We start from the raw sequence: 115,343 nt of genomic DNA, 5'->3' as shown, positions 1-115,343 counted from the left end.
TTTTCTATCAAGCTTAACATCCCTTTAGTTAAACGATTACCGGCAAGCTCTTCTAAGGTCATCCTCTTTTGCTTTCTTAGTTGTTTAATTCGTTCTCCAAGTGAATTCAAGTAGCCTTCCCCCTATTAAAAAATCTGAATATTCGGCATTTTTTCAGTTTAATTAAACAAATAATAACCTAATTATCTATATTTATCAAATAAGTTAAATTAAATTAAACTTACCGGTTGATTTTTTCCAAAGTAAGGAATATGATGAGTTTAATTAAATTAAACATAATGCGAAAGGATGGTCAAATGGCTGAAGGTATGAAACAAAGGCGCGCTACCTATCATTTATATACTTTTTTAGTAAGTAAAATGATTTCTTCACTAGGCGCCAATGTCTATTCGTTTGGAATGAGCATGTTTATCTTATCAATCACCGGCTCTGCTTTGAGCTTTGCAGCAAACTTGGTTTTTTCAATAATCCCCCGCGTCATTTTATCACCAGTTGCCGGGATATTAACCGATCGTCTCCCAAGAAAACTAGTGGTATTAATTGGTCAGGGTGGAGTTGTTTTATCAGTTACAGGGCTATTGGCATACAGTCTCATTTTCGAGTTATCAATTGCTGCTATTTATGTAACCACGGTATTTTATACAATTAGCAGCACTTTTTCATCAATCGCCTTTTCTGCTTCAATCTCTAACTTAGTCGATCAGGAAAGACTCCAAAAAGCGATGTCATTCAATCAAATGTCCCTGTCTGTTTCGGGAATCGGGGGTCCCATTGTAGGCGGGATGCTGTTTGGATTCGTGTCCATGGAAATGTTTTTAATTATCAACATCATTTCGTATTTGATCGCATTTTTATTGGAATCGACCATGAATTTCAACTTGTATTCAAAAGAGCGGAGTGAAAATAAAGATGAAGAGTCCATGCTCAATAGCTTTAAGGAGGGGGTTCGATACTTAAAAACTAAACCAGTCATTTCCCGCCTGCTCATGGTAGTTCTGTGGCTGAATTTATTTTTCACTTCTGTAAGTGTTGGAACGAATTTTATATTGGTGGAAGTTTTAAGTATGGAGTATTCTTTCATAGGAATTATTGAGGCCTCAGGAGCAATCGGCATGCTGCTTATTTCAGTCTACTTCGCTGCAAGATCAAACGTTAAGTACCCGTTACTATTTTCCAAACGTGCAGTTTTGGGGCTATCAATGCTTGTTGGAACGATTGCCATCCCGCTTATGTTCCATTTCCCAGAAACCTTGCTATTTGTCTACTTTTTAGCGGTAATGTTCTTATTCGGTAGTTTCACTGTTTTGACAAATACCCCTATCGGAATCATGATGCAAAAAGAGGTTGATGAACACTATCGCGGAAGAGTGTTTGGTATCCTTGAAATGATGGCCATGGGACTAATGCCTATTGGTTCCTTGATATTCGGCATACTTTATGATTTTGTTCCGGCAGAAATCATTCTAATAGTGTGCAGTGTATTATTGGTAATGATCACTTTACTTTTGCTTCCTTCCTCCATCATTAAGGACGTTTATCCTGAATTGGAAAATGAGAGAAAATACATTAAACCAACCTCTGAGAAAAATGCGGAAATGCTGGCCAAAAAAGAGTTGATCAATCATTATCGGGAAGATATAGAAAAACAAAAGCAATTATCGAACCCAACTGCGATTCGATTCTAAACTAAAGCCACTTCCCTTTAGATAGTGTGAAGCGACTTCAAACTGTTGAATACGCTTTCATATTGGTTGATTGTCTCGTACGTCCCGTGTGTTTTATTCTATTCGGGTTTTCACTCGACTGACCTCCTTTCCTGCCTAGCATCTCCAAAACAATCTGGGTAATCATACATTTAGGAGAATAACCTAAAAAAACGTGTAGACAAAGTGGAATACCAACTTTGTCTACACTCTAATTTATTGAAATACAATCCGTTTTTCTTCATACGCTTTAATCTGATACTCATATTGGAAAGTAAGTGAAATCTCATCCCAGCCATTTAGAAGCATTTGTTTGTAGTAAGGATCGATGTTAAAACGATAAACTTTCCCATCTGATGCCGTTACAGTTTGGGACTCCAAGTCGACTTCCACATTATAAGGAGTTTGTAGTCCTTTTGCCAGAAGTTCATCACACTCGGTTTCTGATAACTTGATAGGTAAAATTCCATTCTTGAAACAATTATTATGGAAAATATCCGCAAAACTTGGCGCTATTACCACCCGGAATCCGTAGTCCAAAATAGCCCACGGCGCATGCTCCCTCGATGAACCGCAACCAAAGTTATCTTGCGCAACAAGTATTTGTGAACCTTTATATTCTGGTTTGTTTAAAACGAAATCTGCATTCGGTTTGCCATCTTCATCAAATCGCCAATGATGGAATAAATAACGACCAAAACCGGTACGTTCGATTCGTTTTAAAAATTCTTTCGAAATAATTTGGTCTGTATCGACATTTTTTCGATCTAACGGTGTAATAATACTATTCACAATATTAATAGGTTCCATTTATCCTCACTCCTACCCTCTTAAACTTCTTGAGTTGCATAATTGCGTACGTCGACAAAGTGACCTTCGATAGCGGCGGCTGCCGCCATAGCAGGACTAACTAAATGTGTACGTGCCCCAGCACCTTGGCGACCTTCGAAGTTACGATTGGATGTAGAAGCACAACGTTCCCCTGAAGGAACTATATCTTCGTTCATTCCAAGGCATGCGGAACAACCTGATTCACGCCATTCAAAGCCGGCTTCCAAGAATATTTTGTCCAGCCCTTCTTTTTCAGCTGCTGCTTTTGTTGAGTAAGAGCCAGGTACCACGATCGCTTTCACACCCGGAGCCACTTTTTTTCCTTCTATTATACTTGCAGCCGTACGCAAGTCCGATAGGCGAGAGTTTGTGCACGAACCGATAAATACATGTTGTATCTCAATAGAAGAAATAGGTTGCCCTTCTTTTAATCCCATATAAGAGAGTGCTTTTTGCAGTGCAGCTTTATCTGATTCCGATTCAAAATCTGCCGCTGATGGAACAGTTTTCGAAACACCAGAACCCATTGAAGGGTTTGTTCCCCAAGTAACAATCGGTTCAATTTCCGATGCATCGATTTCCAGCACCACATCATATGAACAACCTTCATCCGAAGCCAAACTTAGCCAGTAATTGGCTGCTGTTTCAAAGTTTTCGCTTTTTGGAGCGAAACGGCGGCCTCGAATGAAATCCACAGTTGTTTGATCTGGCGATATCAGTCCTGCTTTTGCCCCTGCTTCAATTGACATATTGCAGATAGTCATTCGTTCTTCCATTGTCAGACTGCGTATTGCCTCGCCCGTATATTCAACTATGTGACCGGTACCTACACCAATCCCCCATTTGGCGATAATCGCCAAAATGATGTCTTTCGCTGAGACACCGACACCCAATTTGCCATTCACACGGATTTCCATTGTTGGCGGCTTTGTTTGCCATAACGTTTGAGTAGATAATACGTGTTCAACTTCCGAAGTTCCGATACCAAAGGCCAAAGCGCCAAAAGCACCGTGGGTTGAAGTATGTGAGTCTCCGCAAACGATTGTTTTACCAGGCTGCGTCAACCCTAGCTCCGGCCCAATCACGTGTACAATACCTTGATCTGGATGTCCCATATCAGCAAGCTGGATTCCGAATTCTTTCGCATTTTCAGCTAATGTCATAATTTGTTTTTTCGCAATCGGGTCATTAATGATCGGCAGATTTTTTGTTGGCACATTATGGTCCATCGTTGCAAAACAAAGATCTGGCCGACGCACTTTACGCCCCGCTAAACGAAGTCCTTCAAAAGCTTGAGGAGACGTAACTTCATGAATTAGATGAAGATCAATATAAAGCAAGTCCGGTTTCCCAGCTTCTTGATGGACGATGTGTGAATCCCAAATTTTTTCTATGATATTCTTTGCCATTTACCTTCACCAACCCTTAAATATAAGATTCCATAATACTATCTGCGACAAAATTTGTATCAATCTCAGCGATCACTTTATCCGTCCATTCATCTGTCGTTAATGCGCGGGCTTTATCTTTCACTAAATCAGCTGTGAAGTAGCCATCATCAAATACACTGCTTACGGCACGTTCAATTTCTGCCGCTTCATCTTGAAGATTAAAAGAATACCTTAGCATCATTGCAACGGAAAGAATGGTCGCTGCTGGGTTTGCAATTCCTGCGCCTGCGATTTCAGGAGCAGAACCATGAACAGGCTCATAAAGTCCAAAATTATCACTGCGAATGGATGCAGAAGGCAACACTCCCAGTGAGCCGGTAATAACAGAAGCTTCATCACTCAAGATATCTCCGAACATATTATCTGTTACCACAACATCATAATGCCCTGGATTTGTTATCAACTTCATTGCAACAGAGTCAACCAAATTATGTTCGACTGTCACTTCCGGGTATTGAACTTTTTTCTCTTCTACAATTTGACGCCACAGTCTGGAAGTTTCCAGAACATTTGCTTTATCAACAGAGCAAAGCTTCCCTTTTCGTACTTTTGCCAGAGCAAATGCATTATCAACAATTCGTTCAATCTCTTCCCGAGTGTATACGTTCAAATCACTTGCCTCTGATTGAGTTCGGTTTTTTTCACCGAAGTAGATACCTCCAGTCAGTTCGCGCACAATCATTAAATCGACATGTTCTGCCACTTCGCGCTTCAATGGAGAGGCATCAAGCAAGCTCGGGAATGCCTTAACCGGTCTCAAATTTGCATATAAGTCAAAGGTTTTACGAATTCGAAGCAAACCAATTTCAGGACGTAATTCAGCAGGATTGTTATCCCATTTCGGACCTCCTACCGCTCCTAGAAGAATGGCATCACTTTCTTTGCACATTTTAATCGTTTCTTCCGGAAGTGGATCATGGAATTGGTCGATTGCCGCTCCACCGATTGCTGCATAACCCAGTTGGAAATCATGTTTGTATCTTTTTGCGATGACTTGTAAGACTCTTACCGCAGCTGCAACAACCTCTGGTCCAATACCGTCTCCAGGAAGTACCGTTATTTTCTTTTCCACCTGCAACAACACCCTTCTTTGCTTTATCGCTAAAATGTTAGTTGAAAGAAATGCCATCAAAGCTTAATCTTTGATGGCGTCTCCTTTTTAATTGAATTCAAAATTCTTTATAGCAAATTCGATAATCAACAGCCCTTGTCTTACTAGAGACAATCGATTTAGACCTCTGCAGTTTGTTTTCCTCGAATGCTTTCTTGAATAAGATGGCGATTGATGGCATTTAAATACGCCTTCGCGGTTGCTTCAAGAACGTCCTGAGAAGCATCACGACCAGTTGAGGTATAGCCGTTGTATCGTAAATTCACGACTGCTTCCCCAAGCGCATCTCTACCTTTACTTACCGATTTCACACGGAAATCTAGGATATTGACTGTGCCATTCACCAATTGCTCAAGTGTATTGCAAATTGCTTCGACTGATCCGGAACCAGTGGCAGCCAAAGTTTTCAACTCTCCTTCCGGCGTTACTACAGAAGCAGTCGCGGTAGGAATATTTTCTGTACCATAAGAAACTTGAACTGATTTCAATTCGAATAATGGCACATCTTCGACGGAAACCTGCTGCTCCGTCAGTAATGTCATTAAATCTACTTCCGTAATTTCCTTTTTGCGGTCAGCTAGTTTTTTGAATTCCTGGAAGGCTTTATTTAGTTTTTCGTCCGATAGGTCAAAGCCCATTTTTTCGGCGCGATCGCGGAATGCAGCGCGACCGGAGTGTTTACCCAGCACTAAAGGAACTTCAGCTTCTCCGACTAGTTCAGGTGATATAATTTCATAAGTTTCTTTATTTTTCAGGACACCATCTTGGTGTATGCCTGATTCATGTGCAAAGGCATTTTTCCCTACTACCGCTTTATTTGGCTGAATGACAACGCCCGTTAATCTGCTGACCAATTGGGAAGTTCGTTTGATTTCTTTAAGGTTCAATCCAGTTTCCACTTGGTAGAAATCATTTCTTATATGCATGGCAACACCGATTTCCTCTAATGACGCATTACCGGCACGTTCCCCAATCCCATTGATTGTACATTCAACCTGGTCAGCACCATTTTGAATCGCAGCAATTGAGTTGGCTACAGCCATTCCTAGATCATCATGGCAGTGTGCCGAAAACTTCACTTTTTCTGAACCATGGACATTTTCACGCAAGAATTTGAAAAGTTCTCCATACTCTTGTGGTGATGCATAGCCAACAGTATCAGGCACATTGATTGTTGTTGCTCCAGCCTCAATGACTTTTTCAATAATGCGGACTAAAAATTCCCGGTCTGAGCGGAACCCATCTTCGGCAGACCATTGAACAAGCGGGAACAATTTCTTTGCATACTTCACAGCTTCAACCGCTTGTTCGACAACCTGGTCTGGCGATTTTTTCAATTTATATTCCATATGAATCGGACTTGTCGCCAAAAATACATGAATATGAGGTTGTTCGGCTTCTTTTATCGCTTCCCAAGTGGCATCAATATCACTTTTCACACAGCGTGCAAGACCAGTAACAATGGAATTCTTTACTGTTTTTGCAATTTTATTGACCGCTTCGAAATCGCCCGGGCTTGCTGCTGGAAATCCTGCTTCAATAATACTGACACCTAGGCGTTCCAGTTGCTTGGCAATCTCAATTTTCTCTGCTGTATTCAAGTTAATGCCGGCTGATTGTTCTCCATCACGCAGCGTTGTATCAAAAATATCAATCTTGCGCACTACTTAATCACCACTTTTTTCTTGCCTTCATTGATGAATGGCATCATTTCACGTAATTTAGCCCCAACTTGCTCGATTTGGTGATCTGCACCCGCTTTTTTGTATGCGGAGTAACGTGGTCTACCAGTTTCGTTTTCTTTAATCCAATCTTTCGCAAAGGTACCGTCCTGGATATCAGTTAATACTTCTTTCATGCGCGCTTTCACTGATGAATCAATGATACGGGGACCTGATACATAATCTCCCCACTCGGCTGTGTCGGAAACGGAGTAGCGCATTGTTTCCATACCACCTTCGTAGATTAGGTCTACAATCAGTTTTAATTCATGTAATGTTTCAAAATAGGCTAATTCCGGTTGATAGCCTGCTTCTACTAATGTTTCGAAGCCTGCTTTGATTAGTTCAGTTGTTCCTCCACAAAGAACCGCTTGTTCCCCGAAAAGATCAGTTTCTGTTTCTTCTTTGAACGTAGTTTCCAACATTCCCGCACGAGCTGAACCGATTCCTTTGCCGTAAGCCAAAGCCAAATCGCGCGCTTCACCAGTAGCATTCTGATAGATTGCAAATAACGCAGGTACCCCTGCACCTTGAACATAAGTACGGCGAACTAGGTGTCCGGGACCTTTTGGGGCTACCAAGAAAACGTCCACATCAGATGGCGGTACAATTTGGTCGAAGTTAATATTGAAACCGTGCGCGAACATTAAAGCTTTACCTGGTTCAAGATTTGGAGCGATTTCTTCCTCATAAACTTGTTTTTGTCTTTCATCCGGAAGCAAGATTTGGATGATATCTGCTTCAGCAGCAGCTTCAGCGACAGTTTTCACTTCCAACCCATCTTCCTTAGCTTGCTCAAAAGATTTACCAGGACGAACTCCAACTACTACATTAAATCCTGAATCCTTTAAGTTTTGTGCGTGTGCATGACCTTGTGAACCATAACCGATGATTGCGATTTTCTTTTCCTTTAATGGAGCCTCATTGATTTCGTTTTGATAGTACATTTTTGTCATTTTCATTTCCTCCTAATATTGGGTTCTATTTTTTTAATGCTAGATAACACGCTGTAAAACGTGTCATCGATATATCCTAACTATCAATTAAGTAACAGTTACTTAAGAATAGAAAGTTGCGGTGTTTCAACTGGTTGAGTTTCACGAACAGATGCCGTAACACCTGTTCGAGTCAGCTCCTTGATGCCATACGGTCGAATCAATTCAATAAAAGCATCGATTTTGTCAGGTTGACCGACTACTTGATAGGTGACAAAATTTTTGGAAGTATCAACAATTTGTGGTCTAAAAGGATCCACGATGGAGTTCATTTCATTTCTGAGATTAGCCGGAGAAACAACTTTAATTAAGGCTAATTCTCTTAAAACAATTGATTTTTCAGTAATATCGTTTACTTTCAAGACATCAATTTGCTTGGATAATTGCTTGATTAACTGCTCCAGCTTTGTTTCATCTGCAACGTGGACAACAAACGTCATTTTTGATATATTTATTTGTTCTGTATGACCAACCGTGATTGATTCAATATTAAATTGACGTTTCATCAAAAGACCCGTCACTCTGTTTAGTACACCGCTTTGGTTTAAAACCGTAACTGTTATCACTCGTTTCAAAATTTCTTCACCCCTACAATATCATCCAGAGATTTTCCTGCTGGTACCATTGGATAGACGTTTTCTAATTGTTTCACTCGTGCATCAATCACTACAGGCTCATCAGAATTTAATGCCTCTTCCAAAATCGATTGTGCTTCTTCCATCGTGTTAATGCGGTAACCTTTTACTCCATAAGCTTCTGCTAATTTAACGAAGTCTGGTTGAACCGGCATTAGACTTTGGGAATAGCGTCCGTCATAGAATAATTCTTGCCATTGGCGCACCATGCCAAGTGCACCGTTGTTGACAATGACAACTTTTACCGGCAAGTTATATTCATTTAGCAAAGCAAGTTCTTGTAGCGTCATTTGAAAGCCGGCATCACCACAAAACGTAATTACTTTTTTATCAGGTTTGGCAAATTGAGCACCAATTGCGGCTGGGAAGCCAAAGCCCATCGTTCCAAGCCCTCCGGAAGTAACCCATTGATGATCATGATTCAATTTATAATATTGAGCAGCCCACATTTGATGCTGACCTACATCGGTAGTTACTACTGCATCCCCATTAGTGATGGAGTGGACCATCTCGATGATTTGCTGCGGCAAAATTTCATTTTCATCCTCTACATACCAGTAAGGAGTGTCTTGTTGTTTTTCGTTTAAGTAAGATAACCACTCCGACGTATCCGGTCCATCAAAATCATTCTTTAAAAGGGCTTTTAAAGCTTCTTTCGCATCGGCAACAATTGGTATATCGGTTGGTATATTCTTGCCGATCTCAGCAGGATCGATATCAATATGAATGATGGTTGCTTTTGGAGCAAATAGCTTTGTATCCCCTGTGAGACGATCATCGAACCTGGCTCCGATATTGATGAGCAGATCCGCTTTTTGTATCGCATCATTTGCAACAGCAGCGCCGTGCATTCCTGCCATTCCAAAGTTTAATTCATGTTGTCCGTGGATACTTCCCAAACCGAGCAATGTGTTGATAACAGGTAATTTGTACTTTTCAGCAAATTCAGTTAATTCATGACGTGCATCTGCAAATAAAACACCTGCGCCTGCTAAAATCAATGGTTGTTTTGAGCCGCCGATAGCCTGGATTGCTTTTTGAATTTGCAGGAAATTTGGCTTTATATTCGGCTGGTAACCCGGTAAATATAATTCTTCTTCCCTATTTGCTTCGGCCAATGCCTCATCGAAGATCGAAGCGGATATATTTTTAGGAAAGTCAATCAAGACAGGACCTTTGCGGCCACTGTTTGCAATATGAAATGCCTCTTTAACAATCCTCGGAATGTCGTTTACATCTTGGACTTGATAATTATGCTTCGTAATGGGTGTCGTAATGCCCATGATGTCCGCTTCCTGGAATGCATCTGAACCAATAACGTGTGTAGCTACTTGGCCAGTAAAAACTACCAATGGAATTGAATCGATCATCGCATCTGCAATCCCTGTTACGAGGTTTGTAGCACCGGGACCGCTCGTTGCGATGACAACCCCCGTTTTATTTAGAACACGGGCATAACCTTCTGCTGCATGGATTGCACCTTGTTCATGACGTGTAAGAATATGCCGTATTGGATTTCTGTACAGTGCATCATATACATGCAGGACGGCACCACCAGGATAACCAAAAACAATGTCGACATTTTGATCATGCAGTGCTTGAATTAAAATATCTGCACCGTTTCTCGGTTTATTTTTTTCTTCACTATGCATTTGACTTGTTTCAGTTTTATCTGTTTTTTCATTTGTTGTGGATACGTTAGCAGCCATTTGTTAACTCCTCCCTTAATCTTAGAAAAATAAAAAAGCCCTTTTATCCAACGCAAAGAAAACCTTTACGTAGGGATGAAAAAGACTTTCATGGTACCACCCTTGTTCATAGCTAAAAAGCTACCTCGTGAATAGCAGGATTACCTATCTGTACTGAACATTTTAAATAGATAAAAAATTCAGTATGCAACCAGATTAGGCAGACTATTCATTGATAACGAGCATTTCGAAATATGCCCGGAGCTATCTAATGGCTTAAGCGTTTAATAGCTCACTCCGAGGGGATGTCGAATATAGTTGTATCGTCGGCTTCCAGCAATACCGACTCTCTGGTAGATACAAGGCTCTATACCCTTTTACCTCATCATCGAATTCAATCTATTCATTTACAACTTTATAAGCATCACTTTAATCAATTATACGATTAAAACTTTAATCAGATGAATTATATTTTCATTACGCCGCCTTTAGAAGCGTTTGTTACAAGTTTTGAATATCTTGCCAGCCAACCAGTTTTAATTTTTGGCTCAAATGGCTTTAAGCTCTTACGACGTTCAGATAATACTTCTTCTGATACATCTAAATTTATCGTTCTGTTCGGCAAGTCAATGATAATTTTATCACCGTTCTCGATTAGTGCAATTGGACCGCCTTCAGCTGCTTCAGGTGAAATGTGACCAATTGAAATACCACGGGATGCCCCGCTAAAACGTCCATCTGTAATCAAAGCTACCTTCGTTCCCAAGCCGCGCCCCATAATTGCTGATGTTGGCGCGAGCATTTCAGGCATACCCGGTCCACCTTTTGGCCCTTCATAGCGTATGACAACCACATGCCCTTCTTTCACTATCCCTTCATCTATTGCGGCTTGTGCTTCATCTTGCGAATCAAACACAATAGCATCTCCAACAAAAGTTTGGATTGAAGGATCAACAGCCCCTACCTTAATAACAGAACCTTCAGGTGCAAGGTTGCCAAACAGCACCGATAAACCACCGACTGGACTATATGGATTATCTACTGTACGAATCACTTGGTCATTCGTTATCCTATGGTCTTTCACAAGTTCACGCATTGTTTGCCCAGCCACCGTAATTCGATCTGGATGAATTGCTCCAGGTATCTTTGTTAACTCATTGATGATAGAACTGACACCGCCCGCTTTATTTATATCATCCATTGAAATATCGGATGCGGGCATAATTTTAGCCAAGTAAGGAACACGTGAAGCAACCGCGTTAATATCTTCCAGGTTGTAATCTATTTCCGCTTCGTTTGCAATCGCTAAAGTATGGAGAACCGTATTGGTGGATCCACCCATTGCCATATCCAAAGCAAAAGCATCGTCGATCGCCTCTTTAGTGATGATATCTCGAGGCTTAATATCTTCTTTGACCATGCGGACCAATTGTTTGGCCGCTTCTTTAATTAGTTCATGGCGCTGTTCACTTGTTGCCACAATCGTACCGTTCCCGGGAAGAGCTACCCCAAGCATTTCCATTAAGCAGTTCATTGAGTTGGCTGTAAACATCCCCGAGCAGGAACCGCATGTTGGACATGCATTATTCTCGATATCCAGCAACTCCTCAGCAGACATGTTACCGGATTTATGGGCTCCTACCCCTTCAAAAACAGATGTTAAAGATAGTTGCTTGCCTGAAGCGGAAACCCCCGCTTCCATAGGTCCACCTGATACAAAGATGGATGGTACATTTGTACGTACAGCAGCCATAAGCATTCCTGGTGTAATTTTATCGCAATTTGGTATGTAAAATACCCCATCAAACCAATGTGCATTAATGACTGTTTCAGCCGAGTCAGCAATTAATTCCCGGCTTGGCAATGAATAACGCATACCAATGTGGCCCATCGCAATTCCATCATCAACGCCGATCGTGTTAAATTCGAATGGAATTCCACCTGCTTCAATAATCGCTTCTTTTACCACATCCGCAAACCCACGTAAATGTACATGTCCTGGAATGATATCGATATATGAATTGCATACACCGATAAATGGCTTTCCTAGATCTTTAGCCTTCACTTTCCCTGTAGCATATAAAAGACTACGGTGAGGAGCACGATCAACCCCTACTTTAATCATGTCACTTCTCATTTTGAAACGCCCCTCATGAATATCTATTACTTTAAAAAGAGATAGATAGAATTATTGTTTAAATCAGCCACTATTGTCTTACTTGATTTTGTTCGTTTTCCAATTAACGAACTTCTTAAATTGTTGCTATCATAGTACAAAAAAGAGTGCATAGTCAATATGATTTTTGCAATTATTTATAAAATTCTAAAAATTCATAAATAATGAAATCGTTTACATACTTGCTATTGTATATATTTTTCTGTTTTAGTTAATTTTTTCACAAAATTGCAATAAATACTTTTACCGTGAACTTCCATACACGTACTATTGTTCATTGCGTTTTTAAAATCGACTTTAGTACCATAGAGGTGTAAGATTCCAAAGTCTTCGTAATTAATAAAGCCTAGCTATGCTAAGCTAGGCTTCAGACTGTTGCCAAACGCTTTCATCCTGCGTTAGTTGTCTCGTTCGTCCCCTCATGAACGTTTTGTTCTATTCATCTCTTCACTCGACTGCCCGCCTTGTCTGCCAAGCGTTTTCAAGACAGTCTGGATAAACTTTCATTGAAGGAAAAATCCTAAAAAAACGTTTAGTCAAAGTCGAAGATCGACTTTGTCTAAACGCTGAAGCCTAGCTATGTTAAGCTAGGCTCTTCTAGATTTTTTTAGTTCACATATAACAGATCAAATGAGAGGTTTAGCAATATGACGGCGTGGAGCAAAGCAATAGCAAATCCTTGGCGATTTAACTTTTTCATTACTTTCATGTTCATATAAAACACCTCATTATAATAGATTATTTTTACTGCTTGAAGAAATTATACTCCTTTGTTTTTGAAAAATCAAAATATTTTGAACAAATTGTGAACATCATATTTTTTAGAAGCTATAAATATTAATCTTAACAGAAAATCTTTATGCATTTGTTTACTAAAAATTGTGCATATTACATATTGAAAAGCTGTATTAACTAGTACGTGTAAATTAATTAAGTTTAACCTTACGGAATTATGGATATAAGTTACTACACGCTTTTAATAAAGAAAAAGGAGTTGACAATCATATGATGAGTTTCATTTGGTATTTAATTATTGGTGGAGTACTAGGTTGGTTAGCAGGAGTGATTATCGGTAGAGATGTTCCTGGTGGAATTATTGGTAATATCGTAGCAGGGATTGTTGGTTCTTGGATAGGTAGTGCAGTTTTAGGAAACTGGGGTTGGCAAGTCTCTGATTTCCACGTCTTCCCTGCTCTAATTGGTGCAATCGTTCTTATCTTTATCGTAAGCTTAATCATGCGTTCAATGCGTAAAGCAACTTGAATGAATGAAGTAAAAAACCCAACTGCATTAAACAGCAGTTGGGTTTTTTTAAGTTGCCAAAAGGCACAATCTGGTCAATGTCAATAAACCTTTTGGATCAATTCACCACTAAGTTCCTCATATTGATGGTAGTAGTATAAAATATTATCCACATACTCTTCACTATGGTTATAATTGAATATTGCCTTTTTCAATTCCCCTTTTGAGGCGCCTGATTGGGATAGATAATTTGCTGCACTAAAAATTGCATCCTCAATATCAAATGGATCTGCAATACCATCCCCATTTGCATCAACACCGTATCCACCATATTTTTCAATGATTTTAGGATCTGTTTTTTCTTCTTCTGGTATGTCGCCTTCACCCAAACCCGAACATGTCGGATGACTCCAGCCGACAAATGTGCAAGGCATAAATTGCATATGCCCTTCCGCACCAACGGGCGACACTAGGGATTTCATTGTAGAAAATCTTGTTTCCACACGATGATGAGCAGCCAAAAGTGTCCAAGGGATACTATAGGTTTCCGCTGCAGACATATAAACAGGGATATATTCCTCTGGTATTTGAAGATCAAAATCCTCTTGGACGTTTTCCATTTCATTTGGAGATAGGTTTTGGATTATGGGCAAATTCCTTATGTTCTCCCATGTAAGGAAGACGAGTGAATAAACGATAATCGAGATGGGGATTAATAACATGATTAGGAATATTTTTACACCCGCACTTAATAATGGTTTTTTTCTCTTCTTTTTTTTATGATTCATCCTTATTTGACACCCACAGTAGTTTCGTTAATGTTTTTATGACTTTCGGTATGTTTAAAAGCAATTATATGAATGATTTGTAGATTCTTTGAAAATACAATTTTATACTAAGTAAATATGAATGTGCAAGGAGATGCTAAAAATGTGGAACGAATTCAAAGAATTTGCAATGAAGGGAAATATACTTGATCTGGCAATCGGGGTTGTGATCGGAGGTGCTTTCGGTAAAATTGTCACCTCTCTGGTTGAAAACGTTATTATGCCTATTGTCGGAGTGTTGACAGGCGGAATTGATCTAACTGAAAGTTTTATGTTTGGTTCTGGTGAAGCTCAAGTGAAATTGGGTGTCTTTATTCAATCGATACTCGATTTTTTAATTATCGCCTTTTCAATCTTTATGGCCCTCCGAATCATTAATCGAATCAACCGCAAAAAGAAAGAGGAAGTTGCAGAAGAACCTGCAACACCGGAATTGGATTCGAAAGAAGAACTTTTAAAGGAAATCAGAGACTTGCTGAAAAAACAACAAGCATAAAAAATGAGGCGGCGCTAACCGAAACGGTTTCTCCGCCCTTTTATTAATTTTTATTGATTTTTGAGGTATAACTAATTAATTCTGCACGGAGAGTATTGTCTTCAGCACTTTAACATGATAAATTGTATTAATAATCAATAAAATTGATATATCACAATATTGTGTGAATGTATTTAAGAAAAGAGTGAGAAAAGTGACGAAACGTTCAATCGAAACGAAACTAGTGCAATTAGGTAACTTAAGCGATCCTAAAACAGGAGCTGTCAATCCTCCAATCTACATGTCAACAGCGTATAAGCATGCTGGAATTGGACAATCCACTGGCTATGACTATACCCGCACGAAAAATCCTACACGTGAGATTTTGGAAAATGGTATTGCCGACTTGGAAAATGGGGATGCAGCTTTTGCATGCAGCTCCGGGATGGCCGCAGTACAGCTCATCTTATCTCTATTCAAGCCCGGTGATGAAATTATCGTTCCGGACGATATTTATGGCGGTACATATCGATTATTAAAAACGTTCGGTGAAACCTATAATATTAATCCTGTCTATTTCTCCTCACTGGAAGATGTGGAAGGATTAATTAATGAAAATACAAAAGCAATTCTTTTGGAGACACCGACAAACCCGTTGATGATTGAATTCAATCTCGACAGCTTTGCAAGTATATGCAAACAACATAATTTGCTATTTATTGTAGACAACACTTTCTATACTCCATACTTCCAACGACCTATCAAACATGGCGCCGACATTGTACTTCATAGTGCAACGAAGTATATTGCAGGACATAACGATGTATTAGCAGGTTTAGTAGTGGCAAAAGGAAAAGAATTATGTGAAAAGCTGGCATTTGCACATAACGGGGTGGGACTGGTGCTGTCACCGATGGATAGTTGGTTAGTAATCCGTGGTTTGAAGACAATGCATTTGCGTTTGAAACAGCATGATTCAAACGCCAAAAAAGTAGCCGCTTATTTAGAAACAGAGCCACTAGTTACAGATGTGCTATACACTGGCAAAGGCGGTATGCTTTCTTTCCGCTTAAAGAGTGCCGAGATGATAAATCCATTTCTTCAAAAAATTCAATTGATTACATTTGCAGAGAGCCTGGGCGGAGTTGAAAGCTTTATTACATACCCTGCCACTCAAACACATGCAGACATTCCATACGAAGAACGTATTGCTCGTGGCGTGGATGATCGTTTACTCCGCTTTTCTGTTGGTATAGAAGAAACCGAGGACATCATCGCCGATTTAAATCAAGTATTCGAACAGTTAAGAACAGAATTTCAATAAATCACCCTTAAGTTCGGGTTAAATAATAAAAAAGCATGCAACTAAATGAATTGCATGCTTTTTTTAATCCCTTTATATGGGACACATATGTTTGTAGGTTCCATCAAGGCTCTAACTGTATTATCACGGATTCGATGCATCAAATATATGTTGAACAATATAATGCAGACTCTAAAAAGTTGACCTTCAGACTGTTGATAAACGCTTGGATCTCGCGTTGGTTGTCACGATCCACCCCGTCACAAACATCTCACTAGTCAGGACTACACTTACTTGTCCATCTTGTATCCGATGCGTTTCCTCGACTGTCTGGGTAATAATCTTTCATTTATAGAAAGAACCCCCCAAAAAAATGTGTAGACGTTGTCAAATATCGACATTGCCTACACACAGAAGCCAAATTATAAGAATTCTGGCTTTTTAAATTCATTTTATTTTCCTAACCGTTCTTCAATTAAAGTTTCGATATCAATGGCAATTGTATCCACCGGTACATCCTCAGAACCTGCATAGCTTTTGACGGCCACGCCATTTTCATCGACTAGGTAAAAGCTGGAGCCATGTATAACCTGATCTCCTTCAGTCGGCATTTTTACCAATGATTTGAAAGAGTTTAAAGCGAATTGTTCGATCCACTTTTGGTCATAACCCGTCACTAAGTTCCATTTAGATTCATCTGTTAGCGTGAAATGACTTAGATATCCAGATAACACTTCAGGTGTATCATTTGCAGGATCCACAGAGAATCCAACAATATTATAATCTTCTACTCCACGTTCTTTCAATGCTGCTTGAATTTCAGTCATATTGAATGTCATCGGCTGACAAATCGTTGTACAATTCGTAAAAATGAACATAGCTAACCAAGGCTTTCCTTTAAAGGTATCCAGAGATACTTCTTCACCTTTATGGTTGGTTACAGTGAAATCTTCAATCACGTATTCTGTATCTGCTTTAAATTTATAATTGCTGCATGCACTTAATACTACAGAAAGTATCAGTATTCCGAAAAGACCTATTAATTTCTTCTTCACCATTATTCAACTCCTCTTTCCCTCTATCATCTTATCGGAATATTTGGAGACACACAACCAATCAAATCGTACATATCGAACAAATTTGTGACTGAAACACATCTTGCAATTTGAATTGAACTTATAGATTATTGATGATTGATTGAAACGAGAACGGAGTGTATTGCTTCAAGCTTGGTTTCAATGCGGTACAACAAATAAAAAGAAACCACGATTGGAAAACCTATTTCTTGAATGAAACGAACCCATTCTTCCAAATCAACCCCTCCTTCAAGTTTATACTAAAGAGAAAGCCGACAAAACCTGCAAAGGATTTTGTCGACTGACTCTTATTCATTAATTCCTATCAATGAATTGAATTTCAGAGACCGTACGTTCCACAATTCGTGCTTGGTTTATAGCAATCAGACTGCTTCCGCTATGGTGAAAAATATTTGAAGCAATAATTTTTTGCATGACATCTTCAACTTCCGTTGGAGTTAGGTTATCCCTTGGTTCATCTACGGTCAATGTCATCGTTTTGCCGTTTCCCGCATCAAACTTTAATACCAATACTTGTGTCAATTAAATCTTCCCTTTCATTATTATTTTTACGCATCCACAGTTTCTGTCTCGGTTTTTTCAGCTAATAAAAAATCATATCTTGATAGACTTGCAATAGCTTGTACAACTGATAACACTACTGAAGCTTCAACATTATCGCGCACATTGCGATACGTTTTTGAAGTGACGATTGCCTTGCCTTGTTCGTTTACTCCTGTTACATAAGAGATTTTTAGTGAGGCACTATCAAAATTAAATGCTGCCATGTTCATCACCTCCTTTCACTTAAATAAATATCTATTTTCTTTAAAAAAAGAGACATTTAAAGTGAAAACTTTTCTAGTTCCTTTTATAATAAGAAATAGTGAAATTAAAGAGGTGAACGGATTGAGCAACTTAGAAGGTTGGTTTTTGTGGTTTATCCTATTTTGGGTAGTCGTCTTAATTACATTAATGGGGATTGGCGGATTCTTTATGTTCCGTAAATTTTTAAAAGCATTACCTAAGAAAGATGGTAAATCGGATTTAGATTGGCAGAAATATTATTTAGATAAAACAATTCATTTATGGGGAGACGATGCAAAGGAATTGCTAAATGAGTTAGTCAGCCCGGTACCTGATATTTTCCGTCAGGTTGCTAAAGAGAAAATCGCAGGGACGATCGGGGAAATTGCTTTAAAAGAAAAAGCGAAATCGATTACAAATGATTTACTAATCAGAGGTTACATTATCGCAACTCCAAAACGCGACCATAAATTTCTGAGAAAGAAACTAGATGAACTAAATATTGATGTTACGCCATTTGAACATTATTTTGAGTAACATTGTTACATAGCTAAAACGAAATGGGACCTTCCAATATAGAAGGTCCCATTTCGTTTTAAGCTGCAATTAAAGACTTTTCAACTTTCTTATATCGGAAGTACATAGCTATCCGCCAAGGCCAGAGCATGGAAAATGCCAATATCCAGAACATTCCAGCAAGTTCCCCGACATCAAACGAATCCGATAGGTACACCTTCAATAGAACTCGGAAGATCAATAAACCGGCTAAAATAAAGAAAAATGCCTTGGAACGTTTCATATAAATTTCGGCATCTCGTACTTCAAATTTTGACGTGGCAATCAAGATCGTTGAAAATAAAACCCCTACTGCAACCGCTTCTAAAATTTGAATAGGTGTAACGCGAAACTCTTCGAAAATAAACATTAGCCCCCCCGATGACATGGCTATTGGGGGAATTAAAATTTTTTTCGCATTAACAGGTTTCTTTTGAGAACGAATTCGAACAACCATCACAAATAAACCCATTAAAAATGCCATTATTGTTGATCCAATAATAAAATATTGAGAAGGTATATTTGCCAACATAACTCTTCCCTCCTCTGTCAATCTCTCTCTACTGGTATTATCATTACCTTTTTTCTTGCTATATATCCTTTTATTGCATGAATGATAAATAACGTATTGATAATACCGTATTTAACAACATTTTTCCACAAATAGCAAAGTTCCATATAACATAAATGAAAATTATACTGAAACGATTAAAAAAACGTGCAGGCAAAGCGGAATGTCAACTTTGCCTACACTGTTATCTGTAGAAATAACACTATCTCTACTAATCGTCATATCCCAATATGTTATCCACGACTGTTTTTAGCTGATTTTTTTCAAATGGTTTGGTGATAAAGTCCTTAGCGCCAGCTTCAATAGCTTCAACAATGATTCTCTGTTGTCCAAGAGCTGTCATCATAATAATATTAGCATCCGGATGCATAGGTATAATTTCCTTAACCGCATCCAATCCTGACATGACGGGCATTGTAATATCCATCGTTACAAGGTCAGGCTTGAATTGATTGTAAAACTCGACAGCCTCCCTGCCATTTGATGCTTCCCCCACCACTTCAAATCCCCACTCTTTAAACATATTACCGACCGCTACCCTCATAAAAAGCGCATCATCTACTATTAATACTGTTGGCATAGTTCATTCCCCTTCTGTAAAAATTCTAGCTACTAGTTTGTTAGAAGTAGTCATGTAAATTTATTTAGAAGCCTGTAAATCCACCAAAAATTGGAGATAAAATACGAATAATGTAATCCAGTCCATTGAAGAATAATAAAATTCCGACAGCAATCATGATATACCCGCCCACTTTGACGATTTTCTGGCTGTTGTTGCGAATCCATCCCAGTTTCGAAATGAAGAAAGATAACACAAAGAATGGTATAGCAAAACCAAAGTAATACGCGAGCATATATCCCATAGCCGACTCGGGGTTTGTACTGGCCAATGCAATGATTGAAGCAAGAATAGGCCCTGTACAAGGCGTCCATCCTGCAGCAAATGCGATACCGATCAATAATGATCCTAGGTAGCCTGATGGTCTATTTTTAAACTGAAACTTACGATCCTTCATTAAAAAGTCGACTTGTAATAACCCGACAATCATCAAGCCAAATACTACGATCAAAATGGCCCCGATTTGCCGCATTAAATCCTGATAGTTCAAGAAAAACTCTTGTGCGAGCGATGCACCAAAGCCAATAGCAATAAAAATAATAGAAAAACCTATTAAAAAAAATAACGTATGTAAAATCGCACGTTTTTGCAACATACCCTTTTCGTTTTTCAATTCATCGTAGCTCATGCCTGTTATATAAGACAAAAATGCAGGATAAAGCGGTAGCGTACAAGGTGAAATGAAGCTTAAGAAGCCTGCACCGAACGCTAGAAAGAAATTTACATCTGAATTCATGGTGTTCTCTCCCTACAATTAATATCTTTATCGTACCAAAATTCCATTCATAATGCTTTGAAATGGGTTCGAAGATTTTTGTCTAAATTGTGAAAGATATATGAATGAGAAAGATGCAGTTTCTTTATATCAAAATCATAACATATACTTAATAGTAGTCATATAGAATTCTAATAATTCAACCAACTTTATAAACTTTCGACATTTACTGTTTCCTGTTGAATTGCGTTTCTCTTCCTAGTCTCAAGAATAGTCGAGAAAGTGAACAATATGATTGACCCCCAGATAAACATAAATGAGATTAATTCTGTTTTTGTAAACGGTTCATCGTACAGTACCACACCTAAAATCAGCACAATTGTTGGAGTCATATATTGGATGAAACCAATCACATATTGTGGGAGTAATTTTGCACCTTTAGCAAATAAAACTAATGGGAACGCCGTCACGATTCCTCCCAGTATTAGAAGAAAATCTGTTTGCCAGTTAACCTGTAAAAAGGAAACATCATTAGTAGACATAATATAAATATAGTAAACAACCGCAACAGGAAGCATCAACATCGTCTCAATAACCAAGCCACGAGTCGCATTGAGTGTAGCTTGTTTTTTCAGTGCGCTATAAGTGGCAAAGCTTAGTGCAATCAATAAAGCCAACCATGGTATTTCCCCGTATCCCACCGTCAATGATAGAACCCCGATAAATGCCACGATTACAGCACCAATTTGCAGTCTGGAGAGTTTCTCTTTGAAGAAAATCATGCCAAATACAATCGTTATTAATGGATTGATATAGTAACCTAAACTTGCATCAACGACGTGATTGTTGTTCACGGCATAAATGTAAAGGAACCAGTTGCATGATATTACAAAAGATGCTGCTAATAGGGACAGGAATAGTTTTTTATCTTGCCATAACGATTTCAAGTCTTCTATTAATCGTTTTCTTTGCTGAATGACAATAATCAGTAGGAAAGTAAAGACAAATGACCAAATTACTCTTGAAACTAACACTTCCAAACTATCGACATGGGCCAGCAGCTTCCAATAGAGCGGAAAAACACCCCATATACCGTATGCGAGGACCGCATAAAGTATCCCTTTACGATCAATATTCATTATTTCACCTTCTTAAATGATTTTGTTCCGATAAAGATAAAACAATTATAGTACTCTAGCTATTGGAAGTATAAGTTATCATTGATATGAATGCTGTTTGTTTCCATCACGAATCAAGAAGAGGATACCTAAAATCATGCGGCATCCTCTCTTACATGGCTACTCTACAATTCCATTTTGCAATAAATACATTTTATGATACAGGCCTTTTTTGGCAAGTAGTTCCTGGTGTGTCCCTCTTTCAATAATCTCGCCTTGATGTAATACCAGTATCTGCTCTGCATCCTGAATAGTTGAAAGACGGTGTGCAATGGCAATCGTGGTACGGCCTTTTCTCATTTTTTCCAGCGACGTTTGAATTGCCGCTTCGGTTTCTGTGTCTATGGATGCTGTCGCCTCATCCAGCACCAGAATTTTTGGATTGGTGGCAATCGTACGGGCAAAAGCAACAAGTTGTCTTTGTCCACTTGAGAAGGTAGAGCCCCGCTCAGAAACCTTTTGTTCGTATTGCCCCGGTAGTTGTTCGATAAATTTATCGGCTTGAACAAACTTGGCTGCTTCCATTACATGTTCATTTGTCATATCTGGATTCAATAATCGTATGTTGCTTGCGATTGTGCCATAAAAAAGGAATGGATCTTGCAGCACCAAGCCAAGTTTGCTTCTTAACTCCTTCTTGGGGTAGGACTTGATGGAATTCCCATCTATTAAAATATCCCCTTCTTTAAATTCATAGAAACGCATTAAAAGATTGATAATGGAACTTTTTCCGCTTCCGGTATGCCCCACCAAAGCGACCGTTTCACCAGGTTTTACAGTGAACGATATATTTTTCAATATATCCGTCTTGCCATCGTAGCTAAAAGTGACATTTTTGAACTCGATGAAACCATCCGTAATCGTCAAGTCATGTCCTTGTTGACCGGGCTCTACTACATCGTCATCCAGTAAATCAAACACCCGTGAGGCAGCTACGATTGCTTGTTGATAGAAAGCCAACCGTTCCATTACATTATTGATTGGTTCAAAGAATCGATTGATATAAGTGATGAACACATAAACAACCCCAATTTCAATTGCTGTATCGAATGAAGTTATCCCAAAATAAGTTAAAATGATAATGATTGCCAAGAAAAAGATTAAATCTATCACGGGTCTTAGTAAAAGGCTATTTAACTTAATATTGTTCATCATTGCATCATAATGCTCTTCATTGATTTTATCGAATTCATCGGAAAAACGCTGTTCCTGACGAAATGTTTGAATGATCCCCATCCCCGATAAACTTTCTGCCAGCCTTGCATTTAGCTGACTTAGCTTCTCACGCATTGTCATGAATATAACTGAACTATATTTTCTGTACAAATAAATAACCAAAAATATTAATGGCAACAAAACAAGGGCATACAGTGCCAGCAACGGATTTAAGATGAACATTGCAATGTACACACCGACAATCAGAAATGCCGCTTGTACGAAGGAACTTAATACGGAGACGAATAATTCCTTTATGGCTTCCGTATCATTTGTAGCTCTTGAAACAATGGATCCTGAAGGTGTTTCATCAAAATATTTCATGCCAAGCCTATGAATTTTCGAGAAGACATCTATCCGCAATTGCTGAATAACTTTTAAAGCAATCTCCTGAAATTTTACTAATTGTATATAGGAAATGACTACATTCAGAATTTGAATAACAAAATAAGAAACTGCCAGAAAAATGATAGGCTCTAGCTCGAATTGATTCTTTGCCACATGATCATCAAGAAATATACCAATGAGGTATGGACCCAGTACGTCCCCTATCACGGTCAGCATCAACAAGGACAGGGCAAGTACTACTGCTTTTTTATGCGGTTTCAAATAAGAAAGCAGCCTAAAGAGTATCTGTGTTTGTTCTTTACTTGAAAAGGCAAGCTTATTTTTCATTCACTTCCCCTCCCTTTTCCACGAGTCTTTCCAGTTGCTGCAATTGATACATTTCAAAATATTTACCTCGTAATGACATCAGTTCGTTATGGCTGCCTTTTTCCACAATTGTTCCTTCATGCATGACAATGATTAAATGGGCGTGTTCTATCGCACTTAAACGATGGGAAGTAATAATTGTTGTAGCATCCTCTCTTGCTTCCTTTAGTGATTTAAGTATTGCTTCTTCGGTTTTTGCATCCACGGCTGATAATGAATCATCCAATATCAGGAGTTCGGGGTTCAACATCAGTGCACGGGCTATAGATATTCTTTGTTTTTGTCCACCTGACAAGGAAACACCACGTTCACCTACAACCGTTTCATACCCTTCAGAGAAACGCAGAATATCTTCGTGTATATGTGCAATTCTTGCGATGCGTTCCACCTGTTCCATTTTCTCATTCGGGTTATTGAATGCGATATTTTCGAAAATGGAGGCGGAAAATAAAAAGTGATCTTGCGGAACATATCCTATAGACTCTCTTAGTCTTTGTTTTTTATATTGAGCTATTGAATGGCTGCCAAATTTGATTTCCCCTGTATAGCCTTCAAATTCACGTAATAAAAGCTTCAGAATGGCTGTTTTTCCAGAACCGGTTTTGCCTACAATCCCTAATGTTTCCCCGCGTTTTAACATAAAGTGGACATTGTGCAATGCATTTGCTTGATCGCCGGGGAACTTGAATTGCTGTATGTCAAATAAAATATCTCCATTCGGTTTTACATCAAGAGCATCTACCATATCATCGATTTCAACTGGAACCGAAAGAAGCTGCTCAATTCTGTAATAGGAAGCTGAGCCACGTTCCATAATATTAAAAAGCATGCCAAAGGCCAGCATCGGCCAAACGAGCAAGCCCAGGTACGTATTAAACGCGACCAGATCACCTATCGTCATGGTATCTTCATAAATAAACTTTGCACCAAATCCAAGACTCAGCATAAAACTAAGACCTATGACTAAACTGATGGTTGGATCAAACAATGAATCAATGCGAGCAACCTTCATGTTTTTATCCACTACATCATTTGATAAACGAGTGAAATCGGCTGTATCTTCCTCTTGCTGCCCAAAGGTTTTGATAACTTTGATTCCCGATATGCTCTCCTGTGTTTTGTCATTTAGATCGGAGAATGCTGCTTGAGCTTCCCGAAACCTGGAATGAAGCAGCTTACCATAGTAGCTTGTCGATACGGCCATCAACGGCATGGGAATCAAGGCAATTAGAGTTAAACGCCAATCGATTGTGAATGCCATGGCCAAAATGACGAAACCTCCTGTAGTAACTGAGTCGAATAGAGTTAGGACACCCCCGCCTGCCGTTTGCTGAACTGCTGCAATATCATTTGTGGCGTGTGCCATTAAATCACCAACTCGTCGCTGTTGATAAAATGACGGACTCATATTTGTAAAATGGCGGAAAAGTTTTTGACGCAGTATTTTTGCTAAATAATTCGATGAGCCAAATATCATACGTCTCCAATAGTAACGCATGATGTAGATCAGAATCGCAACAGCAACTATGATCCCTATCCATTTTGCAAGTGATCTGGGGGATAACTCCCCGCTTCCCATTTCATCAATTACATAGCCGATCACTTTTGGAGGGATCAGATTTAGAATTGCGACCAGTGCGAGCATGGTCAAACCAATCACATATTCTTTTTTCCTCAACTTAAAAAACCAATTTAACTTGAAAAAAACTTTCATTTATCCACCTTCTTCTAAAAGTGCTAATTTTTAAAAAATTCCGTTCTTATAAAGACCAATTTATTTTAGCAAATATTAAATTACTCGTGAAGACAATTTCTAAAAATAATTCAATAATCGAAACATTTCCTCCAAAAGTTGTAGGCAACAAAAAAAGACTGTAAAGGAATTCAAAAAATCGAATCACTTTACAGCCAGAGCTTGAATAGTTATGTTGTCACTTTGAACACCGTTTTTATTTTTTGAATAACCCCACCGGAGCTATATGTTAGTACACTGCGTTTGTAGAACGATAAACTAACAATATATAAAACTAATACCGTCAAAGCCAGCAGGGCCAATGAGATAATAGGTTCTATCGTCGCTATATCCGTGGCACCAATACGCAATGGCATGACCATCCCTGAAGTTAAAGGGATATATGAGAAGACTTTAATGAGTATAGTATCCGGATTCGCTACACCAGAAATCATGACATAAAAACCTACTAGGGCAACCATGATTCCAGGAGTCATTACTTGGGAAGCTTCCTCTACCTTCGATACAAGTGAACCAAATAGTGCACCGATAATTAAGAATAGGACAATTGTTAAAAATAAGAATGCAATTACATAGAATACGTAAGAATAGGAAAGTTCATTTAAAATGGATTGCACTATTTCCCATTTTGCCCCATCATCCGTTACCCGCAGCATAACGAATAGGAAACCGAATATGATGACAAATTGAGTAAGTGCCAGCAACGTTATACCAATAATTTTAGATTGGAAATGTGTACCTGGTTTCACACTGACCAATAGCATCTCAAGTGCCCTGGACCCTTTTTCCGATGCCACATCTGTTGTTATCATGGATAGGAACGCCATAATAAAGAAGTAAATAACAATCCCCACGAAGTAGGAGGCCCAAATCCCTGATTGTTTTTGATCCTCGCTTTTTCCATCCGCGACACTCTCGTTCAAGTTTGTATTCGTAATGATTGCTTCAGAGTTCAGGATTTTATCAGCTTCATCAGCTGTTAAGTTCAGCTGTTGGATCCCGTAAATCTTTCCTGCATATTGCACATAGGAAGAGATAGTAGATTGATCGTTTAATTTTAGAGGAACAAAAGTTGCAATATCCGCTTTTAATCTCTCTTCTTCCTCTGACACTACCACGACGGCATCAAATTTTTCATCCTCAAGTTGTTTATATAAAGATTCGGTCGACTCCTTCGGGAAACTGAAATTAATGTCTTCATTTGATACAAATATTGGGTCCAATTCTACGGAAGTTTCATTGACCAATGCAATTTCAAGCGCCTCTTCATCCACAAAGATTCCTTTAATCTCTGACCAAAACATTACAACCGCGATTATGGCTATGTATAATAGGGTCATAAGGATAAAAGATTTTGCACGCACCTTTTGTTTATATAGCTGTTTTATTAGAATCCATAATTTATTCAACGTTGCCACCCACCTTATCTTTGAATATCTCATCCAATGATAGATAATCCAGACTGAATTTTTCGATATATTGTCCATTTGAAACAACATCGAAAATAGATTCCGCAAACGATTCATCGAGTAAAGTCAAAATATATTCATCGCGATCCTTTTTAACTTCTTTTACGCCGGCCATTTTTTCCAACTCATTCAACGGAATATGCGTACGGAGTGTCAACTTCGTTTTGCCATATTGTTTTTTCAAATCTAGCAGACTACCCGAAAAAAGAGAGACTCCACGTTTCAAAAGGCATAGATGATCGCACAATTCTTCAACATTATCCATCTGATGACTGGAGAATAGAATTGTTACCCCTTTCTCTTTCAATAATAAAATAGCACTTTTCAGCAAGTCCCGATTTACTGGATCTAGCCCACTGAATGGTTCATCGAGTATGAGGAATTTCGGCTTGTGAATAAAACTCGCAATCAGTTGCACTTTTTGTTGATTCCCTTTTGATAGCGTTTCAGCTTTGCTGTTGCGTTTTTCTTCCAAATCGAAGCGGGCAATCCAGAAGTCGATTTCCTTTTTTATCTCATGGCGTTTCATCCCACGCAATTCACCAAAGAAAAGTAATTGTTCCTCCACTTTCATTTGAGGAAAAATACCACGCTCTTCGGGTAAATAACCTAAATAATCACTGTTGATTTTTTTTATTGGCGTACCATCCCAAGTAATCGTCCCTGACGTTTGCTCTTGAAGATCTAATATCATGCGGAAGGTGGTTGTTTTTCCGGCACCATTTTGGCCGATCAGACCGAATATTTCACCTTTCCCGATGGTGAAGGATAGATCATTCACCGCTGTGAAATCTTTATATTTTTTCACAACATGCTCTAATGTTAATGTCATTTTAGAACTCCTTTCTAATCATTAAAAATTTCTAACTGTTGCTTTAAATTTTTTCTTTTTTTCATAATTTTTAACATAGGGAATAGTAGTGTGATTGCGCATCCGATGTTAACTCCCCCTACGAAATGATTAAAACTCTCCCCATTTATCGGAATCAACAAAGTTGAATTAATGATTCCAATGAACAAATTAATAAGAAGCACTGTTAAGAAAAGGTAGAATATCCTGTTCAGGTAAGCTAGCTTCGAAGTAGTATCGCTATATAATTCAAAGGGGCCATCAGCGGCTTTTTTTCTAAAATATGCCCAGTTAAATACAACCTTTACAAGTTCAATACCGGACGTCTGCAAAAAATCTATATATTCTTTGCTTTCTTTCTTTGAACCCAGCCCTCCTATCATTTCGTTGCGGTATGTAAACTCTCCCGGTTCACCTTTCTCAAAACAATAGTATACTAACCAAAAGGAGGATAAATTCCAGCCTTTTTTGGCCATTCGGTTTACCCATTCTTCCTCCTTTTCATAATCGAAAAAGAGCCGAATTTTTATTTTTCTTCCACTCAAATTTTGCCGCCTCCTGTTATACGGACACCGTTGTCAAAAAGTTCCCTTAATCTTGAAATTTCTGAATAAATCACTTTTTTTCCTTCATCGGTAATAATGTATTCTTTTTTCCGTCCATCATCTTCAAAAGTCTGAATCCACCCCTTATCCAGTAATGTTTTAATCGCTCCATAAATTGTTCCTGCCCCTAATTTGACGCGGCCCGCAGTCATTTCTTCGGTAAGTTGGATAATACCGTAACCATGTCGAGGTTCAAATAGAGAAAGCAGGATATAGTAGACTCCTTCAGTTAAAGGAGGATGTTCCTGAGTCATATCATTCTGTCCTTTCTATATTGTCGAACGGTATATCGACTGTTGATACATTGAATATATCAGCCAACGATATAGTTGTCAAATAAAATTTGCAATTCATAACTCTTGTTAGAATGGCATCACTTTATTACCATAAGAAAAAGAGAAGCATAATATGTTCGCTTCTCTCTTGTTAAAATATTAGTTTTCCAAAAATGCATGGATGATATTTAGAGTCTCCTCAATTTCTTTATTAAAAAAATCATTTTTAGTGAAAAAACTGTGCACTAAACCATTTGCAGTGTGAAATTCAACATGATTGCCATGCTTTACAAGTTTTTGTGCATATGCTGTACCTTCATCTCTTAGTACATCATTTTCTGCAACGACAATACAAGCTTTGGGTAAGTGATTTAAATTGCTTGCTTTTAATGGGGCCACATATGGATGTTCCCGTAGCTCCTTTTCTTGTAAATAGAAATGAGCAAACCATTCCATATCTTTTTTCTGTAATCCATAGCCTTCTGAAAATTGACGATACGAATCTGTAGAAAAATTTAAATCGGTTACCGGGTAAAGTAATACCTGAGAAGTTATGGCCGGACCTTGAAGCTCATTATTTAATATTGCGACAACCGTTGCTAAGTTCCCGCCGGCACTATCACCCATTACTGTTACCTCACTTTGAAGCCCGTTCAACTCTTTCGAACAATCGACAGCCCAGAGAAATGCGTCATAGGCATCATGCACCGGTATAGGAAATTGGTATTCCGGGGCCAATCGGTAACCGACTGAAATGACGATTGACTTCGTTCTCTCAGCGAGAAGCTGACAGGTTGCATCACACGTATCAATATCGTTTAAAACCCATCCTCCCCCATGATAATAAATGATCAGTGGAAACGGTCCATTGCCATTCGGCGTATAGATTCGAATAGGTATTTGTTCGCCATCACGCATAGGAATGAGTTTGTCCACCTTCTCCTTTAAAGAAGTTCGTGTTGATAATTGAATTTTCCGGTCATTGGCTCGTAAACTTCGCACTTCATTTGGAGTCATTGTATGTATTGCTTGCTGCCGATTCACTTGCTTTAAATATCTCCTACTGCTTTCCGATAGATATGCCATCCAAACCACACTCCTTATACAGTTATTTACAGTTAAAGCCCAGCTATTGATTTTAATTATAAGTAAATAGATAGGAATTATCAAATATAAGATACATGCTAAGTACGACATCTATACCGGGGCCTATTTTTATAAGTCCTTTTGTTCAAATCAAAAAAGACATGGTCCCCCATGTCCCATGCCTTTTGGTTTAAGAATAGAATGGGTGATTCTTTTGTTGATGGTTTACAGGATTGGAGTAATGTGGAGCGTATAGGGGGTAAGGTTGTTGATAGTGATAATTTGGACGACAATCTTTATGTGGACCAATAAATGTGCCTGGCTTTACCGGCCCAACAGCTTGCTTCCAAAGCTGTTCATCAAGGCAATATGTTTTCGCCATAATGTTTGGTGGAGTAAACTTCAAGATATCAGAGCCCAATATCACTTCGGGAGTGTTCGAATCAAATATGGCCAAAAAGTGAGTATGATCTGTTTGTGCTTCAATATAATGCCACCAGCCCTGCGGTACGTTCGTTACTTGACCAGGAGTTATTGTAAACTGCATTAATTGTTTCATGAACGGGTTGTAGATTGAAACAATAGCACATCCAGAAATACAGTAAACGAGTTCTGCCGCATTTTGATGGTAATGAGGCTCGACAATATTACCTTTACTCAAAAATGTATCAAGCATTGAGGTACCCTTTAATGAGTTTAATTCACTCACGCCGAGAACATTGATAAAATTTTGTGAATCCTTCTTAAAAAGCTGACTTTTGTTAAGATCAAAGTAAAATTGAATGGATGGTGAAGAAAAGTCAATTGATGAACTCATCTGTTTTTACTCCTTCTTTTGTTTTTGAGATATCATGCCCCTCGAAAAGCAAACAGACACTTTAGAGTAAGGCACCTCTTTACAATTCCGATACATGACATTAGCCCGACTTCCTCCATCTATATTATGTAATTTATCAATTAAAGTTCTCGTATATTTTCAAAACAAAGACATTAAGTACCGTAAATAATCACTCTACTTATAAACTTCTTACTCGATAATAGGTATTTATCTAGTTCCAATTCTTGTTTTTGAATAGATTAGTAATGCATAAGATATTCCGAAAAAGAGGAGGGTAAAGTTTATGAATCGTCGCCATCACTGCGGTGGGCGTTGCAATAACCCCATCTGCTGTCCGCCAAATGTATTTCCAACACAAGTTGCACCAGCACGTGTATCACCAACTCAACAAGTTGTAAGAACGAACGTTTTCAACACAGTTGTACCGCATTATCACCCAGTTCACACGACAACGGTCAATAGATACAATACTCATAATCAGCATTTCTTCCCACGTACACAATCTGTTGTGAATGACTATAATGAGACACAAGAGTTCTTCCCACCATATAATGCTGGAACTAGGGGTAATGCTGGATTCACTGGCAACACTGGCTTTGCTGGTAATACTGGCTTTGCAGGTAATACTGGTTTTATGGGTGCTCCAGTTCGTAGAAGAAGAGGATTTTTTTAATCGATAATCTTTAGCAAAACTAAACTATTTTTTCCAAAAGAAAATAGATTACCTTCACTTTTTAGTGAAAGGTAATCTATTTTGCTTACATACGTTTTAATTTTTCATACTCCAGCTGCAACTGTTCAATACGTTTTCTTCCTTCTTCACGGTTACGAACTGTTTCAGCTTGAATTTGTTTTGTTTCTTCGATCCCTGACATGATTGTCTGCCAAGTAGTTTCGATCGTTTCAATTTTAATGCTTGGATTGCCAGCTGATCGAGCGATATCGATGCTATTTTGTCGAATATTTTCAGCATTTCGAATTAACATTTCATTTGTGCGTTTATCAAGCTCATTCATGGAATCAGCCACTAGTTTCTGGCGTTGTATCGTTACCGCATGGATTAACCCTTGCTTGAATATTGGAATAGTTGTCACAAATGCAGAGTTGATCTTGCCGATTAAGTGATTATTCCCCTGCTGAATCATTCGAATTTGAGGTGCCGCTTGGAAGGAAACTTGTTGTGCCATTTCAAGATCATATCTTCGTTGCTCCAACAATTCCATATTTCTTTTAAGTGTTTCCAACTCCATCATGGCCTCTTGATCGCCTTCACCCGCTCTTTGTTCCAAAACGGGGATTTGTGGATGAAGTTGTTGCAATTTCACCTCTATTGCTGCAACGTGCTCACTCAAACTTTGAAAATAGCTTAAGTTTTGATCATACATTTGTTCTAATTCGATCGTATTGCGTTTCATTTCAAGCTCATATTTTTGAATTTCATTATAAATCACATCAATCTCTTTGTTCATTGTATCGTACTTCGATAGTATTTTTTCTAATTGTTCTTTACCCTTGTTGAATAAACGTTTTAGGAAACCGCCCTTTTTCTCTTCTTTGAAATCCTGCGGGTCAAAACGATCCATAATTTTATTTAGGTTATTAATAAGCTCACTTGATTTCTCCAGCTTACTTGTTTTGATGGATGCCAGCATTTTATCCGAGAACTTTGAGATTTCAGTGGCAGTTTCTTTGCCAAATTCTAGTACAGCTATTTGATTTTTTGCATCTATTTTTTCAGCGAGCGCTTGTACTTGAGGCTCTTCTCTTAGAGCAAGTTGACGTTTCTTAATTTGTGATAATTCTTCCTGGCTAACAAGCTGTTGCTGTGGTAACTCGGAAAGTGCATTGGTTTCTGCATTCATTTTTGAATTTAAATCATCAAATAATGGGTTTTTTATTTCTGACATTGAAATCCCCCGTTCCATATAAATAAGTTTTTAAAAGGCAAAATAACATTACAATCCTCATGTCCATATAATGCTTATAAAAACCATACGAATAATAAGTAAAAAAGTTTCATTTTTATTTCCCTTTATAGTTATCATAACACTATTTGAACAAGATATAGCTAATTAAGGTATATAAATATGTAACCATTTAAACATAAATAAATAATCCTGCTTGTTCACAAACAGGATTATTATTTTGGCTTATAGAGCAGAACCCGACCCGCCATCTATATTGATGGCTGTGCCCGATACATAAGATGCGGCATCTGATGCTAAGAAGGCTATAACATTTGCTGCTTCTTCTGTATTGCCAATCCGGCCTAGAGGAATCATTTTCCCTACTTCCCTGGAATACTCTTCCCAAGTAGCTTCCGGCATTTCATTCTGCCATCTGCTTTCGATTTGTCGGCTTCGAATCAAACCAATACATACCGAATTGACTCGTATATTATATTTACCTAAATCTTTACTCATCGCTTTTGTCAGTGCAAGGCCGGCAGAACGGCTAACCGTGGTTGGCAAACTTTGTGCAGGAGGCGTTTTAGCCAAGACTGCAGTAAGGTTAATAATCGATCCACCATTCTGTTCCTTTAAATAAGGAAGCGCAAATTTCGAACAATGGATGGCCCCGAATAACTTCAAATTCAAGTCAGAGTGCCATAAATCCGTTTCCACATCTTCGAATGAATTGGCTGACGAAGTACCGGCATTGTTAATGACGATATTTAGCTTACCAAAATGAGCAACTACTTCTTCAATTAGTCTTTCACATTCCTTCTCGATGGACACATCTGCTGAAACTGTCAGAATCTCTTCTCCGGTTTGTTCACGAATAAATGCTTTCGCTTCCTCCAAAGTATCATTATGTCTAGCAGCAATCGCAACTTTTGCTCCCTCTTTAACTAGCTGTAAAGCGGTATACAATCCGATTCCTTTACTTGCCCCAGTAATTACTGCCACTTTGTTCTTTAGTCCCAGTTCCATATACCATATCTCCTTTAATAATCATGAATAGCTAAATTATATAAGAAATGAATCTTATTGTGTGAATTTTCTTATCATTTCTTTTCGTTATTACTCGAAAGAAGCCGGTTTGACAAGAATAGTCCGAGCCCACCAATAATCATGAATAATATAGCTCGGATGATTAGATTTAAAGAAGCGAGATCCGAGAACACAAGTTTGAATATAGCTACCGCCAGAATACAATAACCCATAATTTTCACTTTTCTATAGCTGCCCGTCGTACTCATCCAAAGAGAGAGACTCGCTGTGAGGAAAAGAAGGAGAGTTTTACCCGTAACGACAAGCAACGAACTGATTAACCCATCAAATAAGGTTTGACTTAATATCGAGTAGCCAAGCAGTGTTGAACCCAGTATCCCTACTATTAAAAGAACTTCCACATCCACTTTCAATTGCGAGATCCAAGTTCGGTATAAGTATCCTTGCATATAAATATCCGCAACTATTGCCAGGAGAATTAGTGTATAGATTACTCGCACGATTAGATTCAACCAAATATCCAACCCTTCCACAAAATGAGTCGGAATGAGTGTGATAAATGAAAGTAAAAATGCGAAAATCAGGATGTATCGAAGTCCCCTGCCAATTATTTTTTCGGAAACAAACAATGAGACCAGCATGACAAACGCAAGTACCAATGCAGTTAAATAGGCATGATTATCATTTGATAGATAGGTAATGTCAAATTTAAATACATAGTAGAAGAAATAAGTGGCCAAGAGAATTGGGAAAATATCCAACGTGAAATTCAGCTGGGCTTTTCCATCATCAGATAATTTTACTTTGGATCGCTTCTTTAAATAGATGAATAAAGCGATTAAATACATAAATATAAATAAATGATTTAAGTGTTCCAAAGTCCAAAATGGCTCGATTTCTTCAAATAATAGATGAATCATTACAAAAAAACTAAATAATACAGTATAAGTAATTTTCATTAACTTGGCACCCAGCCTTAGTGAAACCATTAAACCAAGGAATGCACTCAATGGCAATAATATCATTTCCAGATGGTCAATCGCATTGATTACCATGATGATATTGAAAACAATTAATAGTGCGAGGGTACCAGCAATATCGACGACCCTTAATTCACTGCGTCGATATGCAAATAACGCCAAACTGCCATAAATGACTGCCATAAGCAATAATGGCAGCGCGGAGTCGTCGGCTATTACATTAATCATGAGAACCGTCAGTCCACTTAAACTAAATAGCAAGCCTTCGTGAATCGTCCTGAATTTACTCAACGGCTTATAAAAATGCCACCAAACGAGAAGTAGTATGACATTCAAAAGGATGCAGCTTAAGACATACAGTGGTGCATTATCATCATTTAGACCCCAAACAATTTGAACTGCCGTGATCGAGAAGAAGTATGAAATGTACATGGCAATCGACTGAACGTGTTTGATAAAGATAACTTGCATGGACCCATATACTAAAAGGATATACAGTAAAATAATCATTCCATTGAAATCCATATATTCTAATAAGTAAGGCAATAACAATGAAGTGAAAATGACGAAAATTGATAGAACTTCATTTTTCTTAACGTAACAAATGGCAATTCCATAAGCAATATAAACTAGAGCTAAAAGTAACGATAAATATAAACCGATTACTTCATAGAGGATAGCTCCTGCTGCTGTTGTTAGTATTCCAATAATAAATGCCCCACCGTAAAGCACGATTGTAAAAATCTGTGAGGATTCCGGCCTTTTTTGATCCATTAACGTGGCTGTAATAATTAAACCAACGGATAGACAGTACGCCAAAACAATTTTTAATACATTCGAGAATAACCCAATATCGCTGATAACCTTTAGTCCCCAAAGTACACCGAGAACAAGAATTAGCATAAAGACTTTTGGTAGTAACCATAGTATGATTTCCTCGAAACTCCGTTGTTTCTGAGGTGTTTTTGTTTGGTCCAGCTCCACTTCGTCGTTCGTCCTACTTATCATCGGTTCATTTTTTGTGGACGCCACCCTATTCAATTTGACCAAGTGATTCTCTTCTTCAAAGCCCGCTTTTGCTGAAGTTGTTTGAAACGATTGAGTTTCAGCCTTGTTTAATTTGACCAAATGACTCTCTTCTTCACGAGTCTTTTTTATTGTTGGCAATTCCTCTGTTTGATTTTCTGACTTAATTAGTTTGATCGAATGATCATCTTCTTCACGGGTAATTTTTGGCGATGGCATTTCACCCGCAAGAATTTCTGCATTGTGTATACTATTATCCTTCCCCCTTAATTCATTCAATTCTAAACGCAGCTCTCGAACTTCTGCTTCCAGCTTTTCGATTCGCTTTTCCGTTTCGTTCCCCATTTAAGTGCCCCTTTAACTAATATTGATTGCACCTTTATTGTAATTGAAAATAATTCTATTTCAAGGATAAATAAGTAATTGATATTCGATATTTCCTTAAGTCCTCTTCTTTTATTTCATTTATTCTACGTAACTCTGTTTCGAAGTAATACTTTTGTTTTAGTGACAATAAAAAAAGTGGGCCTTAAAGCTCAATCGCTTTAAAGTCCACTTTTCAACATTTGGAGCAATCCTATTAGTTATTGAAGTAGTAAGCACCAACAATAATTAAAAGAATGAATAGTACAACGATTAAAACAAACTCGCTGTTATTTTTAGAATAGCCTGCGTTGCAATACATAACTTTCTCCTCCTTTGTTCAATATACTATAATTTATGTCGATCCCTTCATTGTGACAGGGACAAATGTACCGTTTTTGGTTATCAAATAAAAATTATTCTTAAGGAAAGTAAAAATGTAGAGAAGTCGATAATCGACATTCCCTACATTTATTTCCAGGCATTATTGTAAAAAGAGAATACCTAGAATTCGGAAAAAGTACAGACACCATCCACAGTAGACAATTGGTAATACTGCGAATTTACTCCACAAAGGCACCTATTCAGCTAGAGTACCTTAAAATAAGAGATTAGTAACTTCCACCGTTAAAAAATGAAGCCCCAACGATGATTAAAAGAATGAACAGAACAACAAGTAATGCAAAACCGCTGCCGTTGCCATAACCACCGCTATTACCACCATTACAGTAGTCGCCTACTCCACCTACGTTGCTAGAGTATCCCATGTCTTTACCCCCTTTCCATTCAGATATTTATACTTTATGCCGAACCAAAAATTATGCTATGGACATTTTGGAAAATCTATTATAAATTTCAGGATTCATTGTTACTGCGATTTTCGCTAGAATCTGAACGAGATTTCTATACCGTATTAAATGTCATCTTTTCAAGGTGAGTTAGGTCATAAGCGGAAAGTTCTCAAAATCTAATGTAGCGTTTCAGCAAATTTTTCTAACTAGATTGACTTGGCAATGCAAAATGTCTAAAAATTCATCATTTTTACAAAAATCAAATCCATTCGCGAAAAAAAGGTATATAATCAATATATTAATTTATTAACTTTTACAGGGAGTGTTCTATTTGAATTCAACAAAACGTGCTTACAATTTTAATGCCGGTCCATCTGCTCTACCTATTGAAGTTATACAGAAAGCACAAGAAGAACTTGTGAATTATAATCACTCTGGGATGTCCATTATGGAAATGAGCCATCGCAGCAAGGATTATGAAGCTGTACATAATGATGCAATCGCTCGTCTAAAGTCTCTATATTCGATTCCTGATAATTACGAGGTACTATTTTTACAGGGCGGTGGCAGTTTACAGTTCACCATGGTGCCTATGAACTTCCTTAACAGTGATCAAACCGCTAGTTATATTTTAACTGGGTCTTGGTCTGAAAAAGCCTTCAAAGAAGCGAAACTTTTTGGGCAAATACGGGAGGCCGCTAGCACAAAGGATAACGACTATCGAAATATCCCAGCATTAGAAGAAATTCAATTCAGCCAAACAGATTCTTACGTTCACATCACTTCGAATAATACAATTTATGGTACTCAGTGGAAGGATTTCCCTCAAACCGGCGGAGTTCCACTAGTCGCAGATATGTCAAGTGACATTCTTTCCAAGCCAGTGGATGTAAGCAACTTTGGTATCATATATGCCGGAGCTCAAAAGAACCTCGGACCTTCCGGTGTGACGGTGGTCATCATTCGCAAAGACTTACTTGAAAAAGCAAACACCAACATTCCAACTTTATTAAAGTATTCAACACATGCCGAAGCCAATTCTCTATACAATACTCCCCCGACTTTTGGCATCTATATGCTAGGTGAAGTTTTGAAATGGGTAGAAGAAAAAGGTGGCCTTGAAGCTATTGAAAGCAATAATGAGGAAAAGGCAAAACTGATTTATGATGTAATAGATTGCAGCAACGGCTTCTATTATGGACATGCTCATTCTGAGTCACGTTCATTAATGAATATCACTTTCCGAGTCAGTGATGAAAATCTTGAAAAGCAATTCTTAGCCGAGGCAAGAGAAGCGGGCTTCATCGGGCTTAATGGCCACCGTTCTGTAGGAGGCTGCCGTGCTTCAACGTATAATGCAGTACCATATGAAACATGTAAAGCACTTGCAGATTTCATGGTCGCTTTCCAAAACAAAAATTCATAACCGTATGATTGAAGTGGCCCAATCAAGATCTTCGGTCTTAGTGTGTAGATAAAGTCGATATTCGACAATGTCTACACCTTTTTTTATGTTATTCCCGAAACGAAAGTGTTACAGCCTGTCTTGATAACGCTTCACAACTACACAAGCAGCGAGTGAAAACACGAATAGTAGAAACCGTTCAGGAAGGACTGGAGACAACCAATACAGGATGAAATCGTTTTTCAACAGTCAGGGCCCAATCAAGATTAGGTCTTTTTCTATTTAAATGATATGACAGCTCTAGTAAACTTCAGCTTTAATATGGTATATAAAATTATTGATAAAATTATTGTGCTACTAAATTCTATTAAATAGTCATACAAGGCCTAATAAACGAATACCTTTTATAAATAACGTCAATCACGTTTCGAAGAGCGGACAACTACAAACCAGAATCAGCTACTATTCCCCTCTACAATAAAACTAAATTGGAGGATTATTAATGGCTCATTCTCATTCTCATTCTCATTCTCATTCTCATAACCATCATCATTCAAAAAACAAAAAGGCGCTATTGATCAGCTTTTTCATCATTGCTTCATTTGTACTGGTCGTCTTTATCGGCGGTTTAATAACCAATAGCTTAACCCTTTTATCAGACGCTGGGCATATGCTTAGTGATGCATTGTCATTGGGTATTGGATTGCTGGCTTTTAAATTGGGGGAAAAAGCTGTCAATAGTCAAATGACTTTCGGCTATCAACGATTGGAAATACTAGCTGCCCTATTTAATGGTATTTTACTAGTTGTGATTGCTCTCATCATCATTTTCGAGGCATTGCAAAGACTTGCGAATCCGGAGGAAATTTCAAGTTTAGGTATGCTGGCAGTAGCGGTAACCGGTGCTATTGTAAATATTATTGTCGCATTTATTTTAACACGAGCGGATACAAGCGAAAATATCAATGTACGGGCTGCATTTATGCATGTTCTAGGGGATTTGCTAGGTTCTGTCGGTGCCATTATTGCCTCGATTCTAATATTATTATTCGGTTGGTCAATTGCAGATCCAATCGCAAGTCTCCTTATCTCGATCATTATTTTAAGAAACGGATTTGAAATAACAACTATTTCCTTCCACATTTTGATGGAAGGGATACCGATGAACATCGATGTGAAGCAAATTCGGGATGCATTACTAAATATTCAAGGGGTTGTTGGAATACATGATTTTCATGTATGGAGCATTAGTTCTGACTTCCCTGCCGTCAGCTGCCATTTAGAAATTTTACGCAATGAACATGACAAAGTGATGAAAGAAGCTTTGAGAATTTTGCATGATGATTTTCATATCGAGCATGCTACCATCCAAGTTGAGCGTGCCAATGCACAACTCGATCAATATGAACATCATCGATGCAATTCATATAACTAAGATTAAGATTGATATACTTACACCTTCATCTATGATGATAAGGTGTTTTTTTTATTTTACTCCACTATGAATGTATGTAATTTATTACAAGAAGCAAACTAAGCTGTGTAGTTCATACTATTATTAAACCCATCATTTCTTTGCAGGAAAGTCATTTTTTCAACTAAAGGGAGCTGATAATCATGACACAAGAAAGATTAGAATCATTGATCATGTCTTTAATTTATTCCCTCTGCTAAGAGAATGAGCCTATAGTATGGATTCAAATATCCACCCCAGCTGGGTGGATATTTTCAGGAGTTTATTTGAGTGAATCTTGACCAAACTTCAAGATAGCTATTATCGTTGTTTCCTCTATTATGAGTGCCCCTATTGGACAAATTTTCTTTTTTTCTTAAAAATCTGTCTTTTTGAGCCCTTTTATCGGACAACTTTTTCTTGGTTCAGCAGAATTTGTCTTTTTGAAACCGTCTAATGGACACGTTTTCCGAGTTTTTTAGAAAATTGTCTTTTAGAGAGCCCCTATTGGACAAGTATCCCTTTGTTCCTTAGAAATCCCTCTCTTTGACCTCTTCTATTGGACAACTTTTTCTTGCTTCAATAGAATTTGTCTTTTAGAGAGGGAGCAGTGTTCAGACTGTTGACAAAGTCTTTCATCCTGCGTTGGTTGTCTCGCTCGTCCCCTCATGAACGTCCAGTTCTATTCGGGTCTTCACTCGACTGCCCGCCTTGTCTGCCAAGCGTTTTCAAGACGTCTGGGTAATTTTTTATTGTAGGAAATAGCCTAAAAAAAGTGTGGACAAAGTCGAAGATCGACTTTGTCCACACTTTTTTTATTCTTAATACGCGCGGCCGAACCATACTGTGTGTTTCGCTTCTTTGCCGCAGTTAATGCAAGTATGTTTTTCTGTTGGCGGGTTGAATGGGATATTGCGCGTTGTGAACTTAGTTTCTTCTTTTACATTTGTTTCACAAGCGTCATCACCACACCAGCCAGCCAGAATCCATCCAGGAATCGTTTCGTTTTTCTCCGAATCAGCCAAGTGCTGTTTTAACTGATCTAATGAATCAATATGTGTATGCGAGTTTTCATCACGGAATGCTTTTGCCTTTTCGAAAAGACGTGTTTGCATCACTTTTAGTTCATTTTCAATTGTTTCAACAACAGAGCCCAATTCTACGGATTGTTTATCGGCTTCGTCACGTGCCTTTAATAGTACTTGGCCATTTTCTAGGTCACGTGGTCCAAGCTCGATGCGTACTGGTACCCCTTTTAGTTCCCATTCATTGAATTTGTATCCTGGCGATTGATCTGAATCATCAAGACGAACACGAATTCCTTTTGCTTTTAAGCTTGCAAAAATTTCATCTAACTTTTCAATAATAGCCGGATTCTTTTTCCATGGTCCAACTGGAATTAACACTACTTGAGTTGGTGCAATTGTTGGCGGCAATACCAAACCTTGCTCATCACCATGTACCATAATGACAGAACCGATTAAACGAGTCGACGTACCCCAAGATGTTGTATGAACATATTCATGCTTGTTTTCTCTGCTTAAATACTTAATATCGAATGCTTCAGCAAATTTTGTCCCTAAATAGTGGGAAGTACCTGCCTGAACCGCTTTTCCATCCTTCATCATTGCCTCGATTGAGTATGTATCAACCGCACCGGCAAAACGTTCAGAAGGTGTTTTTTGACCATCATATACAGGAATGGCCAAGAAGTTTTCTACCACTTCTTTATAGATATTCAGCATTTGCATTGTTTCTTTTCGCGCATCCTCTTCATCGACGTGTGCAGTATGTCCTTCTTGCCATAAAAACTCGGAAGTACGGATGAATGGCAATGTTTTCTTCTCCCAACGGAATACATTCGCCCACTGGTTAATTAATACCGGCAAGTCGCGATAGCTTTTAATCCAGTCCGAATATAAATGACCGATCATTGTTTCTGAAGTTGGACGAAGTGCCAAGCGCTCCTCCAATTGTTCCCCAGCTGCTTCCGTAACCCATGGTAGCTCAGGTGAAAAACCTTCGATATGATCTTTTTCTTTTTGAAAGAAAGATTCCGGGATTAACATTGGGAAGTATGCATTTCGGTGACCTGTTTCTTTAAAACGGCGATCCATTTCCCCTTGAATGTGTTCCCAAAGCTCATAGCCATCAGGTTTAAATGCGATACATCCACGAACCGGTGTGTAGTCCATTAAATCCGCTTTTTGAATTGTATCGATATACCATTTTGAAAAATCATTCGTTTGTTGTGACATCTTTTTTCCTCCTAAATTTTGAAAACTCGTTAATCACGAATCATTATGATATTGTCCATCCTCGCACCCTATGCAAAAACTTTGAATCCAGTTTAAATATACCCCAAGTCCAATTTAGTTGTACTTATCTATCAGCTACAAATTTTGGCAGTAAACCTAAGCTTTGGTTACATATGCTTTGATTAAACATCGGTAAACAATGTTAACATGAACAAATAAATGGCAGCTCCTATTTTTCAACAAATAAAAAGCACAAAGAATCCTCATGACAAGGACGTCTTTGTGCAAATAGACGTGGTACCACCTTAGTTCGATAACTGCATTTTTTTATAGCCATCATGCAGGCTTAAATGCAATTACCCTTTACACGTTTGTAACGATAACGACTCGGCAAGTTGTGCATCTCCGTGATAGGTTTTCAACGAGAAGAGGTGATATAGCTCTCAGCACATGCTATATTTTCTGTCTCACAATTCCCGTTTACTTGGTCACATCATTGATTCCATATTTCTTATACTGTATCAAAAATAAGAAATTAATTCAATCTAAGTGGTATATTTTCTTTTCTCCCAATATTCTCTATTGAAAGAAGGCAGGAATGTATGGAATGTATGTTTTTTTCTTTGCAATTCGTTCCTACTATTAATAATTTTTTATTTTTGTAAATAGGCATCTGAACTTTGTAGCGCCTTTTCTACTTTTTCCTCCAGGAAATTACTGCGCTCAAACACAATGGCGCGTAAATGGTCGATTTGGCGTAGCACTTTTTCCAAGAGCCCTTCATGATTATCTACACGGCTTAATACATCCTTTTGAGAGTCTTCGATGCTTGCAAGATAGCTTGCCAAATGTTCATTGAAACTACTATGTCCTTCGACCTGAGCTTCAATCTTCTCATTAGCCGAAACCACTTGTTCCAAACGGGAAATGAATGCTTCATTCATCAAAGTAAAATCCGCCAAGAGCTTTGCAATCTCTTTGTGTTCTGCTCCAATATCATTAAGCTGATGGACTGCTGTTTTTTGAGCTTGACTCATCTCGTTCATTTGTTGCGCTAAATCATTATGAATGCGTTGATCATAATTAACGGTTTGTTGCAAAATGCTGTTTTGGTCCTCTATTTTTTCTAACCACTCAATTACTCGATGCTCCATTGCCTCTTGTTGTTCCTGAACTTCTTTCAGCTCATTCAATCGTCTGTTTAATTGTTTATTTTGCCGAGCCTGATGCTGGTTCCAATCATTTTGTGAGTACTGCATATGAATGAAACTATTCCGCATTTTGCGGCTATCAAGTATTTGCTGTTCAATCAGTTCAGATAAATAATCTCTGCGGAATTCAACTTGATTCGGTTCTGGAATTCGTTGCGTATTGCAAAACACTCCTGGGTGTTCTTTGTTGATGTAAATAGCCAATTCATGGACACCCCCCTTTTATACACCTCTATAGTTTATGCGGCATTTGCCTGGGAGGTACTAAAAGAAAATGATCCCTTTCGTACGCCTGAAAATTTAATTCAACTCTTTAAGCTCTCTTTTTATCAACTCTACATTTTCGTTATGACTTTTCATTTGATCTTGTCGATATTTATATCCCTGGATTAAGAAACTATGATCGGCATTTTCATTTACCGCCTTTCGAAGTTCCTGTATATACCGGTAGGAAAGCACTTTTCTAAAAATTATTTCCTCCTTGATGTCTGTTGCTGTTCCATGGCCCGGTACGAGTAGTCTGATATTATGGCATTCTAAAATCTTGTCTGTTTTCCCGATTGTTTGTTCGTAAATCCCGCTATCGTGATAGATAAATGGGAACTCAACATCCGATAAATAATCCCCTGCAATCCAAATTCCCAACGGCTCAACTACTGCAAAGATCCCATCATCCGTATGACCCTCAGCTTTATAGAAGATAAGCTTTGTAAGACCGATTTCTAACATTTGTCCGTCGCATAGGACAGGAATATCCACAACAGGGTATAGAACCGGGTAAGTACGGTCTAAATAGTATTGGTCATCAAAGCGAGTAATGTGACTTAAAATACATTCTTTATCTTCTCTTGCTTGAAATGCTTCACTGGCAATAACGATTGCGTCCTGAAAAGCGCCATAACCGATAATGTGATCCCAATCAGAGTGAGTAAAAATTAAATAAATCGGTTTATCTTCCTTGAGTTTGTCAACATGCTGACGAATTTCAAGCACTTCTTCAGGAAGTAAATTAGGATCGACGACGATTATGCAATCCTCAGTTCGAATAACAAGGGATGTTGTTTTATATAAAACACTTTGAAAAACTGTAACATTATTTGTTTGATATTTTATCAAATAGCTTCACCCCAAAAGAATCCGTTATATGTTCCATACTATAACCTTGGATTGTGTATATACCAAGTGTTCATTGTATAAAAGAAGTGTACGCATCATAGTTCCGATGGTACACTTTGTATTTATGCTCTATTCTATTATTCTACTACTAAATTTAAAAAACTTCTTAACTTTCTTCCATTTACTATGAAAGTTTTTATATACTCACACTTTTTGTGAGGGTGGTACATTGGAGTAAGCAAGCATTTATGTATAAAAGATTTGGAGTTCCTATTCCATTTGATATTTATAAAATGAGAAAAGCTCCCACTTATAAAAGCAGGAGCCCTTGCGATGATTGTCATTCTAGAATAGATATTATTGTTCTTTTGGTGGTTCTACAATGCCTAGACACCATGTGAAGTTATCCCATGCAGAATACCATCCGTTGAACAATTCGGAAGAGTCGTCCCAACGAACTTCAAACTTCTTTTTACCTTCGGAATCAATTAAATAAAGGGCTAGAGTTGGGTCCACTTTGGAAACCGCTAATTTCATCCCTTCTTTCTGTTGTTCTTCAGTAAACTCAACATCTGATACCGAACGAACCTGCGCTTGTTCAAATACTGGTTTGTTAATAATTTTATAGTTCATCATAAGCCTCCAATAAAACTTTCTCTACTTGTTCGGTCCTATTCATCCAAAATCACTGGACCATGAAAGTGTATGTTATATTCAATAAGCAATTTAGGAAAACACAAATTTCATGTGGTTATGCCGTTCAATTATTTTAACATAAAACGTGGCCACTTACATTCCACTTTTTATTTTTTATAAATATTTTAGGAACATATGAAAAAGCAGTGTTAATTTTTATTTAACACTGCTTCTTTTGCGCCCCTGTCCCCTCACATGCACGTTTCGTTCAACCTGTATTTTGGATCTTGCCGTCCGCCATATCCAACAAGTGCCTTCAATCCAGCCAGGTTCTTCTTTATTAGTAGTTCAATTTCTATGTTAATGGCTCATTTTTCATTCGCTGTATCGCATGTTTCCTGCGTTCGTTTTTCTCTTGCAGATGTTCCAGCTCTTCTTCACCAGCAAATTCCATGCTGATCTCAGCTTCACGCATGTTATCTTTAGTGTTATTTATCATTTCTTCTTTGCTAACAAATTTCTTTGGTCTTCCTGGAACGTCTTGTGGGTTTTGTTTCATTGAAATAACCTCCTAATTTTAAATTACAAAATTAGTTTGTTTTTCTTTGATTCATTTATACTTCCTTAAAATAATCCGATTTCTTTTGGATATCTTATAAAGAGGATTTATTATTTTTTTATGCAATGCATCGCTGCTTCGGCTTCACTCCACGGAACCGAATATCCTTTTCCCTTTGCACAAAAAATACTTGACGATGAATATTCCGGATCAGCATTTTTATCGTAGCCGATAGCTTCTATTACTTCTTCTGCATTGTGGCAAAAATCATAGCCACCGAATTGAAGAGTCAGTACACCTTTACCATTTGTGTAGGCAGCAAAGGTTGCGCTGTAATTCATAAATGTTGATACCGGTACTTTTCCAGAAATCGTTACTTGTTCGCCCATAATGTTTGGTGTTTCAAATGTGCCGCTTGCTTGTTGTATATCTGATAGCATGCGCCCCATAAAATCTGTGGAAGCTTTCATTTTATATTGGTAATAAGGCTCCAATAACCTATTCTCCACCTGTTCAAGTCCTTGACGCAATGCCCGGAATGTCGCTTCCCTGAAATCCCCACCATCGGTATGCTTAACATGGGCACGGCCTGTTAATAAGGTAAAGCAAATATCAGTCACAGGGTAGCCTGTGAGCAAGCCATGGTGTTCTCGTTCGAACAAATGTTTCTCAATTAGTCTTTGGTGACCGATAGATAAATCATCTGCATGACATTCATTTCGAAATTTAATACCTGATCCCCTTGGAGCTGGCTCCATTTTCAGATGAACTTCCGCATAGTGCTTGAGCGGTTCAAAATGACCATAACCAACGCAGCTGTTTTCAATTGTTTCCATGTATAATATTTTCGGATTATCAAATTGAATATCAATGCCAAAACGCTCCTTGGCCACTTCAATCAAGACCTCCAATTGAATGACCCCCATTACATGAACGTTCACTTCCTGGAACTTTTCACTCCAAACTACTTTTAATGTAGGCTCTTCAGATTCCAATATCCGGAAATACCGAAGAATATCTTTTATATGCTCCGTTCCGTTATAGACGACTTTTGCCTGTAAAGTTGGTATAAGTTCCAACTTCTCTTGAACACTTTCACTTCCAATAATAGTTCCAATTTGGGGGTATGATAATCCCTTTACTGCAAAGATTTCTCCTGCTTCAACTTTTTGCACTGTATGATAGCGATTTCCGTTGTACAGTCGAATTTCGGTTATTTTTTCTGTAGTTAGCGCAAAGCTGAACTCATCACGAACATTCAAAGTACCTTGTAGTGCTTTTATAAAAGTGAGCCGCTGGTTTTTTTCATCATGCCTGATTTTAAAGACTAGCCCTTTAAAGGATGAATCGGCATCAAAATCAGTGGGCATCAATCGTGATAACTGTTCTAAGAATTCCTTTACCCCGATATCCTTCAAGGCAGAGCCCGACATGCAGACAAACGCCTGTTCAGTTTTGATTAACGTTAGCAAAGCATTAAAGAGGGATGTGGCATCTACCTTTCCTTCCATGTATTGCTCCAATAATAGTTCGTCCCTTTCAGCAATCCACTCAATATGTTTATCCGGCATTTGGTCTGGATTCACTTGTTCATCCAGCAAAATGGCGTTTTCGGAAAGCTCGCTCCGAATGGACTGCATAACCTCATCAATCACTGCACCTTCCCGATCCATTTTATTAATGAAGATGAAGGTCGGTACATGATATTTCCTTAGTAGATTCCAAACCGTTACCGTATGCCCTTCAATTCCATCGATTGCACTAATAATTAGAATGGCATAGTCCATAGCATGGATTGCTCTTTCCATCTCCGGTGAGAAATCAACATGCCCAGGTGTATCGATAAGAGTATATGTATCTCCTTTGTAGTCGAATCTGCCCTGTTCAGCAAAAATCGTAATACCGCGCTTACGTTCAATTGAATGATTGTCCAAAAAAGCGTCCTGGTGATCCACCCGCCCCCGTTCTTTAATGCTTTCTGTATGATATAGAAGCTGTTCTGAAAAAGTTGTTTTGCCAGCGTCCACGTGAGCAAGAACTCCAATTGTTTTATACATATAAATCCTACTTTCTAGTTGTTCGATAACTTGATTGTAGCAGAATATGATTGTGAGATTAAATAATCAAAACAAACGACCTGATGTATAACCTGGAGCTTGGCTATACTAAATTGTAGGTTATTTTCCTTATTTAGGTAGATTGGAGTATCTGAAGCGTATGCCTCTTAAACGCCTGCCAAAAAGATGGGTGGAATGGAATTTTGAGCTTTTAAAAAACCTTTTATTGAAATTTCTTTCAACAAAAGGTTTCTAGTTTACTAATTTACATTTTCATTGTCCCCGATTTAGCCGCACTTACATGCCATGAGAGCGCTTTTTCCATATTGTGCGGAGTATGTGCGTTACCGGTTAAGGCGACAGATTCATGATAATAATCCCAAAGCTGCTGTTTAAAATCTGGGTGTACACAATTTTCGATAATTAAAGGAACCCTTTCTTTCGGTGCTAGGCCACGTAAATCTGCCACTCCCTGCTCCGTCACAATAACATGAACATCATGCTCTGTATGATCGTGATGTGCAACCATCGGCACGATAGAGGATAACTTGCCGCCTTTGGCATATGATTTCGTAACAAAAATGCTTAAACGCGAGTTTCTAGTGAAATCACCGGAACCGCCAATACCGTTCATCATTTTTGTTCCACCTACATGAGTGGAATTCACGTTCCCGTAAATATCCACTTCCAATGCTGCGTTAATGGCAATCAAGCCCAAACGGCGGATGACTTCAGGATGATTTGAAATTTCTTGTGGACGAATGATGATTTTATCGGCATAATTTTCGATATTCCCGTACACCTTTTTTTGCAAATCCTCTGAAATAGTGATGGAGGTACATGATGCAAATGATACTTTTCCAGCATCAATTAAATTGAATACTGCATCTTGCAGCACTTCAGAAAAGATAACCAAATCTTCAAATTCGGAATCTTTAAATCCTTCCAGTACAGCATTTGCAACCGAACCGACACCCGATTGGAGGGGCGCCAATTTATTCGTCAGGCGACCTGCTCTTATCTCGCTCCGAAGGAAGTTCAATAAATGTTCCGCCATCTCTTGTGTTTCATCATCCGGATCGACTATTAGAGATGGAGCATCCTTTTCGTTGGATACCACAATCGCTATAATTTTTTCTGTATCAATCTTTATGCCAATATCCCCGATACGATCAACAGGTTTTAATATCGGAATCGGCTTTCTTTCTCCTTGGTCTTCCGGTATATATATATCATGCACTCCGACAAATGACTCGGAGTGTGCTAAATTCAATTCAACGATAATATTCTTTGCGTATTTTGCATAGATAGGTGAGTTTCCAACAGAAGTCGTTGGTACAAGTAAACCGTCGCTTGTAATGGCAGTCGCCTCGATAATGGCAAAATCAATCGGACCAATAATGCCTTGACGGACCAGCTCCGCATTATGGGAAAGATGTGCATCCACATATAAAACTTCCCCCGTATTGATTAAATTTCGTATGGCAGGGTCTCCTTGATAGGGCCCACGTTTTCGGATCCCGCCCGCTTGCGCCAAAACTTGGTCGACTTCAGGTCCCAAAGATGCACCTGTATATACATCGATTTTTAACGCTTCACTTTTAACACGTTCCGCCAGAGCCAACGGAACTACTTTTGCATCGCCCGCACGAGTAAAACCACTCATTCCTACGATATTGCCATTTTGTATTAATGCCGCAGCTTCTTCTGGTGAACAAACTTTATCGACTAGGCGATTGATTCCTATTCTTTTGACAACTGTTTCTTCCATTTCTTCTCCCCCTACCCTCATATATATAATGATAGATTTTCTCACCATTTTTATTTATGCTGATAGAGTTACAAATAGAACTGAAACAAGAGATAAAAGAGATTAACAGTGCGCATTTTGGTTTACATAATAATATTATCGAACGATTAAACCTGCACTAAAATACGAAACCATTCCTTATTGAAGTTCTATTTGACCCGTTATTTCAATGCCTTGCATGCTTTGAGTAGCCAATCGATCCGCTTCGGAATTTGATTTACGGGGAACAAGTTGAAATTCCGGAGTGATTCCAAGATTGTTCAATTTCTCATCAATTCGATCAGCCCAACCTGCAAGTTCCTTCTCATAAGCCGGCCATTCGCCGCTCATCTGGTTAATGACAACCTGTGAATCTCCAATAAATTGAACAGTCTGGTGATGTACATCCAGCAAGTCAAGCTCAACGATAGCTAAATGGAGTGCAGCATACTCTGCTTCATTATTCGAATTAAGTCCAGAAGCCGGTGCATTGCGTCTCAATCTGTATTGCTTACCATTTTGCTCATAATATATGGCAATCCCCAAACCGGCATGACTTGTTTGAATATCATATCCCCCATCAAAATAAACTTTGACGTTATGCGGCTCCGTTTCGATTTCCTTGATGTATTTTTTTAACTCTTTGGCCATCCATGTGCTGTCATGTTGATCGATAAATTGTATTTTTTTCACACGTCCTGTTTTCTCCAAATCTTCCCCAATTGTTAAAGCATGGGCAGGCGGCATTTCTTCGGAACGAAATGTTGTTTCAATCCCATTCTTCGTTTTATATGTCCATTCAATTGTAATTTTCATGGAAGCCCTCCTAAAAGTATCCTACTACAGTTATTATGACCAATAGTCAGATTATTTTTCAACCTCGATATACTTATTTATGGATGGGATTCGAACATGCCAGCACGGTAAAGTTCCAAATTTTTTTTGCTACATTAAGAAAACGTCTCCTTTTCGAGACGTTTCATGCTACCTCTTATTCTTTTTTTGAAGAAGGAGATTCTTTTACAAATGTTTCTACTTGCGATTTCAATTCATCGACCAGTTCCCTGATTGCCCGTTTTTGCTCATCTGTCAACTTTGATTTGGCATTGTCAATATTCACGTTGTTTTTCCGAAAAACCTCACTTACTAGCAAATCCACAACCTTATTCGGAATTGCCTCTTGCCTCTCACTCATTTTATCACTCCTTTTCAAATGGACACTCCTTAAAGTATATGCAGTTCTTGGATGAAACGAGTGGATGATGCAGTCTTGTACATTTAACATTTTCAATTGCCAAGCAGGTTCATAGAAAAAGAGTTTTCCACGCAACATGGAAAACGTAAGTACGTTGCGTGGAAACGTCTCGTATATTTAAACTTGAATAGTCTGTTTTTGGATTCGATGTTTCATAAATGACCAGTATTTATTGCAAGATGCTACAACACATCTAGTTTAGCCACGATTGCAACAAGAATTTGAAGAAGAGCTTGAATATTTACAGCGATATCAGTATCAGTTGTTTTTACTTTTACATGTTTGCTGCCTTCGATAATTGTTTTTTGCTTGTTGCTCTGTTTCGTTTTCATGAATTGCTTCAAGTCTTGAGCCACATTGTTTCCTTGCTCATTATCGCCAATTGTTATACTGATGACAGCGACAATTGCTGCTTGAATTCCGAGCTGCAAAGATAAAGCTACTTGTGTATCGGTAGTCGTAACTTCGACATCTTCGGAGTCCCTAACAATAATCCATTCGTTGGATATTTGCTTAGTCACTTGTTTTTGGACATTTTCTTGGTCAACGTCTGCATCGTGTTTATTGTGATTGTCACAATGATCCAAAGCTCTCCACTTTGTTTCCGGCATCCTATTCCCCCCCTTTATGATTGGATTAAAGTACATCGATTTTCACTACCAGCGTAAGTAATACGTCTAATAGCGCTTGGATGTTAACGGATAAATCCGTATCAGTTGTGTGAATACATACATCTTTACTATTGTCGATATAAATTTTTTGTCTATTTGTTTGCTCGTCATCAAATTTTTGGAAGATTTCCTGTGCAACCGCACGCCCTTGTTCTGAATCTCCAAGGGAAATGCTGATTACTAAAGCAATCGCAAGTTGCAGACCAACTTGAAGTGAAACTGCGCCTTGGTTATCCGTAGTTTTCACATCAACGTTACAAGAATCTTTAATCCAGATTACTTCATCGGATTCTTGTTCCATTACGAATAATTGATCATATTCTTGATCAACCAGAGCGTCCTCTCTCCAGTGATTTCTCTTGGACATCACCGCATCAGCTTCCATTACCATTACTGATTCAGTGTTCATCGCCATTACCGATTCCATTTCCATGGCCATTACACTTTCCTCCTCCATTACTTGACAAGGAGTGTTGCAATGTCTACATCTTGTTTTCTTCCTAGAGTTCTTTTGATAACAATTTGTACAATTCCAACGTCCCATTTATGTCTCCTCCTTTCCTGGTAGATTCAAGCTGTAACCTATTATCAACTTGACACTAATAGAATATGGTTATTTAAATTGTTGGTATAGTTGAATATCATTATTATGAAAATTTTATATGACGTAAAAGTGACCTACTTTAAAAATGAAAAAACGAAATGGCAGGCAATTATGGGAATCATCTTTCTTTCTAAAAATCCATTTTGGAAGTTTATGCAGCTTGCAATCCAGATTGACGGTCAGGAATCGATTTCCTCTAATCCATTTTGTTTTACCAGCCTTCTGTTCAGTGATATGATTTCTTTACGAATTTTTTAAGGAGGGATACTTTTGGTTAAAAAGATTAAATTGAATGATACGGTGATTCCAATCGAGAATTATGAAGAAAGAATCGTGGAAGGTTTACATAATATTATTATTGACTTTAAAGTGAAAAGCGAAGATTATCACGACATTGCTGTCTTATTATACGAAGGGACATTCAATGTGGTTATTCCAGAAAAAGACTTAATGTTCAAAGGATCCATACAGCAATATTCAACATCCATCACAAATCTTTATGAAGAAGGGCAAATTGGAGATTATCATGTGTCTTTACTAGAGGTGAAGAATTAAAAATGAGGTGGTTACATTGAAACTGAGTATCTTGGATCAATCCCCTATTTCAACAAATCAAACAGCAAGTGACGCCTTGAATGAGTCACTGAATCTGGCAAAAGCTTGTGATGAGTTGGGCTATACGCGATTTTGGATGGCTGAGCACCATGATTTACCGGGACTGGCATGCTCCGCTCCCGAAGTGATGCTCGGTTTATTAGGAGCACAAACAAAGCAGATCCGCATTGGTTGTGGTGCAGTACTATTACCTCACTACAAGCCTTTTAAAGTTGCAGAAATCTATAATACGCTAGCAACGCTCTTTCCGAATCGAGTCGATTTGGGAATCGGCCGGTCACCTGGTGGTTCTGCAGAAGCTACAAATGCTTTATCGGATAACTTCTTACAGCAAGTATTTAAGATGGAGCATTTAGTGGAGGATTTACTTCATTTTCTAAATTCCGATTTCCCTGATGAACACCAGTTTGCCAAAATCAAAGCTTCCCCTGTTCCAACCATCCCGCCTAATCCCTGGATGCTGGGTACCAGTGAAAAAAGTGCCCTGCTCGCAGCCAAATATGGCTTATCGTATGCTTTTGGATTATTTATGAGTGATTTGGATGCTGTTTCGATTATTGATAAATATAGAAAGACTTTTAACAGCAGTGTATTTAACCATGTTCCGGAAGTGTTGCTTACAGTTCCGGTAGTCTGTGCTTCTACTACAGAAAAGGCTGAGGAAATAGCGTGGAGCTCACTTATTTGGCAAATACAGCAAAATCGCGGAGAAGCTGGGTCCGTTCCTTCAATAGAAGAAGCAAAGAACTATGAACTTACAGTCAAAGAAAAAGAGGAACTAAATCGATTGAAAGAGAAAATGATTATTGGAGATCCACAGAAAGTAAAAAAGGCTTTTCACCAACTGCAATCGATATACGATGTCGATGAAATCATGATTTTGACAATCACCCATTCCCCGACTGATCGGATACAATCTTATAGTCTAATAGCTAAGGAAATTTTGTCTAATTATAACCATGAATATAGATGATGGGAGCACAATGCAAGTGTTGGAAGAATATTATGAGGATTTGCTTAACATTAATACACGAGGAAATAAAAGAGAAATAAATCATTCTATACACTATCATCCATATGAACCAACACCATACTCAGCCTTGGAAGAATTATTTAGGCATTATGAGGTGCAGTCAAATGATCATATCGTTGATTTTGGCTGCGGGAAAGGTCGATTGATTTTTTATATCAACTACCATTTTCATGCACCTGTTACAGGAATCGAAATGAATAATGCTTTTTTTGAGGCCGCAACGAAAAATAGAGATTGTTACTCAAAAAAGACCCATAGAAATTCCGATGCTATTCATTTTCATCGCTGCTTGGCTGAACAATATACGATCCAACCTGATGATAACCGATTTTATTTCTTTAACCCTTTTTCCATACAGATTTTCAGGAAAGTTTTGAATAATATCCTATTATCTGTTGAAGATCATAGACGAGAAATGGATTTAATCTTCTATTATGCTTCAGATGAATACACATATTTCCTAGAACAGCATACAGAGTTTGAATTGCTGAAAGAAGTGCAGCTTCCAAAACTTTATGCGAAGAATAATTATGAAAGATTTTTAATCTATAGGCTGAAGTACAGCTAAAATATAAAAAAACCGTTTCCTCATGTCAGGTGTTGCCAAACACTTGACGAAAAACGGTTTTCTATTTGAATCGCTTGTATTCAAGAAGCAATGATAAATTAATTTTATATATTTGTATAGTGGTAAATACGGTATGTATTTGGAAATAATTCGCATTATAAAAACTATGAAAATGTCATTTTTATATGTTATGGTAGATGCTCTAGAATTTTTATTATAGAAGGTGAAAAGGAATTGTTAGAAGTTAGCGAAAGTAAGTTAAAGCAGTACGTCTTGCATTATGTGGGTGATTCATTGATTTTAGGTGAAGAGGCATTTCCAACACCAGATGTACTCCTCGAAGCAGCCTTTACTCAACTCGCATTCAACAAAATCGATTTAGATCAGCAGCACGATTTTTTTCATGAAACGGACATCAATTTAAATGAGATTTATACATATGCCCATACTATATTTCATAATGAAAGCACCTTTCTGGAACAATCAATGAATATTGCGAAGCATCTACACAGTGCTTCACAGCATCCCAATATTAAAAATGGAGAATTGTTTGTTGGCTTTTTTGAAAATTGCGTCTGGAATAATGAAGTAAAAAAAGTCATATCCATTGTTAAAATCGACGAGAAGGAAATATTTCTGGATGTGAAAAGTGATCAGAACAAAATGATTGTTAACGGAATTGATGGCATCAACGTTAAAAAAATCAATAATGTAGCTGTGATTGTGGATAGGGGTCTGGACATAGCACCGGCTGTTTTTATAAAAACAAAAAGAAAAGAAGATGTGGTCTACTGGCAAGAACGTTTTTTGAAAATCAGGGTGGCAGATGAGGATTATCATAAAACAAATTTGGCTTTAACAGAATGTAAAAAATATATTTTAAAAGAAGATAACTTCAGCAATACGGAAAAACTCGGACTCTTAAATAAAACGCTCGATTATTTCAGAAATGAGGAAGAATTCCATGTGGATGACTATATTCAAACGGTCTTTGATCAAGTAGATTCTACCCAAAAAGAGGTTATACTGAATACAGTAAAACCATATGAAACGGTTATATCAGAATTTGCGATAGAAAAAGCAGAGAAGACTTATAAAAGGAAAATTAAACTTGATTCAAATATAGAAATCCAAGTAAGTGTCCAGAACATTGAACAAGTTGACGAATTAATTGAAGTCGGCTATGACGAAGTGACGAATCGCAAATATTATAAAATTTATTTTGAGGAAGAAGCATAATAGATTTCTTGAAGACTTATGCAACCTATTTTCAAGAAGTTGTTAAAAGGGCGTACTAGGATTGCAAATACAGCACCATGAAAATAAATAAAAGCAGATAGGCTTCAAGTGAATAGCCGGTTTTGCATCATATTGATGTAAAACCGGCTATTTCCATACCTAAATTCAAATAGTATCCGCACTACAGTTGCCTGTTACCCGCTCTTCCAATTCTTCCAACACCGCTTGAACGATGGGTGTTTGGTTATCCACCAGTCGATAATGCTTCCAGGTCCCTAATTTACGCGATGTTATAATGCCCGCTTCCTCCAGCTTCTTTAGGTGCTGGCTGACAGCTGGTTGAGTAATACGAAGCACTTCCACAAAGTCACAGACACAAACTTCCCCAAGTTTCAAGCAACTTAATAGAATCAAACGGTTGGCGTCTGATAGTGCCTTCAGTTGTCTTTCCATTAAATGAAGGTCCATTCGTTCACCTCTACTATTTTATAGTCGTATACCAGCAAAACTTTTGATTTTGTTTCCAATTTCATCACGGACTCGTTGGAAGGTTGCCCACTTTTCATCTTCAGTGCCTTGCGCTTTTGCTGGATCATCAAATCCCCAGTGTTCCCGTTTGATATTTGGCGGAGTTGCAGGACATCTATCGTTGGCATCCCCACATAATGTAACAATTAAATCTGCTTTATTTAATGTTTGCATATCTATCGTATTTGAAGTTTGATTCGAAATATCGATTCCCACTGCATGCATTGCTTCTATTGCTTTAGGGTTCACACCGTGTGCCTCGATGCCGGCACTTTTCACATCCCAAACATCAGGTGATAATATCGCTCTCGCCCAACCTTCAGCCATTTGGCTTCGGCAGGAATTGCCGGTACATAAAAAATAAATTGTTTTTTTTGCCATCTTTATATGCTCCTTTAAAAAATAATTAATGTTACATAAAGACCGATTAATGTTATAAGCAGAATCGGTATCGTCAGGATTATTCCGGTTTTAAAGTAAGTTCCCCAAGATATTTTTATCCCTTTTTGTGAGAGTACGTGAAGCCAAACCAATGTAGCCAGTGAGCCAATAGGTGTAATTTTTGGTCCCAAATCCGATCCGATGACATTGGCATAGATTAGGGCTTCCCTAACCGTTCCAGTCGAACTCGTTTCTGCAATCGCTAATGCATCAATCATTACGGTCGGCAAGTTATTCATCACGGAGGACAGGATTGCTGCAATAAAGCCCATGGCAATCGTTGCTACAAATAATCCTCTCTGTGCAAAGCTATCAATAACCCCGGCTAACATATCTGTTAACCATGCATTACCAAGTCCATATACCACGACATACATTCCAATTGAGAAAAAGACAACATTCCAAGGTGCCCCTTTCATAACTGCAGTTGTATTGACCGATTTGCTTTTCCTAGCCATCAAAACGAAGAAAATGGCGATGATTCCCACTACAAAGGATACAGGGATGCCTATATACTCGCTTGAAAAGTATCCAATCAATAGCAATGCCAGTACATACCAAGAAAGCTTGAACATCTTATAATCTTTTATGGCTTCTTTTGGCAACCTTAATTTAAAGCTTTCATAGTTTTGAGGGATACTTTTTCTAAAATAAATTAGTAAGACTGTAATAGTGGCAACCAAAGAAAATAGATTGGGCAAGATCATCCTTCCAGCATACTCCATAAACCCAATACCGAAGAAATCGGCTGATACGATATTAACCAAGTTGCTAATCACAAATGGTAATGAGGTTGTATCTGCAATAAAACCACTCGCGATGATAAATGGAAAAATCATTTTTTCCTGGAAGTTCAGATTTCGAACCATCGCCAGCACAATAGGAGTCAAAATTAAAGCTGCTCCATCATTTGCGAATAATGCGGATACGATTGCCCCTAAAACACTTACATAAACAAACATCTTAATGCCATTGCCATTGGCGGCTCTGGACATATGTAATGCAGCCCATTCAAATAATCCAATCTCATCTAAAATTAAAGAAATGAGTATAATGGCTACAAAAGAGAGTGTTGCGTTCCAAGTAATCCCCACAACTTCCCCTACGTCTCCTAAGTCAACTACCCCCGTCAATAAAGCAAGAACTGCCCCCCCACTTGCAGTCCAACCGATATTTAACCCTTTTGGCTGCCAAATTACAAAGATAAGTGTGACTAGAAAAATTAATGTTGCTGCGATTGCTGTAAACAATGAAAATTTCCTCCCGATTCATCAGTGAAACAAAGCAAACATAATGTAAATGGTGCTTATTTGTTATTATAACATTATATAAGCAATTTCTTATATAATAAAAAAGATATTCTGATTGAAGTAATCCACTTTTAACTAATAATTGGAATGTTTACCTTCATTTATTTTTCCACTTACAAAAAGAACCACCAATCCTGGAAACGGATTGATGGTTCTTGATAATAACATTTAGTTATGAACTACTTCTTTTTCGTTCAGTCCAAGCACTTCGGCTGTTGAAGCTTGGATTTCTTCCAGCAACGCTGTGTTAGATGAGAGCGAAACCCCATATGAAGGTATCATTTCTTTGATTTTTGGTTCCCATTCTTTGATACGATCAGGGAAACATTTATTCATAACGTCCAGCATTACTTTTACAGCTGTAGATGCACCAGGAGAAGCTCCAAGCAATGCAGCTACTGAACCGTCTGCAGCCGTCACCACTTCAGTACCGAATTGAAGTGTACCTTTGCCTGCATCTGTATCTTTAATAACTTGAACACGTTGTCCGGCAACAATGATGTCCCAATCTTCAAGCTTCGCATTTGGAACGAATTCTTGCAGTTCTTCCAATCGTTGTTCATTTGATAACATAACTTGTTGGATCAAGTACTTTGTCAATGACATTTCTTTTACACCAGCAGATAACATCGTTAATAAGTTATTTGGTTTAACTGACGCGATTAAATCCATATTTGACCCAGTTTTCAGGAACTTAGGCGAGAAACCTGCAAATGGTCCGAATAATAATGATTTTTTGTTGTCAATAAAGCGAGTATCCAAGTGTGGCACTGACATTGGAGGTGCTCCAACTTTAGCTTTGCCGTAAACTTTACCATGATGTTGTTCAACGATTTCTTGATTATTACAAACCATGAATAAACCACTTACCGGGAAACCACCGATATGTTTCGATTCAGGAATACCTGTAGCTTGGAGTAAAGGCAGACTTGCGCCACCAGCACCGATAAAGACAAACTTCGCTTTATGGTATTCCATTTTGCATCCATCCAGGTCATGCACTTTTACTTCCCACATGCCATCGCTTGAACGTTTGATATCAGAAACAGAGTGCTTGTAGTTCACTTCCACGTTTTGTTTTCCCAAATGTTCAATCAACATGCGTGTAAGTGCACCAAAGTTAACGTCCGTACCACTATCGATTTTTGTCGCTGCAAGAGGTTCATTCCCTTTACGCCCATCCATTACAAGCGGCATCCATTCTTTCAGCTTTTCAGGATCCTCAGTGTATTCCATCCCTTTAAATAATGGCTGAACTGAAAGCGCTTCAAAACGTTTCCTTAAGAAATTGACATCATCTTCACCCATAACTAAGCTCATATGCGGGATTGCTTTGATAAAGTCTTCCGGATTACTGATTAAATTGCTTTTCACAAGGTATGACCAAAATTGTCGTGAAAGCTGGAACTGTTCGTTAATATCAATCGCTTTTTTTATTTCAACCGTACCATCCGGTTTTTCTGGTGTATAGTTAAGCTCACAAAGTGCAGAGTGTCCTGTACCAGCATTATTCCATTCGTTTGAACTTTCTTCACCTGGTTTATCAAGTGCTTCGAAAACCTTAATTTCCCATTCAGGTGCTAATTCTTTTAGCATAGATCCTAAAGTAGCACTCATTACACCTGCACCAATTAAGATAACGTCTGTTTTTTCATATCTAGTACTCATAATTACCTTCCTTATCTCCCCTATATTTGCAAAGATGTAGGTGAATACCCCTAAGAGTTAAATGCATCTAGGATCCACCTTCTCTGTATTAATTATAACCGTATAATATTATAATACATTTTTACTTAGATTAAAATATCTACTATTATATAATAAAATTTAAGTTTGTAAAAGGTGAAATAACCAGCATTCTAAGTGCCTAGTCAAGTAAATCACGCAATGTTTGATTTTTAACTTTGTTTAATTCCTATTCAACAATTGTATTTATCGCTTCCAATATTGGGAGTTTACCCGAGATGACTTTAAACTCTTTCCTAATTGTACACTTACTTTCCAAGCAAGCAAGTATCACTTTTGCTACATCTTCCTTTGGGATTCCCCCTCCACCTATATCATTTTCAACAACCTTCACATATCCCGTGCCTTTTTTATCATTCAATAGTCCAGGATGGATAATTGTATACTCCAATGATGACAATCTTAACCATTGATCAACATAGTAATTTTCAATCATGATCGGTCGGAAATATGCGGGTAGATGGCGCCATTCTTCCTTTCCCGTCTCAAATGTACTAATGTGAATTACCCGTTTTACATTTGTATATTTTAATGCTTCCAATAATTTGATCATCCCATCAATCACCCCAAGGGTATCTGTTCGTCTGCCGTCAATATTATTTTCTGCAATGACGAGAGCATCAACATCTTGAAGGCCATTTACAAACTTTTCAATAGCTTCTTCTCTTTTGTATATAAAATTAGCAATACCTTTTTCATTGTAAAAGGCTTCTTGTGCTTTATTTTGTAGCATAACTTTTGCTCCATGGTTCCCACTTTCAATAATATGCTGAAGTAAATGTCTGCCAATCTGGCTATTTCCACCAACAATGAGAATATACAATCCCTCACAACCTTTAGTTTGGATCTTCTAATTACATATTGGACTGAATGTGATAAGTTTAACCATAAAAATACCATTACGAAGAACCGACATATAGGATTTATATGCCGGCCAAACTTTTTCTAATATGACGATTGCTCATCGCGAATCTTTTCTAATAGCCAATAGCTAACCCGATCTGCTATGAACCTTTCGTATTTATTCTTGCTATATAAATAAATAGTTTTAAATAATGCTTGAACTTCTTGCCAATGTACAACACTGATCCCTTTTGGGAAAGGAAGTTCTGCGCGGTGCGGCAATAATTCCCTCACCCTATTTTCGGATTTACCATACTCATTTGCCAACCGGAAGCCAACAGGACTATTATATCTATCTAATATCAATAGTGAAAAATAAAATGGTCTTTTTCTGGCGTAGTTAGTTCCGGCATCGATATTTCTTATTATTTCGTCTCTAGTCTGATGATTGTCGGTATTTAAAACAATGTCTGTTTTATACTTTGCTTCTATAAACCAAACAAAGGTATCGGACTCGATGATGATATCAATATCTGTTTTCCCCTCTTTCACGGGGAGGCTTTTGGGCGGCCGAATCTTTTTCCAAAGTTTGATTTGTATTTGATCTGTCGGGTGCGAAAACTCATTTTGAAAAGCGAGATAAAATAACTGTTCAACCCAAAGCTTGCGATCAATCTGGTTCAATGTTCTAAAGACATTCCAGACCATCGCATCCTCCCGGGTTTCACTTTGAGACTTCTCGAGCTTCCTTTTGTGCCAAAACTCCAACTGCGGATCGAACTTATCTATAAGCAGCAAATCTTTGAAATGCTCGTGAAGCTGCAACACCTCGGTTTGAGATACTTTCTCCATTACATTCCCCCTACAATTAGCCATCGACAACTAAAAAACTCGTATCAGTTATATATACCACTCAACTTTAATTGACATTCATTTTGTTTCCACTTTGCATAAGCAAAACATTTGCATAAAATGTCCATACTTTAAATGAAACTAAATGATAGATAAATCGTAGTAATATATAAAGATACAGGAAATAGATGGGAGATATGATATTGGAAACTAAAGAACAATTAACCATTTACCTAGAAGAAATTGAGAAGTGGGAAGAAGATCAAAAAGGGTTATTCTTTTGGGAAAAGCTCGGTCGCTTGCCATTTAAAGTGATCGATAAATTAACTCCAAAATTCATACAGGCGAAAATTGGTATATTAGTTAATGAATTAGGCAGTTATATTCAAACAGGTGGAAAATATTTGATCAGCGAAAAGCAAATGATGAAAAAAATACAGAAGTCCACAACTCATCCAATAGAGACATTTGAAGAAATCGGCACAATGCCGATTGAAGATATGGTTTCAATGAGTAATACCTTGCAAAGTGAAAGAAGCAAATTAGCAACTGTACAAGGAGCTTCAACAGGTGTTGGGGGTATTTTCACTCTTGTCATAGATATTCCTGTCATTTTGGGGATGGCTTTGAAGACTTTACAGGAAATAGCGATCATTCACGGCTATAATCCAAACGAAAAAAAAGAACGAGTCTTTATCGTAAAGTGCCTGCAATTTGCATCAGCGGACATTGTTGGCAAAGAAGCTATTCTAAGTGAGCTTGCAAGCATGAATGAGAAAAAAGATTCAACTGAAAGCATGATTAGTCAATTAAAGGGTTGGCAAGAAGTTTTCTTCACCTATCGCGACAATTTTGGGTGGAAAAAGTTATTTCAAATGGTCCCCATTGCAGGAATGGTATTTGGGGCAATTATTAATAAAGGCATGATGGACGACGTATCAGAAGCAGGTATTATGCTATACAGAAAAAGAAGAATTTATGAAAAACTACACGCGATAGAAGCTGCAAAAAACACATCGCTTGAGTAGCGTAAATGATGCTATGCATCCATTATCTTTTCTATTAAAGAAGCTGGAAGTCCGCGATGGATTCCAGCTTTTCACCTCTTTTGATTATCAATGGAATACGATTGTTTTATTGCCTTCCACAAGGATACGATTTTCAAGATGCCACTTGACGGCTTTTGCCAACACACGGCGTTCAATTTTTCCGCCAATCTTCTTTAATGTCGCAACATCGTCCCGATGATCTACTCGCTCCACATCTTGTTCGATAATCGGCCCTTCATCCAGGTCATTCGTCACGTAATGGGAAGTAGCCCCAATTAACTTTACCCCTCTTTTATATGCACGGTCATATGGATTTGCACCTATAAAGGCTGGCAAGAATGAATGATGAATGTTAATAATCCGATTTTCAAAATGATTGACGAAATCAGGTGTTAAAATTTGCATATAACGTGCCAAAATCAGCAAATCCACATTGTACTGTTCCATCAAAGCGATCTGCTGTGCCTCCACTTCTTTGCGAATTTCTTTATTCGCAGGCAAGTAGACAAACGGGATGCCATAGGACTCTACAATCGAGCGAGCATCCTCATGATTACTGATGACAACGGCGATATCCGTCTGTAAATCTCCATTTTGCCACTCCCAAAGCAACTCCAATAAACAATGTAATTCTTTGGACACATATATGGCCGAACGTTGTCTATTATTTAAATAATAAAACTGATAAGTCATCTCATAATTATCGGCGATATGTACAAACTCCTGCTCCATCTCTTCTGCTTTAGCTTGAAGATCGTCGCAATAGTACTCTAGACGAATAAAGAAAGTCCCCTTTTCCGGATCACTCGAGTACTGGCTGGACTCGATAATATTTGCGTTGTATTTCAGCAAAAAGCTTGATAGTACCGAGACGATCCCAGGTTTATCCGGACACTTTACCAATAATCTTGCTCTATTTTCCATTCGCGATCCTTTTTGTTGATTTTCTTTCCTCGCTGTCTCCGTTTGCATACTATGACACCCCTAGTCATTCTTAATTTTTTCATTATCTAATATTATCTAATCAGGAGCAACTATTTGGAATATTGTTTACATAATCTACACAAAAAATTCGCATATTAAGAATGAAAGGAGATGAAATTATGAGCCAGAATAAAGATTTTGATGAATACTCAAATTTTGATGATCGTGGATTGCAAAGCCAAAGCAGTGCTACAAAATCAAAGGCCTCTTTCCAAAATACGGCGAAATCGAACGAAGAATATGGTGAAGAGAAAAACCCCCTTATGGAAAAGATCAAGAACAGCAACATAGTTAAAAAAGTTGAAAAACTAATCAAAGATAATAATTAATACCAGAACCTCGATTCCATATCGGGGTTTTGATTATGAATTCCATTGATTTTTTCTATCTTCTCCTCAAATTCTTCGCATTTCCGTGCAGTTTCTTCTATAATGAATCATATTACTCACCTGGAAAGGAAGACTATTAAATTGATACTAGTCATTGATAATTATGATTCATTTACCTTTAATCTAGTGCAGTATATTCAATCAGTTGGTGAGGAAGTCGTAGTAGTTCGGAATGACGAGGTCAGCTTGCAAAACATAAGAGACATGCAGCCTGGTTCTATACTTCTATCGCCTGGACCTGGAAATCCGGATACTGCTGGAGTCTGTTTAAGTATAGTTAAAGAATTTCATCAAGAAATCCCCATTCTAGGAGTATGTCTTGGACACCAGATTATTGCACAGGCATTTGGCGGGAAGGTACATAAAGCAAGTAAACCGATGCATGGAAAAGTCGATGAAATCTTTCATGATGGAAGGCATATTTTCAGAAACATTCCTAACCCTGCACAGGTTACACGTTATCACTCATTGATAGTGGACGAATCGACACTACCAAGCTGTTTGGAAATTAGCGCCAAAACGGAGAGTGGAGAGGTAATGGCCATTCGACACAAACAATTTCCTATTGAAGGTGTACAATTTCATCCTGAAGCTATACTGACGGATAACGGACTTCAAATGATTCAAAACTTCTTTACTAATAGCAAAAGTAGGATAAGGATACCATCATGAAAATAGATTCTAATAAAGCACTATTATCATTCGAATTTGCTACTTCCGAAGGTGAAGTGCAACCGATAACATTCACTAACCCTTTAAAGATAATTGTTGCACATACAATAGATGAAATTCACCCAAGCTTTCAATTGATACAGGAAGCCGTCGAACAAGGGTATTATGCAGCTGGGTATGTATCCTATGAAAGTGCCCCTGCTTTTGATAAAGCCTTCCGAGTCAATCAAAAACCGAATATGCCATTATTATGGTTTGGGATTTTTTCGGAACCTGTTCATCAAAGTCTCGATACCCAAGGTCACTATACAAACTCAAAATGGACACCAAATATTTCAAGGGAACAATACGACAGCGCTATAGCATCCATTAGAACCTTGATTGAAGATGGGGATACATATCAAACAAATTATACAATCCGACTTGATTCACACTTTGACGGAGATGACATCGCCTTTTTCAATAAGTTGAAACATGCCCAGTCTTCAAATTATTGTGCATATATCAATACAGGTGAATTTAGTATTTTATCTGCATCTCCTGAACTTTTCTTTCATTTAAAGGATCGACAAATTACAACCCGTCCGATGAAAGGGACAATTGCTCGCGGCAAAACGGCGGCAGAAGATAAAGAGAATGCGAAATGGCTCTACGAATCCACAAAGAACCGTGCTGAAAATGTGATGATTGTGGATTTATTGCGAAATGATTTAAGCATGATTGCTGAACAAGGGTCCGTCCAAGTACCTAGGCTCTTTGAAATTGAACATTACCCTACTGTTCACCAAATGACTTCAACCATCACCGCGAATGTGAAGCCAAACACTACCTTTTTCGACTTGTTTAAAGCCCTTTTTCCTTGTGGTTCCATTACTGGGGCGCCGAAAATTAGTACAATGGAAATTATTTCACAACTAGAAACAACAGCAAGAGATGTATATTGTGGTGCGATTGGCTATATTTCACCGACACAAGAAGCAATCTTCAATGTCCCTATCCGGACAGTGGTCATCAACCAAAAGACTGGATCAGCAACATATGGTGTTGGCGGTGGCATCACATGGGATTCGACCGCTTCAGGGGAGTATGAGGAAGTTTTGACTAAAGCAAGTTTGCTTGACCAAGAGAAACCTAGTTTTGATATACTCGAAAGCATGCTTCTAACCGATGGAGAAATTTATTTGTTGGAAGAGCATCTTAATCGATTGGAGAATTCCTCCAACTTCTTTGGTTTTTCATTCAATCGCCATGAGGTGGAGAACAAACTCGATAGTTTTACAAATAAATATCCTGAAGGTAATTTTAAAATCCGCTTGCTTATGGCTCAATCGGGTCAAATCACAATCGAATCGCAACCAATTATTGTCCCTGCTGATCATAAAGTTGTTAAGTTGGCAAAGAGCCCAATCAGCAGAAAGAATGTGTACTATTACCACAAGACCACTCATCGCGATGTCTATAACAGATTCATGCAAGCCGAGGTTTTTGATGTGCTTTTATGGAATGAAGACGAAGAGCTTACTGAATTTACGAACGGCAATGTCGTTGTGGAAATCGATGGAACGCTTTACACCCCACCTGTTCACTGTGGGCTTCTTGGTGGAACTTTTCGTGAACATCTACTGAAGGAAAAGACCATTCAAGAAAAAGTGATAACTTTATCCGATTTAGCACGATGTTCAAAAATTTGGTTCATCAATAGTATACGGAGATGGGTCAAGGTAGAACTGATTTAATATGTAAGAAGAGAATGTTTTCTTAGGTGATCACATTCTCTTTTTATGTTCGTTTATTGTGGAGTTAGTACAGGATAGTTTATACTAAAGAACCACCATTTTTGAGATATAGGTCGATACCCTCTGCAGCACGGTAAGATAATGCCCCGACTGTTCCTGTTGGATTATATCCCGAGTTATGTGGGAAGGCACTAGCACCTGGGACGAATATATTTTCAAAATCCCACATTTGCAAATAACTGTTAAGTGCACTTGTTGAAGGATCGTCCCCCATAATTACGCCACCCGTATTATGTGTGGATTGATAAGGGACAATATTATAAGGTCCTTTTTCCTTCATTACGATAATTTCAGAAGCCCCCATTTCCTTCATTATTTCTTCGGTTTTGCTCGCCATGAATTTGGACATTTCGTTATCTTGTTCTTTAAAGTCATATGTCATGCGCAATAGAGGATTTCCAAATGCGTCTTTATAAGTTGGATCTAAATCCAAATAATGATAACGGAATGGCATTGAAGCTCCTTGTGCGTTAAATGAAATCGAACGGTTATGGTATTTAATCGATTCTTCCTTAAATTTCGCACCCCAGCTTGGAGTATCAGGCTTTACAGCATTATTTTGAATTGGTCGTTTCCCAAGTTGCCCTAAGAAGATATTGGCTCCATGAAGGAAATTCAAATTCGAATGATCGAAATTGTCGCCGTTGAATTCGTCCACACACATACCAAGTGAACCTGCACCTGCGTAAACGTTAAATTCGCGTTCCTCAAAGAAACCTGTAGTGGAGGCACACATATTCTGGTATGCATAATTTTTACCGATGACACCTGTACCGGTTTTTGGATCATATGGTTTCCCTATGCCTGATTGAAGCAGCAATCGAACGTTGTTCAATACATAACTTGTCACAGCCACTACTTCAGCTGGTTGAATGAACTCTTCACCAGATTGCACATCAATAAATCGAACACCGGTCGCTCGGTTCCCTTCATGCAGAATTTCTACAACATTTGCATGGGTACGTAAATCGAACTTTCCTGTACTTTCCGCTACTGGAAGAACCGTCACTGTCGGATCGGCTTTTGCCCCGTATTCACAACCGAAACGTTCGCAGAACCCACAATATTGACATGCCGCACGTGCAATCCCATCAGGGTTTGTATAGCTTTCTGATAGATTGGCGGATGGTTGTGTAAATGGTTTATACCCCAAGTTCTCGCAAGCTTCCTTGAATAGGGTCATTACGGGCGTATGTTTCATCGGTCCCGTTGGATATGGATTTGAACGTTTTCCGCCATGTGGATTTTCTTCGCCTGAAATACCCGCCATTTGGTCGAATTGATCAAAGTAAGGTTCCAGTTCATCGTAAGTGATACCCCAGTCCTGCAGCATCATATCCTCCGGAATTTTATCTTTCCCGTAGCGTTCTTCCGTCATGGTTCTTATTTGGAAGTCATACGGTAAAAATCGCCAAGTTTGTCCATTCCAATGGACACCCGAACCACCTAGATCGGTCCCTAATAAGAATGAACCATATTGGCGCATCGGAAGTGCACGCATTTTATCGTTGTTTCTGAATGTAATCGTTTCCTTGGATAAATCCTGCATCAAATCATAACGCAGGGCATAACGAAGCTCGTCATGCACCATGATGAAATCGGATGTTGAGCGACCTCTCCCACGTTCAAGTCCTACTACTTGATACCCTTTTTTCGTTAGCTCCGCAGCCAAAATACCGCCTGTCCAACCGACACCAATCAACACAACATCCGTTTTAGGTAATGTCGTAGCCATTTTTATATCACTCCTGTATTGTTCAATTCAATCAATGATTGTGTTGTGAGGATAAAGATTTTGGTTCAATTACCTCAAATTCCTCTTGTTCGATCATATTAAAGTAACTCATTTGGTGACCAGGGTATTTTTTCAATTCCCATCCAGCCATATTTGCATTGCCGCCATATAACGGATCAGCATATACGCCTTCAATTGTTGTGGAACGAAGTAAGTTAAAGAAGTAATTTGAAGAAACACCTTTCATCTCAACATTGCCGTCTTGGAAGTCGGTTAATACCGCATCTTGCTCTTCACCGGATAGTTCAACGAAAGACTTTTCATATTTTTCCTTGCTATGGTTTTCAATCGCTTGAAGTCCAACCGTGAATATTTCTTGTCGATTTAAGCTTCCTTGGTAACCTTGTGTTTCTTCACCCGGGTAGAATGGGCCCGACATATATTCTTTTGCATTCATTCCCCATCCGCTGGCTAGCTGATGGTCGATAAAGTATGCAACCAACAATTCTTGTGCACCTGGACCGTTATCGTCGGCCGGGAAAATTCTTTCAACCGCTGCATTGGCAATGTCGAATTGATTCGGTGTAAAGAACATAAGTGCAGCATTCGGATTGGCCTTCCCATCTCCTTGGGGAGTTGGTGCTTTCTTGGGATCTACCGTTGTTGTCGTCTCATTTGTTTCTCTGCCGATTAATGTTCCAACCGCACCACCGACAATTAACCCCCCGACTGTTAAACCGGAATTTTTCAGAAACGAGCGTCTGGATGTACGTTTTTCCAATAGTGGATCTTTTTTATCTTGATCTGCCATGAAGATACCTCCTAATTTAATTTAACTTTGAAATTTAAACCATTCTATTTACTTTTGGAAAAGTAATAAAAAAATATAGTTCATCTCTATTTTGTATCAAATTTTCTTTTTAATACTTTTTAATCCAAAATTTTAATGAAAAAGCCAAGTTTTATTAAAAAAATGTTCATTCGGAGAATTAATTGCAAAAAAAAAACGGCCACAAAGGGCCGAATGTATAAAAGTTTAGTCTGCTTCATTATTTGCATCATTATTTTGACCTTCGTCAGTAATACCTTGACCTCCGACATCATTCGTGACGGGTGGTTGTTGCTCGGAATTATCTCCTGTATTTCCTTCTGTTTCATCTTGCATTTGAGGGTCGGACGTTGAATTGTTATTATTGGCATTATCGTCTTGTCTTAACGACTTCTCTTGAACTTCTTCCAAGTCTTCCTCAATAACCTCCGTTGTTTCGTTAACATTATCACTTGTTTCCGATGTATTGTCTGATGTATTGTCTGTATTACATCCGACTAATGATAGCATGAGCATTAATACGAACGGTACATACCATAATTTTTTCACTGAAATAACCTCCATCATAATTTGGAATTATTATGTGAGCTTTTGGAGATATTATTCGTAAATTAATCAATTGAAGACAAATAATTCAGTAAAGACAAACAATCAGCTCAAAGAATAAAAACGACTCTAGAAAGCTAACAAAGCCACTTCTCCCAATATCGGATTTCGTGCATAAAAGTAACCAACCAATAGCAGGAGGAAGAAAAGGATAAATGCAATAAGATTTCGTTTCTTCACACTATAAGCCCCTTTAATATTTTTCTGGATATCGCTCAACTTCCATATACTACATATTTCTATAAAATTCTTCGCTATTCCTTTAATTTCTACAAAAAGAAACTAAAATACTTCAGCTTTTTCAAATTTAAATCATCTTTCCATATCACCAAGAGATGAACTACATAATCAATATTAAATATCTACCAACCATTATAATTATCAGTTATGCCACTACATAAAAAAACCTCGCCAGTTATTAACTGACGAGCTCTACTATTGCATATATTCCATCAATTGCTTTCTCACCTCATCCATTTCAATCAACCTGCCCGGACAGCTTTTTTGGACTCCTTCAAGTTCACGGTGCCCCAACACCCGATCAGGTTGTAAATGGTATAGTTTCAACATAAAGCTGCTTAGCCAAAATAGGGATGACCATTGTTCAGTTGTAGGTATTTCTTTATCAAAGTCGCCTGTCATACAGATACCAATGGAAGTTCGATTATATCCATAGGCATGTGCGCCCACATGTTGCCCTCTTCCTTCAATAATGGATCCATTTTTTTCTATGAAATAGTTATAGCCTATCCCGCTCCAACCGCGTTCTTTTTGATGGAATTCATGACATTCTTCCGCCGACATATGCTCCCTCGAAGTATGATGAACGATTATACTTTGTATGGATTCTAATGGTAGTAATGGTTCTATAAATTGAAAGTTCCTTTGTATAATTTTCATGTATCACCTGTCGCAATTGTTAGTAAGAATTTCTTTGTTCAACTATATCATGTACGATTTGCATCTAATTTTATTCCATTTAAAATCAAATCCATATAAATATTGACAAGTTCTTCTTCCGACACTTCACCTTCCGGATTATACCAATTGTAAGAACGGTTAACCATGCCTAAAATTCCAAAAATAACGATATCATTTTTTAGATTTTCCCTGAATTCCCCTTTTTCTTTCCCCTCAACGATCAATTTTTGCAAATTGAGGCGAAATTCCTTTCTATAAACATTCACTGACTTTACTTGCTCTTGGTCCAGATGGCGAACCTCTCTATTAAATACCCTTGCACTTTTCCCATGAACTTTTATATTCTTGATAATTAAGTATATTAGCCTATTCAGCTTCTCCTTACAGCTAATATATTCATCATTTAGAATGACTTCTTGTTCTTTCAGAAGTTCCTTAATATAATTTAAGTGTATATCCCTCAATAATTCCTGTTTGCTTTTGAAGTAATAATAGAAGGTACCCTTCGTCACTCCAATTGTATCAACAATATCTTGTATGGAAGTTTTACTGAAACCCTTCTTGTCGAAAAGATCTATACTTTCTTTTATAATTCTTCCTCTCATATTAGTGTTCCCTTCAAAAACAGATTTCACTGCATCTCTAATTCAACTCCCTTTCAATCACTAAAGAGATTCCTTGTCCTCCACCAATACAGGCTGTGATCAATGCAAATTGTCCAGCACTACGTTTTAATTCGTAAACTGCTTTTGTTATTAAAATAGCCCCCGTTGCTCCAAGAGGATGTCCATGGGCAATTGCGCCACCATTGACATTAAGTTTCTCCGGGTCGAATGCCAATTCACGATCACAAGCAATCACTTGTGCAGCAAATGCTTCATTTAATTCAATGATATCCATATCAGACAATGAGAGGCCAAGCTTCTCCATTAATTTCTTTGTGGCTGGCACAGGTCCAATTCCCATAATATTGGGGTCAACACCTGCAACAGTCGATCCTTTAATTGTTGCTAATGGCTGGATCCCTAATTCCTCTGCTTTTTCCCGCGACATGATGACTAATGCAGACGCCGCATCATTCAATCCGGAGCTGCTTCCTGCCGTTACAGTACCATCCCGTTGGAAAGCAGGCGGCAATTTGGCCAGGGCTGCTAAAGTCGTATTGGGACGTGGATGTTCGTCCTTGTTAAAGAGCATTGGTTCTCCTTTTCGCACCGGTATACTAATCGTTACGATTTGTTCATCGAAACGTCCTTCCTCAACCGCTCTCGCCATTCGCTGCTGACTTTTCAATGAGTATTCATCCTGCTCTTTTCTTGTAATTTCGTATTTTTTTGCCAAATTTTCAGCGGTAGTCCCCATTGCAGGGTTGCCTATTTCCTCAGGAGCAAGCAGTGTTTTGCGATACTTCGGGGGAATGGAACTATAAGCTTGTTCCGGACGTTCATATTGGTATGGGGCACGACTCATACTTTCAATACCGCCAGCAACATAAATATCACCCGCCCCCGATTGAATTGCCTGGGCGGCAAGAGCAACCGCATTAATACCAGATCCACATTGACGATCGACGGTCAAGCCCGGAATGTTGACAGATAGGCCACCTTGCAGAGCGGTCAATCTGGCAATATTGCCACCACCGCTCAGGACATTCCCTAAAATGACATCATCGATTAATTCAGGATCTAGGTTTATACGCTTGATCGCTTCTTTAATTACTTCCCCACCATAAATATGTGCTGGAATACTTGCCAATGCTCCACCTTGTTTGCCGATTGCTGTTCGAACAGCCGATACAATTACAGCGTCTCTTTTCATTAATTCCTTCCCTTCGATTATTCATTTTGAAAAAAAAGGATTTGCCTCTTATATTTAATTTAAGAATGAGACAAACCCTCCTCTATTAATAAAGTTCAAATGTAATTTTTCCCTTGACCACATCTTTTTGTTTTTGGTTAATGGCACTGACATCGAATGTTAAAAGCTGCCCGGTTTTGTCGACCATTTGTGCTTTTAGGGTCAGAACATCCTCTAGAAATACCATTCCAGAAAACCGAATATTGTAATCGCTAATAAATCCCTCTTCGTAATACGGGGTAAATAATTTGGCCAGGTTCCCCATCGTCCACATACCATGGGCAATAATCCCTGGTAAACCTGCCTTCTTCGCCTCTTCATCAATTGTGTGAATCGGATTGAAATCACCTGAAGAGCCAGCGTATTTAATCAGATCGATTCGCGATACAGGTTGAAGGGTTGCCTCAAGGGTTTCCCCGATATTTATCTTATTCAAAACCGTCATACGTTTAAGGACCTCCTTACTGTTTCGGTAATTATAGTTATGGACTCTTCCGTAAAAATTAGTTGCCCATGTGAATCTTCACCATATCTTTTCATTTTCAGGAAACCCATTTTCCCTGTACTACCTTCTTTTTCATAGTAATCTTCTATTTTCGAATAACAAAAGACTTCTTCGCCTACCAGCAGAGGTCGCTTATAATGATAGATTTGCTCTCCGTGTATCAATCCCTTTAAAGGCAATTTTAGTCCCTCGATCGACCCCGATCTTAACACCCTTGGAAATGTAGGAGGTGCGATATTCGCTCCAAATCTTGATTGTCTCCCGAACTCCTCATCAATATAGATTGGATGAGCATCACCGATGGACTCCGCAAAGCGTCTAACCAATTCTCTTTCGATAACATTTCTTGTTTTGCTTGAAGTTAGACCAATATATTCTCTAAACATATTCGACACTCCTTTCCATTAATTCGTTGGTCCGCCAGCTACGTACAATACTTGACCATTTACGAAAGAAGATTTTTCATCTGCAAAGAAGGCAACCGCATTTGCGATATCATCGGGCATACCCGTTCTGCCGACCGGAATCCTGCTTGCAGCGCCTTTCAAGAAATCTTCAAAAGGTACACCCATTCTTGCAGCTGTCGCTTTCGTCATATCTGTTTCGATAAAACCGGGTGCAACGGCATTTGTTGTAATCCCAAACTTTCCAAGCTCTTTGGCGAGCGTTTTTGTTAATCCTTGCAAACCGGCTTTTACCGTAGAGTAATTTGCCTGACCAGGATTGCCGAGAGCTGAAGTTGAAGATATATTGATTATCCTTCCGTACTTTTGCTGAACCATATGTTTCTGTGCCGCCCGGGTAGTATTAAATGCGCCCTTTAGATGAACGTCAATCACTTGATCCCAATCGCTGTCACTCATTTTGAATAATAAGTTATCCCGGATAATCCCTGCGTTATTGACTAAAATATCAAGGGAACCATATCCCGCTATTACTTGCTCCATTGCCGCTTCCACTTCATCGGTTTTCACGACATTTGCTTGGATAGCCAAAATATCAATACCCTTTTCCTGAAACTCGGAACGCACTTCTGCCAAAGCTTCTTCATTTATATCAATGATAGCTATTTTAGCCCCTTCTTTTGCAAAAGTTTCCGCAATGCTCTTGCCTATCCCGCGACTGCCCCCTGTAATAAATGCCACTCTATTATCAAATCTTCCATTCATCTCTCTTTCCTCCCACATCTATACTAAAATTATGTCCTAACATTCTATTAGTAGTTTTAGAGAATTATTCAGTCCTGCAAAATATTTTTAAACTTTTCATTGTTCATTTACTAAACGGTATATATTCACGCCATTTTGTTTTTCTGCCGTCACAACTTTTCGCTCTAGTAATAAATCCAGTACACTTACGATTTCAAACACGAATGTGATAACAGCCCTCTCATATCTTCCACGGTACATGTCTTGTATGATTTCAAAACCCGTTGCCGACCCATTCGCTTTTTTCAGTGTATTGATTACACGACCTGCACGGTTCTCAATATTTCTTATATGGCCATCAATTGCTTCATTAAGATTATCAATGACAGGACCGTGTCCCGAATAAGTTATTTTCGCAGGAAGTTCCCTGCATTTCTCCAAGTTATTCAAGTATTGCAACAACGGTTTTGCCCTTTCATTTCCTATAACAGGAGCATCCAAAAAAATACCGCCATGTACTCCCTTAATAATATTGTCCCCGCAAAGAAACACTTGTTCCTCAGCGTTATAAAATGAGATATGATCTTGTGAATGTCCTGGCGTTTCTATTACTTGAAAAGAAGATAAACCCGGTATCAAATCTCCTTCCTTGAGAACCCCATCCACATGGGCGATTTCAAAGTAATCACGATGACCTTTCCGATATGCCCACTCGATCGCCATTTCCTTTGTCAAACCGAATTCGATGAATAACTTTTCAAAAAATTCACAGCTCCGTTCCAAGTAGCTTTCATCTTTTAATATCGTTTCAGTATCTTTGTGGGCATAAATGGGAATGGATGGATTCTCCTGGAGTATCCAATCAACCATACCCGTATGATCGTTGTGATGATGTGTTAATACGATTTGCTCAATATCAGAAATGCTGATGCCTACTCGGTGCAGACCTTTGTTCAAATCTTTCCAGCCCTGTTCATTTTTCAACCCGGCATCGACAAGGGTTATTTTCTCTCCAAAGACAATATATGAATATACTGGACCAATCGGAAAATTGGTTGTCAGCTCCAATCTTTCAATTCTTTGCAACTCACTCAATCCCTCTTTTGTAAGAATATGTTCTCGAATACCATTATTGGAATCTAGTAATTAAACAAACACTAGATGCTTTCATCCAATAGATCTGGATATTATTTATCTAGCCAAACATCTTTTAAATACCCGTATCCATATGAGGCATGAGGATAAGAATCTTTTATATAAGCATGTCTCGGAGTCTTTGTATAATAAGTAGAAAGTGGTACCGGATTAACCAAGTTTTCTAAAACATACCGTTGGATTTCATAAACATATTGTTTTCGTTCTTCAACGTCCAAGATGAGTCTTTGTTCATCCAGCATTTTGTCTAATTCCGGATCGCTTATGTTGTACCAGTTCCGTGATCCGTTCGTGTGCAACTGAGTGCGAAGCCACTCATCGGGTTCCTGGAAATAAGTTTGATATCCCACACCCATGTCATAATCTGCGTTTGGCCATCTTTCCGAGAAGTAAGTAGCATATTCCACAATTTCCATTTCGACATTAATGCCGATAGTCCTTAAATCTTCCGCCACCCATTGAGCAACACGCACCAATTGTTCGCCATATCCATTCGTTACAATCATCGTAGTATCAAAGCCATTTGGATAACCAGCTTCGGAAAGAAGCTTCTTGGCTTCCTCTGGGTTATACGGCAGTAAGGCTTCCCTTTCTTCCAAAGGCAATGCCCAATCCCCTAAAGATGGGTTGACGGGACCACTCGTTTCTCCGCCTCCATAAATGGCATCCACCATCGATTGCCGATCGACGGCCATACTGATCGCTTTTCGAACTTTTATATCATTAAACGGTTCTCTTTCCATATTCATATATAATTGCTCCTGAGTTGCAAACAATGCTTCAAAAATTTCGGTATCAGGATTTGTTTTTTGAAGCTGGGTAAGCTGCTCAGGCGATAATGCACCGATGGCATCCGCTTGCCCTGTTCGAAAAGCTGCAATACGGGAACCTTGGTCAGGAACAACTTTATAAATCACTTGATCTAAATAAGGCTTTCCTTCTTCGTAATATTTTGGATTTTTTGTATACGTCGCCTGCACATTATCTTCCCACTCTTCCAAGACAAACGGCCCAGTACCAATGGCATCAGTAGCTAAATCCACTTTTCCATCCACCGCTTCTTTCGGTAAAATCCACATGAAATGGTTCGCCATAAAGTTTAAAAATGGAGCGAAAGGTTGTTTTAGGGTAAAAACCACTGTTTGAGCATCTTCGGCTACAATGCTTTCCACTTCTGAAAGGATTGCCGCTTGATGACCTGGTAAATTAATGATTCTTTCCATTGTCGCTACAACATCTTCTGCTGTAACCTGCCTTCCATTTACAGGTTCTTTATCATGCCAATAGGCCTCCCGTAAAAAGAACTTGTATACTTTCCCGTCTTCGGAAATCTCCCATCGTTCCGCAAGGTCCGGCACCACATTGTAGTCGGTGTAATCCACCCCCGGCCCTGTCTCATAGGAAACTAACTTGTTGTATACTAAACCTGCCATCATATGCGTATAAATCGATGATTGTTTATGTGGATCGAGCATATCCGGATCAGCAGCAGATAGAATCGTATATGTTCCACCGCTTTTAGGTTCCGAGTTTTCCGTTCCCGGACTTTCTGTTGTTGTTTCATCCTTCGTTGCATCAGATGAGCATGCACTGATTATCAGCATTAATAATCCTAAAACGACTAGGCTTGCGATCAATTTCAGCTTTTTATCCATAACCATTCCCTCCCATGAAATCATAATCACTTTTTGATGGCTAAGACATCTTTGGATCGAGGAAATCACGAAGTGCATCCCCAAATAAGTTAAAAGCCAATACCAATATACTTAATGCCAAGCCAGGGAAAAGAACCAGCCAAGGAGCGCTTTCCATATACATACTGGCATCACTAAGCATCAAACCCCATGAAGGGTTTGGTGGCGGTGTTCCAATTCCAAGAAAACTAAGTGATGCTTCCGCAATGATTGTCTGACCAAAAGCAAGACTTGCCATGACAATAATCGGTGCCATCATATTGGGCAGCCCATGTTTCATGATGATCCTAAAAGAACTTGCCCCTACTGAACGAGATGCTTCCACAAAATTCGATTCACGAATCCTTAGCATTTCACCCCTGACAATCCTGGAAAATCGGGGTACTTCTATAATGACAAGTGCGATAATCACATTTTGAATTGCAGGTCCCAATAATGCCGCAATAAATAAGGCTAATATTAATGCCGGGACGGACATAATCGCATCCATGATCCTTTGGATGATCATATCAACAATTCCGCCGAAGTAACCTGATATCATTCCAATCAGCGTTCCCAGTATGATGGAGATAACCACTGTTACAATTCCAACGAGCAATGATATCCGGGATCCATAAACGAGGCGGCTGAATACGTCGCGCCCCAAATCATCAGTTCCCATTACATGCTGTGAGTTCGGAGCTGCCAGAAATGCAGCACGATCCTGACTAATTGGGTCAAACGGCGCGATGATTGGGGCAATAATTGCAACCGCCACCACGATCAGGATGATCAAGAGTGACACAAAACCAATTTTTTGAGTGATAATAAAGCGTTTGCAGTCCTCTATGAATTTTTTCAAATGCAAATTCCTGCCCGCCTTTATCCTCCTATTTGGCAATTCAGAGTCTAATTGTACTTGGGACATGACAATCACTTCCTTTTCTGAAACAAGAATATTTAGGGAAAGATTATTTCGCTCTAATTCGTGGATCTACCCATCCATACATAACATCCACAACCAGGTTGACTAACAAAAACATTGCACCGAACACCAACACAGTCGATTGTACAATTGGGTAATCCCTTACTAATACCGATTCAAAGATCAAACTACCTAGTCCTGGAAGGGCAAAAATCGATTCAAGCACCACCGTGCCCCCAAGCAGATAACCAATTTGCAAACCGATCAATGTAATAACCGAGACCAATGAATTTCTTAAAGCATGTTTGAATATAACAATGCCCTCTTTTGCCCCCTTAGCGCGCACTGTTCTGATGAATTCGGAATGCAATACTTCAAGTACAGCAGATCTGGTCATCCGAACAATACTCGCGCTAAGGGTAATTGCTAAACAGATTGCCGGTAAAAACATTTGCTGCATATTAACAAAAGGATTTTCCATAAAAGATTGGTAACCTAAAGGGGGAATCCAATTCAAAGCCAAGGACAACACGGTTAACAGTATCAATCCCAACCAAAAGTTTGGAATCGATAATCCCCCTATTGAAATGACTTTCAGAAAGTGATCGATAAAAGTATTTTGTTTGACAGCCGAAATAACCCCGATCGGTATTCCGATGATGATGGCCAAAACTATGGACATTACTGCCAATTGGATTGTCACGGGCAATCTATCCAAAATAATTTCCGAAACTTGCTGACCGGACCAAAGGGAATTTCCTAAATTTCCTTGCACCGCATCCTTTATCCAATCAATCAATTGCCCAAGTACACTTTTATCCAGTCCCATCTCCGCCTTCAATGCGTCCATCTGTTCAGCTGTAGCCCCTGAATTCGCCAGTTGGAGAGTGACAACATCACCTGGTACTGCTCTCATGATAATAAAGATAAAAGCGGTCATGATTAATAGTACGAATATTCCAAAAATTAAACGCCTAACAATATATTCAATCATGCCCTATTCTCCTTCCTATAGAGATGACATGAAACTGTATGGCCTTCCTTAATGACTCTTAATTCCGGTTTCTGTTGCTTGCAAACGTCCATTGCAGCAGGACATCTTGTATGGAATTTACAGCCACTTGGCGGATTTGATGGACTTGGCACTTCCCCGCTTAGAATGATTCTCTCATTTTTTATATCGGGATTTGGGATGGGAACGGCTGAAATTAGTGCTTTTGCATAGGGATGCAATGGTTCTTTAAATAGCGTTTGTGAATCCGTCACTTCCACAATTTCGCCTAAATACATAACCGCAATCCTATCGGAGATATATTTGACCACATTTAAATCATGTGAAATAAACAAATAGGAGAGCCCCAGTTTTAGCTGTAGATCTTTTAAGAGATTTAGAATTTGCGCTTGAACAGATACATCTAATGCAGACACTGCTTCATCGCAAATCAAAAGGTCAGGTTCGGTTGCCAATGCTCTGGCGATACCGATTCTTTGTCGCTGCCCTCCCGAAAATTGATGAGGGAATTTATGCATATCATTTTTAGATAGACCCACTAATTCAAGAAGTTCAGCCACGCGTTGACGTTTCATGGGACCTTTTGCTAAATTGTGCACTTCCAAAGGCTCCCCGATAATATCCAAGATGGTCATTCTTGGATTTAATGAGCTATAAGGATCTTGAAAGACAAATTGAATTCGTTTCCTAATCCCTTTTTTATCTTTTCGATTGGCACTTGATAATTGTTTTCCATCGAAGTTGACTTCACCGTCAGTAGAGTCAATGAGCCCCGTTATCAGGCGGCCGACAGTGGATTTCCCGCATCCTGATTCTCCAACTAGTCCAAGGATTTCACCTTTATTAATAGTGAGCGATACATCATCAACGGCTTTCACATGACCTATCGTTCTCGACAAGATCCCTTTCGTAATCGGGAAGTATTTTTGCAAATTGCTAACATCTAGTAACAATTGTTTGTTTAGCAAGTGCTCGTTAATTTCGAAGTTGAACTCTTGTTCTTCTATTAAAGCCGGGATTTCCCTCTTACTCTGGATATTCGGATCTGCAATCCAGCATTTGCTCACACGATTGCTGGCCACCTCAAAAAGCGGAGGTTCTTCACTTTTACACTTCTCTGTCGCCAGTGGACATCTTGGATGAAAGCGACAGCCGGAAGGAGTTTCTTTTAAACTTGGAACATTCCCTTTAATAGTTTGAAGTCTTCGGTTTTTATCCGTATCGATTTTGGGGATGCTTTTCATTAATGCCTCTGTATAAGGATGTTGTGGTTTATGAAATAACTCCTTGACATGTGCCTGCTCAACCACTTGCCCTGCATAAACAACCACCACTTTATCCGCCATTTCCGCCACCACACCTAAATCATGTGTAACAAGAATAATTGCTGTTCCAAATTGCGATTGCAGATCCTTCAACAATTGCATAATCTGTGCCTGCACTGTTACATCGAGAGCAGTGGTAGGCTCATCAGCAATGATTAAATTCGGTCTGCACGCAAGAGCGATGGCAATCATCACCCTTTGTCTTTGCCCACCGGATAGTTGATGAGGATAGGCATCAATTCGACTTTCCGGATCTGGTAATCCAACAAGCTTAAGCAATTCAAGTGCCCTGTTCCGCAGTTCACCTTTGCTCAGGTCTTCATGGATTTTAATCGTCTCAATAATCTGATCCCCGATGGTATAGACAGGGTCCAGACATGTCATTGGATCCTGGAAAATCATTGCAATCTCTTTGCCTCGAATTTTTCTAATTTTCTCATTGCTTAAATCTTTCAAATTAAGATCATTAAATAATATCTTTCCTGATATAACTTCGCCATTGCCATCGAGTAATCTTAATATGGATAGTGCGGATACACTTTTACCAGATCCTGATTCACCAACAATAGCGACTGTCTCACCTTTTGATATACTGAAAGAGACACCATCAACAGCCTCTAAATTTCCTGTTCTTGTTTTAAAAACTGTTTTCATTTGCTCGACTTGCAAAAGAGTGTTGGAGTCTTGGACCATCGAATTCCTCCTTTCGCGTGTTTTGAAACCTATCAATTATCAAATGAAAGGTCGGTAAATTGCTCTCGCAGCTTTGTCTTCAGTATTTTTCCTACGCCGTTTCTGGGCAGTTCATCTACAAACTCGATATGACGTGGTGTTTTATATTTCGCTAAGTTTTTTTGGCAATACTCAATTAATTCGCTCTCATTTACGGCAGCACCGGGTTTTTTCACTATACATGCCAGTATTTCTTCGCCCATTCTTTCAGAAGGGACACCAATGACGGCAGCCTCTAAAACAGACTCATGTTTGACGAGCAACTCTTCCAAGTCCCTCGGATAAATATTGAATCCTCCCCGGATAATTAAATCTTTTTTACGGTCCACGATGTATAAATATCCCTCATCATCCATTTTTGCCATATCACCTGTATGAAGCCATCCATTTTGCAATGCTTTTTTTGTGGCTTCTTCATTTCTAAAGTAACCTGGTGTTACATTATCCCCTTGGACCAATAATTCTCCCACTTCACCAATAGGAAGTTCTTTTCCTTGTTCATCAACAATTTTGATTTTGACACCCGGCATCGGAACACCTACAGATCCTTCTTTAATAGGCATATTATTACGTTGCGTTGCAACCCCTGGGGAAGCTTCGGAAAGTCCATAGGCATCACGAACCTCCGCCCCAAATCTTTCTTTGAATTTGTGGCGCAGACTAATCGCCAGCGCAGCAGAACCTGAACCCACCGTTTCTAGGCTCGACAAGTCATAATGTTCCGCATTTGGATGGTATAACATGGCATGCACCATTGCAGGAACAGCGGCAAACGATTTTACTTTATACTTTTCGATTACCTTGAATACTTCCTCTGCATCAAATCTGGAAAAAATAACAACCGAGCTTCCAAGCAGGAACATTCCGTTCATAATTCCGAATCCGTAAATATGCGCCAGGGGAAGAACCCCGATTGTTGTCCCTCTCGTATCCTCTTCTTCCCTTAATGATAAGCCGGACATAGAATTCGCATAGAGATTTTTATGTGTCAGCATAACTCCTTTAGGAACTCCCGTAGTGCCGGATGTATATAATATGACCGCGACATCATCCTCTTTCATATCCAGTGAATCATTTTCATAGATTGGCGTATTTGCCAGCACCTTTTCCCATTCAACAACTTCGATTCCGTCTAGCAAATCTGTCTCGTTTGGTTGATCGATACAGATAATTTTGGGCTTATCACTTAATCCATTTGTTGCTTTGGATATTTTTTTCAGGAGTTCAGATGAAGTGACGACCACTTTCGCTTCCGAATTTTTCAGTATAAAGTTAATTTCATTTTCGTGAAGTAGATACATAACAGGGACAATAATGCCTCCCACTCCCAATACACCTTGGTATGAAAAGATTACTTCGGGGCAATTCGGCATGCAAATCAGCACGCGGTCGCCTTTTTCTACCCCCAAGGAGTGCATAACACCTGAGACCTTTTTACAAATAATTTCAGTTTCGCAGTTTGTATACGTTTTTTCATTATAGTAAAGAAGGTTATACTCACCAAACTTTTCAATATTTTCACCTAATAATTCAGTTAATAGCATGTTATCCTCCCAATGTAAAAAATATTTTCATAGCAAGGATTCAACTATGAAGCTTTCGTCGCAGCCGAAACAATTGCGCCCAGGTTTCACCGAGCAATCCCGATAAACAATCCTTCAAAAAACGCATATCTATGCAATAAGTTTTAACTTCATTCAGCCAAGGTTCATTTCCCAACCATACCGCTTCTCTTTCGGCATCCAACGCACTCTTATCTTGTGGAAATCTTCGTTCGGATGAAATTAAAACGCTTTCATTTTAAGGAGCCAACAATTCGCTAATTATGAGTTACTAGTGTCTTTTTGATCAGGTAAAGTGATATGAATTTTTTGTTGATAGGCACTGATGAATGCAATGCCAAGTAGAAGTGCCGTAATAATTGCAGAAGTGATAAATGGTGCCGATGCCAAGAATACAAATACCCAGCCACCCCAAAGAGGACCTAGTATTCTACCAAGACTATCCATGGAATTTTGCAGTCCCATTGTTATGCCCTGCCCCATCTCGTTACGCTTTGATAGCATCGCAATTGTAGTCGGACGTACCAAGGACTGGCCCAATCCGGTCAACAAGCAACCAACGATCGCCACCCAGATAAATGGTGCAAAGCTGATAAAACAATAACCTATTGTTGTAATGACTAGCCCTATTTTCGTGATGGTCTCTTCATCCCACAAATCGTAGCATTTCTTAAGCAAAAAGAATTGCACGACAACCGAAATTCCAGCTTGTGCGCTGAATGCAAGACTGACAAAAACAGGAGTAGCATCAAATCTTTCAATCATGAAATAGCCAAGTAATCCAAAGAAACTAGAGGCTGCTATTGATAATCCAAGAATAATTGTATAATGGTTCCAATAACCCGTTTTTGTTATCATTAAAATCGATTTCCAAAAGGAAATAGCTTCCTTTTGTTGAGATGACTCACTATCATCCTCATGGATCATTTTGTCTTGAATGTAAAAGTGGGCAAATGGAAGCGTGATTAAAGCGAGAGAACCTGCAATGATGAAAGGAACAGTTACTCCCAAAGGAGAAAACAATCCGCCTATTGCTGGACCGCAGAGGAATCCTAGTCCGTTCACCGCTCCCATTTTCGCTATCGACTCATTTCTAAATTCCTTCTTTGTTTGATCCGCTACCATAGAAAAGGCGGCAGGGTGAGCACCAGATGAGATAGCTGCTCCAATCAGCCTTACCAATAGCAATTGCCAATAATTTTGTGCAAAAATCAACATAAGGAAGGCTATACCAAAACCCAAAACCCCCATGATCAATACCGGTTTTCGCCCTATCTTATCAGCCAAACGACCCCATATTGGTGAAGTGATCATCTGTGCGATTGCCCAGACAATGATCAATGATGACATTTGAACTGATGTAAGGTTTAAATCGTCTGCTAAGAATGGCAATGTAGGAAGTACTATTCCGTAACCTGTCATCGTTAAAAACATAATGAATCCTAGTAAAAAGAACGCCTTCCTATCCATCATAACTATTCATCTTCTTTCACTTTTTTTAGAAAATGCGCAAAGGTGCTAAGCCAGCTCCGCAAAAAATCAGGGAACCTATTGTTATAAGCAATGTGCAATGTCGGCAGTCTCATCTATTTGCGTCGCTACCTTCGACAAAAGGACGTTATTTACCCTACAGGCGATTCCAATTCCTCCTGGAGCCGGCACCCGTTGCTGACACTTTTCTAGTCCAAAATTCAATTCTATTGCAGAGTTAAGTAAAGCCGGTTATTTTTCCATAATTTTACCTTTTGTCACGTAGGCTCCATTAAATTACTTGGAAGTATGGTAAAACTAAATCACTTTCAACCTTTGTAAATATGACAGAGACAGGCTTTTCAATGGCAATCTGTTGCATATCCCCTAAGATTCTTGACATCATTCTTACTCCCTCGTCAAGTTCTATGATGCCTACAACAAACGGAGTCTCACCTTTAAATGGTCCAAATGCTTGGTGTACGACAGTAAAACTATAGATTTTCCCAATTCCACATGACTCCTGCCAGCTAATTTCTTTTGAAAAACAATGGGGGCAGATCGTTCTTGGATAAAAGATGAATTGATGACAATCGTTGCAATATTGGATGAACAGTTTTCCATTGAGCAATCCATCCCAATATGGCTTTGATTCTTCATCAATTGCCGAGTGGATCAGATCTTTTATCATTTAATCCCCTCCTAAAATTACCGTTGAAGTTGAGGAAAGAACTCCTCCTGTACCGTGAACCAATGCGAGCTTTGCATTATCTACTTGACGTGCACCACATTCCCCTCTTAATTGGCGTGCAGCTTCGATTAATAAGAAGATTCCATACATACCAGGATGGCAATAAGATAGCCCTCCACCATTTGTATTCATAGGAAATTCTCCGCCGGGAGCTGTTCGTTGTCCGCTTACAAATGCACCGCCTTCACCAGGTTTACAAAAACCGAGTGATTCAAGTGTGAGTAATACCGTTATTGTAAAAGAGTCGTAGATTTCGGCGACATCAATTTCCTCTTGAGCAACTCCAGCCATTTCAAATGCCCTCTTTCCAGATTCGCGTGCACTTGTTACAGTTAGATCTGGCATATTGGCAATCGTATTGTGGGAATGAGATTCTCCATGTCCAAGAATCCATACCGGTTTTTTGTTTAATTTTGTTGCAACGTTTTTGGAAGCAACAATCACTGCCCCACCACCGTCGGTTACTAAACAACAGTCTAATAGGTGCAAAGGTTCAGCGATCTTTCGTGAGTTAAGCACATCTTCAATTGTAATCGTCTCTTTCATGTAAGCCTTTTCATTCAGTGCCGCCCATTTTCTGGTCGCCACCGCAATTTCCGCCAACTGTTCTGAAGTTGTACCATATTGATGCATATGACGCATTGCTGCCAAAGCATAAGCACCGACCGGGGTTGGCAATCCATAGGGCAGTTCGTACTGTGCGGTAAGAGGTGACCTGAAACTAGAATTTGTTGGGTTTGTTCTATTTGTACTACCATAGGTGATCAGTGCCACTTCAAACAAGCCAGCCTTAATGCCTGCAGCTGCATGGCCAATATGCGCTTCAAAGGACGAACCACCAATATTTGTTGAATCTGAATATTTGGGCTGAATCCCTAAATATTCAGCCAACATCAGGTTTGGTGCCCATGCCCAATTCCCGGCCGTGAACACAGCATCAACATCGTTTTTTGTTAACCCGGCGTCCTCCAACGCTAATTTTGCAGCTTGTGCCTGTAGTTGCAAAACGTTTTTGCCGGGGCTTTTACCTATATCAGACTCAGCAACACCTACAATCGCCGCCATTCTATCCGATCTCATATTTGCCCCCTTTAGGGTTAATAAACTTCGCTATCGTTGCATTCATTCAAGAGTGCTGACCATAACTAACCGGTTAGTATTATTAAAGTATAATAACTGACTGGGTAGTATGTTATCTTATAAAAATATGATTATAGCAATTCTCCTACTTTTGCATGCCCTTTCAATAAATTACGTGCAATCGTACGGCGTTGAATTTCATCTGTCCCCTCAAAAATCCGATATAGTCTTAATTCTCTATACCAGCGTTCAATTGGCAGTTCTTTTGTATAGCCCATTCCGCCATGAATTTGAAGTACGCGATCTACAACCTCGTTTGCCATAATTGCGCCGTTAAGTTTCGCCATCGATGACTGGTGTCGGGCATCCATCCCATTTTCGGCCATCCATGCCGCTTTAAAGACAATCCATTTAGCCGCTTCGATCTCCACAGCCGAGTCAGCAATCATCCATTGTATCGCTTGGCGTTCGGCGATTGGTTTCCCAAACGTTACCCTTGTTTTTGAATAATCGATGGCCATTTGTAATAGTCGTTCCGCGGCACCGATTGCTCCTGCAGGAATCATGTAACGTCCTTGACCAATCCATTGCATCCCAAGATTGAAGCCTTGACCTAGTTCCCCTAGGATATTTTCTTCCGGTACACGAACGTTATCAAATACCAGGGTAGCTGGTCCCCATTCGCCCATTGTGTAAATGTATTCCGATTTCCAACCCATTTCTCGATCTACCAGGAAACAAGTTACCCCGCCATTAGCACCTTTTTCTTTATCGGTAACAGCGAAAACCATGGCAAAATCCGCTTCATTCCCGTTTGTAATGAACACCTTTTCTCCATTTAGAACCCAATGGTCACCATCTTTTATGGCCTGCATTTGGATACTTCTTGCATCTGAGCCCGCTCCTGGTTCCGTTAAAGCAAAGCAGGAACGTCTTTCTCCATTAATAGTAGGTATTAAATATTTCTCCTTTTGCTCCTCGTTGCACAGATATAAAATATTGTCCGCTGAACCTCCAAAATTGAATGGTACATAGGTTCTCCCTAATTCCATTGCGATTAACACCGACATAATCGGCCCTAAATCAGCCCCACCATATTCTTCCGGCGTATTGATTCCCCAGAAGCCAATCGCCTTTGCCTTTTCCCTTAATTCTTTTACCTTTTCCTTGGAAATGCCCGGTCTGCCTTCTCTTTCATTTTTTAGTACCTCTTGCTCCAAAGGTTTAAGTTCTTTATTGACAAAATCCCTTACCGTTTTTTGAATCATTTTTTGTTCATCAGTCAATGTAAAATCCATTTAAACACATCCCCTTAATTTTGAATTTATTTGAGTACTAAATTGTCAATCAATATTCACAATTTCTTAGAATACTCAGATACAACACGGTATGAATTTTCCAACGCACTTATGCGGAAAAAATAAAAGCGTTTTCATTTTTTCTCAAACCTATCCAGTCCTTTCAATAACCGAAATATATAATGGTCAAATAGTGTTTGTCCAAGCAGCAAGAAATTGGCATGCAAAAAAAGCTTAGTCCTGGCGGATGAACTAAGCACACCGTACATTGAGAACAAATTGCAAAGGGAAAATATATGTAATAAAAAACAAAAGGCTGTAAACACTCACTCCAACCTTTTGTACTTCAATTCAACTCAGAAGTTCCTATTTCAGTTTATGCAGTTCCCGCATGCCCCATCATTCCCATCCAATCCATTGTACCGTCAAGGGAGGTACTGAATCATGATATGGTGAATGGGTCACAATTGATATTTCGAGAATGTTCATATATAGTGCCGATACTTTATTTAATCTTCTAAATTCTATGTAGAAGATAGTTTCACAATTTTTGAATTTAAGTTAAGTAACTTACTAAATGGCAATTTCACATAATTACTGCTTTTGATCATTGTAGAAGGTTTGTTTACTTTTCGAAAATACACACTTCCCGACAGCCAGAACAGAACATGACAAATTGCCGGAGTAGTCAAAGGAACTATCTTATGTGCTTTTCGGTTCATTTGGTCCATATGGCTATGCTATATACCTTCAAACCAACAAGCTATTCATCCATGTTGCAATCTATGGAAATTACATTTATTGTATATTGGGAAATCTTTATTCGTCCTAACGCAATCAAAAATCCTAACAAAAGAGAAATCCCGAAAAAATGGCTTATTTGTCAGAACGAACTTGTTGGATGATAGACGCTAATGAAGAACTGCACCTGGCTTTGTGATAGAGCCAATGCCCTTAAAAACAAAGCATTTTGGGCTGTTAATGCCAATTCCGACTGTGCAGGAACAATCTCTTCGACCAATACATCTTCATCATCCTCAATGCTGATCAGGACATCATTTTCAGATAAATTTCGTGCTATTACAGTTATTAGAAGTGGTGCACGCATGGGTGATGCTGGAGCTGCGTAAATGAGTGTGTAATCTTGATTTTTTGGAGCTTCCTCTACCTTTTCGGTTTCATGAAAAAAAATGGACGAATCTTCATAGTTTGATGCCTCTTCCATGTCATTCGAAACATTTTTGTCTTCGATAATTAACTTCTTTTCCTCACCTATCGTTGCATTCACACAAAAATTTTGACCGATGATGAGTGAGTTCCTTTCAAAAATCACTTCACTCTCAATTCGACTACTCCCGCGATCATCATTTGTATCCTTATTGGTATTCCAGTCCAAACCCATTTTCAGCCCTCCTTCTATTTACTAGTTAATGCTGTTTATACGCACGTGGAAGGGCTAATCACATAAAAATCAAGAAAATTTCTTACAGGATGGATGATTGTTAAATTGACTGCTAAGTAAATGCATTGCAAATGAAATTAAGCACAAAATAATAATGGAGGTGAAAAATTGATGGCTAAGAAATCCAGCACCACTTTTAGAAAAATGAAAAAACCAAAAAAGCATAACAGCCGTGAAGAAATTTCACAGGAACAAAATTTCGACAAGGCCTTAAAGAAAATTGAATTTCAGGACAATAAAATTAACGATTAGCTTAAAAAGTTATATTGAAAAAGTTGATAGCTCCTCTTATCATGAACCAAAAGATTCCTTTTATAAGGGATCTTTTTTTATTTCTATATAATTTATTCTCTATATTAACTTTATTCTAACTCCCTATTAAACAGCAAAATAAGGAAAATGAACGCGTTTTCATCCCAAAATTTTACACTTATATCTAGTTCTTGATAAATGGTGAACTTTATGTGAATAACTTTTGAATAAGAGGTGAACCTTTTGTGAAATCAGCTCAAAAACAATGATTTTACTATTCGATTGATTAAAATAGAGTTATAGTGTTGGAGGAAGTCAACGGGTGATTTCTTTTGACTAATAAGGGAAGGTGAATATCTTTATGAGAAAAAAATGGGCTTTATTTACGTCCATGATGGCACTTGTCTTTATACTAGCTGGTTGTGAGCCACTTTTAGTATTAGATCCAAAAGGCCCTCAAGCTGAAAGACAAGCGAATGATATCTTATTATCAATCGGCATCATGTCTGTTATCGTAATCGTTGTCATGGTCATCTTGGCATATATCCTAATCAAGTATCGTGCTTCAAAACTGCCTGACGATTATGAACCACCACACATCCACGGCAACAAATGGGTTGAAATCGTTTGTGTAGGTGTTCCTATATTAATAGTAGCTTATCTATCATTTGTCTCTGTAAAAAGTAATTATATTGTTGAATCAACACCAGAAGGTTATGAGAATCAAGAACCCTTAGTTGTATATGCTTCCTCTTCCGACTGGAAATGGCACTTTAGTTATCCAGAAGAAGGTATTGAAACTGTGAACTACCTTTATATTCCGACAAATCGTCCGTTAGAATTCAAGTTATATTCTTACGGTCCGATCACAAGTTTCTGGATTCCACAACTCGGAGGCCAGAAATATGCAATGTCCGATATGGTGACAACTTTACACTTGGCTGCCGATGAAGCTGGTGAATACATGGGAAGAAACGCGAACTTCAGCGGTAAAGGATTTGCCGAAAATACGTTCAACGTAACAGCCATGTCACAAGCAGACTTCGATGAATGGGTTGACGAAGTTCACCAAACAGCTGAACCTATAACTGAAAGTCAATTTGAAAAATTATTAGAACCTGGTCATCTTGGACAAATGACATTTACAGGAACACATTTGGAATTTAGTCCTGCTCCAGAACACGCTCATAACGAAGTTTCTGAAGATGCCGAAGAAAATCAAGAACATTCTAATCACGAGAATCATACTGAAGTTGAAACAGATCACAGTGGTCATTAATTAGAAGAGATAAAATCTAATTCTATTATTAGTATTTTATCTTGAAAGGAGAAAAAAGGATGGAATTCTTTGAACGTTTTGCTATCCCTCATCCAAGTCCGGCGATATATGCCTCAATGGTTGCCATTGCTTTAGTAAGTATTGGGATCGTTGCAGGCTTAACATATTTCAAAAAATGGGGCTATTTATGGCGTGAATGGTTAACAACCGTCGATCATAAAAAAATCGGTATTATGTACTTGGTCTCTGCCCTATTAATGCTTTTCCGCGGTGGTGCGGATGCCATCATGATGCGCGCCCAGCTTGCAACACCTGAAGCCAAGCTTCTAGATGCACAACACTATAACGAAATTTTTACAACTCATGGTGTTGTGATGATTATCTTTATGGCCATGCCATTTATCTTTGCATTTATGAACTTAATCGTGCCACTGCAAATCGGGGCACGTGACGTGGCTTTCCCACGCTTAAATGCACTAAGTTTCTGGTTATTCTTCGCCGGAGCAATGTTATTTAATATTTCGTTCGTAATCGGTGGTTCACCAGATGCAGGTTGGACTTCATACTTCCCTCTTGCCGGCAACGATTTCAGTGAATCTGTTGGTACGAACTACTATATGTTAGCTATCCAAATCTCAGGGATCGGCTCGTTAATGACGGGTATTAACATGTGTACAACAATCTTAAAAATGCGTGCACCTGGTATGACATTAATGAAAATGCCTATGTTCACTTGGTCTGCATTTATTGCAAACGTAATCATCGTTTTCGCTTTCCCTGTACTGACTGTTGCGTTGATCATGGGTACAACAGACCGATTATTTGCAACGAATTTCTTTACAACAAGCAACGGCGGTATGGATATGCTTTGGGCCAACTTCTTCTGGATTTGGGGACACCCTGAAGTTTATATCTTGATCTTGCCTGCATTCGGTCTTTACAGTGAAATCATCTCGACCTTCTCAAGACGTAATTTATATGGCTACTCGTCAATGGTTTGGTCAATGGTGCTGATTTCCCTGCTTTCGTTCTTAGTTTGGACCCACCATTTCTTTACAATGGGTCAAGGTGCCCTGACAAACAGTATCTTCTCCATTACAACAATGGCGATTGCTGTGCCGACCGGGGTTAAGATCTTTAACTGGTTATTTACGATGTGGAAAGGGAAAATCCGCTTTACAGTCCCAATGCTTTACTCAGTTGGTTTTATCCCACTATTTACCATCGGCGGAGTTACAGGGGTAATGCTGGCGATGTCGGCGGCAGACTATCAATATCATAATACGATGTTCTTGGTTGCCCATTTCCATAACACAATTATTCCTGGTGTAGTATTCGCTATGCTGGCTGGTTTAACTTACTATTGGCCAAAATTCTTTGGCTTTATGTTAAATGAAAAAATCGGTAAAGTGACATTCTGGTTACTAACAGTTGGTTTTGTCCTAGCTTTCTTCCCAATGTATCTAACTGGCTTAGATGGGCAAGCTCGCCGTATGTACACTTATTCGGAAGCAACTGGATTTGGACCACTAAATATGCTGTCATTTATCGGTGCGGCCCTCATGGCAATCGGATTTGTGACAATCGTTTATAACGTATACTATAGCTTTAAAAACTCATCAAGAGATATCGGCAGTGACCCATGGGATGCTCGCTCATTGGAATGGGCCACTCACACACCAGTACCGGAGTACAATTTTGCCAGAACACCTCAAATTAGTTCGAGCGAAACATTCTGGGATTCTAAGAAAAATGGTCATGTGTTATTCAAAGGCGAAATTGAAGAAATTCATATGCCAAATAATAGCGGCGTTCCGTTCGTTATGGGTATGATCTTCCTTGTTGCAGGCTTCTCATTCATCTTTGCTTTATGGATTCCTGCAGTCATCGCGTTAATCGGCATTTTCGTTTGTATGGCGATGCGCTCATTCGAAAAAGATCATGGACGACATATTTCTGTGAAAGAAATTAAAGAAACGGAAGAGCAACTTGGAGGTGCAAAATAATGCATATCGATCATTCGAAGCCTCTTGAGTATAGTACTCAACAAAATCAATTAAACATTTTAGGATTTTGGATTTTCCTAGGTGCTGAAATTATGCTGTTTGCTACCCTTTTCACAGCATACTTCACACTTGAAGGCCGTACAGGTACTGGCCCAACACCTGCCGAAATTTTTGAAATTACGCCGGTTCTCATAGAAACACTTGTCTTGTTAACTAGTAGTTTCACAATCGGGCTTGGTATTCATGCAATGAGACTTGGCCGCAAAAATGCTATGATCACGTTCTTTGGCATTACCCTACTGCTTGGTCTTTGTTTCCTTGGAGTAGAGATCTATGAATTCATGCATTATTACCATGTTGGGGCAACTTATCAAACTAGTGCTTTCACGGCAGCACTCCTAACAACATTGGGAACTCACGGTGGGCACGTAACTTTGGGCTTATTCTGGGGAACATTCATCATTCTTCAAGTGAAAAAACGTGGATTAACACCTGAAACGGCTAATAAATCATTTATCTTCTCTCTTTACTGGCATTTCTTAGATGTAGTTTGGATCTTTATCTTCAGCTTCATCTATCTGAAAGGAATGATGTAATATGAAAGAATTATTCCCTGCAAAACAGGTTATGGGCTTTGTTGCATCATTAGTCCTTACTGCCGTAGCATTATTGGTTTACTTTACCGATATGACCTTTACAGTCGGTATGACCATTCTTTTGGCAACAGCCTTCATCCAAGCGTTCCTGCAAATAGTTGTCTTCATGCACGCTGGTGAATCGAAAGATGGTAAAGCAATCTATGCGAATATCCTATATGCTTTGATCATCGCACTTGTTAGTGTATTCGGCACCCTGCTGATTCTTCTATGGGATATGTAATGAATACCAAAAAAAGCTTGAGAATTTCTCTCAAGCTTTTTTATTTTTACTATTTATTTTGCTATACTTCGTTCTGATTTTTTAGATTCATGCTCTGATAGTAGATGTAAGAATAAAAACATGATAAAGAGCGCACCACCGCATTTAGCGATCTCAATTCCATACCAAATGGAGATATTTACAAAGAAACTAGCAATGACAAGAATTATACCTAATACTACAAGCATCCCAGAAAGTTTTGTATATAAATTAAACATGTATAAGTCACTCCTTCTTGGACTATTTATATATAGTATACCTCCGAATTCACAATTTAGCCACATCTTTTTAACAATTTCGCCACACTTTATTCATTAATTATTCAAATTCAACAATTGACAGTCCTTTTCGCTTGATAAACCTTAATAGATTCAATATCTCCTCCCCGTATTCAAGTTGATTGAATAAGGGGCAAAACTTAAATTTACCATATTTTCTACATAGTATTCGTATTGTCATTCATGTAAACTACTTCTGTTAGTAAAAGTTTAAAAGAAGAAAGTGGAGGAAACCCTTTGAAGGCAATATCTATTTTTTTAACTTCCTTTGTATTGTTTGGATTTTCTGTATCCCCGGCTTTGGCGGAAGAAAAATCCACCGAATTGTATTTTTTGGATGATGTTGAATACGAACACTGGGCATACAATGAATTGGAACGCTTCCTGTATGCCGATATAATAGACGGATATGTTGAAATGGAAACGTATGTAGAAGACGGAGAGGAATATGAGTATCCATTCATCTATATTAAACCTGATGATACGATTACTCGTGCTGAATTTACGAAAATACTTGTCAACGCCATGAATTTAGATGCAATGGATACTAGTAAGTCGTTTCCAGATGTTAAACAATCGAACTGGTATTACGACTATGTCCGTGCCGCTAGTAGCCATGGCATTATTAACGGTAAAACAGATGGTACCTTCCGACCAAATGCCAAGATTACGCGTGACGAAATTACGGCGATGATTTACCGTGCATTCCAAACATCCATCGATTTTTCTAAAACTGGACAAGTATTTCCCGACGTGCCGAAGGGAAATTTCGCATATGAAGCAATTATGAGAACAGCTGCCGCTGGGATTATAAAAGGATATGGCGATGCTTTTAAACCTTATAATAATGCAACCCGTGCCGAAGCAATCACAATGATTGACCGTGCATTGCATTTAGAGCAAGGGACTGAAGAGGATCTAATTTCAGTTGCCCAAATAGTGGATAAGAACATCAAGGAAGAAGTGAAGTTCTCGGAACAACAAGATGTTGAGTCCTTGGAAGCTCTTTATCGTGAAACGACGATTGGTTATTATCTGGCTACTTCACTTGAAAGTTTGTACATGGAAGACGAAATGAACGCAACATACACGATGGAACAAGTGGGCCAACATTCCATCGACCCTGTCACTGTGAATAAAAATTTTGCCCAAGCCCGAATTGATAATTTAAATTATAATCTTTCCATGACATCTCCGGAGATGTCATTCAATATGACAGTGAATCTATCTGGTACAGCATTCCTAAAGAAAAACCATGACGGTCATTGGAAAATTTACAACATTGTTTTAGACGAAGATGAAACTGGAGAAGATTGGGAAGAATAGAAACAACGGCTGTTTGGTGACACTTCTGGGCTCGTGCTCTTCCGATTTGTCTTATTGCCGCCTGTTTGGTGACACTTCTGGGCTCGTGCTCCTCCGATTTGTCTAATTGTTGCCTGTTTGGTGACACTTTTGGGCTCGTGCTCTTCCGATTTGTCTTATTGCTGAATGTTTGGTGACACTTCTGGGCTCGTGCTCTTCCGATTTGTCTTATTGCTGAATGTTTGGTGACACTTCTGGGCTCGCGCTCTTCCGATTTGTCTTATTGCCGCCTGTTTGGTGACACTTTTGGGCTCGTGCTCTTCCGATTTGTCTAATTGCTGCCTGTTTGGTGACACTTCTGGGCTCGCGCTCCTCCGATTTGTCTTATTGCTGAATGTTTGGTGACACTTCTGGGCTCGCGCTCTTCCGATTTGTCTAATTGCTGCCTGTTTGGTGACACTTCTGGGCTCGCGCTCCTCCGATTTGTCTTATTGCTGCCTGTTTGGTGACACTTCTGGGCTCGCGCTCTTCCGATTTGTCTAATTGCTGCCTGTTTGGTGACACTTCTGGGCTCGCGCTCCTCCGATTTGTCTTATTGCTGCCTGTTTGGTGACACTTCTGGGCTCGCGCTCTTCCGATTTGTCTAATTGCTGCCTGTTTGGTGACACTTCTGGGCTCGCGCTCCTCCGATTTGTCTTATTGCTGCCTGTTTGGTGACACTTCTGGGCTCGCGCTCCTCCGATTTGTCTTATTGCTGCTTCTTCGGTAAGTTCATTAAACCGTGATTATAGATAAAACTTGGTTCCTTGTGAACCAGGTTTTATTTTTTCCATACAGCAGCATCAAATTCCATCCAGTTACCTTCCGCTCAATTTATATAATGGCAGAATAGACACTTCTAAATTTTCTGCTTGGTTATTTTTCAATTTGATGTTAAAATATAGTAGAACAAGGTCCTGTAGCTCAGCTGGGAGAGCACCACCTCGACAAGGTGGGGGTCGCAGGTTCGAACCCTGTCGGGACCATACTTTATTAAAGCCTCGAAACATTGGTATATCAATGTTTCGAGGCTTTTTATAATACTATATGCATCTTTATTAAACCATTACTTGCCCCTCTTTATCCGCAGATTGTCCGCATGATTTTTCCAAATTGCTTTTTACTCATTGATAATGAAACAAATCGAAATCATGTATCGTAGCAGTCTCATGGTTTTTAACTAAAGATGGAATTAAACAAACCACAAAACTTTAAAAAATACCAATTAAAGAATTAGAATCTGGTGAAAAAATCCATCCTAAGAATTGGGGGCCTCGTAATTCAAAGTTTTTATCGCCCTAAATATATTTGCAGAACAGTTAAATTGTCAAGTTGATATAAGCGGAGGAAATTATCACTGACGGTACTGGAGAAAAAGCAGTTCCACTCTTTGATGATAGCTACCGCAAATGCATTAGAACTGCTTTTTAGTACTAAAGTATATTTTAACATTAGATAGATTTATAACCTGTAAACTGATAAGTTATTGGTGTCATTCCATTAAAGTTTTATTTACTTAATTTCAAGAGAATATATTGTAAAAATCCTGCTTTATTTTTCCGCTTAGCTAAGTAAAAATCTTTGTAGTCTCACCCTTTTCATGACCCAGTAACCTTTGGATAACATCAATCGGCGCACCGTTATTAATCATATGCGTTGCATAACTGTGTCGTAGCTAATGTGGATATATACTCTTTTTTATTCCAGCACGATTTGATATGCGTTTGATCATATATCTTAGATTATCAATGCTCATACGCCTTTTCGGCATTCTGTCCGTAATAAACAAACAAGGGTCTCCATCCTCTCCAACATCCAAATACCTTTTTTAACCAAATGAAGCAACATGTATTAAAGTACACTTCCCTTTCTTTATCACCCTTACCTTGTACGATAACTGATATATTATCGCGGTTTAATTTTATAACTTCACCGATACGGCAGCCGGTCGAATACAAAAACTCAAATAGCGCGTTCTCTATCGTTGTTTGACAAGCTTCCCTTAGATGTTCTATCTCTAAATCTGAGAGAAGCTTAGGAATCCTTTTACCTAACTTCGGTTCTTTCAGTTTAGCTGTAGGATTTTTTAAGAAATGGCCCTCTTCATGTGACCATCTAAATAGTGATTTAATACAACGAATCCTATGTCCTAAGCTAGAAGGCTTCAAGTGTCTCCTGACTGCAATAAATATTCTTTTAATTTCTCAGTTGTGAATTCATATCAATATCACCAAAAAATCGCAATAATAGATTATATTGAAAACAATATGTTTTTAATGTAAGTGATGAATATCCCTCGATTTTTTATCCTGTTTATGCTTTTTCCAAGCTTCGGATAATAAACATGCGTCTTTCACTCTCCCATTTATAAATCTATTTATCTAAATTCTATAATGTTGAATAAAGCTTTTTCATACGAGGATATTCAACAATCTAAAATATTGGTAGTCTTGAACTCTGATTAATCTAAAAAAGCCCTTTCCTTGTTTCTGAAGTGACCCCAAAAAGTTAGACATTATTAGTTAGGCAGCTTGCGAGGATTGAATTCGGTATTGTACCCTTTAATGGAAAAAGGCGCATTCTTATTAAAGAATTACGCCAGATTGTGGAATATGAATAAGGTGGTATACTTTATTTTGATTTTTATATTAAAGGAATCTACGTAAAGATATGCCCAAAATATAGTGTTAGTAATATAACCTTTCTTACTAATTACCACCTCTACGAGACCATATCAAAATCGGAATTAATAATATGGAGAGAATCCCTCCAATAAATGATAAAGTTAGATAACTTGTACTCGCCATAATCACTCCAGACAAGGCTCCACCAGCAGCTCCTGATAAGGCAACGAAAACATCCAAAGTACCTTGTGTTTTAGCCCTTGTAGAAGTTGTTGTTGAATCAACAATAAGTGCAGTCCCACTGATCAAACCAAAATTCCATCCTAATCCCAGTAAAGAAAGTGCAATAATTAGGAAAACCATTGAATCTCCTGGAGCAAATGCTGCTGTTAAACCCGCCAGAAGCAACGTAGCTCCAGAAGCAATGGCCATAACAGTACGGCCCAATTTGTCAACAAGGATACCAGTAACCAGTGAAGGGAGATACATGGCACCTATATGAAAACCAATAACAAGGCCTACTTCACCCACGCTATGTCCATGATGCCGCATATGAACTGGTGTCATAGTCATAATAGCTACCATTACAATTTGAGTCAGAACCATAATCGTCGCACCTACAATTATGCCTCTTTTGTTCTCTAATTGCTCAGTAGTGACTGTAGGTATTTTCTCATTCTGTTCTTTGTTCGATGCTTCTATTGTTCTTGCTATTAGTAACGGATCTGGGCGAAGCATAATGAAAAGAACAATACCCGCTAAGATATATGCTGCTGCCGCCAAAATGAATGGACCAGCAAGTGCTGGAACGCCAATAGAAGAAGCAATATTGCCCATTACATTTACTAAGTTCGGGCCAGCAACTGCACCAAATGTCGTAAATACCATAGTAAGACTAATAGCAGTCGCTCTCTGTTTACTATTTGCTAAATCTGTTCCTGCATAACGAGCTTGTAAATTTGTTGCAGTTCCTGAACCATAAATAAGTAATGAAAGAAATAACAGTAAAACGCTATTTAGTATTGCTGCGATGATGACTCCTATTGCTCCCAGTCCACCTATCATAAAACCTGTTGCCAGACCTATACGACGTCCCGAAGCTTGCGAAAGTCTCCCAACGAGTAAAGCTGCTCCTGCTGACCCTAAGGTAAATAAAGCTGATGGAAGTCCGGCAAAAGCTTCTGTACCAAGCATTTGCTGTGCAAGAAGTGCCCCCACCGTAACTCCTGCTGCTAACCCTGCACCTCCAAATATTTGTGAAACACTTACCACGAATAAAGTACGCTTATATAACGCTTTTTGTTTTTCTGGAGAAAGAATGTAGCTTTTTAGCGTAGCTGTTTGTACTTCTAACGATTCTACACGATTTTTTTGTACCATGTTCCTACCTACCTTTCTAAAAACCCATTCAATAAAGCTACCAACAATATTTGAAATATCATAGCACGCACAAAAAAACCATACAATATCACAATTGTATGGCAAACAATATTAGGTAAGACTATTTAATAAACGTTTAAGGATAATCAATCCTTGTTCAAGCTCTTGTGTCGTATTAGGTGCACAAACAGAGATTCTTACTGCCCTTTCGGGACAACTATTTCCAACTACAAAACGTTCAGCTGCATAGACTTGTACTCCCTCTTGCTCAGCTAACGTTTCAAATTCTGCACCAGTAATCTTGCCTGGTAATAGCAACCAACGAAAGATACCCGTTTCGACACCTAGACACTTATAGTCACTCAAATATCGATCTACGATTTGATTTCTTTGAATGGTCTGTTTTCGATGCCCTTCAATTAAGAGTTCAAATTGGTTGGATACAATCGTACGCGCTGTCAATTCCGCTAATAAAGGGGAAACTGTTATGTTTAAATTATAAAGTGCTTTTGAAATTGGCTCCTTATATTGACTTGGCACTGCTACATAGGCTAGCCGTAATCCTGGTGCTAATGCTTTAGATAAACCTGCAATATAGACAACCTGTTCCGGGGCGAATGATGCAACTGCTGGTAGTGGGTTTTTATTTAGAAGATGGTAAGATCCATCCTCAATAATGAACTGATTATACTTTTTGGCAATACTAGCAATCTTTTTCCGATTCTCGACCGACATTAAGGAAGCTGTGGGATTATGATAATCAGGCATCAAGTATATGCCTTTAATATTTTCATTTTTACATGCATATTCAAAAGAAGTTGGACTCATTTCATAGTTCTCTGACTTTATCGGAACTATTTGTACATTAAGCATCGCCGCAACTGTTTTTAAGCCGGGGTACGTATGCTGGTCAACCCCTATTCTTTCACCGGGCTTACAAAGACTTGCTAGTGTTGCAGCAATTGCATTTTGAGCTCCATTTGCAAATAAAATGTGTTCAACAGTTGTTTCGAATCCACTTCTTCGGAGTAACTTTGCAGCCGCATCCTTTTGCCAAAGACTTTCGCCTGTCCGACCATATCCAAACCATTTTTCGTAATCAGTCTCTTGCAGCATACTTTTCAGTTGGATTAACAATGGCTCGTAGGAAGCATTATCTGGAAGTGTTGCTCCCATTTCTATTAAATGCTGCGGTTTTGTATCTTCAAGTAAATAGGCATTCGATAACGCATCATATGATACAAACGTCCCACTTCCAACTGAAGCGCTTAACAAACCCTGTAACTCACAAACTTTAAAAGCTTTTGAAATGGTACTCAGATTTAAATCCAGATAATCAGCCAATTCTCTTTGTGGTGGAAGTTTTGTTCCTGGTAACAAAACGCCGTTAAGTATGTCTTTCTCCAATTGCCTTGCAAGTGCTTGATATATTGGCTTTTCAGTTTTATCAATCGAAGGCTTCCAGCTCATCGGATAGTTTTCAAAAGAATTAATTGGCATAATATACATCCTTTTTTACAATTTAATATGATTTTACCATTTCTATAAAAAATAAAATTCTCTTTTTCTTTATGTCTATCAGCGAATACCTAAGTAACTATCTATAAGTAAGGCCAATATCCTTTGTACATTTTGATCTAATCAGCCATGATTTCAGAAACTGCCTTTTCAGCTGCCAAGAGTGCACCTTCAAGATGTCCACCATATTGTGAATTAGGATCTGTACCAGCAAAAATAATTTTCTTTTCCCATACCCTTGCTTTTGGTGGTTGACCATACCTTGGAAAATCTCTAAGCGGATCCAAGTCTTCCTCAACAGCCGTTTTGGCATCTGTGGACCAATCCTTGTATAGGATAGCCTTTACGTTTTGATCGGAGGGTCCAAAAAGCCTAACTAATTGATCAATGACCAAATTTAAAACTTTATCTTGCCCCCTTTCTTGGCGCATGTTCGCTGGCATTCCAAAGAAACCAAATAATGCACCAGATCCTGTTTCAATGACTACAGGATTGTTCACATTCATTCCTCCTTTTGACCGTGTTTATTTAGAGGATTATGGGCTTTTTATGATTTAAGGTTTTTCATCAGATTTTGAACCATTACATCATAAGTTTGAAAGTCCCCAGAAGATTAGCTATTAATTGTGCTCCTTGAACAAATGCCATTATTACCTGCGATTGTTCCCTTGAACTAATTTGATAATTCATTTGTCCAGATTCTTCGCCTTGTTCTATCACTTTTTCTATCCAATTCTCATTATCCCTAAAGAAATCATTGATTTCACTTGAATTTCTATCGGGAATGATACTAGTTCAGCTGCCATCATAGAGCATAAGCTAAGTTTAGAATCACTATCTATTGTTTCGCGACAATATTGAAAAAAAGGAAAATCTGTTCCTCAGAGTTATTCGATACTGTTCAAACTCGTCAAGTTTATTTAGAAATTCTTTACGATACCTCTCGAGAATTGCCTCAACTAGATCTTGTTTGGTAGGAAAGTGATAATGGATGCTTGCTTTTTAATAATATGTTATTCAATAATCTGGCCCGATTGTTGATTAACTCTTAATCTTATTCCTAACAAAATTCTAAAATTAATATGTAATACTTACTACTTCTTGAAGATACTTGATTTCAAATTATCTTTAGGGATTGTCTTTCATTGCCACTTTGTCAATGAGTTCTGTTAGTAATTTATCTTATATTATTTATTTAAATATCTGTGGTTTCTAAAAATCCTGGAAAACCTGCCACCGGGTAAGTTGTAGCAGGTTAGGAGAAATACTCAATACACTAAGAATGAATAAGGTAACGATCTTTATTGTCTAGTTACCCTACTTGCCATTCCCATTGAGCGTCAGTAATATATTTCTACTAATTTAGTTGTTCTCAAAGTAAGGAATGGCAAATAGGGAAATCCTTAGGTGATACTATCAAAATATATGATTAACTTCCTTTGGAACTGATTTATAGTAAAAGATTAGCCCCTTGATTTTTGAAGTTACTTTGTAAATGCAACTTGATGAGAACAGTATTTAGAAATCTTTCACTATTTTTCAATTAAGGAAGTACACTATCTACGATGTTAAATTTAGAAAATAAAACTACACCCCCCAATTGTTATTAGTTGGTGGACAATAACAATTGGGAGCAGTTTTCTAATAAAACAGATTAGCTTAGTTCTTTTATTTAGTGTTAATCAGGTTCTAGCGTACACAATAATTTTTTTCGTCAGCCTTCTGGATATTTTGAACTTTTCTAATTTATCCCTATATTTATAAAGAAAGTATAGTTTTTCATCGAAATAACCTAAATTTCTAGCTATATATTTAAATAGTAAAAACTTTTAAGCTCTCCGATCTAAGACTATAAGAAGTTATTTTCTTTTTTTTCTGCTTTACAACAAAAATGTTATCATCTTCACAATAAACAAAAAAATTCACTTCCTTATTTCTACGTATAACGTTTATAACAAATGGAATAACATTAGTCTCTGGATGAAGAAACTTTTCTTCATTGCCAGGATATATATGATTTCTCTCTAAAAAAACAGCATCATTGAAAAAATCAATGAACTCAGACTTTTCTTCGCCACCTAAGCTTACTCCATTAAATGTTATTATAACTTCATTTGGATCTAGTTTCGGATGAAGTGCAAATTTACTTAAAACCCATTCTACTAGAGCACTTGGAGGACTCGTTAACATTTTAAATAAAATCCCCGCCATTATTACCAAAAAAGCAGTCCATGTCATATTTTTCTTATCCCTTTCTTACCTAGATATAGTTAGTTATTTAAGTATAAAAACTGTTAAAAAGTTATTCTTTCGTCTATGATGAAAATTGCATTTTCAACTATATTAAGTTGCCATTTCAACGATAGGAGAATCCTTACTATTTCGTTATGAATGCCTATTACAGTATTACTGCCCATATTCAAGCTATAAAGTCACTAACCTATCAAGCAAATATTCTCACAGAAGAACTAGTCCCTATTCTCGAAGCACCTGCATCAACCATTGATTTTATATCTTCTTTATTAAGTAATCCTCCTGATGCTTTTACGCCAGCTTTAGCCCCAACAGCTTATCTCATTATCTGAACGTCCTCAACAGTTGCTGAAAGTCTTACCCATAAAGGATTCACACAAACAGATACAAAGCCATTGTTTTACCTCTTGACATAAACTAATTATTTCATTTTCTGTGACTTGAGGCGAAAGTAATGTATAATCAAATAATTTTGCAAAGTTCATTTTGTTTTACTTCTTCTTGATTTATTATTCATTCGATAATGATTCTTTAATTACACGTATTTTTTTAAATTCAATATCTTCTGCCCCTTGAACTGGAAGTCCAGCTTCGATATTTTTTCGTGTAAATACTATGTTATCTTTAGTAATAATTTCTCCCGGTACAAATATTGGAATTCCGGGTGGATATACCATTACAAACTCTGCAATTATTCTGCCTTCAGATTGTTCAAAATCTATTACTTCTTTTTCAGCATAAAAAGCATCTCGTGGAGTTAGAGCCAGTGATGGAATTTCAGGTAGTAAGACAGAACTATCAATATATTTATCATCCTGACTTCTAAATTCCTGCGACAGCACTGCCAATGCTTCAACTAGTATTCGTAAATCATCCTCTGAATCTCCCGGAGTTATAATACAAAGTATGTTATATAAGTCAGACAATTCGACTTCAATTTTGAAACGATTACGAAGCCATTTTTCTACTTCGTAACCTGTTATACCAAGTTCCTTCACTGATATTAATAGTTTGGTTGGATCCATTGAGACTGCAGCACTGGATTCTAAAACTTCACGTCCCATGCAATATAGGTAGTCAATATCATTAATTTTTGTACGTGTACTTTCTGCTTTTTTAATAGTTTCCTCCAATAACGCTTGTCCCTCAGTTGCTAACATCTTTCTAGCAACATCCAAAGAAGCCAATAACAAGTATGAGGTTGACGTTGTAGTAAGCATGCTTAAAACAGATTGAACCCTCTTAGGAGAAACAAGGTTTCCACGTAAATTTAATATTGAGCTTTGCGTAAGAGAACCGCCCAATTTATGAACACTTGTTGCTGCAAGATCTGCTCCCGCCGCCATGGCTGATAGAGGTAAGTCTTGATGAAAATGTATATGAGCTCCATGTGCTTCGTCGACAAGTATAGGGATTCCTCTTAAATGAGCGATTTCTACTATTTTTTTCAAATCACCTGTAACACCATAATACGTTGGATTGATAACAAGAACAGCCTTTGTATCTGGATTTAAGATTAATGCCTTTTCAATAGAATCTGGTGTAATCCCATGAGAAATGCCAAAGTTAGAATCTACTTCTGGATGGATAAAAATAGGGATAGCACCTGAAAAAACAATGGCACTCATGATAGATTTATGAACATTGCGTGGTACTAAAATTTTGTCACCCGGTTCACAAACTGACATAATCATGGCTATAATCGCCCCGCTTGTTCCCTGTACAGAGAAAAAAGTAAAATCTGCTCCAAAAGCCTTCGCAGCTAATTCTTGAGCTTCTTTAATAATTCCATTCGGAAGATGCAAACTATCTAGAGGGCTTATATTTATTAAATCGATAGAGAGGGTATTTTTACCAATGAATTCTTTGAATTCGGGGTCCATACCATTTCCTTTTTTATGTCCTGGAATATGGAATTGGACAGGTTCCTTTTCCGCATGTTTTACTAAAGCTGTAAACAATGGCGTTTCAAGTTGTTCACACTTTTCTGTATTTAAGGGCGTAATTGATGCAGCTTCAGGTAGATAGACCAATTTTTCACACAACCTTTCTCTTCTAAATGTATTATCATTGTTGTTTTGAATGATTAAAATGTTCTATAAAATTTTGCACTTTTATATAAAGATCAAAATTATCCAAATGGGTATTCCTTGGTAAGAAACATTTGGACGAGGATATATAGGGTTTAATATTGTCTAATGCTTTACTTTGATTTACAATATCTGGAGCGTTCATAACTCTTCCCCTCCTATTGTGTGTATAAAACTCTGAAACTCTCTTGTGAATCATAAACGTGAACTCTAGACACATTAGTTTGCAAACCATTAATCATTAGCCGATTTGGATATTTTATTATCCATCATTTATCATAAGGAATTTCATTTATTTATGACCATCCAATTAGATAGTTTTTTGACCATCCATTTACATTTTTAAACAAAAAAATCATGACCGAGTCATGATTCAATTGAAGTATCCATGATATATAGATGAAGGCAAGATTCTATAGAGAATCTAGTGCTTCTGAAAACCTTTTAATTCCTTTGTCGATTGATTCTTCATCTTCCCTAGCAAAAGTAAAGCGAACAAACCCCTTTTTTGAGCCCATTGTTGAACCAGGGACATAAATTACTCCCCTTTCTATGGATTCCTCTAGTAATTTGTTTTCATTAACGTCTTTTTTTATCTTTACCCATATATGAATGCCTCCTTGTGGAACAAAAAATCCCACTTGATCCTTTAAATAATAGTCAAGGCTTCTTACTATTTGATTTCTGCGCTCTTCCAACTCCTTTACCAATACTTTAATATGAGAATTGAAGTTTTCAGAATCCATAAAATCATTGGCAATCCACTGTGTAAAACTGGAATGACCGAAGTCAATTTGTTGTTTTGCATCCGATAATCTTTCTATTACTGACTTTGGACCAATAATCCAACCAATTCTTAAACCAGAAGCGACGATTTTAGACAAAGAGCTGATATATAAAACATTCCCGTGAACATCCATTGATTTAAGAGTAGGAATTCTCTCCCCAGTAAATGAAGTCAAACTATAGGGGTCGTCTTCTACTACAGGAATTCCATGTTCAGAAGATATCTCTAAAATAGCTTTACGTTGTTTTTCATTCAGTAAAGAACCGGTAGGATTTTGATAAGCAGGATTTAAAAATATCATTCTAATTCGATGTTTTTTATATAAAGACAATAAATCATCAGAATTTATACCTTCCTTATCTACAGGTAAATAATATACCTTTAAACCCGCCGATTTAAATATTTGAAGATTATAATTATAAGAAGGATCCTCTATTGCAACTGCATCACCAGGCTTTAATAAACACTGAACTACTAAGTTTAATGCCTGTTGTGCTCCAGATGTAATGAGTATTGAAGAGGGATTCGTCTCTATACCTCGATATTGTTTTACATGTTTAGTCAGGGTATTTCTTAATATAACGCTACCCTGTGGATGATCATAACCTAATCTCCCAATATAGGAACGCGTTGAAGTTATCTCTCGTAAGATATTAATTGGAAAAAGGTCTTCCGACAATTCTCCACTAGCTAAATTAATAATCTTATGTTCAATAGATTCTTTTCTTATTCTTTGCATAACAGGCAAATTAGGCAAGAATGTACCCGCTTCAATGTATCTATTCCAACTAGGGATACGTTTCTTCGTAATTCCCCATATATCTTTACTGATGGTAGTGCCGCTTCCTCTATTTCTTTCTATGAGTCCATTTGACTCCAACTCGTCATAGGCAGCTACCACGGTGCTTCTATTCAAGTTCATTTCATTGGCTAAATACCGTTCAGATGGTAGGGGTTTATCAGGAGGAAATGTACCATCTGCAATACCTTTTTCGATATATTCAGCAAGTTGTTTATATATAGCTTTTTTTGCTTTTCTGTCTGGTTTCCATTCCATCTATAACAGTCCTTCTCATGTTAATTAGTAATTAAGTTTAATATTATATTATAAGACAAATGATTTCATAAATAACCATCCATTTGCTAACTGCTTAAACCATCCACTTTATCATTTAAACTCCTTTAATAAACCTTCTGCTGCTTAGAGCTTATTGTGGCGCAGTTTCTTCTCCCCTTAAAGCTAAGTATTTTTAAGATGCAAATATCTCTCGTTTTAGAACATTTTGTGATAGTTCTTATATTTCCTTGCCTTTTAAATGTGATGCCACTAATATGGAATTCAGTTTTGAATCACAAACACATAATTAGCGTATGAATTATTCCCTGCAAAACAGTTGATGAGATTGTTTTTCATAATTCTAAATGTAATCGCTTTGTTGGTATACTATAACTTTATTTGATTCAATAGTGGGACTGATATGGGAAATGTAAAAAAATAAAAAGCTTGGGACATGTACTCAAGCTTTTTTATTACAAATTAAAAGGAGAATTAATTGAACTAGAATGAAATGGGGCAAAACATTAAGTAATTTCAACTTGCTTACTTTCTATATGGGGATAAAGTTTTACATTCTAGAAATCATGAAAGGAAAATATTAATGGATTCAAAAGTAACTGTTTTAATTTGTGATGATAATGTTGCAGTTCATGAGAGCATTAACGCTTATTTACAAGCAGAAAACATGAATAGTGTTTCAGCTTTTGATGGTGAACAAGCTTTAGATCATATAAAAAAACAACAATTTGATTTAGTAGTACTTGATATAATGCTCCCTGGTCTCTTTGGGACAGAAGTTTGTAAGGAAATTCGTAAAACAAGTGATATTCCTATTATTATGCTAAGTGCACGTGGAGAGGAAATGGACCGTATCATTGGTTTAGAAATAGGTGCCGATGATTATTTGACAAAACCATTTTCACCACGCGAAATTGTTATTAGAATCAAAACCATTCTTAAAAGGGTTCAGCCAAAACAAAACACTTCAAATATGCTTATGGCTACTAGTTTATTCATTGATGTTGAAGGTTATGAAGTTCTAGTTAATGATATGGTAATTGACCTTACAGCTAAAGAAGTAGAATTATTAGCATATTTAGTAAAAAACAAAGGAAGAGTAATGAATCGTGAGGAGTTACTATACAAAGTATGGGGATATAATTATATCGGTGATACACGTGCAGTTGATACTTTGATTAAACGGATACGTCAAAAAGTTTCAAAAGGCAACCCTAAGTTCTCTATAAAATCCATTTATGGTGTGGGATACAAGTTCGAGGAAATCATATGAAAAAATTTCTCTCCAGCAGACTTTCCATTGCATTAATTATATTATCAATTTTTATTATGGGGCAGCTATTAGGTGCATTAGCCATAAAACACTACTTTATAATATCGAAAATTGATGAGTTTCATCCTCAGCTTACTTCAATTGCAGAAGAACTATCTGAAGGAAATACTATTACAAATAATAATCCATTTTATATAATGGCTTATAATGTCCACGGTGAAAAAATTAAAATTCTAAATAAAAATGAACTTTTACAGAACAGTGTTGATGAAACAAAAGTAAACAAGTTCTTAATTAACTATTTACCAAGAGTTGTTAGTAAAAAAACAACTCTTGCCGAAATTAAGGAGATACACGGGTTCTCTTCAAAAGCGTTGGTAATTGGCCTACCAATAGTAAAAAACAATAAAGTTACTGGTGGTATCTTTCTCCTCAAACCAGCCAGATCTTATGTTGCTGCACTAGATGGCTTTTATCTTGTTTTCTTTACTACATTGGCTATAGGGACAATCATCATTCTTATTTTTTTAAGATTGTTTATCAAAGAAAGGAATCAACTCGAACAAATGCGTAAAGACTATATTGCAAATATAAGTCATGAGTTAAAATCCCCTCTTGCATCTATTAAAGCATTGACTGAAACACTTGCGGATCATGTAGTTACCGAACAATCTAGAATAAATCAATATTACAGTATAATATTAAGAGAAAGTGCTCACCTCGAGAAACTAATTCATGATCTATTAGAGTTATCAAGATTACAAAGCGAAGTAGTTGCTTTTAAAAAGAAAATTGTAAATACAAATCAATTAATTAAACACGTATCAGAACCTTTTTCTATACTAGCTGAGGATATGGATCTTCAATTTAACATTACTGACCAAGCAAAAAGTCTTCCAATAACTTACACAAATGAAGATAGGATTATACAAGTGCTCACTATATTATTGGATAACGCATTTAAATTCACCCCTGAAAATGGGCGTATTGAAATTGACGCAGAATGCACAAATAAAAAAGTTAAAATTTTGGTATCCGATAATGGACCTGGTATTTCAAAGGAATTTCTCCCTTATATATTTGAAAGGTTTAAACAAGCTGACAGTTCGCATAACACGGTAGGTAGTGGTCTTGGGCTTTCCATAGCACACGAAATAATGTTACGACTAGGTGAGGAGATTCAAATACGAAAAAGTCGATTTAACTCTGGAACAACATTTACTATTTCCATAAAAAGAATATAGAAAAAGTGTTTTGGAATAAAAAGTACATTTCCACTCTTTTTATGCCACTTTTATGCCACATTGTTTTGTTATTCTTTATTTAGACCAAACAACAAAGGAGAGAAATCAAATGAACAAAACAACAACTTTATTACTATCTATCTCAATAACTGCTGCTTTAATTGCAGGTTGTAATAATTCGGAGAACAATGCTTCTTCTGGAAATAAATCTGAAGTGACTTCTTCAGCAATAAATAGTACCGCAAATAAGTCTACTCAAACTGAGGAATCCAAATCATCTAATGGCGATGATGTTGCGACAATATTAGGTAGTACCCTATGGCAAGGAACAAAAGTTTATGATAAAGATAATAACGATTTAACTGAAGAGAACTCAAACTTTATTGCAATTGCTAAGTACGATTACCAAACGTCTAGATACGAATTCTTTGATAAAGAATCAAAAAATAGCCGTGGCGATTATGGAACTTTCTTTATGACAAATGATGGGAAATTCCGTGTATTAATCTCTGAATCAAAAGGTACACAGGGTGTTGTGGAGTTAACAGAAGTAACGGATGATAAATATATATATAAAAGAATTGGTAAAGATGCTAATGGAAATGATGTAGAAGTTTTCGTTGAACATGAGCCCTACACAGGTTCGGAACTTACTTTTACTTCACCGGAAAAAACTTTTGAAACTTTAACAGGAGAAATTGATAATCAAACTGATGGAGACCAAATTTTAGCAAATACATTATGGGTTGGATCAGTTGCTTTAGATGAAAATGGGAATGATGTTTCTGAATACAACCAGAATTTCTTTGCACTCGCTAAATATGATGCTGAAACAAGTCAATATGAATTTTTCGATAAACAAACTGGCCAAAGTCGTGGTGATTATGGATATTACAATGTGCTAAATAATAACAAAGTAAGAGCACATGTATCATTAGGCGATAAAAAATATGGAGCTGTTCTAGAAGTTACTGAATTAAATGAAAATAAATTTACCTATAAACGAATTGGAAAAGATCAAGATGGAAAAGATATCCCAATTACGGTAGAACATATTCCTTATACTGGTGAATTAAATCCAGAATTTACTCAGTAATACTGGTTTTCTAGAATTAGAATTCCCTGACTTTCAAAAAATTCCCGTTTTAATATTGTCGAACAATAAGAAAGCTACTTACTTTTGTAAGTAGCTTTCTTTGTTATTGTATGACGTTCCATTGCTTTTAAATATCTTAAGGAAACTTAATGTGCCTTATATTTTACCCAGCTATTTCATTCAAAGAATGTATTATATATCAAATAGCAGAATAACGTTTTTCTCATATTCAAGCATCGTAGTCTATATTAGTAAAAAACGATAAGTATCAATGCTTTTAGAAATTCTAATTCCACGCTCTTACAATTTTTACTTCATTCATATCAATTTTGTAAGTTCCTCGGACAACTAGTGCACAAGACATTGAAGTAGCTAAAGCAGCAGTTCATGCCTTTCAAAACATGACATATGCACTGACACCAATACCTCCAATGACTTTATTCTGGTAAATAAGTGGAATGCCGCCCCCTAAAATAACAATTCTCCCTTGATTAGTAGTATTGATATCAAATGACGGACTACCAGGTTCTCTATATTCTATTAGCGACTTTTAAGGTTGCTACGCTACAATTTGCAAATTCAACCGCCTCAGGTAACGACTTTTCGCCTTCATCTACTTGTTCGTAAACGTGTAGCAAAGCCCCTAACCTATTAATAAAAGTATTTTCCAAGATTAGCTTTATTCCAGTAATAGATACTAAATGAAAAAAATAAAAAAAACCGAATGGCTACTCATTTTCAACCTCTTTCCATTTTTTCTAATACCTATTGTAATTTCCCGAAGGCTATAGCGCCACTAGCATTTTCTTAAAAATTTCCAGCCGCCATGCAAACTACCGCTGTTTAACTTTGCTTGTTCACGGGAACTAAAAGTACAAGAGTATTGGAGGAATTTCAATGAAAAAGGTTCAGAAGAAATGGAACAGCTGGAGTCGCAGAAATAAAGTTATAAGCGCTTTTATACTTCTTTTGATTTTGCTATATATAGGAGAAATGTTATGGCATACATATAAACCGTTGCCGGAAGGCATTTCCTATGAAGGAGACTTGCATAGAACAGACAATATTGAAATGCTAACGGATTTAACTTATGCGCAAGACCAGGAAGGGACCAATCGAAAACATGAGAATCATATATTTGATGAACTTTATACATTGATTGATGAAGCCGAACAATTTGTGGTGGTGGATTTCTTTTTGATGGATGGGTATTTCGATGAAAAAGAAGATTTCCCGCCAATCGCGAATATCCTCTCTGACAAGCTTGCCGAGAAAAAGAAAAACAATCCCGATATGCCGATTGTTTTCATCACCGATCCGATCAATAAAGGCTATGGCTCCTATGAAACCCCGTGGTTCAAGAAGATGCGTGAAGCCGGGGTAGAAATTGTTTACACCGATTTAGAACAGCTGCGGGATTCCACGCCGATTTATTCAGGATTATACCGATTAATTTTTCAATGGTTCGACCATGACGACAAGGGATGGATTGCCAACGCCATGTCAAGCAAAGCGCCAAAAATGACTCTATCTTCCTATTTGGAACTGCTCAACGTGAAGGCCAACCACCGCAAAGCGGCCGTTTCGGAAAAGGAAGCGATTATCACATCATCAAACCCGCATGATGCTAGTGGCTTCCACGGAAATGTTGGTTTGAAAGTAACGGGGCCCGTCATAAACGATATTCTGGAGGCAGAAGAAGCGGTATCGCTCATATCGGATGGTCCGAAATTGCCGAGGGCTGATATCCCCCAGCAAAGTGACGGCCACTATGCTGTACAATATTTGACTGAGAAGAAAATTTTGGACGCCTTGCTTGAAGATATAGCGGCCACAAAAGCAGGAGATAAAATTTGGATTGGCATGTACTTTATTGCTCAGCGCGACATTGTCAACACCTTAACAGATGCAGCAAACCGGGGCGTGCAGGTGAATATGATTCTAGACCCAAATGAAAACTCATTCGGCCAGGAAAAGTCCGGTCTGCCTAATCGACCGGTTGTGAACGAGCTGCTTGAGGATACAAATGAACAAATCAACATTCGCTGGTACAACACCGTAGTCGGCCAATACCATACAAAATCCATCTGGATTCAAACATCGGAACAAACAATCATTTCAAGCGGTTCTGCCAACTATACGGAACGAACATTGGAAAATTACAACCTGGAAAATAACGTACGCATCCTCGCTCCAAATGATAGCGCGCTCGCCTTGGATATGGAACGATATTTTGAACGGCTTTGGAAGAATGAAGATGCCCTCTACACTCTTGATGCGGAAGAATTCCAGAACAACCTCTCCTGGTGGCAGCGCTGGATCTACACGGCTCAAAAAGTAACCAAGCTAACCACTTATTAACGGAATAAAGGAGATGCCCCCTATTTGAATATGGCATCTCCTTTTTTATTTAGGCCTTCTTTTCATTAAAACACGCTTAATTGATACTGTTCAGATAAACTTTCCAAAAAATGCATAGTTGCTGCACTGTTGCCCACCTTGTCAATCATTGAGCTAAATAAGCCGATTCCAATTGTTCCTTCTAGATGCTCGATTTTCCCATTTTGGATTGTGCCAAAGGAAAACAAATTCAATTAAAAATGTTAATCAAAGGTTGCGTTTTGAAACTTTAAGTTTATTTTGAGAGTTATTCAACAAGCTGGACGAAACGTTTTATAAGGTCAGCCAGAAATTATTTCTGGTTGGCCATTTTTTATATCGATATATGATAACGGTAGCCGGGGTAGAACGTTCAAGCCCCTTGGACGACTTTCTATTAGCTGGTTTTCATGGTGAAAGTTGCCTTTCTTATTTCGGCAAAGCGTTTGATTGTTGGGTAGCTAAATTATTGTTGTCTTGTAATTGATTTTGTTGCTCTGCAATATATTTTCGGATTGGGACATTTGTATAAAAGTACATGCCTAAAATGAAAAGCGAGAAAATCGTCCCAGCGATTTGCTTATAGATCAACATGTCCCCATAACCATCTATTCCATACTTTTTGAATAGGTATACTGTTAATCCTGCCATAAAAAGTCCCCTGATGATGAAAATAACTTGAATAAATTGAAACAATTTAAAGATTCCTCTTTGATAAAATAATGCTTTGCTATCCTTTGGGGCATGACCTTGCAAATATGCAAAATCAACAGCAAAATATAATGAAAGAGGACGCTTAATGATAAGCGTAACAAAATAAAGAAGAGTATAAAAAAGACCTAAATATACACCATTCCATATCATTCGCTCAGCCGATTGCGATAGTATATCTATCGTCGAGCCTAGTACTAGTGAACTTAAAATGAATATGCCAGTTAGATTAAACGCTTATCTAACATAAAGCGATATAGAGTATAAACAATTCCCGGAATGGTTGAAATCAGCATTGCTGTAGAATCCCCTAAAGGCCCCCTCCCAAAATTCCATAGAACATAAGGGAATGCTACATAGAAAATCAACTCAACTTAGATAAAACTTTTGTTTTAACGCTTTTTTTCCGACATATTTGCCTCCTTTTCTTTTGCACCTACTTGGACTTGTATAGTTTTAGACTAAATATATTTGCCAAATGTTTAATAAGGTCAAACATATTCTTAAACTAAGGGTTCTTTACTTCTTGTCCAGTATTTCATAATCCTTACTTGTTAACACTTTTATCCATTTAACCAAAAAAATTGGTTTCTTGAAAACAAAGAAGAAGTTGAGCTTTCTACCGTAATTGAACGACTCTTTAAGTAAAGTCGTAGCAACTATGGTACTCGTAAACTCAAAGTAGAATTGGAGAGAAAGCAAGTTCTTATGTATCCTTCCTCCATTAAACAGCCCCTTAATGGGAAAAGCACTTTCCTTGTTTTGAACTGCACCCCAAAAGTTAGAGTAAAAAACTAACTTTTGGGGTGCAGTACCGAATCGCGCCAGATTTGTGGAATAACAAAGGACTTTCTTTTGCTAGTTTAAATAAAAATGCACAATCACTTTCAAGTACTGTTCCAATTGATTTAACGTCCCTTCTATGTTCTAGAGACTTCACATTATTATCTAAGTTCATTGATTTTGCCCAACTATAAGCTGCCAATTGAAGCAGCAAAATCATTGCAAAATGCTTTTTCTTAGTTATCAAAAGGAATAAATTCAATTTGATCAACAATAAATTCATCTTTTGAAGTCTCGAATTGATACAAGATATCGAAATCACCCACATATGTTGGAGACACTCCCACAGATCCAGGAATTTTCAATTTTATTTTTTGATCTTCCAATATATACAAGACAACACCGCCGAAAGCGAGTTCATCTTGATTAAAATTTGATCCAATATTAAAATTATAATCAAATTTAGTTACTTTTCCTTGCACGTTAACTATAATTTCTAAGATTTCCCCATTTTGGGTTACATTTGTCTTGACCAGTTCTGCAAGGATTTCCTCATAGTTTTGCACTTTTATTTCTGAGAGGTCCTTACTGTTCAAAACATGCAATTGATCAATGCTTAAACCAGTACCTTTTCCTTTGTTAACAATAATAATCGCTTCTTCATTTCCATCACCTGTAACATCGGTATAAAAGACTTGAGGTTTAGATTCTTCAAGGGTTGAGAAACTCCAGTTAAACCCTTTTTTAACTCCATTTACTTCTACAGTTACACCCTGACACACATTATTAGTAACATTGGCAGGCTTAAGGATCACTTCATTGTTTTTGGAAGACCATATAATCATATTGTCTTTCTCTTGTTCGTATTGTTCGGTTACCTTTTCATCTACATCAATATATTGTTCTTTTTCTCCAATTGGTTTATCTTCGAAGATTGTTTTATAATCATCAACAATAAACTTATTGCTCTCTCTTTTAAAAGTAAGGGTTTCTTGCGTAGTATAATAGTTAGATTCACTTGTTTGTGTCTTATATGTGATAACAGCTTTCAGTCCATTGATTTCAATTTTATAATCAACCACCCACGGACTTGATTCACCAATATTGTAATTCCAATTCTCACCACTTCTAATTTTTTGTTCCTGTACAAATTTTGCTTTCGCTTGTTTGGACATCATTTCATAGCGTGGCTTGCCATCTCTCGTTCTAAGTGCTTCTGCCCAAACTGTAGAAAGTTCTTCAATTTTTTGATAATCTTCAACCGATTCAACTGCTGTCCCAACATTATTTGAACTCCCATCCAGTCCATTTTGGAAGTAATCGATATTTTGAGAGGATATTAACAAAAATGAACTTATAGCCGTGACGGTTACTACAGATATCGGTATTGTTAATTTTTTCAGAAAGTCTTTAAAACTCCTTTCAGGTTTCGCTAGTATCTCCATTCTTTTTATTTCTTCCTGCAAAACCGATTCAATTTTTATTTTGGATTCTTGATTTAGCTGATGATTTTTGGGAAAAGAATTTAATTTATCGGATAATTCTTTATTCATAAGTTATGCCTCCTATCTTTTTCTCAAGAGCTTTTAATGCTCGGTGATATGTAACATTTACCTTATTTTCACTCCATAGCAGGATGGCCGCCGTTTCCTTCACACTGAGTTCATGTATTCCTTTTAAAATTAAAACATCACGATGATTTTGCTTTAACGTATGTATTACTTGATAAATTTCCTTAATTGTTTCATTTAAGCCATAGATTTCTTCTGGTGATTTGATATGGCTTTGTTCATGGAAATTGGATAACTTTTGTTGCTTATCTCTTTCCTTCTTTTGTTTTCTGATTTCATCAATTGCAATATTTCGTGCGATGCTAAAAAGCCATGTTTTAGCGTTAGATAACTCGTTATATGTATTTAATCGTCTTAAAGCTCTAATAAACACCTCTTGGACCATGTCTTCCACGTCTGACCTCCCTGTATAATAGATAAGAAAATTTAAAATATCATCACTGTACTCATGAAACCAATCTATAATTATGTCGTTATCTGCCAAAGCTCTTTCCTCCTGAAATATTAATGTCTATAAATAAGACGAATGTTTTTTATTAAAATTACAGTTTTGAAAATTTTCCCATACTTTCCATTAAAATAATTACCTTTCCACTTCTGCAATCAACTATTTAATCCATAAAAAGCTTCTAATCCCAAAAAATTAGACTGCTTAATAACAGTCTAATTTTTTGTGCTTTACTATATCGATTATCATTCAACAATATGGCCCTTCGTATTATAAGGTCAGTCAGAGAAATCTGATTGACTATTTTTTAT

107 protein-coding genes, 1 tRNA gene and 3 pseudogenes (1 of these 111 running past the window's edge) are annotated in these 115,343 nt (G+C 38.0%); 28 read left to right on the top strand and 83 right to left on the bottom strand.

Translation table 11 applies throughout. The features are described from left to right. On the bottom strand, positions 1–110 hold the beginning of the coding sequence (locus CD33_RS13230) for a helix-turn-helix domain-containing protein (protein ID WP_036201444.1). Its footprint begins 1,150 nt before the window's first position; only the first 110 of its 1,260 coding nucleotides appear in the window; it begins with the start codon at positions 108–110; its stop codon lies off the left edge, out of view. Between the two features lie 186 nt (positions 111–296). On the opposite strand from CD33_RS13230, the gene CD33_RS13225 reads away from it, so the two are divergent. After that, complete coding sequence (locus tag CD33_RS13225; RefSeq protein ID WP_084591357.1) at positions 297–1,685, top strand: MFS transporter; 1,389 nt, start codon at positions 297–299, stop codon at positions 1,683–1,685. 234 nt (positions 1,686–1,919) lie between these two features. On the opposite strand, the gene leuD is transcribed toward CD33_RS13225, so the two are convergent. The 8 genes from leuD to ilvD all read right to left on the bottom strand — a co-directional run bounded on the left by leuD (position 1,920) and on the right by ilvD (position 12,272). Continuing rightward, positions 1,920–2,513 carry a 3-isopropylmalate dehydratase small subunit gene (leuD, locus tag CD33_RS13220; protein ID WP_036201441.1) on the bottom strand — a complete coding sequence of 198 codons (594 nt, stop codon included), beginning with the start codon at positions 2,511–2,513 and terminating at the stop codon, positions 1,920–1,922. A gap of 20 nt (positions 2,514–2,533) precedes the next feature. After that, complete coding sequence (gene leuC, locus CD33_RS13215) at positions 2,534–3,943, bottom strand: 3-isopropylmalate dehydratase large subunit (RefSeq protein ID WP_036201440.1); 1,410 nt, start codon at positions 3,941–3,943, stop codon at positions 2,534–2,536. A gap of 16 nt (positions 3,944–3,959) precedes the next feature. Next, entirely contained in the window at positions 3,960–5,057 is a 1,098-nt protein-coding gene (gene leuB, locus CD33_RS13210; protein WP_036201611.1) for a 3-isopropylmalate dehydrogenase, read from the bottom strand. Positions 5,058–5,215: 158 nt separating this feature from the next. Further along, positions 5,216–6,760: a 2-isopropylmalate synthase gene (locus CD33_RS13205; RefSeq protein ID WP_036201438.1), complete on the bottom strand. Its 1,545-nt coding sequence runs from the start codon at positions 6,758–6,760 to the stop codon at positions 5,216–5,218. After that, positions 6,760–7,773: a ketol-acid reductoisomerase gene (gene ilvC, locus CD33_RS13200; RefSeq protein ID WP_036201436.1), complete on the bottom strand. Its 1,014-nt coding sequence runs from the start codon at positions 7,771–7,773 to the stop codon at positions 6,760–6,762. The genes CD33_RS13205 and ilvC overlap by 1 nt, the downstream gene beginning before the upstream one ends. A 98-nt stretch (positions 7,774–7,871) precedes the next feature. Continuing rightward, positions 7,872–8,387 carry an acetolactate synthase small subunit gene (gene ilvN / locus CD33_RS13195; protein ID WP_036201434.1) on the bottom strand — a complete coding sequence of 172 codons (516 nt, stop codon included), beginning with the start codon at positions 8,385–8,387 and terminating at the stop codon, positions 7,872–7,874. Then, positions 8,384–10,156 (bottom strand): biosynthetic-type acetolactate synthase large subunit, encoded by a 1,773-nt coding sequence (ilvB, locus tag CD33_RS13190; RefSeq protein ID WP_036201432.1) that lies wholly within the window; start codon positions 10,154–10,156, stop codon positions 8,384–8,386. The genes ilvN and ilvB overlap by 4 nt, the downstream gene beginning before the upstream one ends. A gap of 445 nt (positions 10,157–10,601) precedes the next feature. Then, positions 10,602–12,272, bottom strand: coding sequence for a dihydroxy-acid dehydratase (gene ilvD / locus CD33_RS13185; RefSeq protein WP_036201430.1), 1,671 nt, complete (start codon positions 12,270–12,272; stop codon positions 10,602–10,604). Between the two features lie 1,044 nt (positions 12,273–13,316). Between ilvD and CD33_RS13180 the strand changes: the two genes are divergently transcribed. Further along, positions 13,317–13,574, top strand: coding sequence for a GlsB/YeaQ/YmgE family stress response membrane protein (locus tag CD33_RS13180; RefSeq protein ID WP_036201427.1), 258 nt, complete (start codon positions 13,317–13,319; stop codon positions 13,572–13,574). 80 nt (positions 13,575–13,654) lie between these two features. On the opposite strand, the gene CD33_RS13175 is transcribed toward CD33_RS13180, so the two are convergent. Then, on the bottom strand, positions 13,655–14,341 hold the full coding sequence (locus tag CD33_RS13175) for a lytic transglycosylase domain-containing protein (protein WP_036201425.1): 687 nt from the start codon (positions 14,339–14,341) through the stop codon (positions 13,655–13,657). A gap of 142 nt (positions 14,342–14,483) precedes the next feature. On the opposite strand from CD33_RS13175, the gene mscL reads away from it, so the two are divergent. Both mscL and CD33_RS13165 read left to right on the top strand, forming a co-directional pair. Then, entirely contained in the window at positions 14,484–14,876 is a 393-nt protein-coding gene (mscL, locus tag CD33_RS13170) for a large conductance mechanosensitive channel protein MscL (RefSeq protein WP_036201423.1), read from the top strand. Positions 14,877–15,069: 193 nt separating this feature from the next. After that, a complete protein-coding gene (locus CD33_RS13165) occupies positions 15,070–16,179 on the top strand; it encodes a methionine biosynthesis PLP-dependent protein (protein ID WP_036201422.1) in 1,110 nt (369 codons plus the stop codon). A gap of 431 nt (positions 16,180–16,610) precedes the next feature. On the opposite strand, the gene CD33_RS13160 is transcribed toward CD33_RS13165, so the two are convergent. The 4 genes from CD33_RS13160 to CD33_RS13150 form a co-directional block, all read right to left on the bottom strand. Continuing rightward, entirely contained in the window at positions 16,611–17,213 is a 603-nt protein-coding gene (locus CD33_RS13160; RefSeq protein WP_036201610.1) for an SCO family protein, read from the bottom strand. A gap of 128 nt (positions 17,214–17,341) precedes the next feature. Further along, positions 17,342–17,470, bottom strand: a complete 129-nt coding sequence (locus CD33_RS19940) for a YvrJ family protein (RefSeq protein WP_084591356.1) — start codon at positions 17,468–17,470, stop codon at positions 17,342–17,344. A 79-nt stretch (positions 17,471–17,549) separates the two neighbouring features. Further along, on the bottom strand, positions 17,550–17,777 hold the full coding sequence (locus tag CD33_RS13155) for a DUF2922 domain-containing protein (protein WP_036201420.1): 228 nt from the start codon (positions 17,775–17,777) through the stop codon (positions 17,550–17,552). A 26-nt stretch (positions 17,778–17,803) separates the two neighbouring features. Next, positions 17,804–18,022 carry a DUF1659 domain-containing protein gene (locus CD33_RS13150; RefSeq protein WP_036201419.1) on the bottom strand — a complete coding sequence of 73 codons (219 nt, stop codon included), beginning with the start codon at positions 18,020–18,022 and terminating at the stop codon, positions 17,804–17,806. Between the two features lie 112 nt (positions 18,023–18,134). On the opposite strand from CD33_RS13150, the gene CD33_RS13145 reads away from it, so the two are divergent. Then, the gene (locus tag CD33_RS13145) at positions 18,135–18,578 is read left to right on the top strand and encodes a DUF2621 domain-containing protein (RefSeq protein WP_036201609.1); all 444 of its coding nucleotides are present in this window, start codon (positions 18,135–18,137) and stop codon (positions 18,576–18,578) included. Positions 18,579–18,636: 58 nt separating this feature from the next. Here CD33_RS13145 and CD33_RS13140 read toward each other — a convergent pair whose 3' ends face one another. From CD33_RS13140 to CD33_RS13085, 12 genes are all read right to left on the bottom strand, one after another. Then, positions 18,637–19,128 carry a CcdC family protein gene (locus CD33_RS13140; protein WP_036201418.1) on the bottom strand — a complete coding sequence of 164 codons (492 nt, stop codon included), beginning with the start codon at positions 19,126–19,128 and terminating at the stop codon, positions 18,637–18,639. A 250-nt stretch (positions 19,129–19,378) separates the two neighbouring features. Further along, positions 19,379–19,747, bottom strand: a complete 369-nt coding sequence (locus CD33_RS13135; protein ID WP_036201417.1) for a response regulator — start codon at positions 19,745–19,747, stop codon at positions 19,379–19,381. 64 nt (positions 19,748–19,811) lie between these two features. Beyond that, on the bottom strand, positions 19,812–20,522 hold the full coding sequence (locus CD33_RS13130) for a cytochrome c biogenesis CcdA family protein (RefSeq protein ID WP_036201415.1): 711 nt from the start codon (positions 20,520–20,522) through the stop codon (positions 19,812–19,814). Between the two features lie 188 nt (positions 20,523–20,710). Then, a complete protein-coding gene (gene rarD, locus CD33_RS13125; protein ID WP_036201414.1) occupies positions 20,711–21,640 on the bottom strand; it encodes an EamA family transporter RarD in 930 nt (309 codons plus the stop codon). Positions 21,641–21,799: 159 nt separating this feature from the next. Next, positions 21,800–23,569 (bottom strand): ABC transporter ATP-binding protein, encoded by a 1,770-nt coding sequence (locus tag CD33_RS13120; protein WP_036201413.1) that lies wholly within the window; start codon positions 23,567–23,569, stop codon positions 21,800–21,802. Beyond that, a complete protein-coding gene (locus CD33_RS13115) occupies positions 23,559–25,322 on the bottom strand; it encodes an ABC transporter transmembrane domain-containing protein (protein ID WP_036201411.1) in 1,764 nt (587 codons plus the stop codon). The genes CD33_RS13120 and CD33_RS13115 overlap by 11 nt, the downstream gene beginning before the upstream one ends. 209 nt (positions 25,323–25,531) lie before the next feature. Continuing rightward, complete coding sequence (locus CD33_RS13110; protein WP_235863210.1) at positions 25,532–26,779, bottom strand: ABC transporter permease; 1,248 nt, start codon at positions 26,777–26,779, stop codon at positions 25,532–25,534. Further along, the gene (locus CD33_RS13105; protein ID WP_036201408.1) at positions 26,763–27,662 is read right to left on the bottom strand and encodes an ABC transporter ATP-binding protein; all 900 of its coding nucleotides are present in this window, start codon (positions 27,660–27,662) and stop codon (positions 26,763–26,765) included. Before CD33_RS13105 ends, CD33_RS13110 begins: the two co-directional genes overlap by 17 nt. A 14-nt stretch (positions 27,663–27,676) precedes the next feature. Next, the gene (locus tag CD33_RS13100) at positions 27,677–28,225 is read right to left on the bottom strand and encodes a DUF2812 domain-containing protein (protein WP_036201407.1); all 549 of its coding nucleotides are present in this window, start codon (positions 28,223–28,225) and stop codon (positions 27,677–27,679) included. Continuing rightward, the gene (locus tag CD33_RS13095; protein WP_036201406.1) at positions 28,222–28,539 is read right to left on the bottom strand and encodes a PadR family transcriptional regulator; all 318 of its coding nucleotides are present in this window, start codon (positions 28,537–28,539) and stop codon (positions 28,222–28,224) included. The genes CD33_RS13100 and CD33_RS13095 overlap by 4 nt, the downstream gene beginning before the upstream one ends. Positions 28,540–28,719: 180 nt before the next feature. Continuing rightward, positions 28,720–29,646, bottom strand: coding sequence for an alpha/beta hydrolase (locus tag CD33_RS13090; protein ID WP_036201405.1), 927 nt, complete (start codon positions 29,644–29,646; stop codon positions 28,720–28,722). A 190-nt stretch (positions 29,647–29,836) separates the two neighbouring features. Continuing rightward, a complete protein-coding gene (locus CD33_RS13085) occupies positions 29,837–30,463 on the bottom strand; it encodes a cupin domain-containing protein (protein WP_036201404.1) in 627 nt (208 codons plus the stop codon). A 304-nt stretch (positions 30,464–30,767) separates the two neighbouring features. Between CD33_RS13085 and CD33_RS19935 the strand changes: the two genes are divergently transcribed. Beyond that, entirely contained in the window at positions 30,768–31,157 is a 390-nt protein-coding gene (locus CD33_RS19935) for a CotD family spore coat protein (RefSeq protein WP_084591353.1), read from the top strand. Positions 31,158–31,242: 85 nt separating this feature from the next. Here the strand turns inward: CD33_RS19935 and CD33_RS13075 are convergent, their stop codons facing one another. The 5 genes and pseudogenes from CD33_RS13075 to CD33_RS19925 all read right to left on the bottom strand — a co-directional run. After that, entirely contained in the window at positions 31,243–32,391 is a 1,149-nt protein-coding gene (locus CD33_RS13075) for a toxic anion resistance protein (RefSeq protein ID WP_036201403.1), read from the bottom strand. A gap of 243 nt (positions 32,392–32,634) precedes the next feature. Continuing rightward, positions 32,635–33,417, bottom strand: coding sequence for an SDR family NAD(P)-dependent oxidoreductase (locus CD33_RS13070; RefSeq protein ID WP_036201402.1), 783 nt, complete (start codon positions 33,415–33,417; stop codon positions 32,635–32,637). A gap of 74 nt (positions 33,418–33,491) precedes the next feature. Further along, complete coding sequence (locus CD33_RS13065; protein WP_052130221.1) at positions 33,492–35,789, bottom strand: DUF2339 domain-containing protein; 2,298 nt, start codon at positions 35,787–35,789, stop codon at positions 33,492–33,494. Between the two features lie 235 nt (positions 35,790–36,024). Next, positions 36,025–36,129, bottom strand: coding sequence for a YjcZ family sporulation protein (locus CD33_RS19930; protein WP_084591352.1), 105 nt, complete (start codon positions 36,127–36,129; stop codon positions 36,025–36,027). 289 nt (positions 36,130–36,418) lie between these two features. Further along, a pseudogene (locus CD33_RS19925) lies at positions 36,419–36,520 on the bottom strand (YjcZ family sporulation protein); the annotation flags it as partial. A 409-nt stretch (positions 36,521–36,929) separates the two neighbouring features. Between CD33_RS19925 and serC the strand changes: the two are divergent. After that, a complete protein-coding gene (gene serC, locus CD33_RS13060; protein ID WP_036201401.1) occupies positions 36,930–38,024 on the top strand; it encodes a 3-phosphoserine/phosphohydroxythreonine transaminase in 1,095 nt (364 codons plus the stop codon). A 481-nt stretch (positions 38,025–38,505) separates the two neighbouring features. After that, positions 38,506–39,438, top strand: coding sequence for a cation diffusion facilitator family transporter (locus CD33_RS13055; protein ID WP_036201400.1), 933 nt, complete (start codon positions 38,506–38,508; stop codon positions 39,436–39,438). 839 nt (positions 39,439–40,277) lie between these two features. Here the strand turns inward: CD33_RS13055 and proS are convergent. The 11 genes from proS to CD33_RS13000 form a co-directional block, all read right to left on the bottom strand. Next, positions 40,278–41,714 (bottom strand): proline--tRNA ligase, encoded by a 1,437-nt coding sequence (gene proS / locus CD33_RS13050; protein ID WP_036201399.1) that lies wholly within the window; start codon positions 41,712–41,714, stop codon positions 40,278–40,280. A 653-nt stretch (positions 41,715–42,367) separates the two neighbouring features. Beyond that, on the bottom strand, positions 42,368–43,129 hold the full coding sequence (locus tag CD33_RS13045; protein ID WP_036201398.1) for a hypothetical protein: 762 nt from the start codon (positions 43,127–43,129) through the stop codon (positions 42,368–42,370). 96 nt (positions 43,130–43,225) lie between these two features. Further along, a complete protein-coding gene (locus tag CD33_RS13040) occupies positions 43,226–44,041 on the bottom strand; it encodes an MBL fold metallo-hydrolase (protein ID WP_036201397.1) in 816 nt (271 codons plus the stop codon). A 357-nt stretch (positions 44,042–44,398) separates the two neighbouring features. Next, the gene (locus CD33_RS13035; RefSeq protein ID WP_036201396.1) at positions 44,399–44,674 is read right to left on the bottom strand and encodes a hypothetical protein; all 276 of its coding nucleotides are present in this window, start codon (positions 44,672–44,674) and stop codon (positions 44,399–44,401) included. A gap of 358 nt (positions 44,675–45,032) precedes the next feature. Then, complete coding sequence (locus CD33_RS13030; RefSeq protein ID WP_052130220.1) at positions 45,033–45,236, bottom strand: hypothetical protein; 204 nt, start codon at positions 45,234–45,236, stop codon at positions 45,033–45,035. 110 nt (positions 45,237–45,346) lie between these two features. After that, the gene (locus tag CD33_RS13025) at positions 45,347–47,293 is read right to left on the bottom strand and encodes an elongation factor G (protein WP_036201395.1); all 1,947 of its coding nucleotides are present in this window, start codon (positions 47,291–47,293) and stop codon (positions 45,347–45,349) included. Positions 47,294–47,558: 265 nt separating this feature from the next. After that, positions 47,559–49,064 carry a succinyl-CoA:acetate CoA-transferase ScpC gene (gene scpC, locus CD33_RS13020; RefSeq protein ID WP_036201394.1) on the bottom strand — a complete coding sequence of 502 codons (1,506 nt, stop codon included), beginning with the start codon at positions 49,062–49,064 and terminating at the stop codon, positions 47,559–47,561. A gap of 177 nt (positions 49,065–49,241) precedes the next feature. Beyond that, positions 49,242–49,898 (bottom strand): ribonuclease H family protein, encoded by a 657-nt coding sequence (locus CD33_RS13015; RefSeq protein ID WP_036201393.1) that lies wholly within the window; start codon positions 49,896–49,898, stop codon positions 49,242–49,244. 175 nt (positions 49,899–50,073) lie between these two features. Then, the gene (locus tag CD33_RS13010) at positions 50,074–50,277 is read right to left on the bottom strand and encodes a hypothetical protein (RefSeq protein ID WP_036201392.1); all 204 of its coding nucleotides are present in this window, start codon (positions 50,275–50,277) and stop codon (positions 50,074–50,076) included. A gap of 242 nt (positions 50,278–50,519) precedes the next feature. Continuing rightward, positions 50,520–50,948 (bottom strand): spore coat protein, encoded by a 429-nt coding sequence (locus tag CD33_RS13005; RefSeq protein ID WP_036201391.1) that lies wholly within the window; start codon positions 50,946–50,948, stop codon positions 50,520–50,522. A gap of 25 nt (positions 50,949–50,973) precedes the next feature. Next, positions 50,974–51,447, bottom strand: coding sequence for a spore coat protein (locus CD33_RS13000; RefSeq protein WP_052130218.1), 474 nt, complete (start codon positions 51,445–51,447; stop codon positions 50,974–50,976). Positions 51,448–51,657: 210 nt separating this feature from the next. On the opposite strand from CD33_RS13000, the gene CD33_RS20220 reads away from it, so the two are divergent. The 5 genes from CD33_RS20220 to CD33_RS12980 all read left to right on the top strand — a co-directional run bounded on the left by CD33_RS20220 (position 51,658) and on the right by CD33_RS12980 (position 55,067). Beyond that, positions 51,658–51,870, top strand: coding sequence for a hypothetical protein (locus CD33_RS20220; RefSeq protein ID WP_140422949.1), 213 nt, complete (start codon positions 51,658–51,660; stop codon positions 51,868–51,870). 12 nt (positions 51,871–51,882) lie between these two features. Next, positions 51,883–52,167, top strand: coding sequence for a DUF3219 family protein (locus CD33_RS12995; RefSeq protein WP_036201390.1), 285 nt, complete (start codon positions 51,883–51,885; stop codon positions 52,165–52,167). A gap of 16 nt (positions 52,168–52,183) precedes the next feature. Continuing rightward, entirely contained in the window at positions 52,184–53,200 is a 1,017-nt protein-coding gene (locus CD33_RS12990; protein WP_036201389.1) for an LLM class flavin-dependent oxidoreductase, read from the top strand. A gap of 16 nt (positions 53,201–53,216) precedes the next feature. After that, on the top strand, positions 53,217–53,828 hold the full coding sequence (locus CD33_RS12985) for a class I SAM-dependent methyltransferase (protein WP_036201604.1): 612 nt from the start codon (positions 53,217–53,219) through the stop codon (positions 53,826–53,828). 234 nt (positions 53,829–54,062) lie between these two features. Next, positions 54,063–55,067, top strand: a complete 1,005-nt coding sequence (locus CD33_RS12980) for a nucleoid-associated protein (RefSeq protein WP_036201386.1) — start codon at positions 54,063–54,065, stop codon at positions 55,065–55,067. 165 nt (positions 55,068–55,232) lie between these two features. Here the strand turns inward: CD33_RS12980 and CD33_RS12975 are convergent, their stop codons facing one another. The 6 genes from CD33_RS12975 to CD33_RS12950 form a co-directional block, all read right to left on the bottom strand. After that, positions 55,233–55,535 carry an ArsR/SmtB family transcription factor gene (locus tag CD33_RS12975; protein ID WP_036201384.1) on the bottom strand — a complete coding sequence of 101 codons (303 nt, stop codon included), beginning with the start codon at positions 55,533–55,535 and terminating at the stop codon, positions 55,233–55,235. An 18-nt stretch (positions 55,536–55,553) separates the two neighbouring features. After that, a complete protein-coding gene (gene arsC, locus CD33_RS12970; RefSeq protein WP_036201382.1) occupies positions 55,554–55,976 on the bottom strand; it encodes an arsenate reductase (thioredoxin) in 423 nt (140 codons plus the stop codon). Positions 55,977–55,990: 14 nt separating this feature from the next. After that, positions 55,991–57,286, bottom strand: a complete 1,296-nt coding sequence (locus CD33_RS12965; RefSeq protein WP_036201380.1) for an arsenic transporter — start codon at positions 57,284–57,286, stop codon at positions 55,991–55,993. Positions 57,287–57,514: 228 nt separating this feature from the next. Continuing rightward, positions 57,515–59,014, bottom strand: a complete 1,500-nt coding sequence (locus tag CD33_RS12960; protein WP_036201378.1) for a malate:quinone oxidoreductase — start codon at positions 59,012–59,014, stop codon at positions 57,515–57,517. Between the two features lie 247 nt (positions 59,015–59,261). Further along, positions 59,262–59,915, bottom strand: coding sequence for an SDR family oxidoreductase (locus CD33_RS12955; RefSeq protein WP_036201375.1), 654 nt, complete (start codon positions 59,913–59,915; stop codon positions 59,262–59,264). A gap of 122 nt (positions 59,916–60,037) precedes the next feature. After that, positions 60,038–60,787 carry a hypothetical protein gene (locus CD33_RS12950; protein WP_036201373.1) on the bottom strand — a complete coding sequence of 250 codons (750 nt, stop codon included), beginning with the start codon at positions 60,785–60,787 and terminating at the stop codon, positions 60,038–60,040. A 203-nt stretch (positions 60,788–60,990) separates the two neighbouring features. Here CD33_RS12950 and CD33_RS12945 point away from each other — a divergent pair, with 203 nt between their 5' ends. Continuing rightward, complete coding sequence (locus tag CD33_RS12945; RefSeq protein ID WP_036201371.1) at positions 60,991–61,815, top strand: EcsC family protein; 825 nt, start codon at positions 60,991–60,993, stop codon at positions 61,813–61,815. An 87-nt stretch (positions 61,816–61,902) separates the two neighbouring features. Here the strand turns inward: CD33_RS12945 and purU are convergent, their stop codons facing one another. Further along, on the bottom strand, positions 61,903–62,760 hold the full coding sequence (gene purU, locus CD33_RS12940; protein ID WP_373906701.1) for a formyltetrahydrofolate deformylase: 858 nt from the start codon (positions 62,758–62,760) through the stop codon (positions 61,903–61,905). A gap of 179 nt (positions 62,761–62,939) precedes the next feature. Between purU and CD33_RS12935 the strand changes: the two genes are divergently transcribed. From CD33_RS12935 to pabB, 3 genes are all read left to right on the top strand, one after another. Further along, positions 62,940–63,149 carry a hypothetical protein gene (locus tag CD33_RS12935; protein ID WP_036201367.1) on the top strand — a complete coding sequence of 70 codons (210 nt, stop codon included), beginning with the start codon at positions 62,940–62,942 and terminating at the stop codon, positions 63,147–63,149. A gap of 141 nt (positions 63,150–63,290) precedes the next feature. After that, positions 63,291–63,881 carry an anthranilate synthase component II gene (locus CD33_RS12930; protein WP_036201365.1) on the top strand — a complete coding sequence of 197 codons (591 nt, stop codon included), beginning with the start codon at positions 63,291–63,293 and terminating at the stop codon, positions 63,879–63,881. Further along, a complete protein-coding gene (pabB, locus tag CD33_RS12925; protein WP_036201364.1) occupies positions 63,878–65,617 on the top strand; it encodes an aminodeoxychorismate synthase component I in 1,740 nt (579 codons plus the stop codon). The genes CD33_RS12930 and pabB overlap by 4 nt, the downstream gene beginning before the upstream one ends. A 79-nt stretch (positions 65,618–65,696) precedes the next feature. Here the strand turns inward: pabB and CD33_RS12920 are convergent, their stop codons facing one another. The 20 genes from CD33_RS12920 to CD33_RS12825 form a co-directional block, all read right to left on the bottom strand. Continuing rightward, the gene (locus CD33_RS12920; protein ID WP_036201361.1) at positions 65,697–67,412 is read right to left on the bottom strand and encodes a GMC family oxidoreductase; all 1,716 of its coding nucleotides are present in this window, start codon (positions 67,410–67,412) and stop codon (positions 65,697–65,699) included. Between the two features lie 31 nt (positions 67,413–67,443). Then, positions 67,444–68,223: a gluconate 2-dehydrogenase subunit 3 family protein gene (locus CD33_RS12915; protein WP_036201360.1), complete on the bottom strand. Its 780-nt coding sequence runs from the start codon at positions 68,221–68,223 to the stop codon at positions 67,444–67,446. Positions 68,224–68,448: 225 nt separating this feature from the next. Next, on the bottom strand, positions 68,449–68,790 hold the full coding sequence (locus tag CD33_RS12910) for a hypothetical protein (RefSeq protein WP_036201359.1): 342 nt from the start codon (positions 68,788–68,790) through the stop codon (positions 68,449–68,451). Positions 68,791–69,282: 492 nt separating this feature from the next. Further along, positions 69,283–69,747 (bottom strand): peptidoglycan recognition protein family protein, encoded by a 465-nt coding sequence (locus CD33_RS12905; protein ID WP_036201358.1) that lies wholly within the window; start codon positions 69,745–69,747, stop codon positions 69,283–69,285. A 47-nt stretch (positions 69,748–69,794) separates the two neighbouring features. Further along, positions 69,795–70,373 carry a TetR/AcrR family transcriptional regulator gene (locus tag CD33_RS12900; protein ID WP_036201356.1) on the bottom strand — a complete coding sequence of 193 codons (579 nt, stop codon included), beginning with the start codon at positions 70,371–70,373 and terminating at the stop codon, positions 69,795–69,797. Positions 70,374–70,410: 37 nt separating this feature from the next. Beyond that, complete coding sequence (locus tag CD33_RS12895; RefSeq protein WP_036201355.1) at positions 70,411–71,586, bottom strand: thiolase family protein; 1,176 nt, start codon at positions 71,584–71,586, stop codon at positions 70,411–70,413. Between the two features lie 85 nt (positions 71,587–71,671). Next, on the bottom strand, positions 71,672–72,070 hold the full coding sequence (locus CD33_RS12890) for a MaoC/PaaZ C-terminal domain-containing protein (RefSeq protein ID WP_036201353.1): 399 nt from the start codon (positions 72,068–72,070) through the stop codon (positions 71,672–71,674). Further along, a complete protein-coding gene (locus CD33_RS12885) occupies positions 72,067–72,516 on the bottom strand; it encodes a MaoC family dehydratase N-terminal domain-containing protein (protein ID WP_036201350.1) in 450 nt (149 codons plus the stop codon). Before CD33_RS12885 ends, CD33_RS12890 begins: the two co-directional genes overlap by 4 nt. Before the next feature lie 18 nt (positions 72,517–72,534). Further along, positions 72,535–73,299 (bottom strand): beta-ketoacyl-ACP reductase, encoded by a 765-nt coding sequence (locus CD33_RS12880; protein ID WP_036201349.1) that lies wholly within the window; start codon positions 73,297–73,299, stop codon positions 72,535–72,537. A 96-nt stretch (positions 73,300–73,395) separates the two neighbouring features. Beyond that, entirely contained in the window at positions 73,396–74,364 is a 969-nt protein-coding gene (locus CD33_RS12875; RefSeq protein WP_235863209.1) for an MBL fold metallo-hydrolase, read from the bottom strand. Between the two features lie 101 nt (positions 74,365–74,465). Continuing rightward, positions 74,466–76,088, bottom strand: a complete 1,623-nt coding sequence (locus CD33_RS12870) for an ABC transporter substrate-binding protein (protein WP_036201347.1) — start codon at positions 76,086–76,088, stop codon at positions 74,466–74,468. A 40-nt stretch (positions 76,089–76,128) separates the two neighbouring features. Next, positions 76,129–77,034 carry an ABC transporter permease gene (locus CD33_RS12865; protein WP_235863197.1) on the bottom strand — a complete coding sequence of 302 codons (906 nt, stop codon included), beginning with the start codon at positions 77,032–77,034 and terminating at the stop codon, positions 76,129–76,131. A 43-nt stretch (positions 77,035–77,077) separates the two neighbouring features. Continuing rightward, complete coding sequence (locus tag CD33_RS12860) at positions 77,078–78,025, bottom strand: ABC transporter permease (RefSeq protein WP_036201345.1); 948 nt, start codon at positions 78,023–78,025, stop codon at positions 77,078–77,080. Further along, positions 78,022–80,061 (bottom strand): ABC transporter ATP-binding protein, encoded by a 2,040-nt coding sequence (locus CD33_RS12855; protein WP_036201344.1) that lies wholly within the window; start codon positions 80,059–80,061, stop codon positions 78,022–78,024. The genes CD33_RS12860 and CD33_RS12855 overlap by 4 nt, the downstream gene beginning before the upstream one ends. Positions 80,062–80,093: 32 nt before the next feature. Continuing rightward, the gene (locus CD33_RS12850; protein WP_036201343.1) at positions 80,094–81,644 is read right to left on the bottom strand and encodes a class I adenylate-forming enzyme family protein; all 1,551 of its coding nucleotides are present in this window, start codon (positions 81,642–81,644) and stop codon (positions 80,094–80,096) included. Between the two features lie 279 nt (positions 81,645–81,923). Continuing rightward, positions 81,924–83,135 (bottom strand): MFS transporter, encoded by a 1,212-nt coding sequence (locus CD33_RS12845; RefSeq protein WP_036201341.1) that lies wholly within the window; start codon positions 83,133–83,135, stop codon positions 81,924–81,926. Between the two features lie 289 nt (positions 83,136–83,424). Then, positions 83,425–83,823: a Zn-ribbon domain-containing OB-fold protein gene (locus CD33_RS12840; RefSeq protein WP_036201340.1), complete on the bottom strand. Its 399-nt coding sequence runs from the start codon at positions 83,821–83,823 to the stop codon at positions 83,425–83,427. After that, the gene (locus CD33_RS12835; RefSeq protein WP_036201338.1) at positions 83,824–84,963 is read right to left on the bottom strand and encodes an acetyl-CoA acetyltransferase; all 1,140 of its coding nucleotides are present in this window, start codon (positions 84,961–84,963) and stop codon (positions 83,824–83,826) included. It abuts the gene before it with no gap. Between the two features lie 131 nt (positions 84,964–85,094). Then, positions 85,095–86,261 (bottom strand): acyl-CoA dehydrogenase family protein, encoded by a 1,167-nt coding sequence (locus CD33_RS12830; protein ID WP_036201337.1) that lies wholly within the window; start codon positions 86,259–86,261, stop codon positions 85,095–85,097. Positions 86,262–87,144: 883 nt separating this feature from the next. After that, complete coding sequence (locus CD33_RS12825; protein WP_036201336.1) at positions 87,145–87,663, bottom strand: hypothetical protein; 519 nt, start codon at positions 87,661–87,663, stop codon at positions 87,145–87,147. A 168-nt stretch (positions 87,664–87,831) separates the two neighbouring features. Between CD33_RS12825 and CD33_RS20215 the strand changes: the two genes are divergently transcribed. The 5 genes from CD33_RS20215 to qoxD all read left to right on the top strand — a co-directional run bounded on the left by CD33_RS20215 (position 87,832) and on the right by qoxD (position 92,139). After that, complete coding sequence (locus CD33_RS20215; protein WP_156967312.1) at positions 87,832–87,975, top strand: hypothetical protein; 144 nt, start codon at positions 87,832–87,834, stop codon at positions 87,973–87,975. A 361-nt stretch (positions 87,976–88,336) separates the two neighbouring features. Further along, positions 88,337–89,254, top strand: coding sequence for a cytochrome aa3 quinol oxidase subunit II (gene qoxA / locus CD33_RS12820; protein WP_036201335.1), 918 nt, complete (start codon positions 88,337–88,339; stop codon positions 89,252–89,254). A gap of 59 nt (positions 89,255–89,313) precedes the next feature. Continuing rightward, positions 89,314–91,260, top strand: a complete 1,947-nt coding sequence (gene qoxB, locus CD33_RS12815; protein ID WP_036201334.1) for a cytochrome aa3 quinol oxidase subunit I — start codon at positions 89,314–89,316, stop codon at positions 91,258–91,260. Continuing rightward, positions 91,260–91,856, top strand: a complete 597-nt coding sequence (qoxC, locus tag CD33_RS12810; protein ID WP_036201332.1) for a cytochrome aa3 quinol oxidase subunit III — start codon at positions 91,260–91,262, stop codon at positions 91,854–91,856. Before qoxB ends, qoxC begins: the two co-directional genes overlap by 1 nt. Before the next feature lies 1 nt (position 91,857). Further along, positions 91,858–92,139, top strand: coding sequence for a cytochrome aa3 quinol oxidase subunit IV (gene qoxD, locus CD33_RS12805; RefSeq protein ID WP_036201331.1), 282 nt, complete (start codon positions 91,858–91,860; stop codon positions 92,137–92,139). A 53-nt stretch (positions 92,140–92,192) separates the two neighbouring features. On the opposite strand, the gene CD33_RS12800 is transcribed toward qoxD, so the two are convergent. Next, positions 92,193–92,396 (bottom strand): hypothetical protein, encoded by a 204-nt coding sequence (locus CD33_RS12800; RefSeq protein WP_036201330.1) that lies wholly within the window; start codon positions 92,394–92,396, stop codon positions 92,193–92,195. Between the two features lie 297 nt (positions 92,397–92,693). Here CD33_RS12800 and CD33_RS12795 point away from each other — a divergent pair, with 297 nt between their 5' ends. Beyond that, a complete protein-coding gene (locus CD33_RS12795; RefSeq protein WP_036201329.1) occupies positions 92,694–93,782 on the top strand; it encodes an S-layer homology domain-containing protein in 1,089 nt (362 codons plus the stop codon). Positions 93,783–94,713: 931 nt separating this feature from the next. Continuing rightward, positions 94,714–94,786 (top strand) — tRNA-Val (locus tag CD33_RS12790). Positions 94,787–95,367: 581 nt separating this feature from the next. Here the strand turns inward: CD33_RS12790 and CD33_RS20735 are convergent. From CD33_RS20735 to pdxR, 8 genes and pseudogenes are all read right to left on the bottom strand, one after another. Further along, a pseudogene (locus tag CD33_RS20735) lies at positions 95,368–96,157 on the bottom strand (tyrosine-type recombinase/integrase). Positions 96,158–96,508: 351 nt separating this feature from the next. Continuing rightward, positions 96,509–97,804 carry an MFS transporter gene (locus CD33_RS12780; protein ID WP_036201328.1) on the bottom strand — a complete coding sequence of 432 codons (1,296 nt, stop codon included), beginning with the start codon at positions 97,802–97,804 and terminating at the stop codon, positions 96,509–96,511. A 111-nt stretch (positions 97,805–97,915) separates the two neighbouring features. Then, positions 97,916–99,304 (bottom strand): aminotransferase-like domain-containing protein, encoded by a 1,389-nt coding sequence (locus tag CD33_RS12775; protein WP_036201327.1) that lies wholly within the window; start codon positions 99,302–99,304, stop codon positions 97,916–97,918. 137 nt (positions 99,305–99,441) lie between these two features. After that, positions 99,442–99,822, bottom strand: a complete 381-nt coding sequence (locus CD33_RS12770; RefSeq protein ID WP_036201326.1) for an FAD-dependent oxidoreductase — start codon at positions 99,820–99,822, stop codon at positions 99,442–99,444. A gap of 1,312 nt (positions 99,823–101,134) precedes the next feature. Continuing rightward, positions 101,135–101,560 (bottom strand): YfmQ family protein, encoded by a 426-nt coding sequence (locus CD33_RS12765; protein ID WP_036201325.1) that lies wholly within the window; start codon positions 101,558–101,560, stop codon positions 101,135–101,137. Positions 101,561–101,765: 205 nt separating this feature from the next. Continuing rightward, positions 101,766–101,924: pseudogene (locus CD33_RS20950) on the bottom strand (deoxyribose-phosphate aldolase); the annotation flags it as partial. 160 nt (positions 101,925–102,084) lie between these two features. Continuing rightward, positions 102,085–103,581, bottom strand: a complete 1,497-nt coding sequence (locus CD33_RS12755; RefSeq protein ID WP_052130249.1) for an aminotransferase class I/II-fold pyridoxal phosphate-dependent enzyme — start codon at positions 103,579–103,581, stop codon at positions 102,085–102,087. A gap of 497 nt (positions 103,582–104,078) precedes the next feature. Beyond that, positions 104,079–105,509 carry a MocR-like pyridoxine biosynthesis transcription factor PdxR gene (gene pdxR / locus CD33_RS12750; protein WP_036201321.1) on the bottom strand — a complete coding sequence of 477 codons (1,431 nt, stop codon included), beginning with the start codon at positions 105,507–105,509 and terminating at the stop codon, positions 104,079–104,081. Positions 105,510–106,110: 601 nt separating this feature from the next. Here pdxR and CD33_RS12745 point away from each other — a divergent pair. From CD33_RS12745 to CD33_RS12735, 3 genes are all read left to right on the top strand, one after another. Beyond that, the gene (locus CD33_RS12745; protein WP_036201320.1) at positions 106,111–106,800 is read left to right on the top strand and encodes a response regulator transcription factor; all 690 of its coding nucleotides are present in this window, start codon (positions 106,111–106,113) and stop codon (positions 106,798–106,800) included. Further along, positions 106,797–108,044 carry a sensor histidine kinase gene (locus tag CD33_RS19515; RefSeq protein ID WP_052130217.1) on the top strand — a complete coding sequence of 416 codons (1,248 nt, stop codon included), beginning with the start codon at positions 106,797–106,799 and terminating at the stop codon, positions 108,042–108,044. Before CD33_RS12745 ends, CD33_RS19515 begins: the two co-directional genes overlap by 4 nt. Before the next feature lie 109 nt (positions 108,045–108,153). Then, positions 108,154–109,140 carry a DUF4822 domain-containing protein gene (locus CD33_RS12735; RefSeq protein ID WP_036201319.1) on the top strand — a complete coding sequence of 329 codons (987 nt, stop codon included), beginning with the start codon at positions 108,154–108,156 and terminating at the stop codon, positions 109,138–109,140. Positions 109,141–109,534: 394 nt separating this feature from the next. Here CD33_RS12735 and CD33_RS19905 read toward each other — a convergent pair whose 3' ends face one another. Further along, positions 109,535–109,681: a heme-binding protein gene (locus CD33_RS19905; protein ID WP_084591373.1), complete on the bottom strand. Its 147-nt coding sequence runs from the start codon at positions 109,679–109,681 to the stop codon at positions 109,535–109,537. A 356-nt stretch (positions 109,682–110,037) separates the two neighbouring features. Here CD33_RS19905 and CD33_RS12730 point away from each other — a divergent pair, with 356 nt between their 5' ends. Then, a complete protein-coding gene (locus CD33_RS12730; protein ID WP_036201317.1) occupies positions 110,038–111,501 on the top strand; it encodes a phospholipase D family protein in 1,464 nt (487 codons plus the stop codon). 65 nt (positions 111,502–111,566) lie between these two features. On the opposite strand, the gene CD33_RS20945 is transcribed toward CD33_RS12730, so the two are convergent. From CD33_RS20945 to CD33_RS12705, 4 genes are all read right to left on the bottom strand, one after another. Next, positions 111,567–111,728 carry a glutaminase gene (locus CD33_RS20945; protein WP_373906700.1) on the bottom strand — a complete coding sequence of 54 codons (162 nt, stop codon included), beginning with the start codon at positions 111,726–111,728 and terminating at the stop codon, positions 111,567–111,569. A gap of 220 nt (positions 111,729–111,948) precedes the next feature. Then, positions 111,949–112,170, bottom strand: coding sequence for a hypothetical protein (locus CD33_RS20730; RefSeq protein WP_235863191.1), 222 nt, complete (start codon positions 112,168–112,170; stop codon positions 111,949–111,951). Between the two features lie 1,079 nt (positions 112,171–113,249). Beyond that, positions 113,250–114,566, bottom strand: coding sequence for a hypothetical protein (locus CD33_RS19510; protein ID WP_052130216.1), 1,317 nt, complete (start codon positions 114,564–114,566; stop codon positions 113,250–113,252). After that, positions 114,559–115,068 (bottom strand): RNA polymerase sigma factor, encoded by a 510-nt coding sequence (locus tag CD33_RS12705; RefSeq protein WP_036201314.1) that lies wholly within the window; start codon positions 115,066–115,068, stop codon positions 114,559–114,561. Before CD33_RS12705 ends, CD33_RS19510 begins: the two co-directional genes overlap by 8 nt. Between the last annotated feature and the right edge of the window lie 275 nt (positions 115,069–115,343).

The organism is Ureibacillus sinduriensis BLB-1 = JCM 15800 (assembly GCF_000772955.1).
GTDB lineage: Bacteria > Bacillota > Bacilli > Bacillales_A > Planococcaceae > Ureibacillus > Ureibacillus sinduriensis.
Note: the sequence above shows the minus strand (reverse complement) of the source record. Positions and strands in the feature narration are given on the sequence as shown.

What these genes read in the sequence shown, in the direction of transcription:
- CD33_RS13225 (WP_084591357.1), top strand. Translation starts at nt 297, where the DNA reads ATGGCTGAAGGTATGAAACAAAGGCGCGCTACCTATCATTTATATACT.
- leuD (WP_036201441.1), bottom strand. Translation starts at nt 2,513, where the DNA reads ATGGAACCTATTAATATTGTGAATAGTATTATTACACCGTTAGATCGA.
- leuC (WP_036201440.1), bottom strand. Translation starts at nt 3,943, where the DNA reads ATGGCAAAGAATATCATAGAAAAAATTTGGGATTCACACATCGTCCAT.
- ilvC (WP_036201436.1), bottom strand. Translation starts at nt 7,773, where the DNA reads ATGACAAAAATGTACTATCAAAACGAAATCAATGAGGCTCCATTAAAG.
- ilvB (WP_036201432.1), bottom strand. Translation starts at nt 10,156, where the DNA reads ATGGCTGCTAACGTATCCACAACAAATGAAAAAACAGATAAAACTGAA.
- ilvD (WP_036201430.1), bottom strand. Translation starts at nt 12,272, where the DNA reads ATGAGAAGTGACATGATTAAAGTAGGGGTTGATCGTGCTCCTCACCGT.
- CD33_RS13180 (WP_036201427.1), top strand. Translation starts at nt 13,317, where the DNA reads ATGATGAGTTTCATTTGGTATTTAATTATTGGTGGAGTACTAGGTTGG.
- CD33_RS13175 (WP_036201425.1), bottom strand. Translation starts at nt 14,341, where the DNA reads ATGAATCATAAAAAAAAGAAGAGAAAAAAACCATTATTAAGTGCGGGT.
- mscL (WP_036201423.1), top strand. Translation starts at nt 14,484, where the DNA reads ATGTGGAACGAATTCAAAGAATTTGCAATGAAGGGAAATATACTTGAT.
- CD33_RS13150 (WP_036201419.1), bottom strand. Translation starts at nt 18,022, where the DNA reads ATGGCAGCATTTAATTTTGATAGTGCCTCACTAAAAATCTCTTATGTA.
- CD33_RS13140 (WP_036201418.1), bottom strand. Translation starts at nt 19,128, where the DNA reads ATGTTGGCAAATATACCTTCTCAATATTTTATTATTGGATCAACAATA.
- CD33_RS13135 (WP_036201417.1), bottom strand. Translation starts at nt 19,747, where the DNA reads ATGCCAACAGTATTAATAGTAGATGATGCGCTTTTTATGAGGGTAGCG.
- CD33_RS13130 (WP_036201415.1), bottom strand. Translation starts at nt 20,522, where the DNA reads ATGAATTCAGATGTAAATTTCTTTCTAGCGTTCGGTGCAGGCTTCTTA.
- rarD (WP_036201414.1), bottom strand. Translation starts at nt 21,640, where the DNA reads ATGAATATTGATCGTAAAGGGATACTTTATGCGGTCCTCGCATACGGT.
- CD33_RS13120 (WP_036201413.1), bottom strand. Translation starts at nt 23,569, where the DNA reads ATGAAAAATAAGCTTGCCTTTTCAAGTAAAGAACAAACACAGATACTC.
- CD33_RS13115 (WP_036201411.1), bottom strand. Translation starts at nt 25,322, where the DNA reads ATGAAAGTTTTTTTCAAGTTAAATTGGTTTTTTAAGTTGAGGAAAAAA.
- CD33_RS13105 (WP_036201408.1), bottom strand. Translation starts at nt 27,662, where the DNA reads ATGACATTAACATTAGAGCATGTTGTGAAAAAATATAAAGATTTCACA.
- CD33_RS13095 (WP_036201406.1), bottom strand. Translation starts at nt 28,539, where the DNA reads ATGACTCAGGAACATCCTCCTTTAACTGAAGGAGTCTACTATATCCTG.
- CD33_RS13090 (WP_036201405.1), bottom strand. Translation starts at nt 29,646, where the DNA reads ATGGCATATCTATCGGAAAGCAGTAGGAGATATTTAAAGCAAGTGAAT.
- CD33_RS13085 (WP_036201404.1), bottom strand. Translation starts at nt 30,463, where the DNA reads ATGAGTTCATCAATTGACTTTTCTTCACCATCCATTCAATTTTACTTT.
- CD33_RS19935 (WP_084591353.1), top strand. Translation starts at nt 30,768, where the DNA reads ATGAATCGTCGCCATCACTGCGGTGGGCGTTGCAATAACCCCATCTGC.
- CD33_RS13075 (WP_036201403.1), bottom strand. Translation starts at nt 32,391, where the DNA reads ATGTCAGAAATAAAAAACCCATTATTTGATGATTTAAATTCAAAAATG.
- CD33_RS13070 (WP_036201402.1), bottom strand. Translation starts at nt 33,417, where the DNA reads ATGGAACTGGGACTAAAGAACAAAGTGGCAGTAATTACTGGGGCAAGT.
- CD33_RS13065 (WP_052130221.1), bottom strand. Translation starts at nt 35,789, where the DNA reads ATGGGGAACGAAACGGAAAAGCGAATCGAAAAGCTGGAAGCAGAAGTT.
- CD33_RS19930 (WP_084591352.1), bottom strand. Translation starts at nt 36,129, where the DNA reads ATGTATTGCAACGCAGGCTATTCTAAAAATAACAGCGAGTTTGTTTTA.
- CD33_RS13055 (WP_036201400.1), top strand. Translation starts at nt 38,506, where the DNA reads ATGGCTCATTCTCATTCTCATTCTCATTCTCATTCTCATAACCATCAT.
- proS (WP_036201399.1), bottom strand. Translation starts at nt 41,714, where the DNA reads ATGTCACAACAAACGAATGATTTTTCAAAATGGTATATCGATACAATT.
- CD33_RS13035 (WP_036201396.1), bottom strand. Translation starts at nt 44,674, where the DNA reads ATGAACTATAAAATTATTAACAAACCAGTATTTGAACAAGCGCAGGTT.
- CD33_RS13030 (WP_052130220.1), bottom strand. Translation starts at nt 45,236, where the DNA reads ATGAAACAAAACCCACAAGACGTTCCAGGAAGACCAAAGAAATTTGTT.
- CD33_RS13025 (WP_036201395.1), bottom strand. Translation starts at nt 47,293, where the DNA reads ATGTATAAAACAATTGGAGTTCTTGCTCACGTGGACGCTGGCAAAACA.
- scpC (WP_036201394.1), bottom strand. Translation starts at nt 49,064, where the DNA reads ATGGAAGAAACAGTTGTCAAAAGAATAGGAATCAATCGCCTAGTCGAT.
- CD33_RS13015 (WP_036201393.1), bottom strand. Translation starts at nt 49,898, where the DNA reads ATGAAAATTACAATTGAATGGACATATAAAACGAAGAATGGGATTGAA.
- CD33_RS13010 (WP_036201392.1), bottom strand. Translation starts at nt 50,277, where the DNA reads ATGAGTGAGAGGCAAGAGGCAATTCCGAATAAGGTTGTGGATTTGCTA.
- CD33_RS13005 (WP_036201391.1), bottom strand. Translation starts at nt 50,948, where the DNA reads ATGCCGGAAACAAAGTGGAGAGCTTTGGATCATTGTGACAATCACAAT.
- CD33_RS13000 (WP_052130218.1), bottom strand. Translation starts at nt 51,447, where the DNA reads ATGGCCATGGAAATGGAATCGGTAATGGCGATGAACACTGAATCAGTA.
- CD33_RS20220 (WP_140422949.1), top strand. Translation starts at nt 51,658, where the DNA reads ATGAAAATTTTATATGACGTAAAAGTGACCTACTTTAAAAATGAAAAA.
- CD33_RS12975 (WP_036201384.1), bottom strand. Translation starts at nt 55,535, where the DNA reads ATGGACCTTCATTTAATGGAAAGACAACTGAAGGCACTATCAGACGCC.
- arsC (WP_036201382.1), bottom strand. Translation starts at nt 55,976, where the DNA reads ATGGCAAAAAAAACAATTTATTTTTTATGTACCGGCAATTCCTGCCGA.
- CD33_RS12960 (WP_036201378.1), bottom strand. Translation starts at nt 59,014, where the DNA reads ATGAGTACTAGATATGAAAAAACAGACGTTATCTTAATTGGTGCAGGT.
- CD33_RS12950 (WP_036201373.1), bottom strand. Translation starts at nt 60,787, where the DNA reads ATGGAGAAAGTATCTCAAACCGAGGTGTTGCAGCTTCACGAGCATTTC.
- purU (WP_373906701.1), bottom strand. Translation starts at nt 62,760, where the DNA reads ATGGAAAATAGAGCAAGATTATTGGTAAAGTGTCCGGATAAACCTGGG.
- CD33_RS12935 (WP_036201367.1), top strand. Translation starts at nt 62,940, where the DNA reads ATGAGCCAGAATAAAGATTTTGATGAATACTCAAATTTTGATGATCGT.
- pabB (WP_036201364.1), top strand. Translation starts at nt 63,878, where the DNA reads ATGAAAATAGATTCTAATAAAGCACTATTATCATTCGAATTTGCTACT.
- CD33_RS12920 (WP_036201361.1), bottom strand. Translation starts at nt 67,412, where the DNA reads ATGGCTACGACATTACCTAAAACGGATGTTGTGTTGATTGGTGTCGGT.
- CD33_RS12915 (WP_036201360.1), bottom strand. Translation starts at nt 68,223, where the DNA reads ATGGCAGATCAAGATAAAAAAGATCCACTATTGGAAAAACGTACATCC.
- CD33_RS12905 (WP_036201358.1), bottom strand. Translation starts at nt 69,747, where the DNA reads ATGAAAATTATACAAAGGAACTTTCAATTTATAGAACCATTACTACCA.
- CD33_RS12900 (WP_036201356.1), bottom strand. Translation starts at nt 70,373, where the DNA reads ATGAGAGGAAGAATTATAAAAGAAAGTATAGATCTTTTCGACAAGAAG.
- CD33_RS12895 (WP_036201355.1), bottom strand. Translation starts at nt 71,586, where the DNA reads ATGAAAAGAGACGCTGTAATTGTATCGGCTGTTCGAACAGCAATCGGC.
- CD33_RS12890 (WP_036201353.1), bottom strand. Translation starts at nt 72,070, where the DNA reads ATGACGGTTTTGAATAAGATAAATATCGGGGAAACCCTTGAGGCAACC.
- CD33_RS12885 (WP_036201350.1), bottom strand. Translation starts at nt 72,516, where the DNA reads ATGTTTAGAGAATATATTGGTCTAACTTCAAGCAAAACAAGAAATGTT.
- CD33_RS12880 (WP_036201349.1), bottom strand. Translation starts at nt 73,299, where the DNA reads ATGAATGGAAGATTTGATAATAGAGTGGCATTTATTACAGGGGGCAGT.
- CD33_RS12870 (WP_036201347.1), bottom strand. Translation starts at nt 76,088, where the DNA reads ATGGATAAAAAGCTGAAATTGATCGCAAGCCTAGTCGTTTTAGGATTA.
- CD33_RS12865 (WP_235863197.1), bottom strand. Translation starts at nt 77,034, where the DNA reads ATGTCCCAAGTACAATTAGACTCTGAATTGCCAAATAGGAGGATAAAG.
- CD33_RS12860 (WP_036201345.1), bottom strand. Translation starts at nt 78,025, where the DNA reads ATGATTGAATATATTGTTAGGCGTTTAATTTTTGGAATATTCGTACTA.
- CD33_RS12855 (WP_036201344.1), bottom strand. Translation starts at nt 80,061, where the DNA reads ATGGTCCAAGACTCCAACACTCTTTTGCAAGTCGAGCAAATGAAAACA.
- CD33_RS12850 (WP_036201343.1), bottom strand. Translation starts at nt 81,644, where the DNA reads ATGCTATTAACTGAATTATTAGGTGAAAATATTGAAAAGTTTGGTGAG.
- CD33_RS12845 (WP_036201341.1), bottom strand. Translation starts at nt 83,135, where the DNA reads ATGATGGATAGGAAGGCGTTCTTTTTACTAGGATTCATTATGTTTTTA.
- CD33_RS12840 (WP_036201340.1), bottom strand. Translation starts at nt 83,823, where the DNA reads ATGATAAAAGATCTGATCCACTCGGCAATTGATGAAGAATCAAAGCCA.
- CD33_RS12835 (WP_036201338.1), bottom strand. Translation starts at nt 84,963, where the DNA reads ATGAGATCGGATAGAATGGCGGCGATTGTAGGTGTTGCTGAGTCTGAT.
- CD33_RS12830 (WP_036201337.1), bottom strand. Translation starts at nt 86,261, where the DNA reads ATGGATTTTACATTGACTGATGAACAAAAAATGATTCAAAAAACGGTA.
- CD33_RS12825 (WP_036201336.1), bottom strand. Translation starts at nt 87,663, where the DNA reads ATGGGTTTGGACTGGAATACCAATAAGGATACAAATGATGATCGCGGG.
- qoxA (WP_036201335.1), top strand. Translation starts at nt 88,337, where the DNA reads ATGAGAAAAAAATGGGCTTTATTTACGTCCATGATGGCACTTGTCTTT.
- qoxB (WP_036201334.1), top strand. Translation starts at nt 89,314, where the DNA reads ATGGAATTCTTTGAACGTTTTGCTATCCCTCATCCAAGTCCGGCGATA.
- qoxC (WP_036201332.1), top strand. Translation starts at nt 91,260, where the DNA reads ATGCATATCGATCATTCGAAGCCTCTTGAGTATAGTACTCAACAAAAT.
- qoxD (WP_036201331.1), top strand. Translation starts at nt 91,858, where the DNA reads ATGAAAGAATTATTCCCTGCAAAACAGGTTATGGGCTTTGTTGCATCA.
- CD33_RS12800 (WP_036201330.1), bottom strand. Translation starts at nt 92,396, where the DNA reads ATGTTTAATTTATATACAAAACTTTCTGGGATGCTTGTAGTATTAGGT.
- CD33_RS12780 (WP_036201328.1), bottom strand. Translation starts at nt 97,804, where the DNA reads ATGGTACAAAAAAATCGTGTAGAATCGTTAGAAGTACAAACAGCTACG.
- CD33_RS12775 (WP_036201327.1), bottom strand. Translation starts at nt 99,304, where the DNA reads ATGCCAATTAATTCTTTTGAAAACTATCCGATGAGCTGGAAGCCTTCG.
- CD33_RS12765 (WP_036201325.1), bottom strand. Translation starts at nt 101,560, where the DNA reads ATGACATGGACTGCTTTTTTGGTAATAATGGCGGGGATTTTATTTAAA.
- pdxR (WP_036201321.1), bottom strand. Translation starts at nt 105,509, where the DNA reads ATGGAATGGAAACCAGACAGAAAAGCAAAAAAAGCTATATATAAACAA.
- CD33_RS12745 (WP_036201320.1), top strand. Translation starts at nt 106,111, where the DNA reads ATGGATTCAAAAGTAACTGTTTTAATTTGTGATGATAATGTTGCAGTT.
- CD33_RS19515 (WP_052130217.1), top strand. Translation starts at nt 106,797, where the DNA reads ATGAAAAAATTTCTCTCCAGCAGACTTTCCATTGCATTAATTATATTA.
- CD33_RS12735 (WP_036201319.1), top strand. Translation starts at nt 108,154, where the DNA reads ATGAACAAAACAACAACTTTATTACTATCTATCTCAATAACTGCTGCT.
- CD33_RS12730 (WP_036201317.1), top strand. Translation starts at nt 110,038, where the DNA reads ATGAAAAAGGTTCAGAAGAAATGGAACAGCTGGAGTCGCAGAAATAAA.
- CD33_RS20730 (WP_235863191.1), bottom strand. Translation starts at nt 112,170, where the DNA reads ATGGCAGGATTAACAGTATACCTATTCAAAAAGTATGGAATAGATGGT.
- CD33_RS19510 (WP_052130216.1), bottom strand. Translation starts at nt 114,566, where the DNA reads ATGAATAAAGAATTATCCGATAAATTAAATTCTTTTCCCAAAAATCAT.